Origin of the sequence: Paenibacillus algicola (assembly GCF_005577435.1) — a bacterium.
Lineage (GTDB): Bacteria > Bacillota > Bacilli > Paenibacillales > Paenibacillaceae > Paenibacillus_AQ > Paenibacillus_AQ algicola.
In genome coordinates this window covers 310,515-425,857 of record NZ_CP040396.1, presented here as the reverse complement: position 1 = coordinate 425,857, position 115,343 = coordinate 310,515, and the positions used below count along the sequence as shown (strand labels likewise).

The 115,343-nt window shown below is 50.8% G+C and carries 96 protein-coding genes, 1 other RNA gene and 5 pseudogenes (2 of these 102 cut by a window edge); 28 read left to right on the top strand and 74 right to left on the bottom strand.

Annotated features, from left to right (window positions below; translation table 11 throughout):
- Window positions 1-2,428, top strand: partial view of a glycoside hydrolase family 38 N-terminal domain-containing protein gene (locus tag E6C60_RS01920; protein ID WP_233281099.1) — the 3' portion only. Its footprint begins 143 nt before the window's first position; only the last 2,428 of its 2,571 coding nucleotides appear in the window; its start codon lies beyond the left edge, outside the window; its stop codon occupies window positions 2,426-2,428.
- 57 nt (window positions 2,429-2,485) lie between these two features.
- Here the strand turns inward: E6C60_RS01920 and E6C60_RS21550 are convergent, their stop codons facing one another.
- The 4 genes from E6C60_RS21550 to E6C60_RS01900 form a co-directional block, all read right to left on the bottom strand.
- The gene (locus E6C60_RS21550; RefSeq protein ID WP_138224214.1) at window positions 2,486-2,611 is read right to left on the bottom strand and encodes an IS3 family transposase; all 126 of its coding nucleotides are present in this window, start codon (window positions 2,609-2,611) and stop codon (window positions 2,486-2,488) included.
- Between the two features lie 33 nt (window positions 2,612-2,644).
- On the bottom strand, window positions 2,645-2,842 hold the full coding sequence (locus tag E6C60_RS01910) for a hypothetical protein (protein WP_175415146.1): 198 nt from the start codon (window positions 2,840-2,842) through the stop codon (window positions 2,645-2,647).
- A gap of 153 nt (window positions 2,843-2,995) precedes the next feature.
- Entirely contained in the window at window positions 2,996-3,535 is a 540-nt protein-coding gene (locus E6C60_RS01905; RefSeq protein WP_138224212.1) for a hypothetical protein, read from the bottom strand.
- Between the two features lie 96 nt (window positions 3,536-3,631).
- Window positions 3,632-4,405 (bottom strand): sugar phosphate isomerase/epimerase family protein, encoded by a 774-nt coding sequence (locus E6C60_RS01900; RefSeq protein WP_138224211.1) that lies wholly within the window; start codon window positions 4,403-4,405, stop codon window positions 3,632-3,634.
- A gap of 140 nt (window positions 4,406-4,545) precedes the next feature.
- Between E6C60_RS01900 and E6C60_RS01895 the strand changes: the two genes are divergently transcribed.
- From E6C60_RS01895 to udk, 5 genes are all read left to right on the top strand, one after another.
- Entirely contained in the window at window positions 4,546-5,367 is an 822-nt protein-coding gene (locus E6C60_RS01895) for an AraC family transcriptional regulator (protein WP_138224210.1), read from the top strand.
- A 103-nt stretch (window positions 5,368-5,470) separates the two neighbouring features.
- Window positions 5,471-7,141 (top strand): SWIM zinc finger family protein, encoded by a 1,671-nt coding sequence (locus E6C60_RS01890; protein WP_138224209.1) that lies wholly within the window; start codon window positions 5,471-5,473, stop codon window positions 7,139-7,141.
- Entirely contained in the window at window positions 7,138-10,290 is a 3,153-nt protein-coding gene (locus tag E6C60_RS01885) for a DEAD/DEAH box helicase (protein WP_138224208.1), read from the top strand. The genes E6C60_RS01890 and E6C60_RS01885 overlap by 4 nt, the downstream gene beginning before the upstream one ends.
- Before the next feature lie 117 nt (window positions 10,291-10,407).
- A complete protein-coding gene (locus E6C60_RS01880) occupies window positions 10,408-11,262 on the top strand; it encodes a glycosyltransferase family protein (protein WP_138224207.1) in 855 nt (284 codons plus the stop codon).
- A gap of 147 nt (window positions 11,263-11,409) precedes the next feature.
- Complete coding sequence (gene udk / locus E6C60_RS01875; RefSeq protein ID WP_138224206.1) at window positions 11,410-12,042, top strand: uridine kinase; 633 nt, start codon at window positions 11,410-11,412, stop codon at window positions 12,040-12,042.
- 187 nt (window positions 12,043-12,229) lie between these two features.
- Here udk and E6C60_RS01870 read toward each other — a convergent pair whose 3' ends face one another.
- The 3 genes from E6C60_RS01870 to E6C60_RS01860 all read right to left on the bottom strand — a co-directional run bounded on the left by E6C60_RS01870 (window position 12,230) and on the right by E6C60_RS01860 (window position 22,606).
- Window positions 12,230-19,807, bottom strand: a complete 7,578-nt coding sequence (locus tag E6C60_RS01870) for a pullulanase (RefSeq protein ID WP_138224205.1) — start codon at window positions 19,805-19,807, stop codon at window positions 12,230-12,232.
- A 241-nt stretch (window positions 19,808-20,048) separates the two neighbouring features.
- Complete coding sequence (locus E6C60_RS01865) at window positions 20,049-21,332, bottom strand: ABC transporter substrate-binding protein (protein WP_138224204.1); 1,284 nt, start codon at window positions 21,330-21,332, stop codon at window positions 20,049-20,051.
- Between the two features lie 20 nt (window positions 21,333-21,352).
- The gene (locus E6C60_RS01860) at window positions 21,353-22,606 is read right to left on the bottom strand and encodes a response regulator transcription factor (protein ID WP_175415145.1); all 1,254 of its coding nucleotides are present in this window, start codon (window positions 22,604-22,606) and stop codon (window positions 21,353-21,355) included.
- Window positions 22,607-22,825: 219 nt separating this feature from the next.
- Between E6C60_RS01860 and E6C60_RS01855 the strand changes: the two genes are divergently transcribed.
- Window positions 22,826-24,583: a cache domain-containing sensor histidine kinase gene (locus tag E6C60_RS01855; protein ID WP_175415144.1), complete on the top strand. Its 1,758-nt coding sequence runs from the start codon at window positions 22,826-22,828 to the stop codon at window positions 24,581-24,583.
- 137 nt (window positions 24,584-24,720) lie between these two features.
- Here E6C60_RS01855 and E6C60_RS01850 read toward each other — a convergent pair whose 3' ends face one another.
- Window positions 24,721-25,944, bottom strand: a complete 1,224-nt coding sequence (locus E6C60_RS01850) for a family 8 glycosyl hydrolase (protein WP_138224201.1) — start codon at window positions 25,942-25,944, stop codon at window positions 24,721-24,723.
- A gap of 250 nt (window positions 25,945-26,194) precedes the next feature.
- On the opposite strand from E6C60_RS01850, the gene E6C60_RS01845 reads away from it, so the two are divergent.
- From E6C60_RS01845 to E6C60_RS01830, 4 genes are all read left to right on the top strand, one after another.
- Window positions 26,195-27,502, top strand: coding sequence for an ABC transporter substrate-binding protein (locus E6C60_RS01845; protein ID WP_138224200.1), 1,308 nt, complete (start codon window positions 26,195-26,197; stop codon window positions 27,500-27,502).
- Between the two features lie 88 nt (window positions 27,503-27,590).
- Window positions 27,591-28,508, top strand: a complete 918-nt coding sequence (locus E6C60_RS01840; RefSeq protein WP_138224199.1) for a carbohydrate ABC transporter permease — start codon at window positions 27,591-27,593, stop codon at window positions 28,506-28,508.
- Window positions 28,509-28,517: 9 nt separating this feature from the next.
- On the top strand, window positions 28,518-29,339 hold the full coding sequence (locus E6C60_RS01835) for a carbohydrate ABC transporter permease (protein WP_138224198.1): 822 nt from the start codon (window positions 28,518-28,520) through the stop codon (window positions 29,337-29,339).
- A gap of 47 nt (window positions 29,340-29,386) precedes the next feature.
- A complete protein-coding gene (locus tag E6C60_RS01830; protein ID WP_138224197.1) occupies window positions 29,387-30,982 on the top strand; it encodes a glycoside hydrolase family 43 protein in 1,596 nt (531 codons plus the stop codon).
- A 73-nt stretch (window positions 30,983-31,055) separates the two neighbouring features.
- On the opposite strand, the gene E6C60_RS01825 is transcribed toward E6C60_RS01830, so the two are convergent.
- From E6C60_RS01825 to E6C60_RS01810, 4 genes are all read right to left on the bottom strand, one after another.
- On the bottom strand, window positions 31,056-32,438 hold the full coding sequence (locus E6C60_RS01825; protein ID WP_138224196.1) for an MATE family efflux transporter: 1,383 nt from the start codon (window positions 32,436-32,438) through the stop codon (window positions 31,056-31,058).
- Between the two features lie 134 nt (window positions 32,439-32,572).
- Complete coding sequence (locus tag E6C60_RS01820; protein WP_138224195.1) at window positions 32,573-33,553, bottom strand: glycoside hydrolase family 43 protein; 981 nt, start codon at window positions 33,551-33,553, stop codon at window positions 32,573-32,575.
- Entirely contained in the window at window positions 33,550-34,770 is a 1,221-nt protein-coding gene (locus tag E6C60_RS01815; protein WP_138224194.1) for a helix-turn-helix transcriptional regulator, read from the bottom strand. Before E6C60_RS01815 ends, E6C60_RS01820 begins: the two co-directional genes overlap by 4 nt.
- Window positions 34,771-34,917: 147 nt before the next feature.
- Window positions 34,918-36,099: a helix-turn-helix domain-containing protein gene (locus E6C60_RS01810; protein WP_175415143.1), complete on the bottom strand. Its 1,182-nt coding sequence runs from the start codon at window positions 36,097-36,099 to the stop codon at window positions 34,918-34,920.
- A 226-nt stretch (window positions 36,100-36,325) separates the two neighbouring features.
- Here E6C60_RS01810 and E6C60_RS01805 point away from each other — a divergent pair, with 226 nt between their 5' ends.
- Window positions 36,326-36,766: a DUF2500 domain-containing protein gene (locus E6C60_RS01805; RefSeq protein WP_407669126.1), complete on the top strand. Its 441-nt coding sequence runs from the start codon at window positions 36,326-36,328 to the stop codon at window positions 36,764-36,766.
- Between the two features lie 93 nt (window positions 36,767-36,859).
- Here E6C60_RS01805 and E6C60_RS01800 read toward each other — a convergent pair whose 3' ends face one another.
- The 22 genes from E6C60_RS01800 to E6C60_RS01695 form a co-directional block, all read right to left on the bottom strand.
- Window positions 36,860-38,497, bottom strand: coding sequence for a DUF4179 domain-containing protein (locus tag E6C60_RS01800; protein ID WP_217496368.1), 1,638 nt, complete (start codon window positions 38,495-38,497; stop codon window positions 36,860-36,862).
- 19 nt (window positions 38,498-38,516) lie between these two features.
- The gene (locus tag E6C60_RS01795; RefSeq protein ID WP_138224191.1) at window positions 38,517-39,050 is read right to left on the bottom strand and encodes an RNA polymerase sigma factor; all 534 of its coding nucleotides are present in this window, start codon (window positions 39,048-39,050) and stop codon (window positions 38,517-38,519) included.
- Between the two features lie 213 nt (window positions 39,051-39,263).
- Complete coding sequence (locus E6C60_RS01790; protein ID WP_138224190.1) at window positions 39,264-40,214, bottom strand: ABC transporter permease; 951 nt, start codon at window positions 40,212-40,214, stop codon at window positions 39,264-39,266.
- Between the two features lie 4 nt (window positions 40,215-40,218).
- Complete coding sequence (locus E6C60_RS01785) at window positions 40,219-41,271, bottom strand: ABC transporter permease (protein ID WP_138224189.1); 1,053 nt, start codon at window positions 41,269-41,271, stop codon at window positions 40,219-40,221.
- The gene (locus E6C60_RS01780) at window positions 41,268-42,797 is read right to left on the bottom strand and encodes an ABC transporter ATP-binding protein (RefSeq protein WP_138224188.1); all 1,530 of its coding nucleotides are present in this window, start codon (window positions 42,795-42,797) and stop codon (window positions 41,268-41,270) included. Before E6C60_RS01780 ends, E6C60_RS01785 begins: the two co-directional genes overlap by 4 nt.
- Before the next feature lie 126 nt (window positions 42,798-42,923).
- Complete coding sequence (locus E6C60_RS01775) at window positions 42,924-44,036, bottom strand: BMP family lipoprotein (protein ID WP_138224187.1); 1,113 nt, start codon at window positions 44,034-44,036, stop codon at window positions 42,924-42,926.
- A gap of 185 nt (window positions 44,037-44,221) precedes the next feature.
- Window positions 44,222-46,858, bottom strand: a complete 2,637-nt coding sequence (locus E6C60_RS01770; RefSeq protein ID WP_138224186.1) for a cation-translocating P-type ATPase — start codon at window positions 46,856-46,858, stop codon at window positions 44,222-44,224.
- A 231-nt stretch (window positions 46,859-47,089) separates the two neighbouring features.
- A complete protein-coding gene (locus E6C60_RS01765) occupies window positions 47,090-47,716 on the bottom strand; it encodes a hypothetical protein (RefSeq protein ID WP_138224185.1) in 627 nt (208 codons plus the stop codon).
- Window positions 47,698-48,570 carry an ABC transporter ATP-binding protein gene (locus tag E6C60_RS01760; RefSeq protein WP_138224184.1) on the bottom strand — a complete coding sequence of 291 codons (873 nt, stop codon included), beginning with the start codon at window positions 48,568-48,570 and terminating at the stop codon, window positions 47,698-47,700. Before E6C60_RS01760 ends, E6C60_RS01765 begins: the two co-directional genes overlap by 19 nt.
- Entirely contained in the window at window positions 48,557-50,257 is a 1,701-nt protein-coding gene (locus E6C60_RS01755; RefSeq protein ID WP_217496367.1) for a hypothetical protein, read from the bottom strand. Before E6C60_RS01755 ends, E6C60_RS01760 begins: the two co-directional genes overlap by 14 nt.
- Before the next feature lie 226 nt (window positions 50,258-50,483).
- Complete coding sequence (locus E6C60_RS01750; protein ID WP_138224182.1) at window positions 50,484-50,861, bottom strand: hypothetical protein; 378 nt, start codon at window positions 50,859-50,861, stop codon at window positions 50,484-50,486.
- 715 nt (window positions 50,862-51,576) lie between these two features.
- Entirely contained in the window at window positions 51,577-52,443 is an 867-nt protein-coding gene (locus E6C60_RS01745) for a helix-turn-helix transcriptional regulator (RefSeq protein ID WP_138224181.1), read from the bottom strand.
- 23 nt (window positions 52,444-52,466) lie between these two features.
- Window positions 52,467-53,204 carry a phytanoyl-CoA dioxygenase family protein gene (locus tag E6C60_RS01740; protein ID WP_138224180.1) on the bottom strand — a complete coding sequence of 246 codons (738 nt, stop codon included), beginning with the start codon at window positions 53,202-53,204 and terminating at the stop codon, window positions 52,467-52,469.
- A 113-nt stretch (window positions 53,205-53,317) separates the two neighbouring features.
- Entirely contained in the window at window positions 53,318-55,030 is a 1,713-nt protein-coding gene (locus E6C60_RS01735) for a CotH kinase family protein (RefSeq protein WP_138224179.1), read from the bottom strand.
- Between the two features lie 24 nt (window positions 55,031-55,054).
- Window positions 55,055-55,759, bottom strand: coding sequence for a DUF4956 domain-containing protein (locus E6C60_RS01730; protein WP_138224178.1), 705 nt, complete (start codon window positions 55,757-55,759; stop codon window positions 55,055-55,057).
- Between the two features lie 2 nt (window positions 55,760-55,761).
- Entirely contained in the window at window positions 55,762-56,475 is a 714-nt protein-coding gene (locus E6C60_RS01725; protein ID WP_138227571.1) for a polyphosphate polymerase domain-containing protein, read from the bottom strand.
- Window positions 56,476-56,714: 239 nt separating this feature from the next.
- Window positions 56,715-56,855: a hypothetical protein gene (locus E6C60_RS01720; protein WP_233281098.1), complete on the bottom strand. Its 141-nt coding sequence runs from the start codon at window positions 56,853-56,855 to the stop codon at window positions 56,715-56,717.
- A 147-nt stretch (window positions 56,856-57,002) separates the two neighbouring features.
- Window positions 57,003-58,025, bottom strand: coding sequence for an SPFH domain-containing protein (locus tag E6C60_RS01715; protein WP_138224176.1), 1,023 nt, complete (start codon window positions 58,023-58,025; stop codon window positions 57,003-57,005).
- A 29-nt stretch (window positions 58,026-58,054) separates the two neighbouring features.
- The gene (locus E6C60_RS01710) at window positions 58,055-58,855 is read right to left on the bottom strand and encodes a TPM domain-containing protein (protein WP_138227570.1); all 801 of its coding nucleotides are present in this window, start codon (window positions 58,853-58,855) and stop codon (window positions 58,055-58,057) included.
- Between the two features lie 41 nt (window positions 58,856-58,896).
- Complete coding sequence (locus E6C60_RS01705) at window positions 58,897-59,928, bottom strand: TFIIB-type zinc ribbon-containing protein (protein ID WP_138224175.1); 1,032 nt, start codon at window positions 59,926-59,928, stop codon at window positions 58,897-58,899.
- Window positions 59,929-59,955: 27 nt separating this feature from the next.
- Entirely contained in the window at window positions 59,956-60,579 is a 624-nt protein-coding gene (locus E6C60_RS01700) for a PspA/IM30 family protein (RefSeq protein WP_138224174.1), read from the bottom strand.
- 40 nt (window positions 60,580-60,619) lie between these two features.
- A complete protein-coding gene (locus E6C60_RS01695) occupies window positions 60,620-61,258 on the bottom strand; it encodes a hypothetical protein (RefSeq protein WP_138224173.1) in 639 nt (212 codons plus the stop codon).
- 307 nt (window positions 61,259-61,565) lie between these two features.
- On the opposite strand from E6C60_RS01695, the gene E6C60_RS21245 reads away from it, so the two are divergent.
- From E6C60_RS21245 to E6C60_RS20770, 5 genes are all read left to right on the top strand, one after another.
- On the top strand, window positions 61,566-62,042 hold the full coding sequence (locus E6C60_RS21245; RefSeq protein ID WP_233281096.1) for a hypothetical protein: 477 nt from the start codon (window positions 61,566-61,568) through the stop codon (window positions 62,040-62,042).
- Window positions 62,043-62,098: 56 nt separating this feature from the next.
- Window positions 62,099-65,503, top strand: coding sequence for an endo-1,4-beta-xylanase (locus tag E6C60_RS01690; RefSeq protein WP_233281095.1), 3,405 nt, complete (start codon window positions 62,099-62,101; stop codon window positions 65,501-65,503).
- A 171-nt stretch (window positions 65,504-65,674) separates the two neighbouring features.
- Complete coding sequence (locus E6C60_RS01685) at window positions 65,675-66,367, top strand: DUF421 domain-containing protein (protein ID WP_325053172.1); 693 nt, start codon at window positions 65,675-65,677, stop codon at window positions 66,365-66,367.
- Window positions 66,368-66,416: 49 nt separating this feature from the next.
- Window positions 66,417-67,403, top strand: a complete 987-nt coding sequence (locus E6C60_RS01680) for a dimethylarginine dimethylaminohydrolase family protein (protein ID WP_138224172.1) — start codon at window positions 66,417-66,419, stop codon at window positions 67,401-67,403.
- 65 nt (window positions 67,404-67,468) lie between these two features.
- Window positions 67,469-67,645 (top strand): hypothetical protein, encoded by a 177-nt coding sequence (locus E6C60_RS20770; protein ID WP_175415141.1) that lies wholly within the window; start codon window positions 67,469-67,471, stop codon window positions 67,643-67,645.
- 114 nt (window positions 67,646-67,759) lie between these two features.
- Here the strand turns inward: E6C60_RS20770 and bglS are convergent, their stop codons facing one another.
- A complete protein-coding gene (gene bglS, locus E6C60_RS01675) occupies window positions 67,760-68,470 on the bottom strand; it encodes a beta-glucanase (protein ID WP_138224171.1) in 711 nt (236 codons plus the stop codon).
- 444 nt (window positions 68,471-68,914) lie between these two features.
- On the opposite strand from bglS, the gene E6C60_RS21545 reads away from it, so the two are divergent.
- Window positions 68,915-69,031, top strand: a complete 117-nt coding sequence (locus tag E6C60_RS21545; RefSeq protein ID WP_138227568.1) for an IS3 family transposase — start codon at window positions 68,915-68,917, stop codon at window positions 69,029-69,031.
- Window positions 69,032-69,086: 55 nt separating this feature from the next.
- Here E6C60_RS21545 and E6C60_RS01665 read toward each other — a convergent pair whose 3' ends face one another.
- The 6 genes from E6C60_RS01665 to E6C60_RS01645 form a co-directional block, all read right to left on the bottom strand.
- On the bottom strand, window positions 69,087-69,437 hold the full coding sequence (locus E6C60_RS01665) for a DUF3221 domain-containing protein (protein ID WP_138224170.1): 351 nt from the start codon (window positions 69,435-69,437) through the stop codon (window positions 69,087-69,089).
- Window positions 69,438-69,776: 339 nt separating this feature from the next.
- The gene (locus E6C60_RS01660) at window positions 69,777-70,046 is read right to left on the bottom strand and encodes a type II toxin-antitoxin system RelE family toxin (protein ID WP_138224169.1); all 270 of its coding nucleotides are present in this window, start codon (window positions 70,044-70,046) and stop codon (window positions 69,777-69,779) included.
- Window positions 70,030-70,257, bottom strand: coding sequence for a hypothetical protein (locus E6C60_RS01655; RefSeq protein ID WP_138224168.1), 228 nt, complete (start codon window positions 70,255-70,257; stop codon window positions 70,030-70,032). Before E6C60_RS01655 ends, E6C60_RS01660 begins: the two co-directional genes overlap by 17 nt.
- A gap of 277 nt (window positions 70,258-70,534) precedes the next feature.
- On the bottom strand, window positions 70,535-71,023 hold the full coding sequence (locus E6C60_RS01650; RefSeq protein ID WP_138224167.1) for a GyrI-like domain-containing protein: 489 nt from the start codon (window positions 71,021-71,023) through the stop codon (window positions 70,535-70,537).
- A 47-nt stretch (window positions 71,024-71,070) separates the two neighbouring features.
- Window positions 71,071-71,232 carry a hypothetical protein gene (locus E6C60_RS20765; protein ID WP_175415140.1) on the bottom strand — a complete coding sequence of 54 codons (162 nt, stop codon included), beginning with the start codon at window positions 71,230-71,232 and terminating at the stop codon, window positions 71,071-71,073.
- A 171-nt stretch (window positions 71,233-71,403) separates the two neighbouring features.
- On the bottom strand, window positions 71,404-72,078 hold the full coding sequence (locus tag E6C60_RS01645; RefSeq protein WP_138224166.1) for a class I SAM-dependent methyltransferase: 675 nt from the start codon (window positions 72,076-72,078) through the stop codon (window positions 71,404-71,406).
- A gap of 238 nt (window positions 72,079-72,316) precedes the next feature.
- On the opposite strand from E6C60_RS01645, the pseudogene E6C60_RS01640 reads away from it, so the two are divergent.
- Window positions 72,317-72,776 (top strand): annotated as a pseudogene (locus E6C60_RS01640) (transposase); the annotation flags it as partial.
- 71 nt (window positions 72,777-72,847) lie between these two features.
- Here the strand turns inward: E6C60_RS01640 and E6C60_RS01635 are convergent.
- The 8 genes from E6C60_RS01635 to E6C60_RS01600 all read right to left on the bottom strand — a co-directional run bounded on the left by E6C60_RS01635 (window position 72,848) and on the right by E6C60_RS01600 (window position 85,478).
- Window positions 72,848-74,467, bottom strand: coding sequence for a response regulator (locus E6C60_RS01635; RefSeq protein WP_175415139.1), 1,620 nt, complete (start codon window positions 74,465-74,467; stop codon window positions 72,848-72,850).
- The gene (locus tag E6C60_RS01630; protein ID WP_138224164.1) at window positions 74,445-76,154 is read right to left on the bottom strand and encodes a sensor histidine kinase; all 1,710 of its coding nucleotides are present in this window, start codon (window positions 76,152-76,154) and stop codon (window positions 74,445-74,447) included. Before E6C60_RS01630 ends, E6C60_RS01635 begins: the two co-directional genes overlap by 23 nt.
- An 83-nt stretch (window positions 76,155-76,237) precedes the next feature.
- The gene (locus tag E6C60_RS01625; RefSeq protein ID WP_138224163.1) at window positions 76,238-77,938 is read right to left on the bottom strand and encodes an extracellular solute-binding protein; all 1,701 of its coding nucleotides are present in this window, start codon (window positions 77,936-77,938) and stop codon (window positions 76,238-76,240) included.
- Window positions 77,939-78,059: 121 nt separating this feature from the next.
- The gene (locus E6C60_RS01620; protein ID WP_138224161.1) at window positions 78,060-78,938 is read right to left on the bottom strand and encodes a carbohydrate ABC transporter permease; all 879 of its coding nucleotides are present in this window, start codon (window positions 78,936-78,938) and stop codon (window positions 78,060-78,062) included.
- 18 nt (window positions 78,939-78,956) lie between these two features.
- Window positions 78,957-79,928, bottom strand: coding sequence for an ABC transporter permease (locus E6C60_RS01615; RefSeq protein ID WP_138224159.1), 972 nt, complete (start codon window positions 79,926-79,928; stop codon window positions 78,957-78,959).
- A gap of 224 nt (window positions 79,929-80,152) precedes the next feature.
- Entirely contained in the window at window positions 80,153-83,563 is a 3,411-nt protein-coding gene (locus E6C60_RS01610) for an endo-1,4-beta-xylanase (RefSeq protein ID WP_138224158.1), read from the bottom strand.
- A 212-nt stretch (window positions 83,564-83,775) separates the two neighbouring features.
- Window positions 83,776-84,270: a helix-turn-helix domain-containing protein gene (locus tag E6C60_RS01605; protein WP_138224157.1), complete on the bottom strand. Its 495-nt coding sequence runs from the start codon at window positions 84,268-84,270 to the stop codon at window positions 83,776-83,778.
- 92 nt (window positions 84,271-84,362) lie between these two features.
- Window positions 84,363-85,478, bottom strand: coding sequence for a response regulator (locus E6C60_RS01600; protein WP_138224156.1), 1,116 nt, complete (start codon window positions 85,476-85,478; stop codon window positions 84,363-84,365).
- Between the two features lie 206 nt (window positions 85,479-85,684).
- Between E6C60_RS01600 and E6C60_RS01595 the strand changes: the two genes are divergently transcribed.
- A complete protein-coding gene (locus E6C60_RS01595; RefSeq protein ID WP_138224155.1) occupies window positions 85,685-87,355 on the top strand; it encodes a DUF11 domain-containing protein in 1,671 nt (556 codons plus the stop codon).
- Between the two features lie 58 nt (window positions 87,356-87,413).
- On the opposite strand, the gene E6C60_RS01590 is transcribed toward E6C60_RS01595, so the two are convergent.
- Window positions 87,414-87,905: a fasciclin domain-containing protein gene (locus tag E6C60_RS01590; RefSeq protein ID WP_138224154.1), complete on the bottom strand. Its 492-nt coding sequence runs from the start codon at window positions 87,903-87,905 to the stop codon at window positions 87,414-87,416.
- Window positions 87,906-88,113: 208 nt separating this feature from the next.
- On the bottom strand, window positions 88,114-89,541 hold the full coding sequence (locus tag E6C60_RS01585; protein ID WP_138224153.1) for an FAD-dependent oxidoreductase: 1,428 nt from the start codon (window positions 89,539-89,541) through the stop codon (window positions 88,114-88,116).
- 206 nt (window positions 89,542-89,747) lie between these two features.
- On the opposite strand from E6C60_RS01585, the gene E6C60_RS01580 reads away from it, so the two are divergent.
- On the top strand, window positions 89,748-90,224 hold the full coding sequence (locus E6C60_RS01580; protein ID WP_138224152.1) for a MarR family winged helix-turn-helix transcriptional regulator: 477 nt from the start codon (window positions 89,748-89,750) through the stop codon (window positions 90,222-90,224).
- A 79-nt stretch (window positions 90,225-90,303) separates the two neighbouring features.
- Here the strand turns inward: E6C60_RS01580 and E6C60_RS01575 are convergent, their stop codons facing one another.
- From E6C60_RS01575 to E6C60_RS01540, 8 genes are all read right to left on the bottom strand, one after another.
- Complete coding sequence (locus E6C60_RS01575) at window positions 90,304-90,516, bottom strand: hypothetical protein (protein ID WP_138224151.1); 213 nt, start codon at window positions 90,514-90,516, stop codon at window positions 90,304-90,306.
- Window positions 90,517-90,750: 234 nt separating this feature from the next.
- Window positions 90,751-91,629, bottom strand: coding sequence for an EamA family transporter RarD (rarD, locus tag E6C60_RS01570; protein ID WP_138224150.1), 879 nt, complete (start codon window positions 91,627-91,629; stop codon window positions 90,751-90,753).
- 101 nt (window positions 91,630-91,730) lie between these two features.
- Window positions 91,731-91,973 carry a helix-turn-helix domain-containing protein gene (locus E6C60_RS01565; RefSeq protein ID WP_175415138.1) on the bottom strand — a complete coding sequence of 81 codons (243 nt, stop codon included), beginning with the start codon at window positions 91,971-91,973 and terminating at the stop codon, window positions 91,731-91,733.
- Window positions 91,974-92,002: 29 nt separating this feature from the next.
- Entirely contained in the window at window positions 92,003-92,491 is a 489-nt protein-coding gene (locus tag E6C60_RS01560) for a hypothetical protein (protein WP_138224148.1), read from the bottom strand.
- 232 nt (window positions 92,492-92,723) lie between these two features.
- A complete protein-coding gene (locus E6C60_RS01555) occupies window positions 92,724-93,464 on the bottom strand; it encodes a hypothetical protein (protein ID WP_138224147.1) in 741 nt (246 codons plus the stop codon).
- Between the two features lie 362 nt (window positions 93,465-93,826).
- On the bottom strand, window positions 93,827-96,832 hold the full coding sequence (locus E6C60_RS01550; RefSeq protein WP_138224146.1) for an amidase family protein: 3,006 nt from the start codon (window positions 96,830-96,832) through the stop codon (window positions 93,827-93,829).
- 818 nt (window positions 96,833-97,650) lie between these two features.
- Window positions 97,651-98,076, bottom strand: a complete 426-nt coding sequence (locus tag E6C60_RS01545; RefSeq protein ID WP_138224145.1) for a hypothetical protein — start codon at window positions 98,074-98,076, stop codon at window positions 97,651-97,653.
- Window positions 98,077-98,090: 14 nt separating this feature from the next.
- Window positions 98,091-98,315: a hypothetical protein gene (locus E6C60_RS01540; RefSeq protein WP_138224144.1), complete on the bottom strand. Its 225-nt coding sequence runs from the start codon at window positions 98,313-98,315 to the stop codon at window positions 98,091-98,093.
- 773 nt (window positions 98,316-99,088) lie between these two features.
- On the opposite strand from E6C60_RS01540, the gene E6C60_RS21240 reads away from it, so the two are divergent.
- The gene (locus E6C60_RS21240) at window positions 99,089-99,499 is read left to right on the top strand and encodes an HNH endonuclease (RefSeq protein ID WP_138224142.1); all 411 of its coding nucleotides are present in this window, start codon (window positions 99,089-99,091) and stop codon (window positions 99,497-99,499) included.
- Between the two features lie 168 nt (window positions 99,500-99,667).
- On the opposite strand, the gene E6C60_RS01525 is transcribed toward E6C60_RS21240, so the two are convergent.
- Window positions 99,668-100,039, bottom strand: coding sequence for a hypothetical protein (locus tag E6C60_RS01525; protein ID WP_138224141.1), 372 nt, complete (start codon window positions 100,037-100,039; stop codon window positions 99,668-99,670).
- Between the two features lie 437 nt (window positions 100,040-100,476).
- Between E6C60_RS01525 and E6C60_RS21080 the strand changes: the two genes are divergently transcribed.
- Window positions 100,477-100,734, top strand: a complete 258-nt coding sequence (locus E6C60_RS21080; RefSeq protein ID WP_138224140.1) for a hypothetical protein — start codon at window positions 100,477-100,479, stop codon at window positions 100,732-100,734.
- A 346-nt stretch (window positions 100,735-101,080) separates the two neighbouring features.
- Here the strand turns inward: E6C60_RS21080 and E6C60_RS01515 are convergent, their stop codons facing one another.
- On the bottom strand, window positions 101,081-101,596 hold the full coding sequence (locus tag E6C60_RS01515; RefSeq protein ID WP_138224139.1) for a hypothetical protein: 516 nt from the start codon (window positions 101,594-101,596) through the stop codon (window positions 101,081-101,083).
- Window positions 101,597-101,973: 377 nt separating this feature from the next.
- Between E6C60_RS01515 and E6C60_RS01510 the strand changes: the two are divergent.
- Window positions 101,974-102,573: pseudogene (locus E6C60_RS01510) on the top strand (transposase); the annotation flags it as partial.
- Window positions 102,574-103,047: 474 nt separating this feature from the next.
- Here E6C60_RS01510 and E6C60_RS01500 read toward each other — a convergent pair.
- Complete coding sequence (locus E6C60_RS01500; protein ID WP_138227567.1) at window positions 103,048-103,518, bottom strand: hypothetical protein; 471 nt, start codon at window positions 103,516-103,518, stop codon at window positions 103,048-103,050.
- A 19-nt stretch (window positions 103,519-103,537) separates the two neighbouring features.
- Window positions 103,538-103,882: pseudogene (locus E6C60_RS01495) on the bottom strand (EndoU domain-containing protein); the annotation flags it as partial.
- Window positions 103,883-104,206: 324 nt separating this feature from the next.
- Here E6C60_RS01495 and E6C60_RS01485 point away from each other — a divergent pair.
- Window positions 104,207-104,344: pseudogene (locus E6C60_RS01485) on the top strand (transposase); the annotation flags it as partial.
- Here E6C60_RS01485 and E6C60_RS01480 read toward each other — a convergent pair.
- The 4 genes and pseudogenes from E6C60_RS01480 to E6C60_RS01465 all read right to left on the bottom strand — a co-directional run.
- Window positions 104,314-104,601, bottom strand: a pseudogene (locus E6C60_RS01480) (IS110 family transposase); the annotation flags it as partial. The pseudogenes E6C60_RS01485 and E6C60_RS01480 sit on opposite strands and share 31 nt — an antisense overlap.
- A 156-nt stretch (window positions 104,602-104,757) precedes the next feature.
- Window positions 104,758-105,537: a recombinase family protein gene (locus E6C60_RS01475; RefSeq protein WP_138224138.1), complete on the bottom strand. Its 780-nt coding sequence runs from the start codon at window positions 105,535-105,537 to the stop codon at window positions 104,758-104,760.
- A 394-nt stretch (window positions 105,538-105,931) separates the two neighbouring features.
- Window positions 105,932-106,279: a hypothetical protein gene (locus E6C60_RS01470; RefSeq protein WP_138224137.1), complete on the bottom strand. Its 348-nt coding sequence runs from the start codon at window positions 106,277-106,279 to the stop codon at window positions 105,932-105,934.
- A gap of 2 nt (window positions 106,280-106,281) precedes the next feature.
- Complete coding sequence (locus tag E6C60_RS01465) at window positions 106,282-107,484, bottom strand: WXG100 family type VII secretion target (RefSeq protein ID WP_138224136.1); 1,203 nt, start codon at window positions 107,482-107,484, stop codon at window positions 106,282-106,284.
- 96 nt (window positions 107,485-107,580) lie between these two features.
- On the opposite strand from E6C60_RS01465, the gene E6C60_RS21075 reads away from it, so the two are divergent.
- Window positions 107,581-107,760, top strand: coding sequence for a hypothetical protein (locus E6C60_RS21075; RefSeq protein ID WP_138224135.1), 180 nt, complete (start codon window positions 107,581-107,583; stop codon window positions 107,758-107,760).
- Between the two features lie 283 nt (window positions 107,761-108,043).
- Window positions 108,044-109,228 carry an IS256 family transposase gene (locus E6C60_RS01455; protein ID WP_138224134.1) on the top strand — a complete coding sequence of 395 codons (1,185 nt, stop codon included), beginning with the start codon at window positions 108,044-108,046 and terminating at the stop codon, window positions 109,226-109,228.
- 146 nt (window positions 109,229-109,374) lie between these two features.
- Here E6C60_RS01455 and E6C60_RS01450 read toward each other — a convergent pair whose 3' ends face one another.
- The 4 genes from E6C60_RS01450 to E6C60_RS21540 form a co-directional block, all read right to left on the bottom strand.
- Window positions 109,375-109,881 (bottom strand): hypothetical protein, encoded by a 507-nt coding sequence (locus E6C60_RS01450; RefSeq protein ID WP_138224133.1) that lies wholly within the window; start codon window positions 109,879-109,881, stop codon window positions 109,375-109,377.
- 20 nt (window positions 109,882-109,901) lie between these two features.
- Entirely contained in the window at window positions 109,902-110,405 is a 504-nt protein-coding gene (locus E6C60_RS01445; RefSeq protein ID WP_175415136.1) for a hypothetical protein, read from the bottom strand.
- 365 nt (window positions 110,406-110,770) lie between these two features.
- Window positions 110,771-111,172 carry a DUF4279 domain-containing protein gene (locus E6C60_RS01440; RefSeq protein WP_138224131.1) on the bottom strand — a complete coding sequence of 134 codons (402 nt, stop codon included), beginning with the start codon at window positions 111,170-111,172 and terminating at the stop codon, window positions 110,771-110,773.
- A gap of 23 nt (window positions 111,173-111,195) precedes the next feature.
- Complete coding sequence (locus E6C60_RS21540) at window positions 111,196-111,327, bottom strand: polymorphic toxin type 33 domain-containing protein (RefSeq protein WP_138224130.1); 132 nt, start codon at window positions 111,325-111,327, stop codon at window positions 111,196-111,198.
- 178 nt (window positions 111,328-111,505) lie between these two features.
- Between E6C60_RS21540 and E6C60_RS01430 the strand changes: the two genes are divergently transcribed.
- Window positions 111,506-112,652, top strand: a protein-coding gene (locus E6C60_RS01430; RefSeq protein WP_456093909.1) for an IS3 family transposase whose coding sequence is annotated in 2 segments (ribosomal slippage) — window positions 111,506-111,777 and window positions 111,776-112,652 — 1,149 coding nt in all. Because the reading frame shifts where the segments join, the coding sequence is not laid out codon by codon here.
- A gap of 651 nt (window positions 112,653-113,303) precedes the next feature.
- Here E6C60_RS01430 and E6C60_RS01420 read toward each other — a convergent pair.
- From E6C60_RS01420 to smpB, 3 genes are all read right to left on the bottom strand, one after another.
- A complete protein-coding gene (locus E6C60_RS01420; protein ID WP_233281093.1) occupies window positions 113,304-114,257 on the bottom strand; it encodes a site-specific integrase in 954 nt (317 codons plus the stop codon).
- A 122-nt stretch (window positions 114,258-114,379) separates the two neighbouring features.
- Window positions 114,380-114,744: a transfer-messenger RNA gene (gene ssrA / locus E6C60_RS01415) on the bottom strand.
- Window positions 114,745-115,053: 309 nt separating this feature from the next.
- Window positions 115,054-115,343 carry the 3' portion of an SsrA-binding protein SmpB gene (gene smpB, locus E6C60_RS01410; RefSeq protein ID WP_138224128.1) on the bottom strand. The gene runs 190 nt beyond the window's last position, so the window shows 290 of its 480 coding nt (coding positions 191-480); its start codon lies off the right edge, out of view; the stop codon is at window positions 115,054-115,056.

Sequence of the window (115,343 nt, the reverse complement as noted above, 5' to 3'; positions counted from 1 at the left end):
TCACCACTCTCATACAGACATTGGCTATACCGAGCGTCAGGAGCGGATTGAGCAGTACCATGTGGATTTCATCCGTCAAGCCGTAAAAATATCCGAAGCCGCGCACCGTGGAGAGCGACCGGATTGGAAGCCGTTCCGGTGGACCTGCGAGACTTTTTGGGCGGTGGAAAAATTTCTGGAGTCTGCTTCTGCAGAGGAGCAGGAAGCCTTCCAGCAGGCTGTCCTTCGGGGAGATATTGAGCTGTCCGGTACGTATCTCAATATGACAGAGCTGCCGGATTACGATCTGCTGCTTCGCAACCACAGCAAGGCGCAGCAATATGCAGCCACCTTTGGCCACCACATCGACAGCGCCATGACCGCCGACATTAACGGCTACAGCTGGGGGTATGCCTCGAGCCTGCTTGAGAACAATATTCAGCACCTGTTCTCCTGCATTCACACGCACCATGGCATGTATCCGCTGGGACGCAAGCAGACGCCATTCTGGTGGGAAACGCCAGACGGTGAGAAGCTGCTCGTATGGAACGGCGAGCATTATATGTTCGGCAACGAGCTCGGGTTCTGCCCGGATGCGCTCGGCAAGTACATGGCCCGGGATGAAATCCAGCATAACCTGATGGAGCCGGAAGAGCTTCACAATGAAATTGCCGAGATCCGGATTAACCGCTATTTGTGGAATCTGGAGCAAGAGGAGTATCCGTACGGCTTCGTGCCCATTATGGTATCGGGTCTGGGAACGGATAACGCCTCTCCGAACAGTGATATTGCAACCTGGATTGCGGACTGGAACGCCCGGTACGGCGAGCAGATTACGATTCAGCAGACTACGCTGACTGAATTTTTCTCGGTGCTGAAGCAGCAGGATCTTTCCGGCATTCCGGTGCACCGCGGCGACTGGCCGGACTGGTGGACCGACGGTGTAGCGTCGACCGCGATGCATACTCAGATTTACCGGGATGCCCAGCGCACGCTGCGCAAGGTCAAGTCTCTGGATCCGCAGTATCAGGCGGTTTCGGCAGCGCGTGTAGAGGAGGCGGCCCAGGCACTGACGATGTATGCAGAGCACACCTGGGGCTACCATTCCTCCGTGTGGGAGCCATGGCATCCACAGGTGCAAATGCTGGAGGTCCGCAAGCAGGCATATGCCGCTCAAGCAAGCGTGCTGGCGCACCGGGCACTGGATGAGACGCTGGCGGCTCGGGGCAGTGCCCTGCTGGCTCCGCACCGGGCGCTTCGCTACGAGGTGATTAACACCGAGCCCCGTGAAGCCACGCTGCAGGTGACGCTGCCGCTGGACTCTTGGGAGATGGTCATTCTCGACAAGCAGTACGAGCTGATTGATGAAGCTGACGGCTCGAACCTGGCATGCCAGCCGACCCGCTCGCTGCAGCTGGTGACGGAGCTGACACTGGCACCGGGAGAATCCCGGAAGCTGCTGCTGCGCCAGGTTGATCCCAGCGAGGCCTCCCCGTCCCAGCGCATCATGACTGCCCGGAACATAGCTTCTGTCGCGGCGGATGGTGTGGACGATGTCCGCAAAGCGACTGCGCCGGAGGGCCGCATCGTATTCAGCAGCCAGGCGGTGGAATCGGACAGCCTGCGCATAGAGTGGCAGGAGGGCGTCGGCATTACCGCATGGTATGACAAGCAGCGTGATGCAGACCTGCTGGACCCGGAGCGCAAGCATGCTCCGTTCACACCGGTGTATGAGGTCACGCCGGCAGCCGATCTCAGTGATGCGCAGCAGGTTGTGGGCGCCCGCTCCCGCATGGGGCGCAACCGCAAAGGACCGAATGTCCAGCGGGACGCCGGTCGTCTGTCCCAGGTGAAGCTGCTGGATAACGGACCGCTGTTCGCGCTTGTAGAGTTTGTGTTTGAGGTTAAGGGCATGTCCTACTACACCCTGCACGTCAAAATGTATACGCAGCAGCCTCGCGTTGAGGTCGGAGTGCGCTTCCATAAGGACAGCGTATGGCTGGCGGAGAATGTTTATGTGGCGCTGCCGTTTACGCTGGGTGCGGACGCAGAGCTATATGCAGATAAAGCGGGCAGCCCGGTTCGCCCATGGGTCGATCAGCTTCCTTACAGCCTGCTGGATTATACCAGCGTGCAGGAGGGTCTTTTCTGGCAGGACGCCGGGCAAGGCGACGTGCTGGCGCTGTCCATGCCGGATACGCCGCTCGTGCAGCTCGGCTCCCTGGATCCGCAGCCTCGCCTGCTGCACGGTATGCAGGCCGAGGGCAGCCGTCCATCCACGTATGCGTGGATCCTGACGAACTACTGGGAGACCAATTTCAAAGCGACGCTCGGCGGTTTTTACGAGTTCCGCTATGCCGTGGAAGCACTCCGCGGCATAGCCAAGCCGGAGCAAGCCGTGCAGGCGCTGCACGCCTCCACGGGCGGCTTCACCGTGCACCGCATTTAAGAAATCATCCCCGCTGTGTTTGGTCAAGACCGCATTTAGCAGACATGGAAAAAAGCCCTAGGCTGCAAGCTGACGCCGGTACTCAACCGGCGTCAGCTTATTTAGTTTTCTCTTTGCTCTTCCCTTGTTGTGAATGTGAATGTATTCCTCCATTCGCCTTTGTGCCTCTTCAATGCTACTCATGTGATAAGCAATAATTTCACCGCTGGGGAAGCTTTATTTAGTGAATACATAAGCTTTAAGCTCCTGAAATTCGTCCTTTTTCCCCTTTAGCCATTCCACTTCATCATGACTTGCCATTTGATATACATGATCCTCGTCGAGAATGATTTGAACTGCTGGTATTAACTCCTTATTCCCCTCATCCATTTCATCTAAAATAAAAGAAATAGCCGGAACACCAAGATCCACCAATGCTTTAATTTTTCTTCGTCACTCAGCTTGTTGGAGCTAACAGTTTCATGAACTTTGCCTGGCGTTAAAGATAGCTGCTTTTTCCATTGGAGAGAAAACTCATTTCCTGTCTCCCAAGCTCCTCTTCTCTTAAGATCGACTTTAGAGATTTTTTCAGCAGCCATAGGTGTGCACGAGTGCGGCGGCACGGCGCAGGGGTACCGGGCGGAGGGCCGCGGGCGCTTCAGCGGGGTAACGAACGCGCTTTTTCGCGTTCGTTGGGGCCGCGGGCGCTTCGGCGGCGGAACGAACGCGCTTTTTCGCGTTCGTTGAGGCCGCGGGCGCCTTGGCGGCGGAACGAACGCGCTTTTTCGCGTTCGTTGGGGCCGCGAGCGCTTCCGCGGGGTAACGAACGCGCTTTTTCGCGTTCGTTGAGGCCGCGGGCGCCTTGGCGGCGGAACGAACGCGCTTTTTCGCGTTCGTTGGGGCCGCAGGCGCTTCGGCGGGGTAACGAACGCGCTTTTTCGCGTTCGTTGAGGCCGCGGGCGCATCGGCGGCGGAACGAACGCGCTTTTTCGCGTTCGTTGGGGCCGCGGGCGCTTCGGCGGCGGAGCGAACGCGCTTTTTCGCGTTCGTTGGGGCCGCGCGCGCCTCGGCGGCGGAGCGAACGCGATTTTTCGCGTTCGTCCCGCCCGCCAGCGCACCCGCACCCACGCTCCCCCTCCCCCACACCAAAAATCCCGCCGGCGCACCGCAGAATCAACTCTGCACATGCGCCAGCGGGATCGCCGGCTTGACTTGCATTCACTTTTACAACTGGTTCAGATAGTTGTTCTTCACCCAGTTCATGCTGTTCTCGATGCTCTGCAGCGGCGGGTTCTGGCAGACGTCCTGCTCCACGATCAGCCACTGGGTTCCTGCGTCCGAGGCTGCCTGGATGACCGCCGGCAGATCCACAACGCCCTGGCTCAGCTCCAGGGTCTTGATATTGCCCTCAGCATCCTTGTCAAAATCCTTCAAGTGCAGCAGCGGCAGGCGTCCGGCATACTTGTTGATGTAAGCAATCGGGTCATGACCGGCAAACTGGACCCAGCATACGTCCATCTCTACCTGAACATATTCCGGAGAAGTCGCCGCGTACATCGCATCAAATACGGTTTCGCTGCCGACCTGATCCGTAAATTCAAATGCGTGGTTGTGATACCCAAACACCATTCCCTGCTTCGCAGCTTCCGCTCCCGCTTCCTCCAGGAACGAGAACAGCGCTTTCCAATCTTCCTCGGTTTCCCGGTCTTCCGGGGCCACGTAAGGACACATCATGTACTTCGCGCCAATGGTTTTCAGGTACTGGATCTCCTTCTGCAGATCCTCCCGGAGCAGATGCAGTCCCACATGTGCGCCGATCGCCTTCAAGCCGTGCTCGTCCAGCAGACTCTTCATTTCCTCTGCCGGGATACCGCCGTAGCCTGCAAATTCCACGCCCTCATAGCCGAGCTCTGCAACCTTGCGAAGGGTGCCCTTGAAGTCAGCCTCCGTTTCGTCACGCAGTGTGTACAATTGCAAACCGATACCCATTTTTCTCATTTGCGAAGACACCTCTATTCAAAAGTTTAAATGATTGCTCTATCTGGTACCATCATAATGTATTTTAAGCTAAAATGAACATAAACTATATTCCATCTACATGAACTATCTGCTTATTTTTACATTGAGGTGTTGATTTCATGCCAGAGGCCAGACTGCTGATCTGCGACTATTCTTACCATAGCGCGACATTTCATACGAGTCACAAAAACGGATTGACCACCTATCTGTTCCGTCTGCAGACCGAAGGGTCATGTACGGTATTTTGCAATGGCCAGGAGCACCATGTTCAGGCAGGAGATCTGCTGCTGCTGGAGCCGGGCGATGTATATGAGCTGCAAATCCGGGAGGATCAGGACGGGCGTTTGGCGAGCGCCGATTATTATATGTTCTGTGACGGAGAATGGATCAAGCAATGGTGGAAAAGGATGAACCGCCAGCGGGTCAGCCGCATTCCGATGGACGACCATATGCTCGGTCTGTGGAGACAGCTGCTGCTGGAGAAGCGCCGGGGACTGGAAGGCGAGAATGGCGAGCTGATCGGGTATTTGCTGCGGGGGCTGTGTCTTTGTCTAGACCGGGCGATGACGGAAAATAAAACCGCTGACCGCTCCGCCTTTACCGCCTTGCGGCTGAAACGGTTTATCGAGGAGCATGCGACCGTCACCTTCAAGCTGGAGGAAGCGGCCTTGCATGTCGGGCTGAGCCTGTCCCGGGCCGTCCAGCTGTTCAAGGCCTGCTATGGCAAAACGATGATTCAATATGCGTTGGAAATTCGCCTGAACGCCGCCGTGGAGCGAATGAAATACAGCTCCATGACGCTGGAGGAAATTGCAGAAACCTGCGGCTTTGCCAGCTATTCGTATTTTCACCGGGTGTTCCGTTCCAAATACGGCATGCCGCCAGTGAAGTACAGAGAGAAGAAGCAGCAGATGACGCTCCCGGCCGAGCCGCTGCCATAACGCGGGAGCCTGTGAGGGAAACCCTCGATCTGCGGTTTCAACGCAACTCGGGATATGTTAGATTAGAGCCAGAAACTTTGCAGCTTTATAGGAGATGAATAGGATGAATCTTGCCCAGCCGCTGGATGACCTGGAATGGCAGGAGCTGATTGAAGATACTGCACAATATTTTAATGAAATTATGCTGAAGCGCGGCTTCCAGTACTATAAGCAGCAGCGCGTACGCGACCTGGAGATTACGGATTCCGGAGACATCAGCGCCGGTGTATCCGGCACCGAGCCGTATTATGTACGCCTGTATCCTGCCGATCTTCAGCGCAGCATATGCAGCTGTCCGGTCGAAACACGCTGCAAGCATCTCGCTGCGGCCTTGCTGGAGGCCGCTTCCCGGCAGGGACGGTCGATCACGGCGCTCGTGAACGCCCACTCCGCCCCGCTGCTGTCACGCCGCAGCAAAGTGACTTCTGCAGCACGCGGCACAGGCACCCCCCAGGACGAGCTTGATCACGGTAAGCCTCAGCTCCAGAAGCTGCTTCAAACCGCTCCGCGGTTAGGGGAGCTTTCCATTGCGGAGTGGCATGAATTTTTCCACCAAGCCTCGCTGCTGCCGGGTGTCGCTGTGACGCATTCGATGTACTCCCGCAGCGCGATGGATGCCATTCAGCAGCTCAAGCCAGCAGGCGCAAAGCTGAGCATGGCGTCCTTTACTACGCTGTATGATTTCAACGCGAGCCTGTTTATTCTGGGTCAGCTGATTGGACAGTCCAAGAACAGCAATGGTGCGACCCTGTTCATGGGCTACCATGTGCAAATGGCAGCAGAGCAGCTGCTGAATAGCATGACGAACCAGCTGGACTCCGGCAAATGGAGCTTTCGCATTCAGGAAATGAAGGAACGCGAGACCTTGCTGCTGCAGGGTACGATTGATTTTTTGCGTGACAAGATGCTCTCCGGTGCACCCAAAAGCCCAACCTACTATCAGGTGTACAGTCTGCTTTGGGCCCGAGGAATTGCACCCTACAGCTTCAATGCCGCCTTTTATGAGCGGGAGCTGCAGCAGCTAAAGACGGCCGCTAACGAGAAGCAGCCCCCGGCTTCGAGCTCTATCAGCCTGATGGCATCTGCCCTGATGCACTTTTATTTGAAGCAGGACGAGGCTTGCTGGGACAAGCTGTACGGCGCCGATGAAGTCATGCACATCCATCCCTATGATCTATTTCAACTTCTGGATGCCGTGGAGCAAAATAAAGACGGGCACCGGCTTGTTCGCTGGCTGGTAGAAACGGGGCCGCTGTTTGCCCATTACAATAATCCATACATGAGCCAGTATATGAGCTTCTGGGAGCAGGCTTTAGAATGGGTTCCTCAAGCAGAGGCCCAGATGTGGGACACACTCACCGCGATGCTTCCGTTCTCCAAAGTCATCTACGACGATGCCCTGTGGAGCCGCGGACAGTGGCGCCGCTGGATCGATCTGCAGCTGAGCACCGAGCGCGAGCCGCTGGATTATCGTGTCAGTGTGCTGGCACCCATTGAAAAAGAAGAGCCGGAGCTGCTCCTCCCCTTCTATCATCAGGCCGTGGAGCGCTATGTGCTGCAGAAGAACCGCAGCAGCTACAAATCAGCTGTCAAGCTGCTGAAACGGCTGGCCAAGCTGTACAAGAAGCTGAAGCAGCCGGAGCGCTGGGAGCTGTTTCTGGATGCATTTATCGAACGTCACAGCAGACTTCGTGCCCTGCATGAAGAAATGCGGAGAGGAAAGCTGTTATCATGATCGGATCTGCCCTGACTATCCATGTACAAATTACGCTAAGCGCCTACGGCGATGCGCTGATCTACGGTTCCCTGGACTCCGGTGCTTACGTGCCCGGCCTCTACCTGAAGCAGCGGCTGTTCGCTTGGCACGAGGAATCTTTTTACGGCACCGCCCTGGAGGTGCAGAAGCTTCAGGAGGTGGAGCTCGTCGTCCTGCCTGCCGAGCAGGTGCTGCCCTACTTTGCGAAGCTGCCCCTGCTCTCTCACATATCATGGAAATGGGGCGAGGAGAGCCTGCCCTTTATTGAGGCAGCCCCCGCTCTGATGGAGCTTGTCCGCAGCCGGAAATTCGTGCCTGAATTTGAAGCCTACCGGGAAGGCCGGCTGCAATGGCTGTGGGAATCCCGGCAGCTGGAGCCGGTCAGCCGTTCGGTGGTGGCCCAATTGCAGGAGGACCCCCTGTTCAGTGCAGGAATCCGGTCTGCCTTCACAGCAGCGGTGTTCCAGCAGAGCTACGGCACGGAGGCGGCGGCAGCTGACCTGCGGCGGGAATATCCGCTCCTGTTCGCTGCGGATCGCTCCGCCGCCGCCGGTATGGACGCCGAGGCCTGGCTGCTGTCCATCGGCTGGAAAGCCGATACCGCGCCGTTTCGTCCCCTGCTGCAGCTGCTGGAGCCGGAGGAGGAAGAGACTCACTGGCGCCTGTCGCTGGTGCTGCAGGACAAGGAGGATCACTCCAGCCTCATGCCGATCACGCTCTCCGGCGATGGAGCGGCCTCCGGCAGCTGGCCCGAGAGCTGGACGCCGTTTGTGACGGAGCGTGCAGCGGGATGGCTGGAACGGCTGCGCGGCGCACTGCCGGACGGAATGCTGTCCGGCGGTGACGATCTGTTCGGCGAGCCGCTTACCGGCGAGGAGGCCTGGCGCTTTCTAAGCGCTGAAAGCCAGCGTTTGCTGCAAACCGGCTGGCAGGTGCTGCTGCCGGCATGGTGGGAGGCGGCCAGCCGCAAGCGGCCGCGGCTGCGCGCGAAATTGCGCTCGGGCGAAGGCCAGGAACGCGGTCAAGGCAGCTCCCTGTTCGGCCTGGATTCGCTCGTCAATTTCGATTGGCGGATTGCAATCGGCAATGCCGATCTGAGCGAAGCCGAGTTTGCACAGCTGGTTGCACAGAACCAGCGGCTCGTGAAATTCCGGGGCCAGTGGATTGCGCTCGACCCGGCGCTTATTGCCCAAATCCGCCAGGCGATGGCAGGTGTGGACCCTTCGGAGGGACTGTCCTTTCAGGATATTTTGCACCTGCATCTTCTGGAGAGCGGACAGGCGGATGAGGATGAGAGCTCTTCCGAGGACAGCGAGGACAAATCGCCGGAGCGCATCCGGCTGGAGGTAGAGCTCAACGAGCATCTGCTGCACCTTATCTCCCAGCTTGGAGGTCAGAGCGAATGGCCGCAAATGCCTGTGCCGGCGGGCCTTAGGGCAGATCTGCGGCATTACCAGCATGAGGGATATTCCTGGCTCGCCTTCCTGCGCCGGTTCGGTCTCGGGGCTTGTCTGGCAGACGATATGGGCCTTGGCAAAACCATTCAATACATTACCTACCTCCTGCACATGAAGGAAGCTGCGATAGAAGAAGCCCGCATGCAGGATGGAAATAGGATGGAAGCTGTTTCAGAAAAAGACCACGACGCAGGCGCCGGCGACCAAAGCCGGCCTGCCCGCACGCCTTCCCTGCTGATCTGCCCCACCTCGGTGCTTGGAAACTGGCAGAAGGAGCTGAGCCGCTTTGGACCATCCATTCGCGTCATGCTCCATTATGGCAGCAAGCGGTACAGCAGCGAGGAATTCCTGGCCGAAGCGATGGAGGCGGACCTTGTCCTGACCTCCTATGCGACCGCAGCGCTGGATCAGGAGCTGCTGCAGGGCATGAAGTGGGATTCCATCTGCCTGGACGAAGCGCAAAATATTAAAAACGCGCAGACGAAACAGTCCACAGCAGTACGCAGCTTTCCGGCAAGGCATCGCATTGCCCTGACCGGAACGCCGATCGAGAACAAGCTGGCGGAGCTGTGGTCCATCTATGATTTTATTAATCCCGGCTATTTGGGCGGATTGAGGGCGTTCACGCAGCGCTTTATTCAGGCTATTGAGAAGGGGCAGAGCGAAGAGAAAACCGCTGATCTGCAAAAGCTCGTCAAGCCATTCATGCTGCGCCGCAAGAAAAAAGACCCCCATATCCAGCTAGACCTGCCGGATAAAAACGAGATGAAAACCTACATTCATCTGACCCAGGAGCAGGGCGTCTTATACGATCAGACGGTCAATCAGCTGCTGGAGCAGATGAACAAGCTGGAAGGCATTGAGCGCAAAGGCGCCATTCTATCCACCTTGACCCGGCTGAAGCAGTTGTGCGATCATCCGCTCCTGATCAGCCGCGAGGCGCTGCCGCTGAAGGAGAAGGAATCCGCCGAAGGGTTGTCCTCTCGTCAGCTGCAGCCGGCAGGTTTGGCAGAGCAAAGCGCTCTGGAGAGTGACCCTGCAGGGGAAGCCGCAACAAGCAGGCAAGGCTCCAAGGCCTCATCCTCCACGCCGCAGCTGGATACGGAGAGCATCATCAGCCGCTCAGCCAAGCTGGAGCGCCTGATCGCGCTCGTCAAAGAGCTGCGGGAAGAGGGCGAGCGCTGTCTCATCTTCACGCAATACATCGGCATGGGCGAGATGCTGCAGCAGGTGCTGCGCCAAGAGCTCGGCGAGCCGGTGCTGTATCTGAATGGCAGCACGACCAAGACCGCCCGGGACAAAATGATCGAGCAGTTCCAGTCGCAGGTCCTGCCGGCAGAGCAGCAGCCGGGCGTGTTTATTCTATCGCTGAAGGCCGGCGGCGTCGGCCTGAATCTGACTGCTGCGAACCATGTATTTCACTACGACCGCTGGTGGAACCCGGCAGTAGAGAATCAGGCGACCGACCGCGCCTACCGAATGGGCCAAACCAAGGATGTACAGGTGCATAAATTTATTGCCCTGGGCACGCTGGAGGAACGGATTGATGAGATGCTGGAGAGCAAGCAGCAGCTGAGCGACAACATTATTACTTCAAGTGAGGGCTGGATTACGGAGCTGTCTACGGAAGAGCTGAAGGATTTGTTTACCTTAAAGCGAGACTGGGCGTAAGCCGGACCAAGCCCGGCAGGAATGCAATCCCTGCCGGGCTTTAGGCATAGAACACCGCGATACGCGGCCTGTGAAATTTATGAAAATTGTGAATTTGAGCCAGGAGGAGATTCATTAATGTCTTTTATGAAGCCCTCGCTGATTCAGGCCTATGGCAGCTACGAGATTCCCGATATGATTCAACGCCTGTTCCAGCTGAGTCATTCACTTGCAGCACAAGGTATCGACATGAGCATGATTGGCTTTCGCATGGAGGATAGCTATTTTGCTTATTCTATTACACCGCCGGACCTTATTCCTTTTGCCAGCACTGGGGGGAATGGCATCCACTTCGGTTTTTTAACCGAATTCGGGAGAATCTCCCGGCTGGAGGAAGCCAGCATTGTCTGTGTCACTCCTACAGACAATCCTCCTATCCGCTTGATGGCACGAAACCTTCAGGAGTTTCTGGATCTGATTGTATCCGTTCATCACGTAGAAACCCTGGAACGCTGGTGGGCGTACAAAGGTCTGAACCAGCCCCCATGGGAGGAAGAAGCCTGGGCTGACGATACTCCGCTGTGGCTTCAAGAACACCATCAGGTCATCCAGGAAGCACTGAAGCAGCATTTTGGAGCAGCCCCCCGGCCAGTCCTCCCCTATTTCCAGGAGATCCTGCTGGAAAGGCAGCAAAATTGCGCGATTGACACTTCCGACGGATTGGGAATCGCAGGCAGCCCTGCTGCCTCTGCTGGACGCTATCCCTTTAGGGACGGGTGTCCGGAGGATGAGGCGGAGCTGCAGCGGATGAGCGCTTTTTTTATGACGTCCTGTCTGGAAGAGAAGCTTGCGATGCTCCGGGATTTAAACTTCAGGTATGTGCATGATGCTATGGGCCCTCCTTCTCCCGTTTTTGAATTAATGCAGCAATTTCTGCTTTCACTTGGCCTGCAGGCGGAGGCTGACCGAATGTTTGTCATTGATCGCTTCTAATGATAGAGCCGTACATCGCTTCAGGCCCGCAGCTCATTCACCATCCCTGAAGGTTCCAGTGCTTCGCAAGGTGAAATACGGCCGCTGCTGTGGTACAATACTGAAATTGCAACGCACGAACACCTTAGGGAGGTTTAGGGAAACACCATGCTCATTATTGGAATCGCCGGCGGCACCGGCTCTGGCAAAACAACGGTGGCCCGCTCGGTTATTGATCGTCTGGGACCCGGTAAAGTGACATTTATATCTCAGGATAATTATTATAAGGACAACCCCCACCTCAGTCTGGAGGAGCGGGAGAGCATCAATTATGATCACCCGTTTGCTTTTGACACCGAGCTGCTGGTAGAGCATCTCCAGCTGCTGAAATCAGGTCAGCGTGCAGAAGCCCCGGTGTATGACTTTACTACCCATGCCCGCTCCAAGCAGGAGACGGTAGAGCTTACACCCGGTCATATCACGATCCTTGAAGGCCTGCATGTGCTGTCAGATGAGAATCTGCGCCCGCTGCTGGACATCAAGGTATTCGTGGATACGGATCCGGATGTACGGATTCTGCGCCGGGTGGTGCGCGATATCGAGGATCGCGGCCGCACCATCCAGTCGATTTATGATCAGTATCTGAGCACGGTCAAGCCCATGCACGAGGCCTTTATCGAGCCCTCGAAGAAGTACGCTGACATTATTATCCCCGAAGGCGGAGAGAATGAGGTCGGCATTCAGCTGCTGTCGATTCTGACCGAGAAATATTTAAGCGGTGAACGCACCTGGGGCAGCTAGAGCAGCCATTTTCGCTCACCCCACACAAGAAAGGCTGGCGCCAAAGTGCGCCAGCCTTTCTTGTTGTATTCTTTTTCATGGCAATCAGCCTGTCAGCGGCCTGTTCAGCCGCCTCTTCAGTTGCATTGCAGGCAGACCCGCAATCAACACGGACCCTGCTTGAGATGGAGAAGGAACCGCGATGCGATTACTCCAGCGCCTTCAGCAGATTCAGCACAGCTTGCGCGCTCTGGGCCCGGGTCGTCCAGCCCTTCGGCTCAAATGCACCGCCAGGATGGCCCTGCATAAGACCGAGGAATGCCGCCTGGTTGACCTGTTTCTCAGCCCAGTGTGAAATATGCTCCTGATCCTTCATGCCAGACTTCTCTGCTGCCGGAGCTTCATGCTGGAGCGTATAAGCTCTTACCAGCATAACCGCCATTTCCTCCCGGGTAATGCTGTCATTCGGTGCGAAGACGTTACCGCCCTTGCCGCTGACGAGTCCATGCTGATAAGCGGTCTGAAGGTCTGCGGCATACCACGCATCACGGGACACGTCCTTAAAGGTGCTGCCTGCTGTATTCACAGGCTCCAATCCCAGCGCCCGCACAAGCATGGCGGCGAATTGTGCCCGGGTCAGCTTCTGTGCCGGACTGAAGGCTTTGGCACTCGTTCCTTGTACAATATGCTTCGCGGCCAGCTCCTTCACCGCATTCTGCGCCCAATGTCCGTTCAGATCGGTGAAGATCTTCTCGTACTCCAGCACAGCATACTTGCTGAAATGTCCTGCCTCTGCCTCAATCTGTCCATCCTTCAAGCGGCCTCCGGCATATGTGATGCTTCCGTCATCCTGCAGATGGTATACTCCTGCCCAGCTGGCGTTGATTCCCGGAAGCAGATCGAAGGTCAGTGTGACCGGCGACTCAAACTCCTCCAGCTTCCATTCCGCCCCTCCTGCAGCCTTGACACTCAGATGCAGGTCATACATCACGCTGCCCGGCTTCAGGTTAACCCCCGGAGTTTGACGCTCGACTTCAAGCACCAGAGCCTTCGCATCCACAAGCGGCGCTTCTTGCACAAGCAGCGAAATTGTGGATGCCTTCTGCTGCTCAGCAGACACCAGCTTCTGCAATGCCTGCAGCAAAGCCGAAGGCAAGGTGATCTTGATGCCATCCTTACTCACTTCCACCGACTGTCCGTTCAGAAGATCCCCAGCTCCGATGGGAAGCAGCAGCTCTTGATCCCCAGCGCCCAGCTTAACCGATACCGGGGCCTGTGGATTGTTCAATAAAGCCTCACTGATCTGAACAGTGCCCTTAGCTGGCGTACTCACTGGCGCTCCGCTTCCTGGAGCTGGCCCGCTTCCGCCATTGCCATTGCCGTTACCATTGCCATTGCCGTTACCGCTTTCTGCTGCGCTTGCCAAAATCACAGTGCCGCCATCTGCCATAGCCGGAAGAAGAACACTCACCGTCTGATCCGACTTCACTTTATACTGCTTTCCGCTGTACAGATCAGCAGCCATGCTTCCCGCCGGGAATGGCACTTTAAAGCTGACCATCCGCTCCTGTGTTCCGACATGAAGCGCAGTAACAAGATGCTTATTCTCATACTCCTTGTCAAATGCCAGATACTTCTCGTCATCTGAAGCGACAATCGAGGTCCGAACACCCTTCGAGAAAATCCCGGAATGCTCGGCACGAATCTTCAGCAGCTTCCGGTAATGCTCTAGCAGCTTCTTCTCGCTCTCCACCTGATCCCACGGCATATCCCTACGATTCTCGCTAAAATTGCCTTTGTCGAGATCTCCTGAGGCACTGCCGGAACGTCCGAGCTCCTCTCCGTAATAAATGACAGGCTGCCCTTTCGATGTAATCTGCAGTGCTGCAGCAGTCATCAGCTTCGCTTTGTCTCCGTTCACATAGTGTGACAGGAAGCCGTTCTCATCATGGCTGCTCAGGAATTGTCCCATCATCTGCGTGTTATCCAGCCTGGCTTCCCGCTCAGCCAGATAAGACTCTACGTCTTCAACACGGCCATTCACAAAATCACGCGCTCGTCCTTTAAAGCCGAAATCCAGCAGGCCGTCCATCTGTCCGCTTTGCAGCGTTCCGCCATCATTATCCAGCGTACCGCCATAATATTCGCCGATCAGTTTGAATTCCGGATCGATGGCTGTAAGAGCGTTCTTGAACGCCTTCCAGGTGGCTTCCTCCACATGCTTCACGGTATCTACACGGAAATAGTCAATTGTATCCCCGCGGTCCGTCCGGGCACGCTCCAGCCAGCCTGCCTGCCAGTCAATGATTTGCCGGCGCACGTCCGGATCCTCCGTGATCAGATCGGGCAGTCCTGACAATTCTCCCCGCAGCGGATCATCCGTTGTGGACAGCTTAGTATCCCGGAGCATCCCTTCAAACCGGGCTTTGTCGTCCTGGGCCACCGGGGCAGTGTCACCTGGCTTCAAGCCATAGCCTGTATGATTCAGCACAACATCCACCATGATTTTGATGCCTCGGTCATGTGCTTTGTCAATCAGCTCCTTGAACGTATCCAGATCACCCAGATGCTCATCCAGCTTCGTAAAATCCTTGGCCCAATATCCATGATATCCATACTGAATGCCGTTAGAGTTTGCTTTGACATTGTAATCAATGTTATCGACAATAGGTGTGATCCACAGCGTGTTGACTCCGAGCTCCTGAATGTAATCAAGCTTATCAATCAGCCCCCGGAAATCTCCGCCGTGATATGCCTCCAGATGGCCCTTGTTTACGTTCTCATTATTAGAGGCATCACCATCCATAAAGCGATCCGTCAGTACAAAATAAATGCGCGCCTCATCCCAGTCAAACTCCGCTTTAGCGGCCGCTTCGGCTGACTTTACCGTGACTTCAGCCGTCCCCTTATGGAAGTTGCCATACTGGTCTATCAGCGTAATGCCAATGGACTTGCGTCCAGACGGGATCCCTTCCTTCACGGCGATGCTCTGCTCCAGCAGCTCCAAATCCAGCTTCACTTGAGATGATCCCCCCAGTGAACTTAGATCCAGGTACCCGGCTTGGAAGGAGACAGGACCCTCTTCTTCTGAAACAGATACCGCCACCTTCAGCACGGCATGTTCCTTATAAGAAATGCTTTCACGTTGTACAGAGCCGGTCACGTTCACCACAGGCTTGACATAGATCACCACAGATTTGCCGTCTTGCGTATTCTTCGGATCGGTGACCTCCACCGTCTCTCCGTCTGTGGTGACAAGAAAGCTGTATTCATGAGTACCGGGCACGGCATTGTGCCACGTATAGCTGAACCATTCCTTCTCAGCATCGTACGTCATGACCTCTTCCCGACTGCCGATCTTGAGAGACACACTGTCCATGGTATCCATCGCGTTCTCGCGGAATTTAGCCTCATCCCGATAGACAAACGTAATATTTCCGCCCTCCAGCAACGGTCCTGTAGGGCTTGGCACTATAGTAAGCTCCTTCTTCATGCTGGTAATATACACCTTCGTAAAGGCTTCGCCCGGCGTAAGCGGAATGTTACGATCATCCGGGTAGTCCTGCTTGGTGCCGTCCCAGCCTGTTCCCTTGCGAAGTACAAATCCGATACTGCTCGTGTTCGGGGCTACTTCCACAAGCACTGTGGCCATGCCACTCTCAAAGACTTCGAAATCAATCTGGTCGTTCTTGACTCCAGTGTCCCATATCCAGAGATTCCAGTCCTCATAGTCGGCATCCGGCCGAATGTAGTTGATCTGAACATAGCGCTTGCCGGCGGTTACTTTAGTCACCTTCACCGTGACTTCCTGCTGACTGCCCTGATAGCTGATCGTGATGACTGCAGTACCTGCTCGGTGGCCGGTAATCAGGCCTGAAGAACTGACACTTGCGACATCAGCATTGCTTGATACATAGGCAGCCTGCTTCGTAATGGTTCTGCGGCTCTCATCGTTATAGATCGCGTGAACGATCGCCTGGCGGGTCTGGCCTACTCCCACAGTGTAGCTGGATTGATCTGCAGCCACCGATGTCAATGCAATGGGATCACTGGCGGTTTTGATCACTACGGCAGTGAGAGGCTCCAGTGTAATGGAGCTTGAAGTCAGCTCAAAGCCCGAGGCTTGCTCTACTTCAGCGGTGCCGGCTTCGTCGTTGTCCACGATGACCGTGCCTGAGGTCAGGTCCTTGGACAGCGTCATTGTCCGTGAGACTTCATCACCATTGACGAACACATAGTATTGTCCCGAAGCATCCGTGGCCTTGGTCGTATACCCAATGGCTACGTCCTGGGCCCCAATCTCCGGAATGGACAGCAGCGACACGCGGCTGTTAATGAGCTCCTGATCCCCGAGCCGGAAGGCGTCGCTGGATTTGCGCAGCTGGATCAGGCCGGCGGTATATTCCTTCGTCACGTGATTGACCGGGAATACGTCCTTATTCGTCGCCTTCTCCCAATCAAACTTATTAATTGCATCCGATGAATCGTAGGAATCGTGTACGAAATAACCGAATGTCTTGCCGCTCTGATCCTTCAGTTCGTGATATTTCTGCTGCGGCACGCCCTCTCCCAGCCACTGCTTCGTGCGGCCATATTCCTGTCCCGCATGCAGAAAGGCGGTGCCTTGAGAGGTCAGAATCAGCAGGTTGCCCAGCCGAATCCGCTTGTGAATTTCCAGATCATTCTCTGCATTTGCCGGATCCTTCTTGATCGCCTGGGCAATAATGTCGTACAGCGGCAAATTGTCGTGCGCCTCAATATACTGCACAACGTCTCCCGGGTCATCCTCTTTCATATTGCCCGGCTGCGCCTTGATATTGTTAAAGATCATGTCTACACTTTGCTTGCCCCCTGTAATAAATCGAGGCTCTCCTTCACTGCCATAGCCGGATTTCAGCGCATTCCGGAACTCGTCAGAGAATACGCCGACGTCATCCGTGCGGTCCATCCAGTTCTGATCGGCTCCTTGTCCTGCAAGAGCAGAATCTGCCTGAGCACCCTTAAATGTAATCCAGCCCTCCCCAATGAACAGGGCATCCGGATTGATTTCGGCTGCGGCGTCATAAGCGCGTTGTACCGCGTCCTGTGTAGCATCGCCCATCATATCCCAGCGCATGCCGTCAATTTTATATTCCTCAAACCAGTATTTGACGGAATCTACCATCAGCTTCTCTGCCATCTTGCGGTTGGTAGCCAGGTTGTTACCAAAGTCGCCAAGGAATTTACCATTCACATCCTGAAAAGCATAATATCCGGGCACAATGTCATTCAGGAAATCCGATTTGGCCATATGGGTATACACCACATCCAGCACTACCCCCATCTCGGCCTCATGGATGGCATCAATCATATTTTTCAGCTCCCGGATTCTCAGCTCCGGATCCTGTGGATTCACCGAATATGCACCGTCCGGCGAGAAATAGCTGTGCGGGTCATAGCCCCAGTTATACTCGTTGTTTCCAGCAGAGTAGTTCAGCTCACGATTCTTCATCTTGGACTCATCGCCGTAATACCAGGCCATCACCGGCAGCAGCTGCACATGGGTGACGCCAAGTGATTTGATGTAGTCCAGCTTATGCTTGAACGCTTCGAAAGAGCCCCATTGTGCGTTGTGCAAATCATCTTCAATGGAAGGATCTGACGTGAAGTCGCGGACATGAATCTCCCAGATGATCGCATCCTCCCGCTGTTCATAGCCCGGAATTTGGGCAAAGTCATAGCCTTCCGGATTCGTTTCGCTCAGATCCACAATCGCAGCCTTGCCCACGATGTCTCCATCCGGACCCGCTTTGCCCGTCGTGTCGACCCGGAACTCGGCCATGGACTTGGCATATGGATCCAGCACTCGCTTGGACACTCCCTCATGCGTGACCTCATACTGATAAAAGGCTCCTCTGAAATCTTCGATATCGAAATCGCCGCGCCCCAGGCGGACAGACCAGACACCCTGTTCCTGACGCTGCAGCTCCTTAGTACCGATCACTGTGGTGCTGTCATCCTTGCCGTATACATCGACCGTCACCTTGCTCGCCGTCGGCGCCCACAGCTTCAGTACAGCTTCTCCGTCAGCATACACAGCACCGAGATCGTTGCCATCATACGCATATTCCTGATCGAGGTATCTCCAGCTCTTGCTCGCGGTGACGGTCTTCCCGAGAAAAGTGACCTGCAGCGGCACCTGATCCATGGTGAATGAAGCGGTCAGCTCTACGGTCTGGGGACCGGTGACAGCAGCTTCAGTAATGCCAATGCTCTGATCGCCGCTTTTCAGCTGGACGCCTTCCTTCAGGGATTCCGGCGTCAAACCTGCCGTCATCGTATAGTTCAGGTGCAGCTTGCCTTGAGACAGTACCTCCGCTGAGATCAGGCCGGTCGGCACTTCTCCGTACGGGGACGTATAGACGGTATTATCGCCTTCTCGAATAAACAGATGACGGTAACGGTCAGCCAGGCTGAAGGACTTGTCCCCCCCGTCTTTCCCGTTGTCGCCCACAGCGGGATCCAGAACGATTAAATTAATTTTTGCTCCCTGCGGCTGCAACGGAACATCCAGGTAGGCACCATACCCATCCAGCTGCTCTTGCGAGAAACGGGTAGCGCCGTTCGGGTAATTTGTTGAAGGAGACGCGACATCGCCCCACAGCCACAAGGCATATGCAGAGTAGTTCTGGTCCTCACGCTGATAGTGAATCCGGACGGTGTCTGCCGGCAGGTCCACCGGCTCGTACGTATACACCTCGTCTGTGCCCTGCTTCAGCCACACCTCGTTCATCTCCGGGGTGATCAGGCTGAACACTTTGTCTCCTCCATCTTTCTGTTCAGTCATACGATTCATCACGACAAGTCCAATCTTGGATGCTCCATGCTGAATGGGCAGATCCACGAAGGCACCGTAATGATCCTGTTGTCCTTCAGGAAACGGTGTAGCGCCTTTCGGCCAATTCTGTGAGGGCTCGGCGACGTCGTTAAAGATCCACAAGGCCCAGCCTTCGTAATTAGCATCTGTGCGCTGATAATGTACACGTAAATGTCCATCCGCAACCGGAAGCCCCGGATCTTGCGGAACGGGTGCAAGCTTTATGTCCTCAGCAATCTCATGAGTGTCTGCATCGTACGTGAAGGTGACCTCTGCATCCCGCTCCACGTTCAGCGACATCGGGGTGCCATCTTCGGGATACAGCCTGCCTGCGCCAGGATCACCCAGCGCCACCTGATACTGATGATCCCCTGCATATACATCGGCCGTGACGGAGTAGATTCCATTCAGACCATCATCATTCATGAGGAGCGCCGGACTGTTCTCTATTCCATTTTGGAAGCTGCCAATGACTCTCGGAAGGTGATCTTGCTCTAGAGGTATGTAGTAAGAGGAGTCGGCAACAGCGTGTGTCTTATGATTATAGTAAAAGGTAACCTCTGTCTCCTGTGACAGCGAAAGCTTGATATTCCCATTATCACTCTGTTTGCCGGGAGACGTGTAATGGTCATTGCCGTAGCTTTGATCCCATGTGCCCCCGACAGCCACTTTATATTCATACTCGCCAGCCGGAAGCTTCCCGGTAAACCGGTATTCATCCGGTCCCGCTGGGGTCATAGCGGTTTCAGCAGCATCCGGCTTCCAGTCTGAGGCTGCACCCAGCTCGGATTGCAGATCGCCCACGACAACCACCTGTAATGCCTGCGAGTCCGTGGCCGCCTGAACCGGCGGGATGCCGATCAGAGAGCAGAGCATGGTTACAATCAGAATAATAGAGCATAATTTCTTGCTTTGAACAGCCGATAACATAGATCAAGTCCTCCTTTATAGATGGGTGAACTCACGCCTGCATCTTCATTTAAGCAAACGTTTGCATAAATGGCATGATCCTCCTTCCTTGATTTGATCAGCAGCGACAGGAAGTGACATTATTCATAGAAGCGCTTACATCAATAAGTGTGTAAACGTTTGCATTTATTTTACGGCGGAAGCCGCTTCTCGTCAATCGGAATTTTTCCTAAGAAACGCTTCGGCCGCATCAGGGGGGGTTCTATGGCAGTTCCTGCCCCAATTCAATCTGAATCTGCTGCATGGCAATCTCCCAAGCTTCCTCCGGTTCGATCCTTTCCTGCTCCACCTTCCGGAGCACATCAAACATGACTCTCGCAATCAGAAACTGATCAGAGCCCTCGTAGGTCGGCTTGATCTGACTCGCAATCTGGCTATAAATCTGTCCGGTCGGCGCATCATTAAAATAAGGATCGGTATGCTCCATAATGACCGGATCTGAGAATAGTTCAGGCATGGACGGAAAATTGCCATTGGCCTTGAACAGCTGAACCTGCTGCTCCGCCTGGGTCAGCCAGTCAATCAGATGATACGCCTCCTGAGGGTGCTCTCCTCCCTTGGGCAGGGTTAGAAAGGAACCGCCATAATTACTCGCAATCTGCGGGATAAAGGTCATATCCCATTTTCCAGCGGCGTCCGGTGCATTCTTCTTCAGAATGTCGATCATCCAGGAGGGGGCAAAGGCTACTGCGAACTCTCCCTGCTGCAGCCCTCTGCTCCACTCCGGAGAGAACATCGGCAGACCCGCTGTCAGCCCTTTTTCCTTGGCCTTCATGACGGCAGACCAGGCCCTGTATACTTCCGGATTCCGGTGTACGATAAGCTCTCCGGTGTTCTTGTCGTAATACTGCTCCTCTGCCTGCCCCAAAATGACCCGGTACAGCATATCCAGATTGTCGATCATATACTTTCCGGTCTCCCGCTGAATTTGATCCGCTGTATCCAGAAAATCATCCCAGCTGGACATCTGCGCGGCTACCTCGGCTGGCCCCGCCGGCAGCCCGGCCTGCTCAAAGTAATCTCTGCGATACGCCATCGCGATCGGACCAATGTCTGTCGGCAGCCCGAGCAGAAAGGACTCATCGAATGCTGACGCCTGCTGCCATTTCCAGGGCAGAAATTCCTTCGCTCGTGCTCCTGCGCCGTAATCCAGCAGATTCTCAAAGGAGCCGGACAATTCCTTGAACCGCTCCATGAAGCTGATCTCTACAAGAGCGATATCAGGCACTCCATTGCCAGAAGCGAGCGTGGTCTGCAGCTTGTTCGAGAGCTCCGGATATGAGGAGGTATGAAGATGCACCCGGATCTGTGGATGCTCCTGCTCGTACGCTTCGATCAGCGGCTCCAGCCCGGAGCCGGGAAACAGCCAGAAGGTCAGCTCATGGACAGGCTCCTTCTTGTGCTCTACGGGCATGGAGACCTCCGTGCAGCCCGGAAGCAGTATTAGCAGCAATCCCAGGCTGATTCGCTGAAGCATCCTGTTCATAGCACCTCTCCTCTCTAAAATCAGACGTCTGCCTGCCGGCTGTTCTGATATTCCTGGGGCGTCACGCCAGTGTATTTCTTGAAGGTTTGACTGAAGTACGCAGGGTCCTTGAAGCCAACCTGATCACAAACCTCGTATACTCTGATTCTGAAATCCTCCAGCAGCTGCTTCGCCTGTTTCACCCGAACCAGATTCAAATAATAATTAAAGCTGTGGCCGGTATCTTCCTTAAAGATCCTCCCCAGGTAGGTAGGGTTCATATACACTTCATCGGCCAGGAGCCGAAGCGACAGGTTGTCCGGATAACGCTCGTCGATGACCTGCAGCATATGCTCCACCACCCGCCGCTTTCCTTTTTCGGACATATCCGGCACCCACTCATCCAGCTCCTGTTCGCTGTCCTCGTTTCCATAGCTGCACAGATGCTTTGAAGGCTCCTGTAGAGCGGCCTGCATGGCTTGGCAGCTCTGCCGGTAACGACGTGGAACCTCGCTTTGATGCTGTGCCCCCTGTGAAAGCCCGAGCTTCACGGTCAGCTTCAAATTGCTCTGAATCGCCGAATGCAGCTCCAGTGCCAATGCCTCCATCTCCGGCAGAGTTCTGACATGCTCGTTGAACATGTAGATGACCAAATGGTCTTCTTCCAGAATACCGACCGCCCTCACTTGCGGCTCCAGCCACTCCTCGGCGATATTTTTGACGGCGTTCAGCGCCTGCTGCTCATTCCAGATGAGGTGCGGGACCTTCTCCGCCGGCGCAATACACAGCAAATAAATGCATTGATAGACTGGCAGTATGGATTGATTAAAATACGGAATCGGGATCCCGTAGAGCAAATCGTTCAGATGCTTCTCCAGGACGTGGGAGTGCCGAAGCTGCTCCACCTGCTTCTGAAACCGTTGCAGCCGGTGCGCCTCTGCAAGCTTTTCGATGACCTGAATAATCTCTGCCGAATCGCACGGCTTCAATAAATAATCGGACACCTGATACTTCATCGCCTGACGTGCGTACGAGAAATCCGCATAGCCGGTCAGCAGCACGATTGAAATCTCGGGGTTGTATTCATAAATTCGGCGGCAAAGCTCCAGTCCGTCCATTCGGGGCATTCGTACGTCGGTAATAACCAGGTCAACAGGGTGACTCTGCAGGATCTCAAGGGCCTCTTCTCCATGCCGTGCTGCTCCTGCAATGACATACTCTGAGCTGGCCTCCCGAATCGTTTCCGTCAAGGCTTCCCTCACAAATGACTCGTCATCCACAACCAGTATGTTCAATATGATGATCACCTCTGTGTTAGAAACACTACTTTCTTTAAATTATGATCCAAAACCCGGAGCGGAGAAATATTAAAAATTATATTTTTCTACAAGAAATCATACCATAGCATGCGCCGCGCACGAGAAAACGTTCAAGTTCCTGCTGTTTTAAGGTAGGATACAAGGTAATACAGCGGCTCAACCGTGACACTCAAGCCAAGCTTCCGGGGGATGGACATGAAACGTAAACGCAAGCAAACGATCTTTGCCCAGCTGCTGACTGGATTTTCGGTCATTCTGGTGCTTCTGCTCACCACTATTGGATACTTTACCTACCGCACCAGCTCTGAGGTGGTCCTCGATAAAACATCCCGGTTTCTCACAGAATCCGTGAAACAAATGAACCAGAAGCTGGACATCCTGCTGCAGGAATTCGATACCCTCACGCTCGACATCGGATTTGATCCGGTGCTGCAGCGGGCCTTACAGGCTCCCGGGGACAGTGAGGAGATCAGCACGTTTGATATTGAGAAGCATCTGAATCAGAAAATGAGATTTATAGGCAGTGACGTGCTGGTGCTGGTGATGGGCAGCAATGAGCGTTACTTCTCAACCTCTAGCTCCTATTATTTCTTATGGAAGAAAACGCAGGACATATTGGAGAAGGAGTGGTATCAGCTGGCTTTGAGCAATGAGGGCTCCATCCACTGGTTCTCCGATACGGTCTGGCAGCTGGGAGAGAAGCCTGCCCTCGTGGGCATCCGGCAAATCCGGAATTGGGGCAACCTTGAAGGCCTGGGTGTGCTGATGATTGCGGTTCCGCTGGAGACGATCAATAATCAGTTCAAGAATCAGCAGGACAGTCCCTTTGACAAAATCCAGATCCACGACACCTACGGCACGATTGTGTACTCTACTCATCCGGACGAAATCGGCACTCCTATGCCGCAAGGCTTCCTGCCGGGGAAATCCGGGGATGGCTCCGGCATCCAGTATTCTGCCGACACAAGCAGGTACTGGACGTCTCTTCCTTCCTCCTACAGCGGCTGGAATCTGGTAGCTTATGTCAAGCCGGAGGAAATCGTGGGAGACCTGAACAGTGTACAGCGCAATATTATGCTGATCGGCCTGTTCGGCAGCCTGTTCGCGCTGGCCCTGGCCGTGTTCTTCTCCTGGTCGGTCGCCCGGCCGATCCGCATGCTATCCATCAAGCTGAACAAGACGGAACGCGGCTCATTGACGCCAATATCCACCCGAATGAGAAACCGCGAGGTGGAAGGCTTGTTCCAAAGCTTCAACCAGATGCTGGCCAACCTGGATGAGACGATCCTCGATCTGTCGCGGAGGCAGATCAGCGAGCGGCAGGCTCAGCTGGTTGCGTTGAAGGCGCAGTTTCGCCCGCACTTTTTATACAACACCTTGAACACCATCTACTGGACACTGCACCGCAAGAAGCTGACCGAGGAATCCCGAATGGTCATTACGCTGAGCCATTTGCTCCGATACAGCATTGATGGCCGGAGTGAGCTCGTTACGCTGGAGGAAGACATCGGGCAGCTGAACCGGTATGTGTATTTACAGCAGCTGCGTTATGGCGACAAGCTTTCTGTCCGGCTGGATATTCCAGCTGCACTGCACAGCGCCCTGATCATGCGCCTGTTGTTTCAGCCGTTGGTTGAGAATGCGATCGTGCACGGGCTGGAGACGTCAGAGGAAGAGCATTGGATCATCCAGATTACCGGCTTCCAAGAGGGTGGACTGCTGCACCTGACGGTGGAGGACAACGGCATTGGCATGAACAGCGACCAGTCGCTGCAGGCACTCACCCTGCCGGAGGATGATGCGGACCCACCCGATCTGCATACAGGCATCGGCCTGTCGAACCTTCAAAACCGCATTCGTCTGTATTATGGCGCCGAATACGGAATTTCGTTAAGCGACAGCTCGCTGGGCGGGCTGAGGGTGGACATCACCCTGCCGCTGGAGATCCGCTGAAGGAAGGCAGCCCTCGAGCGCAAGCTCCGAAGCATCGGCGGCTTGCGCTGGACTCACTGACAGCCGCCGCGAACAACAAACAGGGCAGCTCCGACAGATGAACAATCTGCTGGAGCTGCCCTGTTTGAGGGAAGGCGTTATGGCTCGATGATTTGATATTGCCCGCTTGCCGCCAGCAGGCTGAACATGTACAGCATGGAATCATAGTACCGGTATTGGCCGGTCGGGACGTCCATATCCCACAATCGCTGCGCAAACTGCAGCCGATCTTCATGGGTGGAAATCATGGAAGCTGCCCCATTCACTGCAATCAAGCCCGAGGAACGGTTATCCGCCATCGGCTTTCCCTCCACAGTATACCTGGCCACATACTGGTCAATGCCCTCTTTTATAAAAAATTGATGCAGCTGTTCTATATAGCCCCTTCTCCACTCAGACTGCTCGCCGCCATGCCAGATCTCGTCCAGCGTGACGTTGAGAGCAACCCGGTGGGCATCGTAGGAGAACAGATAATGATCGCCGTTCCGGTAAGGCACTCCATCAAAGGTAGTGTAATTGGCCATGAGCCCGGTATCCGGGTGTGCTGCCTGAGCCCAGAACGCCCGGCTAACCTTGGCCATTTCCGCCCAGCGCTCACGGTCCGTCTCTGCCCATCTGGCCCACAGCTCGTAAAAGGCAGGCAGATGGTAGGAAGGGTCTGTATATCCCTTGCCTGAGGTCCAGGGCACAAATACAATCTGATTCCGTTCCTCATCAAACATATTATAGCCCTCACCGTCATCGGCTTGATGCAGCATCGCCTGCAGTATCTTGTTTCCCTGCTCCCGGTAATGATAGATGCCTTCGCCGTCTCCCCAGCGGTTGGAAGCAAACAGAAGCGCCATGGCAAAATACTCCTCGCCATCCGGTGCCGGATTGCTGTCAAGCACATCCCCCTTCGGGGTATTATGCCAGGAGAAATAATGCTTGAACGGACCCTCTTTATGCTGCATATACGTGACGGCCCAGTTCCACAAGCGGTCAAACTCCTCCTTCTTATCCAGCTGAACCGCAATCATCATCCCGTAGGACATTCCCTCGGTGCGTACATCCTGATACCCCGTATCCAAAATATAGGCCATATCCTCCCCTACAGGGTAATAGATACGCTCCTGAGCATCATCCCCGTAAAACATCTGATCCCAGGCCTGCTGCAGCTTGGCCGAGATGTCCTCCTCGCTTTTGCCAAGCTCCTGAAACACGCTGCGGTACGTCTTGGGCGACGCTTCCTCTTTACCGGTCCTCTCCTGAGCCCACAGCAGGGCCACACCGATCAGCACGGCTGCAAGTATAACGAAGAGCTTTAAGCTTTTTGTATTCATTGTATTCCTCCTTGCTGCATGATTACGGTTCATTGTAACTGGGCGTGCAGGGAGCAGCCTATGGGCCAAACATGTGATAACTTGTGAAAAAATGACCTTTTCTAAAGCCCGCTTGCGCCGGCATCGTAAAGTAGTCGATTTTATACAAGAGATGTAATGTTCCTCCTATACCGATGCTTACGGGGATGCCCTAGAATTTGTATCAAGGATTCACATTCCTTAAAACTAAGAATACAGGGGGCTCTTTACCATGAAAAAACGTTTGGGCACTTTGCTGGCATGTCTGCTTCTGGTGTTCACAACCGCCTGCTCCTCGGGCAAGAGTGAGGAAGGCACGTCCACCGGCGGTGAGACCGCAGGCAAATCGGAAGCCTCGAATGGCAAGGTTGAATTATCTCTATGGATGTTCACCGGCACGGGCCTGGAGGGCTTAATCGAGAAATATCAGCAGGAGCATGAGAACATCAAGATTAATGTACAGACCCAGGAATACAATGATCACCATAACGGCCTGATGACAGCGCTTGCGGCAGGCAGCGGCGGACCGGACATTGCCATGATCGAGATTGGCTTCATCGACAAGTTCAAGTCGGATGAGAAGCTGTTCCACAATTTGGCCGACCATGGCGCCAATGACATCATGGGCGACTATCTGGAATGGAAGCGCGTTCAGGCTTCCAGCCAGGACGGCTCCTTCATCTACGGGATCCCTACTGATGTAGGTCCCATGGCCATGTATTACCGTACAGACCTTTTCGAGCAAGCCGGATTGCCGACAGAGCCGGCAGCGGTTGCCGAGCTGATGCCGACTTGGGAGAAATTTATTGAAGTAGGCAAAACCATCAAGGACAAGACCGGCAAGCCTATGGTATATGGCGCCGATATCGTCTATCAGAGCATTCGGGGACAGGCGAAAGAACAATATTTTAACAGCAATGGAGATTTGATTGTCGAGACGAACCCGGCCATCAAACGGGCATGGGATCTCTCCACCGAGATTGCCAACAGCGGACTGGCTGCCAAAATCTCGGCCTGGTCTCCGGAGTGGGGCGCAGGCATGAACAACGGTGACTTCACCGTCATGCTCGGTCCATCCTGGATGGTAGGCTACATGAAGGGCAATGCGCCGGACTCCTCCGGTAAATGGAATCTGGCACCGATGCCGGAAGGCTCCGGCAACTGGGGCGGCTCCTTCATGACCGTTCCTAGCCAGAGCAAGCATCCGAAGGAAGCGATGGAGTTCCTGAAATGGCTGCTTTCTCCGGAGCAGCAGCTGGAGCTGTTTAAAGAGAACGGCTCGAACTTCCCGTCCACACCGGCAGTGTATGATGATCCGGCGATCCAGACGTACACGGACGAGTTCTTCCAGAACGCACCTCTGGGCAAAACCTTCTCAGATGCTGCGAAGAAAGTCGTTCCTGTCTATCTTGGACCAGACCACATTACCGTGGATACCCCGATCCTGCAGGCACTCGCTAACGTAGAGCGCAACGGAGAAGCTGCCGATGCAGCATGGCAAACAGCGATGGACCAAATCAAGCGCGACCTGCGCCGCTAAGCTTACCTGTCATTCCAATTTCATCATTCCTGATGCGCCGATGGACATCTGCTCCGTTCGGCGCATCCTCTTCTAAAGGAGGACCATAATGAACACACCTGGTGAATCCAAGCTATGGCATAAACAATCCTTCAAGGACCATGTGTCTGCTTATCTTTATTTACTGCCGTTTTTCTTAATATTTGGAATCTTTACGCTTTTCCCTGTCTTCTGGTCGGCTTATATCTCGTTCTTCTCGTGGGATGTGCTCGGCACCAAGAAGTACATCGGCTTCCAAAACTATATCTGGCTGTTTACAGATGATCCGAAGTTCTGGAAATCTGTCCTGAACACGTTCAGCATCTGGCTCATGTCCACCATCCCGAACCTGTTTCTCGCCCTGGTGCTGGCTAATATTCTGAATCAGCGCTTTATCAAAGGCAAGAAGCTGTTCCGCCTTGGCGTCATTATTCCGAACATTACCTCACTCGTTGCCGTGGCGGTCATCTTCGGCAGCTTCTTCGGATACAATTACGGCCTGATCAACTATTTTCTCTCCGAGCTTGGCCTGGATAAATATGACTGGGGCGCTTCCTACTGGGGAGCTCAGTTTGCGGTCGCGGTCATGGTGATCTGGAGATGGACCGGATATAATGCTGTCATCTATCTGGCGGCGCTGCAGAGTATTCCGGCAGATCTGTATGAAGCGGCGAGAATTGACGGCGCCTCTAGGACACAGCAATTTTTTAAAATTACGATTCCGATGATCCGGCCCATGATTATTTTTACAGTCATTATGTCTACGATTGGCGGCATGCAGCTGTTCGTCGAGCCGCTCATCTTCTCCGGACCTACAGGCGGACCTGAGGGCCAGACCTTGACGATGGTGCTGTATCTGTACACCGAAGCATTCACCAATAACAATTACGGCTATGCATCGGCTATCGCCTGGATGCTGTTCCTGATCATTTTGCTGTTCTCGATGTTCAACAACTTCCTGACCAAAAAAATCAACTCTGCCCAATAGGAGGAAACCATGAAATCTTTACAACGCCTGCTTACCTACAGCCTGCTTATTCTGACGTTTCTGGTGTCCGTGTTTCCTTTTTACTGGATGCTGGTTATCGCTTCACACCCCACCTCGGAGGCAAACAAGTTTCCGCCGAACTTCATTCCCGGCGACCTGTTTATCACGAATGTGCAGACGATGCTGGATCAGATTGATTTTGCAGGAGCCCTGCTCAATTCGGTATTCGTATCTACGACCGTTACCATTGCCCAGCTATTCTTCTGTGCGCTGGCGGCCTTCGCGTTCTCCAGACTCCAGTTTAAGGGCAAGCACTTTCTGTTTGTATTTATCATCGGTACCCTGATGATCCCGGGCCAGCTTGGACTGGTTCCATCCTACATGATTATGACCCGCCTGGACTGGATCAACAGCTTCAATGCGCTTATTGTGCCGGGCCTGGTCAGCGCCTTCGGTATTTTCTGGATCAAGCAGTATATGGATACGACCCTGCATCCGGAGCTCGTAGAATCTGCCAGAATGGACGGCTGCTCCAACTTTCAGACCTTTTGGCGCATCGCTCTTCCCACGATTTCGCCGGCCATGGCTACGCTGGCTATTCTGACCTTTATGTATCAATGGAACGACTTTCTCTGGCCCTCGATCGTCCTGAAGGATTCGGCGGTGCACACCATCCAGATTGCGCTGCGGAATCTGAATAAGGTGTACTTCCGCGACGTCTCGGTCATTATGGCCGGCACCTTCCTGGCAACGATTCCGCTGCTGGTGGTGTTCGTCGCCTCCAGCCGCTACTTCATATCAGGCATTACAGCAGGAGCCGTGAAGGGCTAGCCCGCAGATAGAGAGCCTGCATTTCAACATGATAGGGGTGACACTGCATGCACATGATTACCAATCCGATTCTGCGGGGATTTAACCCGGACCCTTCTATTCTGAGGGTAGAAGAGGATTATTATATTGCGACATCGACGTTTGAATGGTTTCCGGGCGTGCAGATTCACCATTCCAGGGATTTGGTGAACTGGCGCCTGCTGACTCATCCGCTGCAGCGCCGGGAGCAGCTGAATATGTCCGGCAATCCGAACTCCGGCGGTGTCTGGGCACCGCATCTCAGCTTTGACGGCTCATTATATTATCTGGTATATACCAACGTCCGAAGCTTGACCGGTGTCTATAAAGACACTCCCAACTATGTAGTCACCGCAAAGCATATTACCGGCCCCTGGTCGGACCCGGTGTACCTGAACAGCAGCGGCTTCGATCCGTCTCTGTTCCATGACCAGGACGGCAAGAAGTGGCTGGTCAATATGGTATGGGATCACCGCAAGGGCCGAAATCCCTTTAAAGGCATTGTGCTGCAGGAGTATTCCGTGCAAGAACAGCGGCTGGTTGGCCCGATTCAGACGATCTTTGAGGGAACCTCGCTTGGCTGCACCGAGGGTCCGCATATTTATCGCATAGAGAACTATTATTACCTCCTCGTTGCTGAAGGCGGCACCGGCTATGAGCATGCGGTGACGCTTGCGCGCTCCAGAAGCTTGACAGGTCCATATGAGGTCGATCCGCTCAATCCCGTGCTGACCTCTAGCCATCACGAGTCACTGCCGCTGCAGAAGGCCGGCCATGGCAGCCTGGTTCAGACTAGCACCGGAGAATGGTACATGGCTCACCTGTGCGCCCGGCCGCTGCCCGGAAGAAAGCAATGCCATCTGGGGCGGGAGACGGCGATTCAGCGCTGTCACTGGACAGATGACGGCTGGCTGCGCGTTGCCGATCCGCAGCACCTGCCGCAGGAGAAGGTCGCCGGGCCTGCGCTCCCGCTGGCTCCTGTGGAGAAGGAGCCGGCCCTGGATCATTTTGACCATCCGGCACTCAGCCCTTCGTTCAGCACGCTGCGGGAGCCGGCCGATCCCTCCTGGCTCAGCCTGGAGGAGCGACCGGGATGGCTTCGCTTGAGGGGACGCGAGTCCTTGAACTCCTGGCACGCTCAGAGCCTTACAGCCAAACGGCTGGCCTCGTTTACGTGTGAAGTCGAAACCCGGCTTCAATTCGAGCCGAAGTCCTTTCAGCAGATGGCAGGGCTCATCGCTTATTACAACACGAAGAATTACTATTACGTTCACGTCACCCGGGAAGAAGCGGCCGGCAAGTGCCTTCATTTGATCTCGGTCGTGCAGGGACAATATGATGAGCTCACAGAGCCGATGCCGCTTCACGGCACCGAGCCGGTCTATCTGAAGGTATGCTTTCACTACGACGTCCTGCAGTTCTATGCCTCCGTGGACGGTTCACATTGGAGCTCCATCGGCCCTGCCCTTGATGTCGGCTGCCTCTCGGATGAAGCTGCTACCACCTTTCAGAACGGTGTCTTTACAGACTGGGGCTTTACCGGAACCTTTGTCGGCGTCTGCGCCCAGGATTTATCCGGTCAACGCCTCCATGCGGACTTCGATTATTTCTCCCTGAAAGAATGAGAACAGCAAAGAACCTCTACGGAAGAGCGGAGCATAGGGCTCCAGCTATTCTATAGAGGTTCATTTTGTCTTGTTAGATCAGCTTGTGCGCATACCACTTCTTCCCTCGCAGACGCCAGAGGAAGACGGCTCCCCGCACGCCCCACTCCAGATTCATCGCAAGCCAAACGCCCAGAATGCCCATACCCAGCGTAATACCGAGCACATAGCCCAGAATGACCCGGAACAGCCACATCGTCAGCATGGAGGTGATGGAGGTGAATCTGGAATCTCCTGCCGCCCTGAGCGCGGAAGGCAGAACGAAGCTGACTGACCATAACGGCACTTGCATAATCGTATTAATCAGCAGGACCAGGAACAGATCATCCACAATGTCCGGCGGCGGATCAAACAGGCTGACCAGCGGGTGAAACAGCGGCATGACAATCAATCCGGTCAGCAGCAGCGATAGAGAACCGAGCCACAGAAAGGAACGGATGAACTTCCGCGCATCCTGAATATCCCCCCGCCCAATACACTGGCCAACGACCGTGACGATCGTCAGCGATAACGCTGCCGCGGGAATCTGGGTAATACCGGCCAAGGCGCCGCTGATCGCATGGGTCGCGATGGCGTAGGTGCCCAGGCTGACAATGAAGATCTGTGTGAGCAGCTTCCCGCCGTTGAAGAACATCTGCTCGGCCGCGAAGGGAACCCCGATAAACATAATCTTGCGCAGCATGGATACCGGGAAATGAAACAGATCACGGACCCGCAGATGAAGAGTCCCGTCCAGCTTGAACAGATAGTACAGGGCACAGGCCGCACCGACATAGCGGGCAATATTAATGGCCAGGGTCAATCCGTTGACCCCCATATCCATCAGCAGCACAAACACAACATTCAGCGCCACATACAACAGATTCATGATCAGCGAGAGCACGAGCGAAGCCCGGCTTCGGCCAATCCCGCGCAATACCCCGCATACCGCCTGAACGATCCCGATACCGACATAGGATATACTGCTGCCGATGAGATAGGTTCGGGCGTTACCCAGCACCTCCGGGGAGGCCGAGCCGAATAGCAACGACAGCACGGGATTGTGAAATGCCACCAGCAGCATGCCGATCCCGAAGGCAATCATGCTGACCGAGGCCACCGTTGCTGCTCCAGCCCTCGATACCATGTAGTTATCGCCGCTTCCCTTGTACTGCGCCACCACCACCGTTCCGCCGGTAGCGACCGCGACAAACAGGCTGATCATAAACATATTGAGCGAATCCACCATATTGACCGCACTGACCGCGGATACGCCGGAGGAGCTGATCATGGCGGTATTAATCAGGTTCAAGCCGATAATGAAAGCCTGATCCACCAGAATCGGCAAGAACAGGGCAAAAATCTGCCGATAATCCATCGACTCACCGCTGAAATATTTGTCCAGCAAGCCTGAAAGCCGCCATCTGGAAGGCTGCATCTCTATCACATTCTTTACTGTTTTATAGGCCGTCTCTTTTGACTAGGAGGATAGCACTCCGCCCCGTGCCTGTCAATGAAAGCGCATAAAAAATGTGAGGGCCAGACATTTCGGCCTGGCCTTGGATCTCGTGATCAATAGGGCTTTATCGTTACAATGGTTCCGTCCTCGTTATAGGTCAGCTCCGTATACTTCACACAGCGCAGGTGATTCACGCCGCCGGAGAGAGAGCTGTCATGGTAGAACAGATACCACTTGTCCTGAAATTTCACAATGGAATGATGGGTCGTCCAGCCGATGACCGGCTCCAGAATCACGCCCTGATACGTGTACGGACCATACAGATCACCGCTGACCGCATACACCAGCTTGTGGGTCGTTCCGGTGGAGTAGGACAAGTAGTACAGATCTTCATGCTTGTGGATCCAGGGTCCTTCAAAATATCGGCGCTCCTCATCCCCGGCCCGCAGCGGCTGACCTGTTTCGTCCAGAATGACGATCTCCTTGGGCTCGTGCTGAAAGGACCGCATATCGGATGACAGCAGCGCTGCCCGAGGACCGATTGCCGCTTCATCGGGGGCAGGACCCTCCCCTTCCGGGTTAAAGCTGCCTTCCTGCCATTTCTCCAGCTGCCCGCCCCACAAGCCGCCAAAAAACATATAGGCCAGTCCGCTATCATCTACATAGACCGCCGGATCAATGCTGAAGCTGCCTTCCATGTAGCTTGCCTCCGGCTGAAACGGACCCTCCGGCGCCGTGCTGACGGCGACGCCAATTCGGAAGATGCCGTCGTGATCTCTTGCCGGGAAGAACAGATAATATTTGCCGTCCTTTGAGGCAGCATCCGGGGCCCACAGCTGGGCAGACGCCCAGGGAATGTCGTTGAGGTGCAGCGCCTGGCCGTGATCTGTCACCGGTGCGCCCGGCGCATCCATAGACAGCACATGGTAATCCTCCATCGCATATTGATCGCCATTATCGTTCGTTTCTCCTGCATGCTCCAGATCATGCGAAGGGTACACATAAATACGTCCATTGAATACGTGTGCCGAGGGATCCGCCGTATAGATATGGGTTACCAGCGGCTCGTTGGGCTTTTTGCTTTCGGTTGTCATGGTTTCAGATGCTCCTTTAAACTGGGAATAGATTTTCTGTACTTCATCGGGGAGATGTGAAGCCTTTTCTCAAACTCCTTCAAAAAATGGCTGTAGTTACTATAGCCGACACGCTCGGCAATTTCGGTGATGCTATACTGTACCTCCTGCAGCAGCCGGGCTGCTTCCTGTATTCGCAGATCGTGGACGAAGATATGAAAGCTGACTCCATTCTTCTTCCTCAGCAGCTGTCCAAGATACGCGGGATGCAGATAAAATCGCTTCGCCAGGCTTTTTATGCTGAGCTTCTCCTGGTAATGCTCCTTCAGATACGCATTAATTTCCTGGACAACGCCGAGGACCTCCTCCTCCCTGCACGACAGCAGCTGCCGAAAGCATACCTGTCCATACTGGGACACCCGCTCCATAAGCGCCTCTAATCCGATAACAGACAGATCCACCTCCAGGAAATCCGGCGGCTCGGCAGCGGCGGCAGGATGCCGAGACATCGACCGCCGGACATACTCCCGGACGTGATGCATGCAGTATGCGGTCATGGTCTTCACCTGCTCCGGATGCACCCGACGCGCTTTGAAGCCTGCCGCCGCTGCAGCGGCCGCGTCTACATATTCGGCCCAATCCAGCGTGGCAAGCGACCCCAAGATCCGGTTCAACCACGGTGCAGCTTCGCCATAACCGTTCGTGAAGCCTCTCCCTTGCACCGAGTGAATGCTCAGGACCCCCATATATGTGATGTCATAAAATTTATGCGCTATGGCCTCCTGCGCATCCCGCATGCTGGCCGCTATATGCAGAATCGAGGCTTGGCTGGACCCGCAAGCCATGTGAGTCCGAAAGCGTGCCAGCCTTGCTGACAGATCCTGCAGCCGCTTGTCCAGCTCCCGCTGCGCCCCATATCCTCTGACTGCAAACACGATGGCCCATTGCCGCTCGGTCAGCGGCAGCAGATACAGCTGCTCCCGTTCCCAAAGAAAATGCTGAAGCCGCTGCTGTAGATCGCGTGAGCAGGGATCGGCACTGTGGATCAAGCACACCTGCCATCTAGCCCCTGACAGGTCCAGCGACTGCAGGATGGCCATGGCCTCCTCAGACAGCCCATGTCCTCGGAGCACAGCCTGTAAGGCTGTACTCCGAGCCTCCTGCTGTGCCGCCAGATGAATGAGCTGCTGCTTGTTGTGCGCTGACAGCCCCTCACATAGCAGATGGCTTCCCTTCATGAAAGAGCTTGTCTTCCTTGGCCTCCAGCCCTCGCTGGCTATACGCCTTTCTTTCCGGTCTTTGAATGTGAATGATCCCAAGCATACTCCCTCCTTCCGGTATCCCGTCTGGCAAAAAGAGGCGTCACGGCAAGCTTCGGCTCTGATTTATTGCTGTCTGTACACCGTGGGCAGCAGCCCTGTTGTCCGCTTGAACATACGGATGAAATAATCCGCGTTGGAATAACCGACCTCCATGGCAATCTGATGTATGCTGCTCCCGGTATGTCTTAACAGCCGCTTGGCTTCTTCAATGCGCCGGCTGTGAATATAGGCCTTGAAGGAAACCCCGACTCTGCGCTTGATGATATATCCCAGATAATTAGGGTTCACATGAACGGCACGGGCCAGCTCCTGAAGCTGCAGGCCGCTTCTGTACTCCTGATCGATCCGGGAGATGGCCTGCTCTACAGGACTGCTCTCCTTTCCCTCGTGCAATGAATCCAGAAGGACAGCCGCCTCATCATACAGAGTAAGGCCATAGGCTTTCAGTGTGCGGTAAGTGCTCAGCTCCTCCAGGCTCCCAGTCCGGTACCTGAGACGTTCTAGCAGGGGAGCACCGTCACCGCCAAGCTGTGTAATCCGGCTGCACACCTCCAGCTCCAGCATGGAAATCCGAAGCCGAATCATGACAACATCCGGGACTCCCTTCTTCGTGAGGCGGAGTACCTGCTCCAGCTCCCTTACAAACAGCTCCCGCTCGTGCTTCTCGATTCTGGCTGCCTCCAGGTGTACATCGTCCTCCAAGGTGAGTTCCGCCACTGCAGCGCTGCGCCTTCCTCCGCTTATAAAGCCGCTTCCAGCTTCATACTGCTTCTGTAGCAGCAGCTTTAATGCACTGGCATATAACGCATGAATAGAACCTCTTCCCCTCATCACAGGACTTATGGCGATCAGCACTGAAGGCCATACAGAGGCAAGGCGGCTGTACAGCTGCTCTCCTGCAGCATCAACGGCCTGGGGAGCTTTTAATATGACCAGCAGCCGGCCTGCAGAGTCTGTAAACAGCTGATCCCAGGACAGGCACAGGCTCTCTTGAACCTGCTTCTGAAGCAGCGGGCTTTGTTCGCGGGTCTGAATCAGCATGAAGCTTAACGCATCCTCGCTTTCGATGCGCCATTGATCATACAGCTCCCGCTCCAGGGTGGGAGCCGTTTCTCCCTGCAACACAGTTTTCAGAAGATGATTGTAATACCATGCAAGACGCCGCCGCTCCAGCTCCTCCTGCGCAACATTTCGAGGCTTAGTCATGGTCTGCGGCAGCCCGTCCATCAACAGCCTGTGAATCACCCTTCCACCTCCAGGAGCCGGGATCTCACCCGGCATATCACTTCAGACCCGTTGCTCTCTTTATCATAAGGCTACCCTTAAGAGCATGTCATCCGAGGTAAATGTGCTATATATATCAAAAATTTGAGGTTAGACTGCAGGTGCGGATCATTTTTTTACTGAAACATCTCGCAGTATGGTAACGTATAACAATAATCACCATAAACGTATGAAGGAGGAAAATGATATGTTCTCAGATCCGATGGATGGGGGCTTTGGAGGTGGATTTGGAGGTGGGCCGGGGCCTGTCTTTGAATTTATATTTAACGTGTTTCCGATTATATTCGGTATCGTATTTGTGTTTATTCTATACACCATCATTCGCAGCGCCGTGCAGCATGCCAAGAATGCCCGCGCTCCCCGGGAGTCTTCGTATGCCCGGATTATTTCCAAGCGGACAGAGGTGACCGGCTCCAGCCGCAATCATCATGATCACCATAACAGCAGCTCCTCCCGAACGTACTATTACATTACGCTGGAATTTGACAACGGGGAGCGAAAGGAATATTTGGACGTGAAAAAGCTGTACGGTCTTGTTACCGAAGGGGATACAGGCTATGCCGCGGTTCAGGGAGACTGGATCGTTGATTTTGAGCGGGAGCTGCCGGGAAGGCAAGCCGGCTTGTAGAAAGTTCTGATTTTACCGGGAACTCCAATGACACAATAACAGCCGCCCTTTGTCACCTCATCGGCTTAGGGGCGGCTGTTATAGATGGGCAGGTTATTGCCCTGATCTCAATGGAGTACTTAGCTCTTCTTTCGGAGCTTCTGTGGTATACATCCATACATAAACAGGCAGCTCTTGTGCTGTAAAGTTCTCGTAGACATCCATGCGGCGGTTATCCCCATCTCCCCTCAGCCATGTCTTGGCTGGTTTGGCGTAAATACGTTTACCTCCCTCTTCCAAATAATAGGTCTGGGTTACGCCGCCAAACCGGGAATCCTGGCTTGAGGACTCCACATACAGATGACCGTCTTTTCGGTAATAGGTGAATTGAACAGGATACGCTCCCAGGCTGACCTCTACGCTTTGGCGCTGCTCGGAAATCCGGTTTAACAGAATCGGGGTTCCGTCTCCCTCGTGCTCATCGATCCGATGCTTGGCCACCAGCGTCATTGGAAGTCCCGCCAACTCATCCGCCTTCAAGCCGTTCATTTCAAACCTTAGCTCGGTGGATTTTGAATAGTCTACAAGGCTGCTTCCACCCTGAAGGACGGTCTCTCCTGCATGAAGCTCAAACCTTTGATATGGCAGGTGCAGAACCTTCTCTTGATGCTTCAGGATCACCCGAACCTGGGTAGGTGTGATGATCAGCTCATGCACAGAGGTTCCACCCGGCACCTGCGGCAGCGGCACGTTCAGCTTCTCTTGGAAGGTGCTCTTCTCCATTTGTTTCTTGGAAAGCTGCAAGTCGATTCCCCATACTCCTGTTGACGTTCGGGCAGCTCGGCTGTACACCATCTCAAAACGCGTATCCTCCTTCTGAAGCTGCTCGGCACTGAATACCTGCTCATTGATGACCTCACCGGGCTTACCCGGAGTCCCGAAAATTCCCGGATTGCGCGCTGCCGTTCGATGCTGGTCAGATTTCTGCTCTATCTCGATCCGGACCCAGCCTGCTTGTTCTGGCTTGAAGTTCTCGGCGAATCGAAATACAGACCGCAGCAGCACTTCTCCTTCAGACTGGGGAAAGGATTGAATCAACAGTGACTCCACCCCATCCCGGCCGATCTTCAACTCTTGTGCTTCCGATTGCTTCGGATTGTACGATACCGGAAAGCGCGCCTCCTCCATGAAATGCACATCTTCGATGCCAAAGGTCAATTCACTCAGGGAACCGCTCGGTACCCATTCACTTTCAAAATATCCCTGTACCACTCCAAGCTGTTCATTATATCTCTGGTTAAAATCACCTTTAATGAGCTTTCCCTTATCATCTCTCAAGCTCAACTGGCCATAATCTATGGATTGTCCCTCGGTCACCGGACCGGGATCCAGTGAATATAGCAGAACCGTCCGATTCTCATCCGTAAAGGCGGTGTGTACCGTCAGCGTAATCCCGTTTCGGGTCACGGACTGCTCAATGGTTTGCCCGAGTCCATCCTCCAGAGCGGTCATGATCCCTGAGCGGTACGACAGAAGGTCAGACCAGTCATACTGAATGGCCGCATAGACCGGTACAGCCACCAGCGCTGCAGAGATCCCGAGGATCATAGCCGCTCTCTTGTGGAACCGCTGAGACACTACAGGCGTCCAGGACTTCCCGCCAGCCTCGGCCTCGGCATGCAGCTCATTCTGCTGAATACGGTCCCACATCGCTTCAAAGTCTGGATAGGGTACGCCTCTGTCACTTTTCATCTGATTCTTGAGATCTCGTTCAAGGTGCTCCATACTGTCGTTCACCTCTCGTATCATATAATTCTTTGCTTTCCAGCTTGCCCCGCATCAGCTTGAGGGCTTTATGCAGCCGGGATTTTACCGTCCCTTGAGGCAAATTCAGCGACTGTGCAATTTCAGCGGTAGACAGCTCTCCAAGATATCGAAGAACCACCACGGCCATGAGCTTCTCAGGCAATTGTCCCAGCAGCTTCTCCCACTCTTCCGACGATTCCCGCTTCAGCACCTGCGCATCTACAGCAGGAACCGAAGCCTCTTGATGCTTCCGCATCCACTGCAGCTGAGGCTGCTTTACGGTTCGCCTCTGCTGCTTGCGCAGCAGATTCAAGCAATGATTGACAGAGATCCGCAAAATCCAGGCTCGCAGCTGCTCAATCTCGTGCCAATCCTGGCGAAATACGGTGACGAATACGTCATGACATACATCCTCCGCATCCTGAACGTTACGCAGCATATAATAGCAGGTACGGTATACATCTTTGTTATAAGCATCAAACAGCTCTCGATCTGTCAATTTCAGAGCCCTCCTTTCCGGTACGTGATCTAATATAAACAACGGACCGGCTAAAACGGTTCATTTTTTCGGACAAAAAAGCAGACCAAAAAGACAGCCTCCGCTTTGGACGGTTCAACACGGTCCAAGCGGAGGCTGTCTATATTTCATACATAGTTTCTATCACGTAACGCATAAGCTCCTCATCCGCAAAGCATGCCCTCGTAGACGTTCCTACCGCTTGCCGGAATCGAACGGCTCACCAACCGCTTTCGGTGCGTTAGAGGACTTGGAGAAGATAACCAGGGCAATCAGGGTGACCACGTACGGGAACACCTTTAGCACTACGGGCGGAATAACCGCCAGCGACGGAATGACCTGGGACACGTTCGCCACGGTGCTTGCAAACCCGAAGAAGAAGGTTGCGGCAAGCACACCCAGCGGCCTCCACTGACCGAAGATCAAGGACGCCAGCGCCAGGAAGCCCAGACCCGAGACGTTACCATTAAATTCTCCGGAGTAGGTCATCAGGATGGCGGCACCGCCAAGACCCGAGAAAGCACCGGAGATCAGCACGCCGGCATAACGCATGGACTGCACCCGCACCCCGGCAGCTTCAGCCGCGTGCGGATGCTCTCCGCAGGCGCGCAGGCGCATTCCGAACGGCGTCTTGTACAGAACGACCGTGCTGACGGCGAGAATAATAAGCACGAACCAGGTCACGGGGTTACTCCGCGTGAAGAATAAATCCCCCAGAAAGGGAATGTCCGAGAGCAGCGGCACATTGAAGGGCTCAAAGATGCTGATGCGGATATTCCCGCTGCCCGTCATGTTCCGCGCGAGAAAGATCGTCAACGCGCCGGCGATCAGATTGATGGCCGTACCGCTAATGATCTGATTCGCGCTGAGGTTGATGCTGGCAAACGCATGCAGCACCGAGAACAGCATGCCGGCTGCCATAGCTGCCAGCAAGCCTACCCACAGCACCCAGGGCGCATCTCCATATTGCTCCTGAAGCTTGAAGGTCACAAAGGCGCCCATGAAGGAGCCGATGATCATCAAGCCGTCCAGACCAATGTTGACCACGCCGCTCCGTTCACTGAACAGGGCACCCAGGGCGGTAATCAGCAGCGGAATCGTGAACACGATCGCGTAGGGAAAAATTTGCTCAAGTGTCGTCCACATTGGTTCAGCCCCCCTGCTTCTTGTTCGCCGCACGGCGTGATTTGTATTTACGATACAAGCGATCCACGAGAATGCTCGTCGCTGCAAAATAAATAATAATCGCGATGATCGAATCCGCAATTTCCGGCGGTATATCGGTCATGGCGTTCATAAAGCCCCGGCCAGAGTAAAGCAGGCCGAAGAAAATAGCAGCCAGCAGCACGCCGAGCGGTGCGTTGGCACCCAGCAGTGCAACGGCAATGCCGTCAAAGCCCTGGCTCGGCAGGATGCCGATCTGAATGCTTGAGGCATTGCCCGTATACTGGGTTACTCCCGCAAGGCCTGCGATGCCGCCGGAGATAAACATCGACAGCACGATGCTCCGCTGCACCCCGATGCCGGCATACTCTGCCGCATGACGGTTAAAGCCGACTGCCTTCAGCTCGTAGCCGAGCGTTGTTTTTTGAATCAGGAAGGCCACCAGAACAACACTGATCAAGGCGACGAACAGGCCCAGATTGATGTAGGAGCCTTGAAACAAATCGCTAAGCCCCTGCTGCTGGAGCAGGGCATTGGCCGGAAGCTGCCGGGATTCTGTCTCGCTGCTTCCCTTGAAGTAGGAAGGCACCGCATAGAACACAATCCAGTAGGCAATCCAGTTCATCATAATGGTGCTGACCACCTCATGCACGTTGTACCGGGCCTTTAGAATGCCCGGCACCAGCGCCCACAGCGCCCCGCCGATAAAGCCGGCCAGCACAATGACGACCAGAAGAAGGGCGCGGGGCAAGTCCAGCCAGTGGCCGACCGCCGTTGCACAGAAGCCGCCAAACAGCATCTGCCCCGCGGCCCCGATATTGAAGAGGCCGGTGCGGAACGCGAACGCGACGGACAGGCCTGTCAGAATGAGCGGGGTGGCGGTAGCGAGGGTGTTCCCGATCCGCTCTGGATTTTTCAGGCCGCCCTCGATCAGATATTTAAAGCCTTCCACCGGGTTGTGACCGGTTACAGCCATGAGCAGAACTCCGGCCAGCAGTCCGAGCAGGACGGCGACAAACGATTTTATACTGTTGTTCATGCGCTGCCCTCCTCTTTGCCATAACCGGCCATCATCAGGCCCAGCTCCTGTTCATTCGTTTCGGAAGCGTTCACGATGCCGACCAGCTCCCCGCTGTTAATGACCGCAATGCGGTCAGAGAGATTCAGAATTTCATCAAGCTCCAGCGAGACGAGCAGCACGGCTTTCCCTTTATCGCGCTGCTCTACCAGGCGGCGGTGAATGTATTCAATCGATCCTACGTCCAGACCCCGTGTGGGCTGCACAGCGATGAGGAGATCGGGATCACGCTCCACCTCACGTCCGATAATAGCCTTCTGCTGGTTCCCCCCGGACAGCGAGCGGGCCACAGAGCGGACACCGCTGCCAGAGCGCACGTCAAAGCTCTCAATAATATGCTCCGCATGCTCCCGCATCGCGCTCGGCTTCAGCAATCCATTCCGGGAAAATGGCGGCCGGTTGTAAACTTCCAGCATCATATTCTCTTCCAGGCTGTAATCCAGCACAAGCCCGCGCTTGTGGCGGTCCTCCGGAATATGCCCGATGCCTCTGTCATTCCGCTCCCGGATCGACAGCTCGTGAATCGGCTTGCCGCTCAGCAGCACCTCGCCGCTCTCGGCCTTCTGCAGGCCGGTAATGGCCTCGATGAGCTCGGTCTGGCCATTGCCGTCCACGCCTGCAATGCCGACAATCTCGCCGGCGTGAACGCTCAGGCTAAAGCGCTTCAGCGCTTCTACCTTCTTGCTGTTCTTCACCGTCAGAGACGACACCTCCAGCACGGCAGCTCCCGGAGCGCTCGCGGTCTTATCCACCTTGAAGGATACGCTGCGGCCGACCATCATCTCCGCCATGGCCTCCCGGCTCGTCTCCGCCACATCCACGGTGCCGATCGTCTTGCCGCGCCGGATGACGGTGCAGCGGTCTGCCACTGCCTTGATCTCCTTCAGCTTATGGGTGATAAGAATGATGGACTTGCCTTCCTTGGTCAGGTTCTTCATGATTTCCTGGAGATCGGTAATCTCCTGAGGAGTCAGCACCGCCGTCGGCTCGTCAAAGATAAGCACATCTGCATTGCGGTAAAGCATCTTCAGAATCTCCACCCGCTGCTGCATCCCGACCGAAATATCCTCAATCTTCGCATAAGGGTCCACGTTCAGGCCGTACTGCTTCGACAGCTCCCCGACCCGCTTCGCGGCCTTGTCTGTATCCATGAACAGTCCGAACTTGCGGGTTTCATAGCCCAAAATAATATTCTCCGTTACGGTAAACGGCTCGACCAGCTTAAAGTGCTGATGCACCATGCCAATGCCCAGCTTGTTCGCAACGTTCGGGCTCGTGATCCGCACTTCCTTACCCTCGACCAGAATCCGGCCGCGATCCGGCTGATACATCCCGAACAGAATGCTCATCAGGGTCGATTTGCCTGCGCCGTTTTCCCCGAGCAGAGCGTGAATCTCCCCTTTTCGTAATCTGAGTGTAATATCGTCGTTGGCAACGATGCCCGTGAATTCCTTTCGGATGCCCTCCATCTCGACAACGTAGTCCATAGGTTCGGCTCTCTCCTTCTTCATCCCCGAAGGCCGGGGAGTCTTCAGCATCCATAAGCTCTGTTTCTTACTCTCAACAAAAAAGACGGATAGCTTCTCCGTCTTTTTTGTTGCGGGTTGACTGGATTACTGGATCAGGTCGCCCTGCTCTGCAGATACCGTAATCTCACCGGATTTGATTTTGCCGAGAACTTCCTCTACCTGCTTCATCACGTCCTCGCTCAGGTTCGGGTTCTCTTCCGGCAGGCCTACACCGTCAGACTTTGCATCCAGCGTAAGAGTCTGTCCGCCCGGGAAGGTGCCGTCCATCTCTGCCTTGATCATATCGTAGGCAGCCTGGTCCACCTTCTTCACCGCCGAGGTCAGCACGACGGACTTGCCGTCTCCGTATGCTCCATCCTCATACTGGTCTACGTCAACGCCGACCATCCATACCGCTTCTCCGCCCTTCGCGCGGGTTACTGCCTCTTGAATGGCACCGACACCCACACCGCCGGCTGCCGCGAAGACAACATCCACGCCGCGGTCATACATTTGTGCCGCAAGCTGTCCGCCTGCTGCTACGTTATCGAAGGTGCCTTGGTATACGACATTCTCCTTCTTGATCGTTACGTTTGTGCCGAGGTTCTCATTGGCGTAGCTCAGGCCCTGCTGGAAGCCCCAGTTGAACTTCTGTACCGGTGGAATCTGAATGCCGCCGATGAAGCCGGCTTCGCCTTCCTTCAGCTGCAGCGCAGAGGCAACACCTGCGAGGAAGCCGGATTCCTGCTCCGCGAAGAAGATAGAAACTGTGTTCTCAGCTACGACGGGCGCCGCGCCCTGCTCTCCGGAATTCGGAGCGCCGTCGATCAGAACAAACTTCGCATCCTTATACTTCTCCTGCGCCTTGAAAATCGCCGTTTCGAACTTGAAGCCTGGTGTCACAATGAGTCTATAGTCTGCATCATACAGATTGCCGATCTCCTTCGTATACTCCGCCTCTGTCGTGCCCGCCGGCTTGAGATATTTCATCTCGATGCCGAACTCCTCGCTTGCTCTCTTGATTCCCTCATAAGTGCCCTGGTTAAAGGACTTATCATCAATGGTGCCTGCGTCCGTAACCATTCCTACCGTAAAGCTAGCTTTCGGTGCTTCTCCTCCAGCTCCGCTGGTTGCACCTTCCTCCGGTTTACTTCCGCAGCCTGCAAGCATGGTAACCGACAGTGCGAGACTGATTAAAGACATGACCCCTTTTTTCATATGGGAAGACCCTCCTAGATAATTTGCTGACAACGCGATGTTTGTCCTATTTACAATATATTAATAAATGTACCGCTTTTCAACTTAAATGTTCGTCTTTCAAGCCAAATGCACCTTTAACGCGGTAAAACGTTGGAGGAGTAAATAGCAGATTCCGAACAGCAAGCAACCGACCAGATGCTTCCTCAGGCTGCTCGCTCCGGCTTGCGGATTTGCCTGGTCAACAGCTTGATGATTTCGTTGATGATCAGCGGAATGAGCGCCAGACCAATGACCAGTCCCCAATCGGAGAGGCTCAGGTTCTGCACCTTGAAGGCTGCCGCGAGCACGGGTACGCTGATGGAGATGAACTGCAGCACCAGGCCGGCCAGCACCGCCCCCACCAGATATTTATTGGAGAAGACTCCGATTTGAAAAATCGACTTGGTCGCGCTCCGCTTCGTAAATGCGTAAAACAGCTGTGACGCAGCCAGAACGACAAAAGCCATCGTCCGCGCATAGGTCATGGCATCATCCGGGATATCGGAATCTCCCAGGCTGTAGCCAAACTCCCGCAGGCCGAGATAAAAAGCCAGCAGTGTCAGGCTTCCGATCAGCAGCCCGCCCAGCACAGCATTCACAGCGGCGCCGCCGGCGAAGAAGCTCTCCTTCGGATCACGCGGCTTCTTCTTCATAATATCCTTCTCACCGGGATCTATACCCAGCGCGATGGCGGGCAAAGTGTCCGTAACCAGGTTGATCCACAAAATCTGTGTCGCCAGCAGCGGCAGCGGCCAGAAGAACAGGATGGAGGCGAGAATGGCCACGACCTCCCCGAAGTTACATGACAGCAGGAAGGTGACGGTCTTGCGGATATTTCCATAAATGTTCCGCCCTTCCCGGATGGCGTGCACAATCGTCGTAAAGTTGTCATCGGTTAAAATCATATCACTGGCGCCCTTGGATACATCCGTGCCGGTGATGCCCATGGCAACCCCGATGTCTGCATTTTTGAGAGAAGGTGCGTCATTGACGCCGTCGCCGGTCATGGAAACGATATTGCCCTGCGCCCGCAGCGCCTTCACAATCTTGACCTTGTGCTCGGGAGACACGCGGGCAAAGACGCGCACATCCTTGATGCGGCTCGCGAACTGTTCTTCGGACAGCTCGTCGATCTCGGCTCCGGTCATGCTCTGGCTGAGATCCTTCGCAATGTCCAGCTCTCTCGCAATAGCAACCGCCGTATTCTTGTGGTCCCCGGTGATCATGACCGGTGTAATGCCGGCCATTTTGGCCTCGCGGATGGAATCCTTCACCTCGGTCCGCGGCGGATCGATCATGCCGACAAAGCCGAGGAAGGTTAAGTCCTGTTCCATGTCCTGCGGCTCCACTCTGGAGGGGCTGTCCTTAAAGGCCGCGGCCAGAACCCGGAGTGCCTGATCAGACATTTCTTCAGCCGCCTGCAAATACTGCTGCTTCAGCGCCTCTGTCATCGGTACCGTTTCTCCGCCAATCCTGGCAGAGGTGGAGATACGCAGCAGCTGGTCGATCGCGCCCTTTGTGTGAACCCGGAACCCGCCCGGGACCGTGTTTAGCGTAGACATGAGCTTGCGGTCGGAATCAAACGGCCTCTCGGATACACGCTTGAATTCCGTTTCGAGGTTTCTTTTGGATAACCCCTGCTCTTCTCCTTCATACACCAGTGCAATCTCGGTAGGATCGCCGGTAGCCTCGCCATCATGAATGCTGGCATCACTGCACAGGACAAAGGCCCGCAGCATGTCCTGCTGAGTTTCCGGGTGAGCCTCCGGTATACTATAGCGCTTTACGACGGTCATTTTGTTCTGGGTCAGCGTTCCCGTCTTGTCGGAGCAGATAATGTTAACCGAGCCGAGCGTTTCGACGGCAGGGAGCTTTTTGACGATAGCGTTGATCTTGGACATTCGTGTGACGCCAAGCGACAGCACGATTGCTACAATCGCCGGAAGTCCTTCCGGAATAGCCGCCACTGCAAGGCTGATCGCTGTCAGGAACAGCTCGAACAGCTCCCGGCCCTGGATAAGGCCGATCACGAAGATAAGCACGCACACCCCGATGGCAATATAGCCCAGAAACCTGCCAAGCTCCTCCAGCTTCTGCTGCAGTGGGGTCAGCTTCTGCTCGTCGGTGTCCAGCGCCTGAGCGATTTTGCCCATCTCGGTGTCCATTGCCGTGCCGACCACGACTCCTTCGCCGCGTCCGTAAGTGACCAGGGTGGACATGAACGCCATGTTGGAGCGGTCTCCCACCGGTGTCTTGGGATGCTCGTGCACGGCTTCTGCGTGCTTGTCCGAAGGCACCGACTCTCCGGTCAACGCGGATTCCTCAATCTGCAGATTCGCGCTGTCCAGCAGCCGGACGTCGGCGGGGATGAATCTGCCTGCATCCAGGATGACCACATCTCCCGGCACGAGGTTGACGGAGTCGATTTCCTTCACAGCCCCGTCCCGGCGAACCAGGGATCTCGGGGCAGTCATTTGCTGCAGCGCCTCAATGGCTTTTTCCGCCTTCTGCTCCTGAAATACTCCGATTGCTGCATTCAGCAGCACCACCGCCAGAATGATTACAGCATCCATATACTCGCCAACGATCAGCGTGACGACCGCGGCGCCGAGGAGGACGTAGATAAGCATATCCTTCAACTGGGCAAAAAACAGGGCCGCCACACTCTTCTTCGGCTTTCCCTTCAGCCGGTTCGGGCCATGCTGCTCTCGCCTGGCTGCGGCTTCCTCCGCGCTCAGTCCCTTGGCAGGATCTACGTTTAGCTTCTCCAGCACTGCTTCTCTTGTTTCCGAGAACCACATCCTACCAACACCTCTTTATTCATATGTGTGTCAAGCATCCGTTACGGGTATTGTAAACAGGCAGAGGGATAATTAACCGGGATTTGTGGAATTCGCGGCGGGGTGAAGGCAGGCGGCGGGTTTGGAGTCATTGTATTCCTTCCGGACGATATTACCTTATGTCGACATAGCAAAAACAGCCCATCGGCCATAATTCCGCCAACAGGCTTTCAACCAGCTGTTGCTCTTCCTTCAATCTTTCAGCAAATGGAACCGCTCTCGAAAGCGGATTAGCTGTACAGTCCCGAACAGGGCCACCAGACAAAAAACTCCTTGCTCAAGCAGGTAAACGTCCGAGGGTAGCCCTGTAACCTGGCGGTACCATTGCATGAGGTAGAGAGGTCCCTGCCCGCTCCCGCCGGTAAACAATCCGAAAAAAAGAAAAATCAACCCGCCGCAAAGACCGAATGCACTATTCTTAAAAAGTGTGGTAATCAGGGCGATAAGCAGCATGTACATAAGAACCGAGATGCATCCTCCTGCCACCTGCGCAGGCGTGTAATAACGGTGAAGCACAGATGTGAACAAACCTGCATACAACAAGCTCATTAGAAGTGGACGTACAGCGCCTGCACGCCATGGCGATACGGGCAGCGTGATCCACAGCTCCTTCTGATAAGCTGATCCGATAGACGACATCAGTCCAACCACCGGGAAGGCCAGGCTTGGGTACAGCAAAAATACGGCCAAATCTTTGGCAAGCTGCTGCGATGAAGAGCCAGCTAAAATGACAACCAGCCACAGCATAATCGGAATTAACAGCAACGGTCGCTGTGTTTTCCACACAAATCGCCACTGTATTACTTCCTGTTTAACCAAACCATATAGCCCTCCTCCAATGTAGGCTGCAACGGCTGCGCATCTTCCGAAGGCTTGGAGGCCGCAACCACCCGTATATGATAGAGCCCTTCCTGCTGCTCTTTCAGGTCGGTAATAAAAACGGATGGATCGCTGCGGAGCTGCTCGTACTTCCCCTGTTCAGTCTGAAGTCCCCACACGCTGCCTGCCGCATATGCCACTACCTCACGCACATGGTCATGTGATTGAAGCCAGCCCTTGTTCATCAGCAGTACACGGTCACAGGTTACGGACACATCTTCCGTTATATGGGTGGATAGAAGAACCGCTCTGCTGTGACCCAGCCGTTTAATCAGATTCCGGAAACGGATCCTCTCCTCAGGATCAAGACCTGCGGTCGGTTCATCCACAAGCAGAAGCGCAGGCTCATGAATTATTGCTTGCGCAATGCCCAGCCGCTGTTTCATGCCTCCAGAAAGTGAACGAACCTTCTCCCTCCCCACCTCTTCCAGATTAACCTCTCTCAACACTTCATTCATTCGTTTATTGATGCTGCTACTGTTCATTCCCCGCATACTTGCGATATAGTCCAGATACTCCGTAACTGTCAGAGAGGGAAATAATCCGATGTGCTGCGGCAAGTAGCCAATGTCCGCGCGAAGCTTCTCCATATTGGCTGAGGTCCATTCTACCCCGTTCAGCAACAGCCTTCCCCCACTAGCCTTATGATAGGTAGCGAGGATGCGCAGCAGCGTTGTTTTTCCGGCTCCGTTTGGACCCAGCAGGCCGGTTATCCCTTTCTCCAGTGTGAAGGTCGCTTCCTGCAAGGCTGTCTTGGATCCATAGCGCTTTGTCAGCTGTTCAGCCACCAGCATTTGTTTTCCCCTCCAAATCCTTCATTATACGTTCAGGTGTCAGAAGACCGCCGGTTTGTTGATACCACATCCGGAGCATCTGTTCCTTCTCCTGCTCTGGCAGCTCCATATATACCGTGCGGATACGTTTCACAACATCTTCTCCGAAGATAGATTTATAGTAAATATCCGTCGAGGGATTCTTCATGTTACCGAAATACAGGGCTGCAAACAGCCGGGTATCCTTCATCCCGCTACCTCCTGTTTCCGATCCCCTTAAGAACATGACGTTCAATAAGGATTCAGACTGAAGCAGCCTCTCATCCTGGTACACGAAGAATTCATCGGGATTGGCGGTGAACTGCTGCATGGTTGTGATCATATAACCGCGGACAGGCAACTCCGCTCCTGCACCAAGCCTCTCCTTCGCTTCCTCGACCAAGCGTGCCAGCTCGTTATGGCCACGTTCCACAGACCGCCTATCCTTAAAAGCTGGGCTTATAATCTCTCCTGCCTTCTTATAGGCGCCGTAAATAATCGTCGGTCCGTATGCTTTTCCTTCCCACATCCCATCTCCCAAGGCAGACAGATTTGTCCAAACTAGTTTATGATCTAACCCCTTCAAATCCAACCGATATGTTTCCTTAAGGCCATGGTGATACGGATCCGCAGCCTCAAGCGGATGCATAGGGTACCAGGGTAATGCCGAGGGCAGCTCAAAGAAACTAGGTCCCACAGAAGCGTAAGTGTGAGTAACCAAGCTAAGCATCAATCTTCCTTCAGCCGCAGGCAGCTTTAATTTAAGTTGACCCTCTTGCTGAGAAACCGGGATAAGCAGGTCTCCGAACCTCGCTTCCACCACTTGAAAATCATCCAAAAGCGCCAGTGTGATTACGTCAACCTCAGCCTTTATATCCACTTCATAGACATAAGACAGATCATGATTGCTTCGCCCATGCTCAAGTCTGATTTCGACGTTATCGATCGCATATTTCAGCTCTTCCTCATTTAGCGGCGCAGCCGCTTGGTAAACCAACACCGGGTCACCACCTGATAAATAGGGAACATGTGAAGAGACGACAGGCAGCGTAAGAGCCGCAGCCATGACAATATATGCGATTTTTCTTGTCAGACCTTTCCACACTACCGCCGCGTATATGCCAACTGTCAAAAGCAGGGCGGCAAGCCGCTGTATATAAAAACCTATATTTATCTGTTGACTTTCCATGTCATAGATACCAAAAATTTGTTCAATATTCGGATCGCCTATCACCAGCCAGCCTGATACCTCCAACGGCAGAAATTCTCCAAATGCCATTGTGTTATAAGGCATGATCAGAAACCAAACCAGTACAATAAGCACATAACTGTATAGGCTGCTGAGCAGAGAGTAAATCACATATCCCAGAACAACAGTCAGGAAGAATGGAAACCACCAGCACAACCACGTATATACTAAGGCCTGCGTGATTTTCTCAGCACTTCCTCCGCCGTGCGTTCCAACAATATACAAACTTACTGCCGTAAAGAATATTAGATAAAAAGCGCTTGTTAGAAGCAGCCAGTAAACAAACTTTCCCATGCGATACCTTGTGTAACCGGGTAGAGTGCGCACGAGCTCATACTGGTTCCAGCGCTGTTCCGACCGCGCTTCCTCAGCCCCATATAAAAAAAACAAAAGACTTGCCGCCATAATAAAATACACCATTCCCGGAAAAACATCAAAACTCGTAAGATTAGATCTCGGGAGGATCATCGATAACGCTATACATAAACCGAATATACTTAGCCATAGAGGCGACCTCAAAAGCTGAAGCCACTGTTTGCGGATTGTTGAAACCATAGATCACCATACTTCCTGAGCTTAATCAATAAATTTAAAGCGTAATTTAAAGAAGGGCTCGAAGGGTAGTATAATTAAGTAAGCTGTATAATTAGTTCGTGATGCTGGATGTGACTCCGAGAGATTTGTCACCTGAAGCTGTTACATTGTAAGCTTCACTTGAACTCAGCCAATAGCTAGTACTTTGCGAAGGTTGTCCGTTATAGTACACAGTGTGTGTATAGAGCAGGTCATCAGGCCAGTATCTGATAAATTTGTACAATTTACCATATCCAGTTCCCGTACCCGCTGTAACACTAGTAGCGAAAGTACCATACTGGCCCAAACCTGATATAGAAACACTTTCATGGGTTGAAGTGTCATTTACAGGTTTGGTCGCAGTAGCCGTAGCGGCATAAACATTGGCGGACGCAAAGAGAAGTCCAGCAACTGAAGCAATCCCTACTACCTTTTTAAAAGTCGATTTCAAATTTAGCCCTCCTCAATTCCCCTCACGAGCCCAATTACAATATAACCCATATATGGATTTATGAACAATAGTAAGAATGTACCAAATATGTGACATGACTCTCTAGTTACATAGTACTTAACATAAGTTGGAATACTGGGGAGCGGATGTGGATACGCGATTTGTTCAAGTCAATGCATGTGGAATCATCCGGCTTGGCTCCTAATAGAGATGCATGAGGTCGTAAAATGAATACAACGAGCTGTCCCTCTGCGCAGAGCGCGAGGAATTCGAATTCATTGAGACAGATGTGTTCGTACTTAAGAGTGCGGAAATATACTGTCCGGCTGTTATCTGTTTCCCGGCCCTTGCCATCCATAGAGATCTTTACATCTGCTTTTTCAAGCAGTTCAAGATAGTCAGCATTGGAAAAATGGGAATCCTGGTCACTGTTCATTATCTCGGGTTAGCACTGGCTGAGAGCACATTTGAGGCAATTAAAAACAAAGCCTTTTTGAGGGTGTTGGACAGCTCGTAATCGAGGATTTTTCGAGTGTACCCATTCGGTGATGTTTTGAACAGGTACATGTGAGAAAGCAAGTGCATTCAATCATGCTTTAGAGTTCCTGGCATCGGAACCCGATTTGGAAAGCTTAATTATGGATGCCTCCATCGTTCGTGTACATTAACGTGGGACTGGCGCAAAAGAGGAATCTGGCTATACAGACCGGAAGCGCTAAACAGGCGCACCGCCCCGGTTCTTGCGAAACTGTCTGGGCGAGCAGCCATAGCGGCGCTTAAACAGGCGCTCGAAGTGAGTCATCGTGCCAAACCCTGCCGCGAAGCCGATCTCCGTCACCGGCAGATCACTGCTTAGCAGCAGCCGGGAGGAGAATTGCAGCCGCTTGTCATTAACGTAGGCTTGAAAAGGAATGCCGACCTGCTTGCGAAAGCACTCACTGAAATAGTTAGGTGCAAGGCCTGCATAGGCTGCGGCGGTGCTCAGCGGGATGGGCTCGCGAAAATGATACTGAATCATGTCCACCGCCTTGACGATGGATGGATGCAGCTTGTTCTTGGGATCATTCCGTGGTGGCCCTGCCGCATTCAGGCCTTCTCCAGGCAAAGCTCTTGCCATTACGATGAGGATTCGCTCGAAGCACCCCTGTATAAGCATGGGGCTGCCCCAGCGCATTGGCTCCGTCTCCTTGCGGATCTGTTCAAAGGCCTGCTCCACCTCCCGGGCTTCCTCCCCGGCGAAGGTGTACTGAAGCCATCCTCGATGACGCAGAACCTCCTCCAGCAAGCCCGGACGGACAAAGCCGCCTTCAAATATGAAATCATACAGCTCGATCGTACTGTGCTCATCGGGAATAATCTCGTGAAAGTCGGCCGTCGTCAGCAGAAAGGTCATCCCTCGTTCCAGACGAAACCGCTCCCCGTTCACAACATGCCAGCCGGAGCCGGAGATCACAAACGCCATCTCGAAGAAATCATGCCAATGCGTCTCAATGGGATCGCGGATCTCATGCCTGAACAGACGAAAAGAGGAGGACAAATCGAGAAATGAGCTGCCCAATAAACGCTCGGGTGCTTCTTTCATCTGATGTCCTCCTCTACATAAAATTAGGCGTTTACGAACGAGTTGCCAGCGAGGTCCTTACCCCGGGCAAGCCAAATTTGGTGGCCATGGTTCTTCTCGGTAATCACCTGTGCATCGGTAGCAAAGTAGCGCATGGTATAACCGCAGCGGCGGTGCTCGCTTGTGTTGGCAGCGGCTCCGTGAATAATTCGGGAGTCGTGCAGCGAGCACTGACCTGGCTCCAGCTCGAAGTATACAGCTTGATCGGGATCAATATTTTTAATTTCGGTATCAAAAATATTCTTCTCTCCGTCCACTGCCTCATAATCAGAAAATCCGTTATTATGCGTGCCCGGAATGACTCGCATGCAGCCGTTCTCCTTCGTGCTGTGGTCAATGGCGAGCCACACGGTCACGATCTTGTCAAAACGGGACAGTCTGCCCTTCCAATAAGCGGAGTCTTCATGCCATGGCGTCTGTCTGCCCACCAGCGGCTCCTTGCAGATGAAATGACTGGACCACAGTCCGATGTTCGGGCCAATGATAGGCTCCACCAGATCCAGCACTTCATCACTCAGCAGGAATTTCAGCAGCCTCTCATCCCGAAAATGGGGCGTATCCAGCTCACTGTTCAGCTTTTTGCCGACCAGCTCCCACTGCTCCTCAAAAATGCTGCTCAGCTCCTGCATCTTGTCTGCCGAAAATAGCTGTTTCTTATGAAGCATATAGCCATTCTTCTCGTAAAATTCAATTTCGTCACGGGTCAGCGATGAATCAGTCATGGTTATGACCTCCATTATAGTTGATGTTGCCGGCTATTTCATCATACGTCCTGCCCGCTCTTAAATCTTCGCGTTCCTTCCGATAAACTCAACCGATTTTACGATGATGCTTCCTAGAGCCGATTCCTTCTGAAAAAAAGGATCATCAGGCAGCCCCCGATAAGGAGCAGCAATGCAGCTCCAGCCGTCAAAGCCTCTGCAGTGCTCCCGGCAGTCCCGCCGTTCTCCATGGCCGGACCGCCGAAGCCGGTCCGGCCGCCTCCAGCCTGCATACCGGGCGGTGCCATGCCCTGCATGCCCTGTTGGCCCTGAACGCCCGGCTCTCCTTGCTGATCCATTGCCCCTTGCTCTCCTGCCCCCGGCCTTCCTGCACCATCCGGCGGCATTCCTTCTCCAGCAGCAGGACCGGGGAAGCCGCCGGCATCTTCGGCATTGCCCTCTGCAGCAGCATTGTTTCTCATTCCCATACCGCCATCCATGCCGTCCGGATTTCTGCCCCCGCCGCTGCCGGAGCCATCCCCAGAAGAAGGGCGGGTTCCTTCCAGCTGCTCTGAGATGATGTTGACCTGGCTGGCATTCACTGCTTTCAGCGCTTCTACGCCGTCTTGAAACTGCTCGAAGGTGTAGAAGGCATTCGGGTCCTGCTTCACGTCCTCTGCAATCAGCGCATACAGCTCATCCACCCGGGCATCAAATACATCGGCTGCCAATACCTTATCAATAGCCTGCTGCAGTAAGGTATAATATTGCTCCTTATACTCCGGCTGCTCCAGCAGGTGATGCACGAGCGGACGCTCCGCTACGGCGCCTTGGGTCGGCTCATCTATGAGCAGCGACGAATATCCCTCTTGACCAAAGGCAAGATTATAATCCCATGGCAAGATGGTGAAGATTCCCTTTTTATCATAAAAATAGTAATTATGCTTGTTCTGTCCGATATAACTGTCTGTATTGTTCGCCGCCACATTCAAAGCAATATATTGCAGTCCTGCCTCCACATCCAGCACAGACTCATAATCGGTACCGTGATTGAGCTCGTCCAGCATTTGAATCAGTGCGTCATCGCTGTTGCCGCCGGATTTTTTGACCAGAGCCGCGTAATCGTCTGCATCGTCGCTAATCCACTGCAGATCACCGCCCGCCCCGCTCATCTCGGATTTATACAGATCTCCCGTACTGCTCCCGAAATAACGCTCCAGATAGGCGCTCCCGATCTGCTCCACCGCAAGATACGTCCCATAACGCTCACCATTCACATACACATTAACATACGAGTGACCCGGTACCGGCAAACCCAGCTCTTCCGCGAGCTCATACGTCATAAATTCCCGCATGGAGGAGGCATCACTGAAGTTGTTGTTGAGATTGATCTTGGTCACGCCGAACAGATGCTGTGAAGACATATATTCATCCAGCGACAGCTTGAAGCTGTATCGGTTAGAATCCGGCATATTTACCACCGAGCGAAGGCTTAAATTGCCTTTCGTACGGATACCGATATTGTCCACCTTGATCCCGTTATATTCCACGGAAGCGGTCTTCATCACTTCCTCTGAAGCCTGCTCCAGCATATCCTCGAAATCCTGTGGATCGATTGTGATTCTGACGTCCACCACCTCGTTTTCAACAAACACCCTGGACCTCAGCTGTTCCTCATTCGTTCCGGAGCTAACAGCCGTTGCTGTTTCTGCAGTGTCACCATCCTCCACTTCCACGGTGGCCTGAGCTGCAGGCGTCAAGGCACCATTCCAGACCAGTCCGGCTAGCAGCAGCACCGCAAACAAGGCACACAGCAGCGGCACAGCCGCTTTTGATTTCCAAAACATGAGGACCACCACCGTTTCGTTTTTCTAAGATACATAATCACCGTTATAGCTGATCAGGACGGCATGCTTCACCCCGGGGATCGAGATCAGTTCGTTGACGAACGCTCCTTCCTTGTCCTTCAGCCGAACCTCGAGGGTCATCTCCACCTGGCCTGGCGAGACGGTTTTCTGTTTCACGTTATACCGCTTTACCAGAGACTGCACCTTACCGTGTACCTCCCGCTCACTCTGGTCATCCACGCAATTGACGACCACCAGATATGGCGTATCCTGCATCGGGTTTTTGATAAACACCAGCAGCACCATGCCCACAATAACAGAGCCCAGCATCGCAAGCGTGTAGAATCCGGCTCCTGCCACGATACCTGCCGCAGCAGACCAGAACAAGAAGATCAAATCCGTTGGATCCTTGATTGGCGTTCTGAACCGGACAATACTGAGTGCGCCGACCATACCGAGAGACAGCACGAGATTCGAATTAATGGCCATGATGACAAGGGCCGTAACCAGGGTCATGCCGATCAAGGAAACGTTGAAGCTTTTGGAATACAGCACTCCGCTGAAGATCCGTTTGTACAGCAAGTAAATGAACACCCCGATCGCAAACGCGATCGCAAACGTGATCAGCATCTTCGATATCGTAATGTCCGATTCAAACTGGCTCACCAGAGAGCTCTTGAGCATATCCGAAAAGGTAACCTGCTCATTCGTTGTCGTTGTTGTTTCCATTCTTAATAATCCTCCCACGTATTCGACTTCAAATATTTGCGGCAAATGACATACTTGGAGGCAGACTGCCGCTGCAGGCCTTCTGTTTGCAGCACAGCCCGGATATACTCCGGCAGGTACTCATCATACTTGACCTCCAGTATCATCAGATCCTCATCCAGCGCGCGAATCGCCGCCAGATCCTGACTGAACATATCAGTCCGGTGCAGGCCGGTCCGCAGCTCCTTGTCAAAGGTAATCCGTACGTTGCCGTGATGGCACACAAACGGCTCACGCACATAGTCGACAATGACCTTGGGAGCCAGAAGCTGCTGCTTCATCTGATAGTAAATCTCTAGCAGCAGCGGCTTGCTTGGCACGTTCAGGACCTCCATATCTCCAGCCAGGAGCCGGTCAAACATTTCTCGCGTCAGCGGCTCCTTCAGCTTGGCAATATAGTCCCGCTGCTTGATTTTTTTCTCGAAATGAATCACGTCATCCTGAAAGTTGTAGATCCGGATGCGGTATTTGGCCCGGCTGGAGATCCCCCCTAGCTTCTCGTGCAGCGCGGTATTGCTGGCATCATCAAAATACAGGCTGCGAATGTGATACTCCCCGGTACTTGAAGCATGCACATCCCGAGTCAGCAGGGGCTTAAGCCGGCTGCTTAGCACCGCATGCTGATGACGGTTCATATAATATTTGAGCTCACTGCGGTATTTTAAAGCCCCGTCCATGTCCATTCTCCCCTCTGCTTCTTTCTTCATCGTTCGGTGCAATCATCCGTTGCATAGGGAAAGTATAGAGATGAAATCTGATAGGACAATGAAAATCAGCTGAATGAAAGCTGAAAGTTTTACACTGCGTTTACAATTCAAGCATCACAAAAAAAGCAGCACCGCTGCATGCGGTACTGCTGTCTCCATAATTTCATCCGGCTTCTGCTTAATGCGCCTGTCCTCACGGCAGGCAGGCCTTACTTCCGCCGATGTCGGGTCATTCTGCTATATACGATAAATGCCGCGATAATCATCGCCCCAAAGCCGATATTGCTTGCCGTCTCCGCCTCCACACCGAACAGCATACACAAATTGGTGACCAGGCTGTTCGTTAACATTGCCGTCAGTATGAGCATCAACGGCCGCCATATGTTGTACCTTCTCATCTCCCAAGACCCACTCCCGACTAACCTTGCCTCAAGGTTTAAGTTTCCTGCCATTATATCACAAAAAGGCGGCGCTTACATGAACAACGTAAGCCCTTGTCAGCTCAGCTTATGGCCGCAGTTCGGGCAGAAGTTGCCGCCTTCATTCTTGGCGCCGCAGTTGGGACAGAAGTTCGGCTTTGCCGCTGGCTCTCCGGAGGAGGACGTCTTCCCACCTTGAGCTGACTCCTCAGCAGAGGAAGGAGCCTTCTCTGGGGATGAGGACGGCTGCTGCCGATCCGGGTTCATATGCTTGAGCATGTCCTGGGCCATATTCATGCCCATCATCATGCCCGCCATATCGGAGGCCGCCCCGCCACCCTGCATTTTGCCGGAGGCCATGCCATCGGTCAGGCTGACCTGCTGGTACTTCTGCAGGTTGCCGATCATTTCATGCGAGGCCGTCTTCGTGATCATATCCTGAATTTCCTGCGGGTAATTGAAGCTCATCACCTGGAAGCCGGTAATCGTAATGCCATAGCCCAGCATCTCCATATCCAGATCCTCGCGGATCCCCCGGGCAATCTCGTAAGCGTTCCCCTGCAGATTGAACATATCCTTGCCCTCGCGGCTGATCCACTTCATGAGCAGCTGATCCAGCACCGAGGTGATGCGGAGCTTGACGTCCTCCACCAGATAGCTCTTTTTGACGCCGGCAATCTTATCAATCAGCGTGACATAATCCTTCACCTTGAACTGAAACGTACCGTTCGCCCGGATCGGCATACCGCCTGGCAGCTGTGGTGTCTGAATAAGCACAGGGTTCTGCGTTCCCCAGCGCACCGTGAATTCCTTCGTATTTACAAACAGCACCTCGACCCGCATTCCGCTGTTAAAGCCAAACTTGAAGCCCTTCAGCGTGGACAGGAACGGAATAATATCGGATTCAACATTGAACGTGCCCTCATCCTCAAAAATCCCCTCAATTTTGCCGTTATTAATAAACACCGCGTCCTGTCCGGGACGAATCACGAGCCGGCTGCCCTTCTTGATCTCCCGGCTGTCCCATTTCCAAAAAATCATATCCTCCCGAAATTCTTCCCACTCCACAACATCCGCAAACTGATTTCTGAAAAACCCCATACTTCATGCACTCCTTTCTCGATCCGCTTCTAAAATGAGCCCCGGCTGCCGCTGCGGGAGTGTCCGCCTCCCGTAGTACCGCCGCCCGGCCCGCTGTTGCTCTTCGGAATCTTGGTCTTCGTAACTGTGGTGCGAATATATTGATCCTCCCGGTCCAGTACACCGGAGGAGGCTGAATTCTCGTAGCTGCGTCGATTGACGGTCATTACCCCGCCAGAGCGGTAGGCCATGATGCCAACGACCCCGGCTCCGATCGCTGCAGATACCAGGAGCTGAAACCACGTCTGATGCAGCACGTTCCCGTTCGCACCCGGACTGCCATTGCGGTCTGTCCCTCCATAAGCAGCTGAGCCTGTGTCCGGCACGATGCCAAGATAGCGGTAGGCTTCCGTAATATAGGTCTCAAACGCCTCGGCATAGCTTCCTTCAGTCAAAGCCGGTGTAATCTGGCGGCGGATTTGGTCCAGCCTGCCGGAGTTTAAATAGCTTTCCGCTTGCTGGAAGCCGCCCAAGTCTACCTCGCGGTAATTCATGTCGAGCGTCAGGATGACCGTATTGCCAAAAGGCTGATCATATCCCGGTGCGTACTCGTCATAGAAATCATTCGTAATATTTGCGACATCCCGGCCTTCCCGGTTTAAGGTGGTCAGAATGATAATATCCGTCTCCCGCTCCGCGCCAAGCTTCCCGGCCAGCTCATTCAGCCGTTCATATTCCTTGGGGCTGAGCAATCCCGCGTCATCCCAGATCAGCTGTTTATCTGACGGCGGGACTGACGGCTCTCCGTTTCCCACGGCAGGGAAGCTATAAAGCAGGAGCACTGCCAGCATCAGCAGGCCTCCTGTACGCAGTCTTGCAAATATCCCTGACTTCACCACAGACTCCCTCCCATCGTCCACGATGCCAGCCTTAAGGCGACAAAGGCCGCGCCGCTCACGCCCGCAAACCATCCGGCCACCTTGGCTTTGCTGATCGGCGGCTTGCCGACAATCTTCCCGGTCTGCCCGTTCATGGCAAAGGTGTGCTCTGCGCTGTTGTAATCATAATACACCATCCATACCGGAAAGAGCGCGTACTTAGCCTGCTCTACAGAGGTGTCAATGGAGGTGTCTCCATAAGTGACATGCGTATATCCGGTAATGGTGGAGGCGATATAGTCATCAATATAGCTGCGAATTCTCCGCTCCGCACGAGGCAGCAGCTCCTTGTCGTCATAGCTGTATTTCTCGGCTATATAACCCGCCAGATACGGCGTCTTGAAATCCTTCAGCTGCTCATAGGGAAACGGCTCCAGCTTGTCCATCAGCTCGTCGTTCATTTTCTCGGCGGCATCCACTGGCAGCTTCGTCAGATCCAGCACGAGCTTGCGATATACCTTGTAGTGGTCTGTCTCCGTGTACCGATAATCTCCGCGCGTGTAGGTTCTGACCTTGATGGCCTGCGCATGAACCTCCACCCGGTTATGTAAGTCATACAGCCAGAACGGAACATAGATCCCTGTCATGCCCTTGATCCGGCTGGCTTTCATGAAGCCTCTTGGCGTCAGCAGCCCCTTTCGGCACCATTTGCGGAACGCTTCCTCCGCCTGAGCCTTGCTGATGGCAAAAGGAATGACCCAGGCCGGTGCCAGCGCCCCGCTTAACCGATCCCCCAATACAACAGCCGAGCCGCAGAAGCTGCAGCGGGTAGCCGACGTCTCCGGCTCGGTCATCAGCACCGCGCCGCAGCTTGTACAGGAGTACTGCTTCACCTCCCCCTCTGTGAATACCTCCTGCGCCAAGGGATCGGGAATAGCTTCAATATTGTCCTTTCTGCCGCAGCTCGGACAGGACAGCATCCCGCTCTCACTATCATAATTCATGCCGCTGCCGCAATTCGGACATTTGTACGCAATGACTGGCATTCGCCTCACCTCCCCTCTGTCTGTCCCTTACGGGGCCTGCCGAATCAGCTCGTCAAACAGCTCATCAAAGCTCTTCTCCTGACGCTCTGATCTTAACTCAGCCAGCGCCTCTGCTTCATAAAGTGCAAGATCCGCTTTCTCTTCCAGCATGCCCAAGGGAGCGTCAATCGGCCCGGCAGGGTCGCTGCCGCCCTGATTCTGCTGCTGCAGCCGCGCTTCCGCCATCGTATGCTTCACCCTGGCATGCCGGGCTTCCAGATCCCGCACGTCGGCAACCAGCTTGCCCCTCAGCTCCTGCAGCCGGGCCGCTTCCTCTGTGGCAGCCAGAAAGTCTGCCTGGAGCGGCTCTACCTTCTTCTCCTGCTGCTCCTTCATATCCTGGAAGGAACGGGCCTTGCCTTCATCGCCCGACTCCTGGGCTTTCGCGGCATACCGCTCCAGCCGGTGAAGCTCCTCGCGCCATTCATCCAGCGCCCGGCGGGCCCGCCCCTGCGCCGCCTCTGCAGCGGCTGCCTCTGCCTTCAGCTGTCCCAGATTGCGGCCCAGCTCCTCCAAATATCGGCGGACGGCCCGTTCCGGATCCTCCGCCTGCTCCATGACTGACGGAAAGCTGCTTGACATTAGTTGAGTAAAACGTGACAGAATTCCCATAGAACTCCTCCTTATTCACACTTGTATTTATGCTGCCCCATCAGGCAGCTTCGCGGCTCCGGTGCCGGGTCAGCCACAAATAGAGCAGCAGGCCGACAATCGGGAACAGGCCCATCCAGGATATCCCTGAAGGGTACGGTTTCCGCTGATCATCACGGTAAATCCCATAGACCGACAGCAGAGTCAGCACGAGAAAATCCAGACTCATCACGTGGACGAATTGGGAGGACTGAAAAGCTGCCTGATAGGCCTCCATACTCCCTTGTGTCAGCCCCCAGCCGATAACCGCCAGGGTGCCTGCGATCAGCAGCCACAAAAACCAACCGGACCCCGCGAGTCCTTGCACCCAGCGGGGGGCGCGGTTTTTTCTAAAGGAGCTTTGTCGCTCTTCCCCTTGCAGCACATAGTACGGAATCAGCGCAAAGGCTCCCAGTCCAAAGGCCGCCAAAGAGAACGGCCAGGCGGGAAGAGTGCCCCGGTCACTGCGCAGCAGCAAACAGGCAAAAGCAATCGGGAACAGCCCCAGCATCGAGAACAGGGCCATCAGCGACGGCTCCTTCGACTGCAGCGTGATCAGCTCCTTGAACAAGGGATCGTCTCCTGCCCCCTGCCCCGGTGCGAGCCATGCCGCATAGACGATAAATGCCAGCCACAGGGCCAGCCAGCTCCAGCGTAACATAGGATTCCTCCTGACATTTGATTTAGTCATGCCTGGCATGTCGTCCATTACCCGGCACGCACGTTCCTTTAAACGAGCTCCTGCCCCCTGCCCTTCCGCTCTGCGTTCGGTCAGGTCCTATAAATGCTTCTACCTTTATCTTAACAAACGTGTGATTCGCTGTATAACATCTTTAATTTTCGCAGTGTAGTGCGAGAGGCTCTGCGCTATCATGATTCTGTGAAGGGAGGCTCCGGGAACTCACTGCATTTATGAGAGCGTTTTATTTCTTAACAAAGGTTCATTCTTATGTAAAGGGGTGCATATTGTGCGAACATTCAAGCAGATGATGGCCGCTGTGCTTGCGGCCGTTTTGTTCATTCCGGCTTTACCGCCTGAAGCGGCGGCTGAGCCAGAATCAGCGGCTGCGTCGACTTCTGTTGTATACGAGGAGCATTTTGAAGACGGTAACAGCGTGGCGGCTGCAAGCGGTAATGCCCGCCTGGATTACGTTAGCGACAAGCCTTTCGAGCTTCAAGACGATGCTGCAGCGCTATATGTCCATAGCCGCAGCAACGACTGGGACGCCGCTGATTTTACATTTGAGGATATCGGATTGGAGAATGGAGTCACCTATACCGTAACGGCGTCCGTCTACGTAGATGCTGATGTGCCGCTTCCTGCGGGAGCCAAAGCTGCGCTGCAGACGGTAAACAGCTACAGCAATCATGTCGAAGTTGATTATAAGTCCGGGGGCACTGTATTCTGGAGAAGGAGTTCACGGCAGACCAGAACCGCGATGTAGCCCTTCGGATCAAGTCTAATGAAGCTGGGGCGGCGGTTCCTTTTTATATCGGTCATGTGCTTATTACCAAGACACCCGGCACGGACCCGGAGCAGCCCCCTTCTGCACCTGTCCGGGAGTGGTCCACCATAACATTTGAACATGGTCAGGTCAGCGGCTTTGAGGGCCGGAAGGGCACGGAGCAACTTACCCTTGTTTCCGGGGAGAATCATAGCTCAGGCGGTAGCTTTGCACTAAAGACAGAAGGCCGCTCCGACACCTGGCATGGACCGAGCCTGCGCATCGACCCCTATATAGTGCAAGGCGCGGAATATACGATCAGCGCTTGGGTCAAGCTGATCTCTCCGGAGAGTGCCGATCTGCAGCTGTCCACGCAGATCGGTACCGAGAACAGTGCCAGCTATGTAACGCTGGATAAGGAGAGCGTCACAGCCGAGAGCGGATGGATAGAGCTGAAGGGCACCTACCGCTATAACAATGTCAGCAGCGGAGTGCTGACGATTTATGTAGAGAGCTCCAGCAGCACGGCCTCTTTTTATCTCGATGATGTGCATCTGGAGCGTACAGACTCAGGACCAATCGCTATCCAGCCTGATCTGGAGGCGCTCAGGGACGTCTATGCATCTCAATTTCTCATAGGCGCTGCCATTACAGCGGAGGATCTGGAAGGCATCCGCCTGGAGCTGCTAAGCAAGCACCATAACGCAGCAACAGCCGAGAATGCCATGAAGCCGGAAGCGTTGCAGCCGCAAAAGGGGACGTATACCTTCGAGGCTGCAGATCAAATGGTCAATGCCGCCCTGGATGCGGGACTCCGCATGCATGGACATGTTCTCGTATGGCATCAGCAGTCTCCTGCCTGGATGACCACGCGTCCCGGCGAGGGTTCTCCGCTCGATCGCGAGGAAGCATTAGACAATATGAGGACGCATATTCGCGCGGTGATGGAGCATTTTGGAGACCGGATGATTTCGTGGGATGTTGTGAACGAAGCCATAAACGATAACCCCTCCTCCCCGGAACAATGGAAAGGCTCACTGCGCCAATCGCCCTGGTACCACGCTATCGGCCCTGATTATGTCGAGCAGGCTTTTCTGGCAGCAAGAGAGGTGCTGGATGAGAATCCCGATTGGGAGATCAAGCTGTACTACAATGATTACAATGAAGACAACCGGAACAAGGCCACAGCCATCTACCACATGGTGAAGGAGATCAATGAGAGGTACAGTCAGGAGCATCCCGGCAAGCTTCTCATTGATGGTATTGGCATGCAGGGCCACTACGGCTTGAATACGAACCCGGACAATGTGAAAGCTTCCCTGGAACGCTTCATTTCATTAGGCGTGGAGATCAGCATTACGGAGCTGGACATTCAGGCCGGCAGTGACTATCAGATGACGAAGCAGCAGGCTGATGCGCAGAGCTACATCTATGCGAGACTCTTTCAGCTGTATGAACAGTATGCCGAGCACATCAGCCGCGTCACCTTCTGGGGGCTAGAGGACAGCAAAGGCTGGAGAGCGGCGTTTAACCCGCTCGTGTTTGACCGGAATTTACAAGCGAAGCCTGCCTACTACGGTATTGTAGACCCTGACACGTTTATCGCCGGGTATCAGCCGGTGCTCCCGGAAGGGAACTTCACTTCGGCAAGCTATGCTGCTTCCCCAGTTGTTATTGACGGGATCGAGGATGCCGCATGGAATTCTGCCACCGCCATTCCGGTCAATCAATACCAGATAGCTTGGCAGGGTGCGACCGGAACCGCTAAGGCATTGTGGGATGATCAATATCTCTATGTGCTGGTCAAGGTAAACGATGGTCAGCTCGACAAGAGCAGCCCCAACCCTTGGGAGCAGGATTCTATTGAGGTTTTTGTGGATGAGAATAACGAGAAGACGACCTACTATCAGCAGGATGACGGACAATATCGCGTCAATTATGATAATGAAACGTCCTTTAATCCAGAACCTGCTCCTGCAGGCTTCAAATCCTCTACACGGACCAGCGGCAGCATGTATACCGTTGAGCTCCAGATTCCTCTGCGTGAGGTAAAGCCTGGGAACGGAGCCCGCCTCGGATTTGATGTTCAGATCAACGACGCAAGGAGTGGGGCCCGCCAAAGTGTTGCTGCCTGGAACGATACCACAGGCAATGCTTATATGGATACCTCTGTATTCGGCACCCTGCACCTGACGGGCAAGCCGGCTGCTGGCAGCAGCGACATGCCGGGAAGCACCATTACCGTTCCTGCGAACAACCCGGATGGCTCCGTGACTGTTCATGACGGTGTCATAACTCTGAAGCCGCAGGCAGCCTTGAAGCAGGGACGCATGCAAGCCGTCGTTTCTGCAGCACTGCTGCAGAAGGCGCTGCAGTCATCGCAAGCCGCCGGGGAGCGAGGACGTCAGATGATGATTGATGTGCCCGGTCTAAAGGGGACGGCCGGTCTGGATCTACAGCTGCCGATGTCCGGGCTGCAGGCGCTGGAGGGCTGGGAGCTGGTCATTCCCTCTGGCGCAGCCAAGCTGACGATCCCGGGCCAGGCGCTGCACCAAGCCACCAAAGGTAAAGATATACAGGCAAAAGGCTTCATCACCCTGTCCTTGGATCACCACGTTAGCCTGCGGCCGGGAATGAGTATGACGCCTCTTCCGGGGAATCGTCCGGCTCTTCGGGTCAGCCTGCTTCATGGAGATACACTTCTTCCTTGGGACCAGGCCGGGATGCCGATTCAAACCGAGATATTCTATACACCTTCAGCAGCCGAAGCTAATCATCAGGAACAGATTGTCGTCTGGCATATGGATGATCAAGGCGTACCCACACCAGTCGTCAGCAGCCGTTACGATGATTCTACACAAGCGGTCCGCTTCTCGATGAAGAAGTTGGGGACCTACGCCGTAACGTATGCGGCGAAGCCGTTTGCCGATGTCACGCGCGTTCCTTGGGCGGAGCAAGCCGTTCATGCCATGGCTGCACGCGGTGTGATTCAGGGGACCACCCCGCAGACGTTCTCGCCGGGCGATACGATGACCCGGGCCGGATTCGCTGCGCTGCTGGTCCGGATGCTGGATATTCCGGCTGCTGATCTCTCCGGCCGCTCCTTCAGCGATGCTGCCGCGGCGAACGCTCTTCAGGCTGAGGTTGCTGCCGCATTAGAGCTTGGGATCATTAGCGGATATGCTGATGGCACCTTCAGGCCAGAGCAGCCGCTGAAGCGCCAGGATATGATGGTCATGGCGGTACGGGCTCTGAAGGCCGGCGGAAAAACGCTCGGCGAGCCCCAAGACTTGACCCGGTTTAAAGACGCGGCAGCCCTCTCGGGGTATGCTAAGGAAAGCGCTGCAATCATGACCGGGGAGGGTCTGGTTCATGGCAGGAACCAAGCTCTCGCACCACAGGAGCTCATGACCCGCGCAGAAGCAGCGGTCATTCTGTATCGAATCTGGAGCCTGGAATAAGGCAAGAAAGCCGGTGCGCTGCACCGGCTTTTGTTATGCCATTTGAATGGGCTGTCCTCAGGCTAAAACTCTCCATTTCCAGCCATACTATGGCACAAAAGGAAACCTTCGTAGTCCTGTGAACCGCTGTGGCGCCTGCGGGAGACGACAGACAGAAAGGATGAAGTGCCTGTGCTGGAATGGATGAAGGATTGTGCTGTCGTGCTGGGAAGAATTGTGACCATCTTCCCCCTGATGCTGATCATTACACTATTTATGGGTAGACGCTCCATCGGAGAGCTGCCTATCTTTGATTACCTGATCGTGCTGGCTCTTGGCGCTGTCGTAGGCGCGGACATTGCCGATCCTCAGATTCAGCATCTGCCGACGGCGTTCGCGATTGTGGTCATCGGTATTTTTCAAAAAATATTTTCGTATGCGGTCATCACCTTCCGCAAGTTTGGAAAGTGGGTCACGTTCGAGCCGGTCATTGTGATCCACCATGGAAAGCTCATCTACCCTAACATCAAGAAGGCGCGGTACACGATCGATAATATTTTGCAGATGCTGCGTGAAAATCTGGTCTTTAACCCCAGCACGGTAGAGCTGGCTCTGATTGAGCCTAACGGACAGCTGAGCATCCTGGAAAAATCGCATACACAAGGTGCCTCCCCCCTCGTGTTTCCCCTCATTCGGGAGGGGCGGATCGAGCCCCGTGTGCTGGCATCGTTTCAACTGGAGGCATCATGGGTGCACGAGGAGCTGCGCCGGATGGACATTTCCCTGGAGGATGTTTTTCTGGCCACGATGGATGGGAAGCTTCGCTTGCACATTACGCTTTACCAAGAGCAGGAGCATCTCAATCTGCCGCCGCTGCATTATTAATAAACAGGACCGCCTTGTGGTGCCATTCTTCTAATCAAAGGAGCTGCCTATGCAACAGAACTTTTTCTCGCTGTCACGCAAGCTGGTACAAGAACCGTTTCAACACCCGCCTCTGCTGCAATCGGTATGGGGCAAGCCTTGGGGCATGAGAAGTCCGGTCGGTGCCATTCGGCAAGTACTCATGCATCGTCCCGGGCACGAAGTTCTGCTGCTGGATGAGAACAGCGGGGCGATCGAATCCGGGCCGCTGCTGTTGCAGCATATTCAAGGCTGTCTGCCCAAGAATAGTCCTGTACAGTCTGTTGACTTGAGCGTGCTGCAGGAGCAGCATGACCATCTGGCCGCTGTCCTGAAGCAGCACGGTGTCGAAGTGCTGGGTCTGGAAGGCACGGTAGAGCATTTTCCCGAAGCGATATTCACCCGGGATGGAGGCATGGTGGTGCCAGGCGGCATCATACTGTCCAGACCTGCGCTCCATGTCCGTCACGGGGAGACTCCCCTCCTCGCTTCCACACTTAGCCGGGCCGGAATGCCAATTCTCGGCATGATACAGGGAAAAGGGCTCGCAGAGGGGGGCAGCTTCACGATGCTAGATGAAAGGACCGCGGTCATCGGCCGTTCGGAACGCGTCAATGCTGACGGCATTCACCAGGTGAGGCAGCTGCTCTCACTGCAGGACATCGAACTGATGACCGTAGAGTTGCCGGCTTCCATCATTCATCTGGATGAAGCCTTTGTAATTGTGGATCATCAGAAAGCTCTAGTGAACATTGCTGTGCTGCCATTCTGGTTTCTGGATGAGCTGCAGCAGCGGGGCTTTGAGCTGCTGCAGGTACACCCCCAGGACCCCATGCTGAGTATCAATGTATTCGCCCTCTCGCCCGGTCAGGTGCTGTGCTCCAAGAGCGGAGTCCGTACCCTGGAGCTGCTATCCCGGAATGGCGTGGAAGCGATCCCTGTCGACGTCTCGGAAATTCACAAATTGGGCGGCGGCATTCATTGCTGTATTCTCCCGCTCATGCGGGATTACGTATAGCGGCGGTGTAGTCGGCAAATACTACCTTGCACCCTATTTTGACGCAGCGAAGGAGGCGGCTTACTGTGAATACAGAGCATCCGGACAAAAATCTGGTCAACACGGTAAAAGAGCTGGAGCACACTCCCGTGAACAGCCTGGAGGCGCAGCAGCAGCAACAGGCCCGCAACGACCGCAGGAAGCAATCCCTGCACGACCAGAACGGTAAATACAAGGAGAGCGAAGGCGGCAATTATCGCTAGCTAGCTTGCAGCGCCTGCGTTAGCACTGCGCTGGCGAGGCTGATGCCGAAGCTTTCAGCTGATCTAAGCAAGCACGAAAAAGCGGCCGGGAACGGCCGCTTTTTGGCGAGCAACCTAGTTGCCCGTATATTTAACCCAATCGTAGTAAGCGTATAATGGATTAGCTCCATTGTAGGGTCCCAGCCAGCCGTCTACCCCGGTACCGTTCCAAAGGTTCATCATGATCTTCCCTGGAGTCTTCGGAATATTGGAGGTCGCGGTGTGCTTCTTCACGCCATCCACGTACCATGTAATGGAGCCTGGCTGCCAGTCAAAAGCATAGGTGTGGTAGCTCTTGGAGGCATCAAAGCCAAGATCCACTACTTTTTCGTGACCGCCCACGCCATTGGTATAATAATTAAATTGTACCTTCGTCGTGTCCTTGCCTAAGAATTCAATATCGATTTCGTCCCATTGTGTACCATCTGACGGGCCCGTATACGTAAAGAAGGAGGAAACAACTCCGGTGTTCTTAGCAGGCTTCATGCTGACCTCGTACAGCCCGTAACCGAATTTGGCCTTCGATCGGTACTCTCCGCAATCGTATTTATTTGTAGAAGGGCTTGTAAGTGCAAGACGAAGCTTTCCGTCACTCGTAAACGTTGCATTCTTTGCCCGCCAGGTACAGTTGAACATAGCCCCGTTAGACCATCCATCGGCTTTCTCCCACTTTTGTGAATTATGCGAGGTCAAAGGCTCCCATAATGAGGTCGCACCAAAAGCCGTACCCGCCAATGAAGCCAGCAGAACCAGTGAAGAACAAAGGGCAATCCATCTTTTTTTCATTTGCAATTTGCTCACCTTCCCAATCTGTATTTTTTTCCTGACATGCACGCAGCTGAATGGCTTCACTGTGCCCCCTTCCTGTGGTTAGGTTAGATGCAAGCTAATTGTATCTCTGTTTGAAGACGCTTTCTATAACAAGAAGTTTACTTTCATAACGATTTGTTAAGGGGACTCTGATCTTGAGATCTCAACTTTTGCAGCTCAAATTTGTCGGATATAACTGGGCAAATCGGTAATCCATTACTGTAGTTGTGATTGAATGAGTCTTGTCATGTTCTTGTTTGCTTTCTTAGCCATATCTTCATGAATTTGAATGAGCTGCTCACGCAGAGGCAATTGTTACGACAACGCCACCACCCAGAGCTTCTTCTCACATCTAAAAGTAGAGGCTCTATATATTTATAATATCCGAAGCATTGAAGCATAGAAGAAGCATAAAGGAGAATTGAGGAATGCATTCACTTTTATAACAAGGGAAGAGCACAGAGAAAACTAAATAAGCTGACGCCGGTTGAGTACCGGCACCAGCTTGCAGCCCAGGGCTTTTTCAATGTCTACTAAATGGGGGCTTGACCAAACCAATCCACAACAGCGTTTTTTAACATTGTAAATGACACTAGTTCTTTACTTTTACGGTAGCATTGACTTGGGCGGGATAAGAGTTTTTAATTACTCCTTCAATACCTAACTCCACATTATCACCTATTGCTATAGTGTCATACACTTCTGGATTTTTGAGCGTTATCCAAATTGCATCAGGTTGGTTTTGTTTGAGAAGTTCTGATACTGACATGTTGCCAGTTTCAAGTTCAGGTTTATGCCTGACCACCAATATTTTCTGGTCTTCTTTTGCAATCACATAGCCACTTGAACGATCCCATGTCTCAGGATTGATTGATTCATTTCCAGAGCAACTAACAATAAACAAGAAAAAACAAGTTACTACAAGCAAACTCCACCCTTTCATTCATATTCCTCCTAACACTGTTGGACCTTCCTCAATAATTGACGGTTTTCCCTTATATAGAATGTTGCTATCAAATTCATACTAAATTTCGTTGTCAGGCTCCAGGATACATCGGATTAGAGGATACTTTTTACGTTTCCATGCCAGGGTTGTCTGGCTGATTATACTTCCATGCATTGAGTTTACTTCTTAGAATCCACTTCTTCTACTTCGACTGGAACAAGGAGCGACAGATACGCAGCGTGAATGTGTTGTTATAAGATGTTATTGCCTTCCTGAATAACCTTCAAAAATTCCATTAAATCCAAATGCCCTAACAGATTTTGTTAGGGCATGATGTCATTTGTATACGTCTCCTCTTGGTCCTACTCGTACTACATATATTATTAATTCTTTATCCTTGATTTCATAGATGATTCTAAAATTCCCTACTCGCAATCTGAAAATTTGTTCTTCAGATCCCTTCATTCTCTTTACATTCGGAGCATCAAATGGATCATTACACAACAGATCCAGGGCTTTAAAAATTCTCCTTATCATTGGTTTATCTAGTTTTACAAGTGTCTTTTCAGCATCATTCGAAAATTCAACTCTATATTTCGAACTCACGCTTCAAGTCCTCCAATGATTTTGTTTGTCCATTCTGATATTCAATTCGACCTTTTTCTAATGCCTTTAAATCATCGCTTGTTAAATACTCGTCTTCTTCATCCGCTTGTTTTTCGAGTAACCAAGATAAAAAGCTCTTGGCTACTAATTTATTCGTATCGTTCAGATGATCCAAAATATTGTCGATATCATTGTGTTTCGAAGCACTCATGGGTAATAGCCTCCTTTAGATTGCTCTACCTTATTATACGCCAATTTATAAGAACGCTCCAGAAAATGTTGATTTTATACACTTCCTGAGTTCACATTCAATATAGCACTTGCGCTAATTTCTTATAACGTTCTGGCATTTACGAACTCCCGTAGGGCGTTGTCGCAGCAACCACTTCCTCGCACCCACGTCTGCGACCGAGGGCGCCAGCCCGATGCGTGAATACGTGTTATATGAAGGACTTGCCTTCCTACAATTTGCTTAATAATGCTCTTCTTTACTTATCCAGTATTCTTTCTATCGGAAAATATAAGTACAGGTTCCCATTTGTCTCATTTGGTTTATAATATTCATGCACTGCCCCTACGATCGAATAACCATTGCTCGGCAGATACTCATTAACCATATATTTAAATTCCCTTTGATATGTATTTTGATTACATTGAATAACAGCATATTTATACGATGGGATGATCCATTTAGTCCATCCTGCCGGAGCAACGCAATGATCTAATACCTCGCAACCTGCTAAATATTTCCCTTGGTCGGTCCAACGCTCAAAACTTTCCGATATATCGCTCATTGCCCCCCAAAGACCAACTAGATTTCCTTCTTCATTTGTCTTCGCTAAATTCTGAATTTCCCCGAATTCATTATTGGCCTCTTGCCAAAGAGCAGGTATCCATTTGGGACCTTCCGCCGCTAATCCTTGTCCTAATTTACCGATTACCGTAAATGATCCCTTGTCTTCAATCTGAACTGACATAACAGAGCTCCTTTATGGTTTTATAATTTTATAGGTTTGCAAATCTTTCATATAACGTTTCTCATATAATCAACAAATTGAACTTTTATATCCAAAATCATTAATGTGTAAGAGACTATAGATGCAATCACTCCCCCAACTATTGCCCCAACAACGGCAGCCAACATACCTGTTGGTTGCCTTTTATTTACTACTTCATTGATAAACATAAGAACCCCCAGAATTAATATTTCCGATAACGTTTCTCATATTCACGACGCCCGGCGATAGCCGGGTGTGTCCCAGCCAACCACCTCTTCAAATTTATTTCTGGGACCGAGGGCGAATTCCAGATGCGTTAATATAATGTTAGATGATGTGGATGGCTTCTTGGATTACTTTCACGGCTTTTGTGCTTTCCAAATGTATTTATAATCTTTTATTTGAATTATTCCGTTAAACGTATTTTCAACAATCATTTTTTCCAGTTCATCCTTATATCGTTCTTCACTGTAATCTGGGTTTCCAGGAATATCAGAAACAAATTTTATATACTCATTTCGATTAGGAAATATAATTCTTGATTCCTTATATTCTCTAATTTCAATCCTTATAAAACCATTTTGTTGAAGTCGTTCTTTAACAAGTTCTAGTGCGCCTGAATGAATCCCAAACACTGTCCCTCCAGATCGAAGAATTCGACTATGATTTAGGATTGATGTTGGCCCTTTTCTATCGTATATAAGATCAAATTGTTCATCTTTGAATGGTAACTCTTCTTTTGTTGAGATAAATACAAATTCAATGTTATCCCTTCCCACTTGATTTGATTTAGCAATTTTTATTAATTCAATCGAATTATCAAGTCCCACAATTGATTTCGAAAATTGTGACATTCTGATTGTAAAATCACCATGACCACAACCTGCATCTAACACCTGATAAAAGTTAGGAAGAAGTTTAATTAACTCTTGTTCATAAATTTCTTCGGCATTAATGCCTTCTATTAGAAATTTAGCATTTGTTTTATAACCGCCATTTCGTAAAGCGATAGAATTATACCAATCTACTCCCATGAGTGACCTCCAAAGGCTTTTTTACAGCCATTTCACCTAACGTCATATCTGCGAACTTCGTAAATAACTCATATGTAAAGTATTCGCGAAACCAATGAACTACCCCTGCCGGTAGCTGAATAAATTAGATCAATACTTAAATACTTAACTTTTGCAGAGCGAAAATCGACTCAAATGCATGATGTAACTGAAGATATGACATATTCAATATCATCGTTGCGAAATAGAAAAACACCACTTGTTTCACCACAAAAACTGGTTTCGTTTGCTGGAAAGCGGTAAGGGAGCAACGTTCCCTGGAAAAGACACCGTGTATCGTTTCTTAAATCATAGCGCCAATCGGGTATCTGTCTTTATAGTCGATGATTCTATGTTTGAACGTAATCGCAGCAAGGCGGTTGCATTGCTTTCCAGATGTAAGGACCATGCGAGCGGCTGTTACTACAAAGGTTTTCGAATGCTTACACTGGGCTGGTCAGATGGGCACACGTTTATCCCCGTCGACTTCTCCTTGCTGGCTTCGCTCAAGTCGCAAGTGAATGGAATTATAGACGGTATCGATCAGCGGACGTCCGGCTACAAAAGACGGATGGAGGCACGCCTGCCCGCACCTGAGGTGGCCCGCAATAATCGATCAAGCGCTTTCGACAGGCATGCAAGCTTCTTACATGTTCACAAATACAGCATTGGTTGCCGATTTCCCCAGTTATATCAAGGCTTATCTGCCAAATTTAAGCTGCGAACGTTGAGTTAAGATGAAATGAGCTTTTTATTTCACGCCCGTTTTTTCACGATAATCCTGAGGTGTCATCCCGAATTCGTCCTTGAACACCTTGATAAAATATTGGGAGTTGGAATAGCCGAGCTGCTCGGAGATTTCATACACCTTGGCGTCCGAGTCTCTGAGCTGTGCCAAAGCCCGCTCCATCTTCAGTTTATGAATATAATCACTGATGCTGCTCCCCGTAACCTGCTTGAACAGCCTGGATACGTAAGAGGGATGCAGAGACACATGATCCGCGACAGTCTGAAGACTGGCATTTGCATAGCTCACATCTAAAAAGCTGGAAATTTCCTGAATGATCTTCTGCTGATTCGTTTGCGTATCCGTCTCCAGCTGGTCCTTTAACAGCTCGGCAAGCTCTTCTCCCCACCGCATAAGCTGCTCCATTGAGCGAAACGAGGACTTATGCATTCGTTCATATCCCACCAGATCGGATAGAAGCTTCTGATTCTTGTGGGCAATATAATGAAAGGAAGATAACAGCAAGCTCCGAATTTCTTCAAAATATTCTTCACTGCACCCCTCCCAGCTGTCATATTCCTGCTGAATACGCGCAAGCCGTTCCTTATAGCCTTCCCACTGCCCGGTCTCCAGCAGATGAATAAGGGTCGGAGGCTCATACAGTATTCTTAACGGCTGTACCTGCGCCTGCTGGGGACGTCCACCCACGGAGAGCAGATAGCCCTGGCGGCTTCCCACCTGCTGCTTCAGGGCATACACAGCATCCTCGTACATCTTGCGCACATCCTGAGTGAATAATCCGGGGTTGGATACAACGACCGAAATGCCGCCCTTTAAATACTCATTCACGTTATAGTGCAATTGATCTGCCTTGTTGTTCAGCTGCTTCAGTACCTGTTCCGGGCTCAGGCCCTTGCCTTCCTCCTTATATTTCAGAAGAAACACCAGATATTCGTATGGGTCCCGGCACTGCCAGACTACAAAGCTATCACCAAAAATCTCTTCCGCAATGTTAATGACAGCGTATTCAAATAGCAGCTGACTGTCTGAACCGTAGTTGGTAAAGCGCTCCTCCAAACGAACCAGGACCAAGTGAACAACCTCCTGCTCGTGGATGGAGATCTGATAGTGATTCATTTTGTCCGCCAGCTCATCCGGCCTGAATTTCTTGCCCTGTACCAGCTCACTCAGCAGCTTATCCTTCAGCAAGGGCAGGTGTTCTCGGAAAGCCAGCTTTGCAAGATCTAATGAGGCGGCCATGCTCAGCTCCTCATGAATTTTGGTCACGGTTGCATGCAGTGTCGCTCGCAGCTGACTTTGATCCAGAGGCTTGACCAGATACTCCAGCACCCCATGCTTCAGAGCCTCGACAGCATATTCAAAATCAGAGAAGCCTGTCAGCAGAATACACTTGGTATGGGGATGATGCTCTTTAACCAAGCCCACCAATTCCAGTCCATTCATCCCCGGCATCGCGATGTCGGTAATGAGAATATCTACAGGATGCTCCTGCAGGATCTGTGCAGCCTGGACGCCGGAGTACGCTTGATGGACCTTGCCAATGCCGAACTCCTCCCAGGGAAAGGCGATCGTTAAATCGTCTACGACATAATGCTCGTCATCAACCAATAAAATCTGCAGCATGCTCATCATCTCCTTTCTGTATCTGGATCCGGTAGCAGGTTCCCTTGAAGGGAGTGGATTCTATGATCAACCCGGAATTTTTCCCATAATATAGACGCAGTCGCTGGTGTACATTGCGGATGCCCGCACCCAGAGCGCCGTCCTGGGGGATTACGTCATCCATATGCCGCTGTATAGCCAGTGTTCTCTCCTCCGTCATCCCTACTCCATTGTCCTCGATGACAATCTCAAAGCCGTGCTTCATCGGTTCTGTCCGGATTGACACAATCCCGGACTGCATCCCCGGCTCAATGCCATGCTTCACACAATTCTCGACAAGCGGCTGCAGAATCATTCTTGGCACTCGCTCATCGTATAAGCTTTCTGAAATATGAATATCAAAAGCAATTTCACGTTTACGGAGTTGAACAATGGATAGAAAATGCTTTACAAAGGTAAACTCTTCCATCAAGGTAGCATCCACCAGCTCGATCTTGTGGATGTACCGGCAGTAAGACCCCAGATGCAGGGTCATGGCGGTCACCGACTCATGGTCCTTCACGCTCGCCTTGCTTTGTATATAATTCAGACAATTGAACAAAAAATGCGGATTGATCTGAGCCTGATACTGGCGCAGCTTCGCTTCTTTCACTTCAATCTCGATGAGGAGCACCTGTTCAATCAGCCTTTGCGTATTCTCAGCCATTCGATTAAACGAATTGCCGAGCACTGAGAACTCGTTGGCATCGAGGCTATCCACGCGGCTGGACAGATCTCCACGATCAAAACGGTTGATCGCGGTCCGAAGCGCCTGAACGGGCTGCTGAACCTGCTTCCGCAGCAGCAGAGTGTAGCAGATGACTCCCCCCAGCACCATCAGCACTGCGTAAAGAAAATACTGGTTATTGCGGGAAATTTGCTGGGTATATTGGCTCTTGGGATGGTAGTCTATAAAATAAAGATCGAGCTCATCGGATTTCATGTAATTCACCACGTACGCGGTCCCCTGATCCCGGAGGGAAAATGAGCCGCTCAGACCCTGAATCTGCTGGGCCATCGCCGGATATGCATCCTGAAGAAGCCCTGAATCCTTGGTGATAAATGTATTTTGGGCGGAATCGTACAGCAAGGGAGTTCCCGAATTATACTGCTCCACCATTTTCGTGATGTTCTCCAGCGATATTCTGACCTCGATCAGAAGTACACTGAAAGGGCTGCGCATAATATAGGAATAATAGCCGGCTTCCGGATTCTCCATATGGATCGTCCATTCATGATATCGGTCATCCGGCAGCTTAAAGCTGCTAAAGGAAAAGGAATTCACCGAGGAGATCATCTCTTTTTCATTGGGATAGTAGAGAATCACCGTGTTGTTCCAGGTTGTGGAGGCCGAATTCAGTGCGAGCTTATCCATAATGGCAATCTTGTTTTCGTACCGGGCATATCTGTCGCCGGATTTGATCGCCTCGGGGAAGCTTCTCACCGTTGAGTCCTGGGATAGTGTCATGGTGTTCATCAGCACCTGTTCGAATTGCGTCGTAAGCTGAGAGGTAATAAACCGCATATCATTCATTTTGTTTTTGTTCACTTCGGTCTGAATGACCTTGAGATTTAAGCTGTTAATATACCAGAAAGCGATCACAAAAATCGCCACCATAAACAGAAGAAAGTAAAACAGTTTCTGAAAGATGGACAATTTCGTGATCACAGCTGACGCCCCCTAAGGTTTGAGGATGAACATAGAGCATGAAGGGCAGCCTGGATGGCTGCCCTCTCTGGCCTGCACCTCTATTATTGTTGAACTTGAACCGACTGGTACCAAGCGTTTACTTCTTCAGTGATCTTGTCACCACCGCTTGATTTCCATTTTTCCACAAAGGTATCAAATTCGTCAACCGGAGATTTGCCGTAAATAATTTTGTTCAAAATCTCCTTCTCCAGCTTGCCCAGCATGTCTCCACGAGACAGCTGAGTCGCGGTTGGGGCACCCGTGAACATTTCCGGCATCACAGCATCCTGTTGCTCTACAACAATCTTGGCAGCTTGAATCTGCTCCGGAAGGCGTTCGGACAGAACCTTCTCATACTGATTGGTAGGCTCAGCACCATCTGCAAGCTTCGCCAGGGTGTTCATTAACAGGTCTGGTACAATCGCACCATCAAAGGTCAGTGTATAACGGATGGCATCTACCCAGCCGCCAGGAATCTGGTCGCTCTGCTGTTCCCGGTATACTTCGCCGTTTGGACCCAAATCATAGTCATACCCTTTTGCAAAACCGTTCGCGAAGGTCTCGCTTTCCGGATTTGCCCAGTGATCGAACAGATAGTTCTGGTAAACGAAGAACGCGTCTTTATGCTTCATATCCTTGTTAATCAGTACCGCGCCGCTGCTGATGGCCGTGCCATGACGTCCAATTTTGCCATCCGGTCCTGCCGGTAGAGGGTAGGCTTTAAACTCTGCATCCGGAACGTTAGCTTTCAAATCCGGAAGCGGCCAGCCTGTCATCCAGTAAGGACCGACAATAATTCCTGACTTTCCTGCCGTAAAGGCTTCTGTTGCTTTCACTTCATCGTACAGACCGGATTCGGCAGAAATATAGCCTTTATCCATCCATTCCTGCATCTTCTGTAGGGCTGGCTTCATTTCCGGCTGAACAGATCCGTAAGCAAGCTGGTTATCTGCCGTCTTGTTCCATTGGTTAGGCATGGCGCCGAACATTCCGAAGATCCAGCCGGAGTCGGACATCCATGTATTCAGGTTGTTCTTGAAGCCCACCGAAAGCGCCGTGGTATCCTTCTTCCCGTTTCCATCCGGATCCTGATTCGTGAACGCATCCATGACGGTTTCGAGCTCGGCGAGATTGGTTGGCGCCTGTAGATTCAGCTTCTTCAGCCAATCCTCCCGGATGTACATGACAGGATCATTATTGTAGGCATTTTCCAGAATCGGAACACCCATTCTTTTACCATCGCGCATTAACGGATTCCATACCTCAGGATGCTGTGCCATAGCATTCTTATAAGATTCAGAAGCGTATTTATCGAATAATTCCCCTGCGTCGGTAAACTGCTCGCTATCAATTAAATCTGCAATCAGAGCAGGATTGCCCCGGTAGACAACAATGTCAGGCATCTCTTCGCCGGCGGTCAGCATGAGCCGCAGCTTGGTTTCATAAGCATTGTTCTGCTCGGTGACCGTCCACAGGTATTTAATATCAATGCCAAGCGTTTCCTTCGCCCACTTCGTGTGGACGTTGTTCTCGATGTTCTCCCCGTTCTTGAATTTCACGTTGCTTTGAATCGGGAATACGGTCGAGATGGTTACCGGCTCTGTGTATTTGCCATTCTCGAACGGAGCGGAGTAGAAGCTCTCTTCACCCGTGCTTGCCTCTTCCGGCTGTTCTTCTTTCGTACCGGTGCAGCCAGCCAGCGTACTGGATAACATTACCGTGCTAAGTAAAGCCATGATCGTGGTTTTCATTTTCTTTGCCATGGTAGGAACCCCCTTATTCATCTTGAGCATTTCATATGTGTACACACGTACAGGATGTTGTGCAAATGAGACTCTGTAATCCGGTCCCTCACCTCCAATCCGGCGATTGTTATAAGCATGACTATTCTTTGACCGCCCCGAGCACGATCCCTTTTACGAAAAACCGCTGCAGAAACGGATACACCAGCAGGATCGGTGCCATGCCGATAAAGATCTGGGCCGCCTTCACCGTTCTCTGCGAAATGTTCTCCAGATCCTCCGGACGGACAGACACTTTACTGAAATCCTGTTGTACAATGACGGTCTGCAAATAAGAGGCTAGCGGATATTTCTCGTAATCCGTCATAAACAACAGGCCGTCAAACCATGAATTCCAGTGCCCGACCAGGGTAAACAGAGAAAGCGTGGCCAGGGCAGGCGTTGAAATGGGCAGGTACACACTGATCAGTGTCCGGAGGTGCCCTGCGCCGTCAATTAACGAGGCCTCTTCCATCTCTTTAGGGATTCCCCGAAAGAAATTCAGCAGCAGGATCATGTTCCAGACCGAGACCGCACCCGGCAGGATCAGCACCCACATCGTGTTGAGGAGCTCCAGATTTCGGATCAGGATGTAAAAAGGCACTAAGCCTCCGCTGAACAGCATGGTGAATACAAAATACCAGATGTAGATGTTTCTTCGTTTAAAGCTGCTGTTCTCCTTGGATAAAGGGTACGCTGCAAAAATGACGATGAGCATCCCTATCACAGTACCGAGAACGGTACGCTGAACCGTGACCCAGATCGATCTTAGAAAGTTTTCATTCGCCATGGTCTTTACATAGGCATCCCAGGTGAAGTCTACCGGCCACAGCTTGACCAGGTTCGCACTCGCTGCCGCCTTGCCGCTGAAGGAAACCGCCAGAATATGAACCAAGGGAATGATACATATAAGTGAAATGACAATCATGAAGACGATGTTAAACACATTGAACGTTTGATAAGCCTTGGATTTATGATACACGTCTTGATGGCCCCCTCTCTAAAAAATGCGGTAATTCGCTAGTTTATAGGCCATACGGTAAGCGGCTACAATCAGAACAAAGCTGACAATGGATTTGAACAGACCGACCGCCGTGGAGAAGCTGAATTTCCCTCCGATAATGCCGTAGCGATAAACAAAGGTGTCGATAATATCTCCTTTGTCGAAGACGAGGGCATTGTACAGATTGAAAATCTGATCAAAGCCTCCATTCAGAATGTTACCTAGAGCCAGAGTTCCTACCACAATGGTAATCGGCAGCATGGAAGGAATCGTGATCGACCAGGTCTGCTGCCATCTCCCCGCTCCGTCCACCTCTGCCGCCTCATACAGCGCAGGGTTGACGCCAGCCAATGCTGCAAGGAACACGATGGTGTTGAAGCCGAATTCCTTCCAGACATCACTGACTACGACGACAAAGCGGAACCAGTCTCCGTCTCCCAGGAAGAAGATTGGCTTTATGCCGAACACAGCTGTCAGTGTCTGGTTGACAAGGCCGCCATTCTGCGCGAGCAAATCAATCAGGATTCCGCCGACCAGCACCCAGGACAGGAAGTGCGGCATGTACACGATCGTCTGCACTACTTTCTTGAACATCGCTCTGCGAATTTCATTCAAGAGGAGCGCAAAGATGAAGGGAACGACCAGGTTGGCTACCATCTTCAGTCCGGCGATAATGACTGTGTTCCAAATGACCTGAACGTTCTCCGGGATACTGAACAGAAATTCAAAGTGCTCCAGTCCGACCCACTCTGATCCCGTCATGCCCAGTGCCGGCTTGAAATTTTGAAATGCCATCACTAAACCGGCCATCGGAATATATGAGAAGATAAACGTCAGAATGAGTGCGGGCAAAAGCATCATATCGAGCACAATGTTCTTTCTCCATTTCGAGCCTTTCCGGGTTGAAGCAGCCACTGCCGTGCTCTTCCCGGTTGCGTCTTGCTTGTGTACTACCTCCGTTTGTTTCATAAGCATGCTTCCCTTCTGGGCCCACCGTAGTGAACCGTTCTTCTACATTTATCTTATCGTCCATGGAGTTTCAGATACACGATAAATTGACAGCATTCATAACAAATTGTTGATATCCTCGCGGTCGGTAACAACACGGCAGCGACAAAAGAACGCCCCTGCGCGGCTGAACCTGTCACAATCCCAGGTCCAATCACACAGGGGCGCTGTACTTGTCACCAATGCTAGTCTAGCTGCTCCAGCAGCGCTTTAATCTCCGGATCCAGAGAAAGCATACGGTAGATCACGGTCATGGCTTCGGCGCGTGAAGCCTCCGCCTTGGGTGCAAATCTGTCATTTCCCTTTCCTGTTATAATGCCGGATTTTGCCGCTTGAGTGATGGCCTCGGAGGCATAGGTGTTCTGCAGGTCTTGAAAGACACCATGCTCTGAGACGCTCGAAAGGCTCGGCAGATCAATCATTCGGGATAAAATAACAATCATTTCCTCCCGGGTGATGGATTGATTCGGTCTGAAGCTGCCGTCCTTATAGCCATGAATAATTCCGGCTGCCGCGAAATCGGCAATGGAAGCCTGGGCCCAATGCTTGCTCGTATCCTTGAATGACACCTGCTGTGTCCCCGTGACGTCCAGAAGCTTGGACAATACCGCCACGAACTCCGCACGGGTTACCGCTTTGTCCGGCTTGACGGTACCGTCAGGATAGCCCTGAATAACGTCTAGCTGGACCCATTTCTTGATCGTCTTGGCGGCCCAGTGATCCGTGATGTCCTGGAACGTTACCCGCGTTGGCGAGCCTGTAACACGTGTAACAAGAGCGTCAATCTTGGCAGCCGCATTCTTCACCACACCGCTCTTGAAGACAGACGGCACGGACGGTGCCGGCGTTGGCGCCGGTGTTGGTGCTGGCGCTGGTGCCGGTGCTGGTGCCGGTGCTGGTGTTGGCGCTGGTGCTGGCGTTGGTGCTGGCGCTGGCGCTGGCGTTGGCACTGGTGCCGGAGTTGGCACTGGCGCCGCAAACGTCAGAATGCCAAATTGCGACGTATTTTGCCACGAGTCATTTGTTGGATCGTTCCATTTGCTTGAAGCCCGCACTCCCTCGCCCTGATCATCATTGATCTGAAGATCAAATCCGATCGACTGCCCTGCTTGTGGAGATACGGCACCCAGCTTGATTTTCACTTCCATATCATAGCCGTCGTCTGTTGTAACTACCGCACTTTCCAATCGGTCTGCAGAAGCACCGCCAGTAAAGGAAAGCTCATTCCGAATATTGATGCGGTATTGACTGTCATCGCCTTGATAGTACGACGTTCTCTGATGGTTCTCATCCAGAAAAATCTCTACAGAATCCTGGAACCACGGCTCCGGCGCATCTGCACGCAGCAGCGGGTCTTTGACCTTCAAGAAGATCAGCAGGCTGTCCTCTTTCCACATCGTCCAAGCCTCTGCGGTTGCACTCTTTGGCGCGGTCGTCTTTTGAACGAGTATAGGCTCTGCCTGATCCCAGGCACCTTCTTTTACGCCATCAATGACAGCCGATCCATGAACAGCTTCTACAGATTTGGGCATGGCGGCCAATCGAATCAGGCCATAGTTCCGGGTGTCATCATCCTGCTGCAGCGTTCGATCATTCCAGTAAATCGGGGCAGCTGTAGAGCCGCTTCCGTCTGTAACGACAACGTCAAAGCCGATCAGACTGCCGGCCTGAGGCTCTATCGTGGACCACGGAATGGCTGCTTCTACGCTATAGCCGGCAGCACCTGGTCTAACCACTGTCGTGATTCCTTCTGGTCCCGGGTGAGAACGCGGAATCACTACCTTCCGGACACCCGGCCCCAATGATCCGGACTCGTCGTTCGCCTCATTGAAATACAGCTCCACCTTATCCCCGGAATTCACGGTGCTGTCCTGGACATCCACCTTAATATGAAGGTGATCTTCATCCCACAGAATCTGATGCGAAGCACGCAACGCATCCTGTTCAGACAGCTGCGACCTCACAGCCTTTTTCCATAGTGGATCTTCTTGAGCTGTCTGCTCTGGCGATCCGGAAAGTCCAGCAGATACCTGCCGAATGACCGGCAAACTTGAAGGGTCGGCAAGACCCCAATAGGCATCCTTGGCTTTTAGATTTTTGTCGAACAGCAAGGCATGACGGTTATAGCTTTTCTCATCCTGAAGTCCCCAGATAGTAACAGAGGAAATATGTTCACTGTATTTCTTGTAAACCTCCATCAGCTCCAAATACCGATACCCCTGCCGGGCTTCCACATCTGCCGGCAACGGCGTATCGACGCTCACTCCGGAATCGACATCCAGCTCGGTAATTTGAATATCCAGGCCCAGCTCGGAATATTGCTTGATCGTTTTCTCAACCTCTTCGATAGAAGGAGAATACAGCAAATGGTGAGATTGCAGACCGACCCCGTCAATCAGATCCTTTTCCTTTAGTGTTTTTAACAGCTCATAGATGTGCGCTCTCTTGGACGGAACCTCTGTGTAATAGTCGTTGTAGTACAGCTTGGCATCCGGATCCGCTTTGCGCGCGAACTCAAACGCTTTTTCAATATAATCAGGTCCGATTTGTGTATACCAAGGTGTTATCCGCAGACCATTCTCATCCCCGCCGTTGTCGGCTATCACTTCATTCGCGACGTCCCACGCATCAATCTTGCCCTTGTAGCGCTGCATGACGGTCGTAATATACTCATCGAGTCGCTGCAGCAGCAGCTCCCGGCTTGCCGGCTCGCCATCCGGACCTGTAAACATCCACTCCGCTGCATCAATATGCCACAGCAATGCATGTCCCCGAATGTCCATGTTATTCTCTTCTGCAAATTGTACATAGCGATCCGCTACTTCAAAGTTATATTTCCCCTCTCCCAAAGAGATGAATTTAGGCTTCATCTCATAGGTAGCCGTGATGCTGTTAAAATGCTTTTTCAACAGCTCTGCATAGGAGCCCTCCAGCTGCCAGGTGTACACCGCCGCTCCCATCTTGAAATCATTAGCATACACCTCATGAAGAGACGGGAGATCCTGAATCTCTAAAGGGGCAGCAGGCTCGATGACAGCTTCGTCCACATAAAAAGCCAATGTATCCACGGGCTCTGGCGTGCGGTATGGCGTTTCGACATAAAGAGACAGCTCCGAAGGAGCATTGCTGTATCGGTAGCTTCCCTCCAGCAGGTGCCACTTCTCCCACTCCTCCTTCGTGATGGTTACCTGATCTGGAACCACATAGTTATCACTTTCCGACTTGTTAAATACCGTTAGCTGCAGGGTCTGGTTTGCCTGCGGCTCCTCCTTCAGGCGGACATATACCGAAATCTGATAATCCTGATTGGGAAGCAGGCGATCCTTCAGATCCAGCATAGGACCATGATAGGTTTTTTGCCGGCCCTCCACGAGCATACTGTGCTGACCGCTGTAGTACACGTCATTCGTGACGCTTAAGCTCTCATTCTCACCTCTTTTCACCCAGCCCTGGAGCGTGCCATCCTCAAAATCCGTACTGATCCTTTCTACAGCGCTGTCCGCATCCGCCTGACTCATCAAGCCCTGGGGTGACAGCATCGTCATGATCATCAAGATGGTAAGCATCATCGCAATGCTTGCTTTGCCTTTGTTCATGGGAATCCTCCTTATGAATGTATATCGATAGCTTAATCTTGATTATATCCAGCGCTGCTTCGGCTCTATATAACAAATACGTGATTCATATAACAAATCAGTGCTGCAAAAAAACAGATTGAGCGGGCATCAGAAAAAGTCGTCATCTGTGAACGATAACGACTCTCTGAGCTTGCTTTTGTGTATAGACCTTTAGCACTTACTCGCCAAGCTTATGACTCAACGCCTTCCGTCTTCTTGGCAGCTGCTTCATCCAGGACCTGGTCCAGGAGGAGGGCCAGGCGGCCATCATGGTCTCTTTGCAGCGCCTCAGCCACTCGCCCCAGCCGAATTTCGTGCTCCCGCTCCCGCTCCAGCTGAAGCTTCTTGTCACGGTAGGGTGCGATATCTTCTTCTTCTTCTGCTCCTTCACCTTCAAGCTGGGCAATCTTCTGATCCAGCAGCAGCATGTGCAGCTGAACTTTCGCCAGCGGCGTCAACGGGCTGGCAAAATGGCCGGTGTCCACCAGCACTTCTTCCCCGACGCCAAAATAAGCGGCGAGCGCCTGCAGCCGTTCCTGGGGAATGGGCCTGCGCTTTTTGATCCAATCTGAGAATTGCTGAGGGGTAATGTTCAGCTGACGGCCAATACCGGAATACGACTGCTCATTAAGCATGACCATATATTCCAGCACCGTCTTGACCGTGGTGGATTGAGATCTTTTCATTACGATAGCACCTACGACATAATTTATGTCATTATCATAACAACAGACATAATTTATGTCAAGGAGGACGAAAACAACCTTTCCAATTTATGTTACCGCAAGTCGCTGTACAGCCTCCGCAAACCTTGGGGCGGCTCCTCCCCCAGCTCCTCTCGGAAGCTGCGTTTTATTTTTTCATAATGGGCTATAAAAGAAGTCCGTTGCTGTAATCCGTCATAGGCTCTGAGCAGCAGCTCATGCCCTTCTTCATCCAGAGGGGCCTCCTCCAGCAGAGGCAGAAGAAGCTCTGCCGCCTCATGATATCGGTGCTGCCCGGTCTGCCAGGCTGCCAGCTTCCTGGACAAGGCTCTGTAGCAGCGGGACATGCGCTCCCGCTCACCTTCGCACCAGGGATAATCCCTGCCTGCAAAAAGCGGCCCTTTATACAGCTTCACCGCCTCTGTTAAAGCCTTGACGTTCTCCCTGTTTACTTGGGGTGCTTGTCCTGCCTCCTCCAGTGCAATGTAATCGCAAGGGTCGTCACACTCCAGCCGGTAAAATCCGCGCTGTGAGGAAATACGGACAGCCAGCCCGTGGTCCTTGAGGCTCTTCTTCATCCGGTAGACGGCCATATGCAGATTATGATTGACCTTCTCTGTCGACACGATGTCCGGCCATAGCAAATCGCCCAGCGTCCACTTGGACACGTCCGTGTTCCGGTGTACAAGCAAGTAGGCGAACAGCTCTTCCGCCTTCGCTGTCGGAAACCGGACCGGCTCGGGCTGTCCCGCCTTGTGCAGCTCCAGGCCGCCAAGACATGCAATTGAGGCCCCTTCCTGATCTTCCACCACCGCCGGTCTTGATCCAAGCTTCCGCCTGATTACCCGGTCCACACTGCCCTGCAGCAGCACAGGATCGACCGGCTTCAGCAGGTAATCCACCGCCTGTACGCGAAACGCCTCCAGCGCATACTGGTGGTAAGCGCTCACAAAGATAACCTCTATCTCCTCCTGCATATCCAATAGCGCAGCTGCCAGCTCCAGACCGTTCATCCCTGGCATTTCGATATCCAGAAGCACCAGATGAGGCCGGCATTCCTGCAGCTGCTGCAGCAGCTCTGCAGGATTGGTGAACGCACCGGTAAGCTCTACCCCCTTCATAGACCGGATGAGTCCGCTCAGTACGTTCAGAGCCGGCCTTTCATCATCCAGCAGGGCAACTCTCAGCATAAGGCATCTCCTCCTTCATCGATCCGTATCTCTGCCAGCACCTGGCCGCATATTCTTTTCTTATTATTATAGCATCTGGATGGAGAGCGGGATGCCTATCGCTGCCAGCATCCGCAGCATTTCCACGCCTGTATGCTGGCAAACATCCACTCCTCCATGAGATAAGCATCATAAGCTGGAGTATACAAGAAGGGGTGTGGTAAACATTGGCCGTCATTAATCGTTTTGACACGACCATCAATGGTGCTATTACCTTTACGGGGAATACGATCGGGCTCAGTAAGCAGCTAAATACGAACAATCAAGGAGATCAGGATGCAATCGGGGCTATGGCCACGCCGAATCCACTGAGCCAGGTCAATGATTTCCCTCCAGGTACAACGCTTAACTTTCAAGAAAATGCAGCCAGCGCCGTGCTGCAGCTGCCCGCACAGAGTACCGTGCTGTATGCGGAATTAATCTGGTCCGGCAGCTATAATGTTGCAGGACAAGATCTTTCCGCTTTTATTAACGATAATGTCTCGTTCACAACACCGGCCGGCAGCTTTTCGATTCCTTTCGATCCTGCTACAGCCGCTACTATATTTAACGTATTGTATGTGCGCTCGGCGGACGTCACCGCCCTTGTCCAAGCAGCAGGCGCGGGGACTTATACGGTAGGGGACATTGTGGCTACGACCTCTGCCATCAACAATACGACCAACTCCGGCGGCTGGACCCTGATGGTTGCCTATCAGAATCCGACGCTGCCGATTCGTAACATGTCTATTTTTGTAGCCAGTGAGTTCGTCAGTACCGGCTCCGGAAGTACACCCTTTAATATTTCGGGCTTCTTTACACCGACTACCGGTCCCGTTAATGGCAGGCTGCAGGTCAGCTCCCTGGAGGGAGATTCCAACCGCATTGGGGATCAGCTCTTGTTCGGGCCTACGGTAGGAACGCTGACACCGGTATCGGGTCCCAATAACCCGATTGATAATTTTTTTGCTTCCCAAATTAACGGCGATGATGGAACCCTCGACACCTCCGGCACCTTCGGCAATCTCAATCAGCCGCTGGGGATCAATGCCGATGGCCGCAGACAAGGCTATGACATTACGAACATTGACGTCTCCCCCCAGCTGGTTAACGCGCAGACGGATGCCGTCATTCAGGGCACGACCTCCGGGGATGCCTATGTCATTAACGGGGTCGGGCTGCAAATCGACGTCAACGCCCCCCGGTTTGAAGCACTTAAAAGCGCAGACGTCTCTGTAGTCAGTCCAGGCGATGTCATTACGTACACGGTGGAGATTACTAACACAGGCACCGCCGATGCCACCGTCGTGGTCATGTTCGACGCTTCACCAGAGTGTACCACGCTCGTTCCGAACAGTGTCACGGTTGACGGAGTGCCGCAGCCCGGCGCAACCCCGGCCAACTTGCCGCTGGGGAACATCATTCCGGGCCAGACCGTGATCGTGCAGTACCAGCTGGTGGTTTCTTGTGTCCCTCCATCTGGGCAGTATGTCAATGAGGCGCTGTTCGAGTTCCAGTTTCAAAGTGAGCCGGGCGGTCCCATCCTCACCGGGTTTGGTGCCTCCAATATACTCGTCATTCAGTCTCTGCAGCAATATTATGCCATTAACCTGGCTGCCATTGCCCTGGCTGAGCTCAGTCAGGCCCATATTATGAACTCCGAGGCCGAGAAGCTGCAGACCGTGCTCGGAACCGCCAGCCTTCCTGTGATCACGCCCTCCCTCGTTAATTTGAATCAGCTGATCCAGGTGAACTCTTCGGTTGAAGCCACTCTTGAAACCCTGAGTGCCCAGGAAATCGTTCTGCTGCAGCGATTTGAGCATATCTTAAGAGGCCTTTCGGTCACACCGGGCACTTAATCGCAAAAAAAACCATCCCGCAGGATGGTTTCATGTTAAGCCGGCTGTTACAGCCGGTTTATTTGTGCTTTGGCTGCGGCAGCAGCACCTGATCAATGACATGAATGACGCCATTGGAAGCCAGAATATCCGGTTTCACCACATTTGCATCATTCACCTTCACCGGATTCGTGGAGATCGTTACATCGCTGCCCTGCAGCGTTTTGACCTTCATTCCGTCTTTAAGATCGGTAGACAGAACCTTGCCCGGCACCACATGGTACAGCAAAATATCCTTCAAATCCTTGCGTGCCAGCAGCTCCTCTGCAGTGATGTCCAGCTGCTTCAGCAGAGCGGCAAACGCCTCATCGGTTGGCGCGAACACCGTGAACGGTCCGCTGCCCTTCAGCGTTTCCACCAGCCCGGCTTGCTCCAGCGCTTTGACAAGGATCGAGAACTGTCCGGCTGCGACCGCAGTATCCACGACGTCTTTTCGTTCTTCAGCATTCGCCATGCCCAGCGGCATCATCAGCAGACTCAGGGTCATCAGCAGCAGCAATGTTTTTTTCATTCCATATTTCCTCCTTCGGGGTATAGGTACCTATGTACCTTTCGTTACGTATAAATCATGACCCAAGGAGAGGAACATTATGTATTTCTTCCGTGCTTACTGTTATGAAAAAAAATCCAGGCTCCTGTCATCGAACAAAAAGCCTGGATGTACTTGCAGCCAAAGCCGCGTCAGCCCTCCAGTCACGGCATGGCTGACATGGACGGCATTAGCCGCAGCAGCCTGATTCAGGTTTCGGCGCGGTACAGGCGTCCTCCGGGTCCGACGATGCGCGGGGAACGCTGCACACTCCTGTTTCCGGCAGCACCAGCTCAACCTTTTGCGCAGCTTCCAGATCGCCGGCCAGATAAGCTGCAATGGATCTTACCTGCTCATAGCCGGTCGCCATCAGGAAGGTTGGCGCCCGGCCATAGCTCTTCATGCCTGCCGTATAGAAGTAGGGATCGCCATGGCGCAGCTCACGCTCCCCGTGAGGCCGTACCGTGCCACAGCTATGCTCATTGGGATCAATCAGGGGCGCCAGCGCCTCGACGCTTTCGGTCGCCGGATCAATGTTGAGCCGAATTTCACTCAGGAAGGAATAGTCTGGCCGGCTGCCCGTATTCACGATGATTTCATCCAGCCTGTCGATGACCATCGTGCCGTCTGCTCCCGTACCGAGCAGCTGCAGCTTCCCTCCCTGGCCACTCACCTGCTCTACTCGAAAAGGTGTCACTGCCGTGATCTGACCTGCATCCATCAGCTGATGAATCCGGCTTCCCAAGGCGCCCCGCGCCTCCAGCTGGTCATCGCCCTCCCCGCCGTAGGCTTCCTCCACGGTGCGTTTGCGCAGAATCCAGATCAGCTCGGTCGCAGGAACCTCGGCCTTCAGGGTGGCCAGATCGAGCAGGGTGTTGATCGCAGAGTGTCCGCTGCCGATCACGGCCACCCGCTTGCCGGCGTATCTCGATTTCTGTTCACCGGAAATGTCCGGAATGCCATAGGTCACTTGGTCTGCCCACGAGCGCTCCTCCCGAGTCCATACGCCATCAGCCTGGAGCGGATTCGGCTGACCCCAAGTTCCGGATGCATCAATAACCGCTCTTGCCTCTACGCGGGAAGTGACACCGTCCTGCTCGACATACAGCACGAAGGGAAATGCTTCGCGGCCGGCAGACTTCATCTTGTCAGTGGCTCTTCTGGACAGGGAGACCACCTTCGTATTCAGCCGGATATGCGGCTTCAGCGGCGGCACCTGGGCCAAGGGCTCCAGATACTGCTCTACCAGCTCCCGTCCCAGCGGCAGCTCATCAGACTTCGGCGCCTCCCAGCCGTGCTGGCGCAGCAGACGGGCCGCGGCCTGATCCACGTTGTACTGCCAGGTCGAGAAGAGCTGGACATGTCCCCATTGACGGATATGATGTCCTACCGCATCCCCCGCTTCAAACAGCACAAAAGACTGCCCTCTCTCCGCCAGCTGCGCAGCAGCCGCAAGTCCGATCGGGCCTGCCCCGATGATCGCTACAGGCAGGTGAGCGTGCTGCTGCACTGGCGCATCCGCTTGAACTACGGAGGCAGCTGGCATTGTTTCCGCACCCCCTGCTCCCTTCGGGGTACAGCACGAGGCTCCTGTTTCCTTGAACTCAATCGGTTTCATGTGTAACTCCTCCTTGTTTAGTTCATGTCTACTCTTCCACTGCTACCCATGCTACGCTAATTATTTGCATTATGCAAGTATTATCGTGTAAAATTCGTTACGGGTACAGCCGCAGACTTTCTTTCTGAGCACCTGCCTATCCCGTATAACACAGAGATTGTGGTATCCTAGAATCAAAGATCCCTGTAGATGGAGATGATAAATCTATGGAGCATGCCCGCGAGCTGTTTCAGATTATGACCCGCCGCTTTGGCTTTTTGAACAAGCATTGCTGCAGTGTGGGAGATACCGATATTACTCTGGTTCAGAGCCATATTTTATATGAGGTGGACCGGCAGCATAACCCTTCCATGCAGCAGGTTGCCGACACGCTGGGTACGGATATTACGACCTTCAGCAGACAAGCCCAGTCCCTGATCAAAATGAATCTCATCATCAAGCAGCAGGATCCTCGGGACCGCAGAGTGTATACTCTTGCGCTTACCCCTGAAGGGCAATCCATTGCTGCCGCTATTGACCATCAGATGAACGATTACCTGAGCGAGGTCTTTTCCTATATGAGCCCCTCTGATCAGGAACAGGTGCTGCACGCTGTAAGTCTGTTTAATGAAGCCATGGCCAAATCAGACCGCTGCTGCAGTCCCTTGTCCAGCGGAGGCTGCGGCGGCTCCAGATATAATTAAGTTAAAGCCACCTGGTGCTTCAATACGCCTGTTAATGAGTGGGAAAAGGCACCGTAATCATCACTCACCTCGGATTTTCTCAAAATATAGGAGCCGTCACTCCATCGATAATCGTTATTTCAGCAGCTCCCAGGAGATGGTCGCTCAAGAAGTGCGTCCATACTTCAATGCTCTGCCCGTCCTGCAGGTCCGAGATCGCCGCGATCTCTCTTACTCCATCCTCGGTTTTTTTGAACACCCGCGTCTCTTTCGTAAGAGCAAATCCCTTCGGGGCATCCAACACTTCATTCACAGCCTCCCCCTGAAAAGTCAAAGTGCCTTCGTATCGAATGAAGTCCAGTTGTTTGGAGGAAATCTACACCTCGCTGACGGTTCCCACGGACAGCCATTGTTTTTCATCAGGAACAGGGGTCATCAGTTTGAATTATATATTACTTGGGATGGAAGGATAAGAATAAAAAAAAGGACGGATCAAAATCCGTCCTTCCAGGCGGCTATCACAGCCTCTTCCCAATCCGTATGGCCGTCAGCTCACTTTAGCGAGTCTTGCACTGCGTACTGAGGCTGCCGCGTACACAATCAGGGCGGTCCAGATGAGCACAAAGCCAACAAGCACCAGCGGCGAGACGGCTTCCTTAAACACAAACACACTCAGCAGCAGCATGATCGTGGGTCCAATATATTGGACGAAACCGAGCGTAGACAGCGACATCCGGGCAGCCGCCCGGGCAAAGAACAACAGCGGCAGCGCCGTGACCACTCCGGAAAGCAGCAATCCGACAAACATGGCTGGAGACAGCGTCCATGCTGTTGCTTGTCCCGCAGCCGCTAGATACATCCAATAGATCAGGGCGATGGGCAGAATCACAGCCGTCTCCGACAATAAGCCGACCGAGGCCTCTTGCTTGATCTTCTTCTTCGCAAGGCCGTACAGACCAAACGAGAACGCCAGTGACATGGAAACCCATGGGAAGCGTCCGTAATCGACTGCGATGATGAGTACGGCAATACCGGCAATCGCAATGGCGAGCCATTGTCCGCGGTTCGGTTTTTCCTGGAGGAACACCACAGCCAGCACGACGTTCAGCAGCGGGTTCAAATAATAACCGAGACTGGTTTCCACAACATGACCATGGTTCACAGCCCATATAAAAATGAGCCAGTTTATCGCGATCAGCACCCCGCTTGCCGCAAGAGGCAGCAGAAGCGCACGGCTCGACATGATCACCTTGATGTCACCAAAACGGCGCTGGGCCGCGACCAGTATGCCGACGAAGACGAACGACCAGACCACCCGGTGAGACAGAATTTCCCCTGCTGGCACGTCGCCCAGCCACTTCCAATAAAGCGGGAGCACCCCCCACATGATATACGCTATGATTGCGTTAACTAACCCGTTATTCATTAAAGCGTTCCTCTTCTCTCTTCGATGTCTGAACGAATTATATGCCTAAATGACCATATAAGTAAAGACTTCAAGCTTTTCGTAGAAGGGAACCGCCGATGTCAGTCTTGCTCAATGTCTGTGGCTTTTTGCGGGCTTGGAGTGACTTCATACAAATCAGTCACATTGCAGCCGATGGAATCGGCAATAGCGATTGCCGCTTTAAGCGGCATGACTCGTTTGTTGTCGATATAATCATGCACCCGCTCCGGCTTCATGTGCAGGTCTTTGGCCAGCCAAGATACTGACTTTCCGGATTCCCGCAATCGTTCATGTAACAAACAGCGTCCCAGTTCAAACTTCAAGCTATACCCGCCTCCTTCAATGATAGAATTCATATGCTTTCCGCATTTAGCTTCATGACGATGATAAACGCTGCTCCAATCAGGGCGGACAGGATGAGAAACGGCTTTTTATTAAGCTTTTTTTGAGCCACCCAGGTTCCGTAGGAGCAGATAAGCGCCGTGCTTGTAAAAAACATGAGAAAGTAAACGCCCTCCGGCGAAAATACAAATTTAAAATTGCTCACGCTGAATGAGCCCATCATAAATGCAACCATGGTAATCGGAATGATCCCCACGCCTATAAACACTGCTGTTTGAAGCCAAAAATAATATCTGCGGATGGCCCTCAAGAGCACTACGCAAAGAAAAAAGATTGAAGTACCGACTGTAAAAAAAGTAACCAGCGTCCAGGTCATCAGCAGCTCCAGGTTTATAAAAAACCTGCCGCTCGTTACCCAGAGAGAAATGATATACGTTAGCATACCCGCTATATAACCGGTAATAGCGACCCAAATGTAAAAAAAATCCGCACGCTTCACCCTGCCACTCCCTTACTATTTCTCGATAGATAACATTTCAGGACCTGACCCCAGTTTTGCACACGACCTGTCCACTTGCAGGTGACATCGACCGTCACCCAATAGAAACCTGCCGCTAGTTACCCAAAGAGAAATGATATACGTCTTCCTGCAAAAACGTCATCACTGCATTCTCACGCACTCGTTTATTACTGCTTCATATAGTAAACATGGACGCACCTGATTGCCTGGCTTACTTCCATGCATGTGGCTTGGCTTTTTTCATAATCTCTTGGATATGCTCTCGCAAAATTGTCCAAAGACCTATGGTATGATTCTGGTTCGTGAATGAAATAATGATGGAACTGACTACACGTTGAGGTTGTATTTCTCCATTGCCCGGTGGCTTGCTGTTACCTCCCAGCCTTCTTTCCTCCCTAATGATGGCTTCACGTTCAGCGGCTGAACCAAATGCATATCCAGATGATTGAAGTGGATCAAAATTATAAACAAACTCATTTCCAAGAATGTATTCCTCTCCATGTAATGTACCAACAGCAAAGGTTTCATACCTAACCCCGTTGTAGAAAAACTCATTCTCGTGATGCACATGATAATTGAGCCCGACATAAAAATATCTGACGCCTTGATACAACCCTTTATCGATCTCGCTAAAATAGGGCTGAACCTCATGTATATCCTTCTCGGATATCTCTTTAATCTCTGAAATTTCAATGGATTTCACCGAGAGAATTCCTGTACGGCTGTTACGTTGTGCTTCACTTGGAAAATTCGTTAATCGTCGATCTGGAGAATAGCTGTTTACGTAGCTTTCCCAATCCTCGCTATTGATCGAGTGTACATATTTTTTTATCGACTTTGGTACAGTACTTATCAATGGATCTGCGCTTGAGGCATGAATATCAATTCTAATTCCTGTGAGGCCAACAAAAGTGACAACAACAGCGGCAAAAGTCATTACATATCGTTTCATACATTGAACCAAGTGTTTAACGCCCCCTCCTGAAAATTCCTTATTCTACTTAATAACAGATTTATGTAGCAAGAAGTAACGTTTTTTATTGAATGGTTTTGAAGTCATCGCAATGCCCGACTGAGTGAAGGTCGTTGGGGAAGGGCTCCATGAATGCACGATGTATCAAGAAATGAACAAAAACCCGCAAGCACGACACTCTGAAGGGAGTGGACGGCTTGCGGATTTTTGTCTGACAGAAAAATAAAGCGAATCTACAGGCTTTAAGCGTGGCGGCCTCATAGGACAAAGGATAAAGCCGGAGAATGCCGGTACATCGGCATTCTCCGGCTTTTTGCCGCAGGTGAAGACAGGGAGAAGATTTATTGCTCCAGATCTAGCACGATAGATATAATTTTGGCCGTTTCGCTGCGGAGAATGTTGCCCGTTGGCGCAAAGCGATTATTGGGCATGCCGCTCATGATGCCTAGCTTCTGTACGGTTTGAACCGCGTCAGCCGCATAGGCTGCAATATCGCTATGATCGGCAAAGCCGACGGCTTCTTGAGAACCTGATACTGTAATTCCTTTATAAGACAAATATCGATTAATCATAACGGCTGCGTTTTGACGGCTAATCATTTTACCAGGCGCAAACGTCCCATCCGCAAATCCGGCTACGATGCCAGCTTGCTCGGCCCATTTGACATAAGGCGCATAATAGGCGCTGCTGTTTACATCGGTAAATGACGTACTTCCGTCTTCATCGCTAACTTGATTCATTCGGCCAAGCAGGGTGACGAACATCCCTCTTGTCATAGCCTGGCTTGGCGAGAACTCGGTTACAGAGGTTCCCTTCACAACCCCGTCAGCAACAAGATCGCTAATATATTGCACAGCCCAGTGATTTGAAATATCTGTAAATGCCGCCAGCTCTGGCAATGGTGTCAGCGAAGGCGTCAGGCTGGACTGTACATGTCCGTTGGATTGAGCTGTGTATGCGTAGGCATATCCCATCAAATCTCCATCCGAATAGGCTTTGCCCTGCAATTGAAAGCCTATTGGCTGATCATGATCGTTGACCCCGGCAGGGAAAATAACAGTAGGTACGCCGGAAGCAGAGGACTGCGGATCAAGACGGCCAAAGCTTGGCTGAATGGAATCGTTGAGATGAATATCGCTCAGCTCTGTAGGGAAGAGGAGAACGTCAACGCCTTCTTCATCCATCCAGTTGTGCAGCAGCTCGCGGTAGTTGGCCCGGTAGTTCTCGAATGCCTGAAGTGCTTCCTCCGTCATTGCGCCTGCGCCTGTATAGGTTGAGGTTGGATTCATGATTTGGGTAGGGTCTGTATACGGATTGTCTGGATGAGCCTCAATCCATTGACTCCAGCCTTCATAACGGGTGTCGCCGGTAAAGTCGCGAGTTGGCGCTTTTGGTGGGGCGCTAATTTCTTTAATGGTTGCGCCTGCTTCAACAAAGTGAACAAATTGTGCGCGCATGGCGTCGCTTGTGCCACTTGTGCCAAACGGGTCATCAAAGGCTCCTGCCGGAACGCCTATTACCTTGCCTTCAAGCGCATCCTCACGCAGGAAGGATTGCCAATCCGTTGGACGATGTCCGTCGGATACATCATCATAAGGATCGTTCGGGTTGCCAATCGCGGTTGCTTCCAGCAGCAAGGCGAGATCGGGAAGGGAACGGGCAATCATCCCCGTGTAATCCTGAATAATGGTAAGCGGCATTGTGCCTGCCGTGCTTTGCATGCCATCGGTTCCACGCAGACTGAACAGGCTGGCAGCTCCCGAGGGTCCCCACAGCGAGTCGCCTGTTTGCGTGCCTAATGCTGCTGCCGCAAAGCTGGATGCCACAGCGACTGCCGATCCTCCGCTGGAGCCAATGGAGCTTCTTGAAGGATCAAATGCGTTCCAAACCGGTCCAAATGCGCTAAAGCTGAAGTGGCCGTCGCGGGCGAATTCGGCAAGATTTGCTTTGCCAAAAATAATAGCTCCTGCTTCACGAAGCTTTGCAACCTGCCATGCATCCTCAGGCGACTGATAATCTCGGAACAAATCTGAGCCGCCGGTTGTTGGCATGTTCTTCGTATCGATAATATCTTTAACCAAAATAGGAATGCCCAGCAATGGACGAGTATCTCCATTGGCGCGAGCGAGGTCGGCTTCTATTGCCTGCTGCATCGCATCCGGCGCAATCATAATGACCGAGTTAAGACCAAGCGGTCCCTCGTCATACGCAGCAATACGGTCGATGTAAGCCTTCGTAACTTGCTGTGCGTTCGTTTTGCCAGATTCCATATCAGCCAGCAATTCCGTAATGGTTTTACCAGTGACATCGTATAGTGAGGTTGTACTTACAATGGGTGTAGTGACGGGATTAGTTGCGGCGCCCGGCAGCGTTATATCTGTGTTGTCGCAATCTGCGTCGATGACACTGGCAGTGACCAGAGCGTCGAGATCATAGTTGCTGAGGCTGCATACTGCGCCTGTCGGTAAATCGCTGAAGTCAGGATGCTCGGACAGCTCTTCTGCAACAGTCTGCACCAGCTTGACCTGTGAACCGGCAGCAAGCTCGGCGGATACCTCGGATTGGCCTGTTACAACGAAATGGGCCAGTGAGCGAGTTTGCTGAGGCGGAAGCTCCAAAGAATAAATTAGTCCATAATGATTGGCTTCATCGCCTGTCCGTTCTAATGGGTTGGTGAAGGGATCGCGGAGGAAATTGCCTGTGCGATTCAAGCTCCCCACAAATCCGCCTGTGCCAATCGTTGTGGCTGAAGGTCCATTAAAGCTGGCCGATCCTTCACCGTCGGAGGGAGTATAGAAGGACACCCAGTGGTCGGTGTTGTCGATCGTTGCATCTCCACTTGATGTGGTAGAGATTGCGCTTTGGTTGGTTGACGTATTGTAGCCAAGTTGACCGCCAAAGGCGACCTCCACATAAATAGTTTTATTGGTTGTGTTTGTGAAGGTGTCGAAGAAACGCCCGGAGTTATTACTTTTATCCAGCTTGATTTCACGCTTTACGGCAACGCCGTCAATGGTAACGGCATTGGTGCTTGAGTATGTGTCTACGCCATCAAAGGTAAGTCCAAATCCGCGAAGCAGCACGCCATCCAGCAAATTGTCGGAGCCAATGACGTGCATGCGAATTCCGCCAAAGCCCATCAGCGCCCGGGAATCTGTGCTGCGTACACTGCCAGTGTCCAGGCCAGTTGGCGCCTTCGTGTAATTTACAACCCAGCTATCGTCAACAACAGACGCAGATGCCGCTTGTGCAGTCAAAGGCATTGAAATTGCGGAAATAGAAAGTGAAAGTGAGAGTGAGAGAGCTGCTGTCATATAAAGCTTGTTCTTAAAAAGAGTTTTTTTCAACTTCGCACCATCCTCTTGAGAGTATTTAAGTTCCTGATCACGGATTAATAGATATAGCGAGGTATTACGCGAAATTTATGTAATGTAATATTACACATAAGTTGAATTTTGCGTACTATCCCCCTTTAATTATTTGTTTAGTGTCAGATAACATGACTTAAAGGGGATTATAAAGTTAAATCACTCTAATTTCAATGACTATTTTAATTTAATCTAAGAAAATATATCACACGTATATGACATCATAATGTCGAACTTGATTGCGCCACTGAAGAACTTGACATTTTCAAGTGGTCGATAAAGTCAAACAAAAAAGAAGATGTCTGCACCCCTTTATTGGGTTATACATCTTCTATCTATAGGTTATTGTGTTGTACCTCCGTTGGGAATAAATATGGAAAAACATCTGCAAATCCTGTATTACTGCACGTCCTACCTTTTGCTGCGTGTAAATAACAGCCCATATGAAATACAGTAATGAATCAAACCAATCAAGGATGCCAAGGAAATAGAGATTAATCTCATCGTTTAAAATGAAACGCAATACAATATTGCGTTGATCACAATCAGAAAATAAAGGGAATTCATTATCAACTTACCTTGGCCAGAACATAGTGATACCCAAAATCGAGAGCACCACAGTAAAGGAAATCCATATTTTCACTATACTATTCAATCTAAACACCCCTTTAACTGGCATGTTCATCCCTCCAAATAACAGAACCCTTGTTTGCTTTTTTATCATTATATGCGAACATATATTCTTTTATTTAACAAAAAAAAGATCCTATCGAGTTAATCGACAGAGTCCTCTTTGTTTATTTTTGACTCAGTAAATATTCACAAAGTTTCACATACATGTTCTGCATTTGAAGAGATCTTAAAAGATATGACGGATTAACATCGGCCGGAGCAATCAATTCCATGAGAAATACGAATTCTTCATATGTTGGTGGAGATTCACTCAATAAGAAATCATCAGAAACAGAAAAGAATTTATTACGCTCCTTAATCTCCTCTATTTTTTCATTATGAAAAAGTTCCATCTTCTCATCATTGATCGTGGACAGTTCACCTAATCGGCGGTTGAATATGTACAATATGTCATTCAAAGATCGGGTTTGTCTTTCAGAAAAATCATGATCAAGTAGGAACATGAAATATGGATGTTCATCCGAGGCAACCATCGTTCTAATGAGCTTGATTTGATACTTCAAAAGCTCAAGTTGTTCATCTACACTCATTCCATTCCCACACCTTATAAATTAATTAAAATGCGATAAACGTAAAAATCAACTACCAGTTCAGTTTCCTCTAAGAAGTTCGCAATAGATAAACGGTTTTCCTTTACATAATCAGCATACTCTTTTTTACCCAAATATTCCAATAGCTCTTCCAGGAGTTCGCCACCATATTTAAGAGCATACGCAAAAACTGATTTCTTTACACCCATTGTCTCATCAGTTCCGTCATCAACCGTCATCAACCTGGCTTGGAATAATTACTTGAGACTCAGTTGGAACTACAGCTCTATCCACCGGGTTTTGAGTGGTTGCAAATGCGGAAATCGGAGTTAGTGCGAAGGAGAGAGCAAGTAAAGATGTTGACATTACTAGAACCATTTTCGGACTTGTTTCGGCTCAGATCGTACCCGTCGTTGTGGATTTATTAGTTGAATGAACTTTACCTAACCCTCAGAATCATACTCAAAATGTTCACGCATGAACAACAACTCGATCTAGCTAAGATTGATCGGTATACTCATCAGTTATTCAGTGGTCCGTACAGATCACCATCGTGTTCAAGCAAGAGGTAGATAGTGAATAAAGAACCATGAAAGCAGTGCACTATCATTAAGAGTGAACCGAATTACTGAAACAATGAATATAGAAGATAGCTAATTAACAAACCTATAATAAAAGCGACAGGGGATGTAACCCATTTTGGCCAACGCCCTCCTGGATTCGAATCCAGAATACCTGCGATACAAACCAAAATAAATACAATAATTTTAAATGGGGTATTGAAATACGGGTTAGCTATACCCGCAGCAAAAGCTATGATACGTAACACTATGTTCCAAAAGTAAGAGGGCTTAATAAACAATTCTCCAACCACCTTGTCTAGATAAATTTCACCATTCAACGAAAAATACGTTTTTAATTGAGGAGTAAATTATTTCACTTCAAATAACTTCCATGAAAGGTGATAGGAACTGATGTCTCATTAAAATAGTCATTATCGGTATTAAGGAGAATGCCAGAAATTTTCGAGAAAGAACCTTCCGATAACCAAGCGGAATCACTCCTCAAATTGTTGCCTTTTGAAAGCATACTAATGAAAGCACTAAACAATAAAGTAGATCGAGTTATAACTTCTAAATCCAAGTCCTATAGCAGAAATGACGCGGTAAGTGTTGTTACCAAATTAGTTGCGAATGGTATCTGCCAATTGTGCGACCAACCCGCTCCTTTTAGTGATTCTCATGGACATCCGTTCCTTGAATCTCATCACATAGTTTGGCGATCTAATAATGGACCTGACATTTTAGAAAACACGGCTGCACTTTGCCCAAATTGTCATCGAAAAATGCATGTTCTTGCTCTTAAAGGAAATGTGGACAAATTAAAGTTAAGAGCGACTAGAAATTATAGAGATTTAATTTAAAATTATCCATCTCTTCAGCACTTAAAAAGTCTTTAATTGCAGCTACTAGCTCACTCTGCCTCCAATTCAAATAATCAAATAGCTTAACACTGTTTCTTTTATATTAAATTCCCTGTACATCATTGAAGATTATCAGATCAATATGTCCTTGTTACGTATCACCAAAGCCTACTTTTTAAATATAAATTCCTGGGAATTTTTTATGACGATTTTTGTAATTTCAAATTTTTTATCTGATGGTAAGAGAACAGAGCTTTCAATTTTTATAGAGTCTTTTGGTTTTACTTCTTTATTTACTTGATTCGTTAAATCCTCATTTATGTTATTGATTAGAGGCTTAACTGATTCAATATATATCGCTGCATCAGCATTATTAGTTATGTTTATTTCATACTCCAAATAATAATGATCTCCTTTTTTGATATTGTTATAATTTAACAGAGAAATGTCTAATGAGGAATTAATTTCTGTTTGTCTTGAACATCCTATATTCATTATTAAAAAAAACACGATTAGTAAAGTAAATAACTTATTCTTCATTCACAACAACTCCCTTTAAATTGTTATGTCAAACATGATTAGACCCGGAATAGTAAGACTTTTCCGTAATGTTGAATCTGAGGAGTTTAAAGAAGTCTATAGCAGTAGCAACTCGTTAATCAACCGAATTGAAGCTTTTATAGAAGAATAGGCCTGTTGATTAACCACTTAATCAGAGTCGTCAAACCGGTAAAATGTTCGTACCCCTACAAACGAATCGGAAGGTGACGACTCCATGAAAAATACCAACACGATTCTCCCCATCCTACAAATTGTTCTTACGCCCGATGAAGTCGAATCCATCGTCCAAACGGAGGGCTACCTAGATAAGGCGCGAAAATTCACGGTCCATCATTTTATTTGAGTATTGGTGTGCTGCAGCCAGTGAAAAATGGTCAGGGTACCGTTTCGGTGCGGATCATGCCGCTTGTAGCGGCTTGTCTCAAGTTCACTACTATTCCTGTTTTTCCGGTAATGCAGCAGATGTGCCGTTTGCTGTATGTAAAGAACTGTTTCAACTGCTTGTCCGCAAATGTAATCTTGAAACCCGTGGAAAGCTGACTTTTCCGAAAGAATTGCTGCTGATCGATTCTACTGCGATGACCGTCGGAATAACTCGCTTGCCTTGGGCTCCCTACCACGGAGAACGGGCTGCGGTTAAACTGCATGTCGCCCTACGGGCTCAAAATGGATAGCACTTGGCGTCACGAAAACGATTGGCGCAAGGCATGATGGCCCTGTATGCGAATCTTTGAAAAACCCCGACTTTATTAGGTTAATGAAGGGTTACCTCGTCATGCTATTCTTTCTTTTGTTCGATTAGCTCATTTGCTGCTTCTGGATAGACTACCGGCTGAATGGACGATACCGCATACATCGTCTGATTGCTTTCGAGTAAAAATTAATTTAATTAACATATTCTGGTTGATAAACAGACTTGGTTATACATAGTCTTTATGGTTCACTCTATTCACAAATCATTTGATGATTAGGCAAAAAAGCCCCCGGTAATCGGGAGCTTTTTGAGCAACAAAAATTGAATCAATCTCTAACATCCGAAATGGCCGAACCAGTTTTCCCATAGAATTCACCATTAACATTATAACCGCCACCGCTCCATTGAAGTGTATAGTCTCCACCAATCATCCCTTGTTCGTAACCTTCCTCAAAATCTTTCCATGTTAAGAAACTATTTCCTTCCATCACTCTAGAGAAATATATTCTCTTAGTATAATTATGTGTTAAGCTAACGGTCACTGGTTTACTGCTATAGTTTTTCATAAAAATTTTAATATGACCAAATCCAGCATTTACAGTAAAGTATTTTTGTACAGTTGCGCCTCCCGATACTTTATCGCCAATAGGGTTACTTGTATCAATAACCAATGGGCTTATCAATTGATCCTCTACAAAAGGATTATTAATTGGAAGACTTTCTTTTACCCTAGATTCAGGACTTACATTCTCCTGAGTTGTACTTAATGAAGCAAAAGCAGTTACTCCTGTTGTTGCCAGTGCTAAAAATAATGTCGCAACAAAAGCATTTCTTTTCTTCATAAAATAATCCCTCCCCAATTCCTACTATTATGTATTAATTGGTTGATACTGTATTAATTATATAACTACTGTTTAAATATTTCCATGAATTATGGCTCAACCTCAAATTCAGTGCTTGACTATAAGCCCAACATCCGATGTCGGTTGCATTCAATGAGAATCCCTGCTTTATTTGATAATTGTTTGATAGTGTGCTTCAAATAAATATCATTATCGGCGATTTCATTTAACTCAACTTTCGCAGAGCGAAAATCGACTCAAATGCATGATGTAACTGGAGAAATCGCGTATATAGTTACGAAATAGAAAAACACCACTTCATTTGGTAAAGTGAGAGTGTCGAACAATCACTACCATACAGAAGAGGTGTCCTCTAAATGATAGAGCAAAACGTCCAACAGAATCAACTTCCTAAATGAAAATGAAATTAAATCGGCATTTAAAGAACTAAAAGTGGTGCAGCACTTGAAAACAGCGGGCTTTAAGAAGAATTTATTTCAGCTCGTTTTTGTTCTCTTGTTTCATCACAAAAACTGGTTTCGTTTGCTGGAAAGCGGTATGGGAGCAACGTTCCCTGGAAAGACACCGTGTATCGTTTCTTAAATCATAGCGCCGATCGGGTATCCGTCATTATAGTCGATGATTCTATGTTTGAACGTAATCGCAGCAAGGCGGTTGCATTGCTTTCCAGATGTAAGGACCATGCGAGCGGCTGTTACTACAAAGGTTTTCGAATGCTTACACTGGGCTGGTCAGATGGGCACACGTTTATCCCCGTCGACTTCTCCTTGCTCGCTTCGCTCAAGTCGCAAGTGAATGGAATTATAGACGGTATCGATCAGCGGACGTCCGGCTACAAAAGACGGATGGAGGCACTCCTGCCCGCACCTGAGGTAGTCCCCGCGATGATCGATCGAGCGCTTTCGACAGGCATGCAAGCTTCTTACGTGTTGATGGACAGTTGGTTTACACACGCCATATGCTGTATCAGTTGCAACAGTTTGCGGTCCTTGATTCGAACCTCCAGGCATTTCATCATCCAGCTATGATCAACATGGTCAAAGAAAACAGATATATCCGTATTCGCGTCCACAACCCAGTTCGTTTTCTTCTTCGTGATCGGCGTATTTAGCATTCGCAGTGCGTCGTGACAGCCAAGCCCTGGTCGAAATCCAAATGAAAAGTTCAGAAAGTCCTGTTCGTAAATGGCCGACGGATTTTACTCACGGCCAACTGAACAATCTTATTTTCGTTGGCTGGAATGCCCAGCGGTCTCTTCTTCTTGCTTCCAGGCTTAAGGATATAAACTCGCCTGACGGGGTGAGGATTGTAAGCCATTCGACGCAAGGTGGTTGTCGCTTCTACGGCATACCCAGTGGTTTCAGGGAAAGACCTTGCCCGGCCGCACTACACAAACTTATTGACAGACTCTTTAAATGGCTTTACACAAGCTATTTTACAAATTCATTTTCTATACTCTTAACTTCTATCATTTTTTGTTCAATCCACTTTCTAACCATATTTGCCTCTTCAAAAGCAATTACTCCCCTCTCGCTTTTATATTTATAAGTTTCGTGAGCCCATATCAATATAATCTTCACAAATTCAACTGTCTCTAATTTACAGATCGGTTCAATTTCATCTTCTTCCTCATCATAAAATGGATCTTCAATTATTGTATAGTCTTTATAAGATATAACGCTGGATGCATTTCCTCCATGTCTATATTCGGGTATATTCCCCCTCAATAAATCAAGATAATTCTCAATATCCTTTTTTAAATCTTTGAATCTCCAAGGTATATCAGATCCTAAGGGATCACTTATCATACTGGCGAATTCTAGTGATTTTTCCTCATCAAAATCCAATACTACAATATTAAATTCATCCATATATTTCAATTTATAAGTATACTTTGTCATCATTGAAATACCCTCCAATTCAGTATATTGGGTATGCTGAGATTATCTTGTCATTTCTTAAAATAAACTCTATTTCCATTCCCGTTCTTGTTTTCCCAGTATATTTATTGTTTTTTATATTTACTTTATTAATTGAAGCTTCATTTATTGCATCTATTACCTGTTGTGGTGTCCATTCCTTTGGAAAAAATGCAGATTTAGGTCCTTTTAGTACTCCATTAATTTCAACATTGGCTTGATAAACACCAAACTCGTTAGGTGGGTCAACATTCCCGACAATTTTACCATTACTATTTGGCATCCCTTCATAATGAAAACCATTGGCATTCCCATTTTTGAGTATTTCCCCATTAAAAATATGGTTTAATCCATTTTCTTTAGTTCCTTGTTTAAAGTTGTCTGTGTTTTGTAGATTCCCGAGCCATCTCTCTTTATCTACAACAGGTTTACCAGCTTCTCCCGTCCCCTATGTTGTAAAGCTGATTCCTTTTATGAAAAAGCGGCACCGACATTCCTTCCAGTTACCACCATTATACGATTTATCCGACATGCTTTTCTATCGCCTCTACATCCGGTAAAACAAACTTTGTCTTGTTCCTCATCATGCCATAGATGATGTTTACAAGTCTTCGCATCACGCATACCAATGCTTGCCCTTTCGTCTTTCCTTCGGCAATCTTCCGCTGGTAAGATCGGAGACATTAACCGTTTCCCAAATCCAAATAAATTAGCGAGATTCGCAGGAGTCGCCCCGGTATTATTCAGTTCGGCGGGGAAAGGCAAGACGATGAAGAGCAAGCAGGGCAATGCCGTATTGACTTCCTTGACTTTCTGATTCTGTTCAAGCAGATAAACGGCAAGAGAACGCCCGTATCCACCAACATCTTCAAGACCAAAGATCGGGTTTACGCCTCTTTTGGCATAACCTTTTACCTGCTGAAGAAAGTCCGGGAACGCATTCGGAATATTGTTGAATTGAATTTCTCCGAGCTTTTCATTCCAGCAGTTGATAATGACAGCAGTATGGGTATGCTTGTGCAAATCCACGCCGACATAAATATGCTTTTCCTTGTAATGACGCATCGAATCCCTCCATGTCAATGAGATGGAAAGAATGTCGGCAACCTCAGCTCGAGCGTTAGTCCGAAGACCCGCATTGGGACGCCAGCCAGTCCATTCTTTCGTTTCAGTTGACATATAGAATTGTCCGCTTATTTTTTAAGCAGACCGAAAAACTTTTTAGATGATGGCTTGATGCTGACCAGTGGCTTCAATACTGCCGTATGAATATATCCCTCGATATGTAAGTTCATGATCAAAAATCCGCTTGATCTGCACTTTGGTGAAGTATTTGCCTTGGTCAGTCGTATAACCTTCCTTGTTCAGTTGCTTCGCATATTGAGCTAATGTCCAATGCGAGTTCTGCTGCTTCAGTTCAAACAACCTTCTGACAATCTCGGCTTTTCGATCATCGACAATGAGCAGCTTCTTGCCCTTGATCACTCTGTAGCCAAAGGGGATTCCTCCGCCTGCGTAACCGCCCTGCTCTGCCTTTTTCCTTCTTCCTCTGCCAAGCTTCAACGCGATCTCAAGACGTTGGTACTGATCAAGCAATTCGAGCATTCCATTGACCAAGAAGTCGTTCGGGTCATACGCATAGATGCTATAATTCGGCTGCTCTATCGCCTTCACATCGGCTTGGTTCCGCTTCAATTCCCGCTGAATCAATACCTTTGCCATGTCCGAACGCCACAAACGCGAAGTATTCAATACGATAACTCCTTGAATATTCAACTGGCTGATGTCGGCAAGCATGTTTTGCAACCCTTCACGTTCAACGGTCAAGCCTTCTTCATCGACTTTTGCCCCACTAATTCCCCGATCTTCGTAAATTCGGAGCAGATTGCAGTGGTTTTCCCGGCAATATCGGGTTATTTCATCAACCTGATATTGCAGACTGTAACCGTCTTTGACTTGCCCCTGAGTTGAAACCCGGACATAACCAACGACATTTTGCATCGTTTCCTCCCCCTCGGTTACAGCATTTCAAGTTGCTGTAACCCTTGCTATTCAGCATGTCACCTGCTTCTGTGAGATTGTATGAGATCGGCCTTTTGCTGACAAGGGGGGTCCAAATTATGAGCATGGGGGTGAATTTCGTTTCCGAATTACTTGCATGAGGTACTGTATTTGAAATAAGCCCTATGCGCATGAGGTTTGTGTATTTGTGACTAAAAATCTTGCATGAGCTACCGGTATTCAAATACGATCTATTTCTCATCTGCTGATTCAGTATGCCTTTTTAGCGCACGAGTTTCGATTTTAGCGCGTTCTATTGTTTAAGGATGAGGGTAATATAGGGCAAAAGAAAAACCTTGACTGAGTGACGAGCACTCGATCAAGGTTATATTAATTACTCTACGGTTACATTATCACTTCTAAATGTCATTATTTTTATATCTCCTTCACCTTCAAAGACGATTTTTATGTCTTTCGACGTTGAAGAAGAATCCACATCCGTACAACTGATCTCCAAGATTGAATCGGAATCTACCGTATCATTTGTTGAATCTAAATGATAATTTTGTACATTTTCAAAAGTAACCTTAATTACTTTCATTTCATCTTCCTCGGGACTGTAATTTTTTTGTCTCCAATTACAGAGATCGATATCGAGAACCAGTTTCTCGCCGTTAATACTAATATTTTCTAATAGGCTGTCATGCAGATCGAATTCTTCAATAAAAGTAGTTATTTTCATACTTACTCACCGTCCTTTATTACAATATGAGAAGCTTTCGAACCTTTACCCACAGGATTCCCGTCAATATCAAAATAATAATCAACTTTTTTATCGGTATAATTCGGATTGTGGACATGGTAATGGTCTACCGCTTCAAATCCTGTAGCACCTTTCTTTCCTGGATCATAACTGATTTTTACACCTGTTTCAGGATTATAATATTCCCGAGACATGGTATTCTGGGCTTTCCTTGGATCTGTTACATCCTTCCAGCCTTCTTTGAGCAATTGATCTGGTGTCTTTGTTCTTATGTCGTTAATCATGTTGCCCATGGCTTTACCCGTACCCTCATTCCCCGTCTTGTCCTCCGGGTTCTCATCATCCGGCTTACCATCTTTACCGCCATTGTCCGAACTGTCTCCAGTGCCGTCTCGATTACTGTCACTACCACCACTACCACTACTGCTGCTTCCGTTGCTCCCGCCGCTGCTTCCGCCCTCAGGCATATTCAGCTTTGGCTTAATCCCCACCCGGTGCATCATAAAGGCGCTAAGCCCCATCGCGGTTTGCTGCCCCAGGAAAGCGGACCAGCCTTTCTCATCAATTTCAGATTGGATGCCGGCCATCTGCTTGTCGAAGTCTCCGCGTGTGTTACCAACGTCAAAAGTCATTTTTGCGCCCCACACCGCAGTGTTAATGATGTACTCAGCTGTTCCAATTGTCGCATTATAAAACATACTGCCAGCCGTATTAATAGGATCTTCATAGAGGTTTACGGCGGTCTCTTTAATAGAGTTGGATATCCTCTTAGCTCCCGAGCCTGCTCCCTTTAAAAACCCATCTATTTCATCTCCAATGGATTTAGGGGCAGGCATGATTTGGTCCGGTCCGCACATGATAAAGTTATTCGTTATCCCTGCTGGCAGGAACTCCGGGTTCACGCAGTTCGGATCCAGACTGCCGTCAAGGATCTGAAACTTGATAGCTGCACGTGTTAATTCTAACTGAACCTCATGCATATGCTCCAGCGTCTGCTTCATCTCTCGGGAGGCCTTCTGGAAATCACCGAAAAAACGCTCCCGGGTCATTCCTTCCCACTCCATCGACATCTTGTGGATGCTTTGGCGCAGCGCATTATTCATTCCCTCTAGTTGATTAGCACCGTGTTTGAAATGCTCCGCTGCCTGCATCAGTACTTCAGGGGGAACCAGTATTCTCGACATCGTATAACCTCTCCGTATATTAGATAACTATCTTTTTACCATATCTACTATTAACCGGAAAAGATGCCGAAGTCCTCATGAGTCCCAAAAAATTTCATGCCGGAAGTCTCAATTTTCAGTGTCGAGGGTGACGAGCTTCTAACCAAATTTCGTGAGCGGCAAGCTGCCCTTCGGGGAGCTGTAAAAAGTTTAATCTCTGAGTCTAAAGAAGCTGCTCGCGAATTTAAGCAGGACAATCAAACCGAAGAAATATTTAGTGATATACTGGAGAATTAGAAGTGGTACTTACAGTCATTTCAATATTACAAAAAAACACCTTGAAAGGCACGGAGCCAATCAAGGTTATAGTACAAAACATCAGTCTCCATTATGAGTTGATTATTTCGTTACGCATTTTACAAAGTAACTCGTCTTCATCCATAGTTGTAGGATATAAATCGCCATCTTCAAAAAGATTCGAGAGCGTAAAATATTATGTGTAAATAGATAAATAGAAAAAGGAAGACCTTTTCTTGTAGAATTGAGTTACCACACAACAATTCGAAGAGAGGTCTTCCCTATGAATCATTTTACATCAGATTTAGTTCAGGCTCTAGTCACAAAGCAGGATGTGAGCGAAATTTTTCGCAATCATCTGGAGATGGCTATGAATCGGTTGTTAGAAACTGAGCTCACCGCATTTTTAGATGATGAGAAATATGATCGTGCAGGTGTAAACTCAGGGAACTCTCGGAACGGAAGCTACACACGCACGTTGCACACCGAATATGGAGATCTGAAACTCAACATTCCCCGAGATCGAAATGGAGAGTTTAAACAGCAAACCGTTGCTCCGTACAAGCGCTCCAATGACACGCTGGAGGCCTTCGTCATTCACATGTTCCAGAAAGGTGTGACGATGACGGAGATTGCTGACCTCATTGAGAAAATGTATGGGCATCACTATACGCCGCAAACCGTATCAAATATGACCAAAACCATGGTTGAACATGTCGATGCCTTAACGACACGCCAGCTGGCTAAACGTTATGTTTGCGTGTATATCGATGCCACTTATGTGGCTGTGAAACGGGAAACGGTCTCGAAAGAAGCCATCTATCTAGCCGTGGGCATTCGTGAGGACGGCTCTAAAGAGGTGTTAGCGTACACCATCGCTCCGACAGAGTCTGCTTACATATGGAATGAATTGCTTCAAGACGTGAAAGCACGCGGCACCGAAGAGGTTCTTCTCTTTATTTCCGATGGTTTAAAGGGCATTGTGTCTGCCATTGAACAAGTTTATCCTCGGGCGAAGTACCAGTCTTGCTGCGTCCATGTTTCACGCAGCATAGCCCACAAAGTACGTGTAACGGACCGGCTTGAGATCTGCAATGATTTTAAAACCGTGTACCGTGCAGAGAACGAAGAACAAGGAAAGACCGCTCTAGATGAGCTTTGTACCAAGTGGAAATCCAGCTATCCCAAGGTTGTGAAATCTCTGCAGGAAAACCCCTATATCTTCACGTTCTACAGCTTTCCAGAGTCCATCTGGAGAAGTATTTACTCTACGAATCTCATCGAGTCGTTTAACAAACAGAATAAGAAATACACCAAGCGCAAAGAGCAATTCCCACACGAGGAAGCGTTGGAGAAGTTTTTGGTTGCACAGTTTGAGGGCTACAACCAACGTTTCGCAACCCGATGCCATACCGGCTTTGACCAGGCTCGGGCTGAACTACAGGCTATGTTCACAACCACAGATTAAACGCGGCATCTACAAGACAAGGTTTTTCTATTTACACAAAATTCTTGACGCTACCGGAATAATACTTGAAATTTTTTGTTGGCGAGTTTTACCTAACTAAAAAAGAAACCACATGGAGCATTCCACGTGGTTAAAATACGACAATATTAATCTATATTTAACGTTCTCTTAATTTTTGCATGGTCCTCCTTAGAAAGATTGCATACAGTGATACTTTGTAATCTATCTTCTTTATCAAAGCTAAACACCACATCGTTATTCCCTACATTCCTAAAGGCTACTTCGTCAGAAAAATTAATTAGCACTGCATTATTCAAAACTATAACAGAAAAACTTTGTACATAATCAATATACTTTACATTGAAGGAGCTAATGTCAAAAACTGGGCAACCCCGCATCACCTCCCCCATATCCAATATATTATTTCTCTTAGAATTATCAGATGAAAGTACCAAGGTCATACTACAGACAACTCCACTAATCGAGTCTATGCCAATTTCGATAAGCGATTTTCTTATATCTCCTGTCCGCCAATAAATAAGTGGAAGATTGTATCTCCCCTGACTATGTTTCCATTCCACGTTAAGCGGAACATAGTCATCAAACTCTATAGTTACTCTGCACTCATCAGTAATATTAATTAACTCTAGCATTCAAAACACCTTCTTTTACTTTATCTATACACTGCATGCATAATAACTGGAAGAATGTCCCCTTCTTTTTTTGAAAACTTCAGTTCCCAACCTCTTACATTAACAAGCTTATTATACTCAATTCCTTTTTTAGTCGCATAATCAACAGCTGACTTAAAACTCGTAAGTAATGCCTGTTGATTGATACTATAAGAATGACTTGTATACCTTTTAACATATTCCTCCATATGTTTAGTTGCATTCGGATGTACCCACATTTTTCCTGCATTGCGACTGGTTAGCTCAAAAGATCTTGGAATCAATGTGCCTTCTCTTACAGCCTGAGTTTGCCTAATAAAACTCCATACTGTATCACCTTTACTCACTGCATTTTTTGTGGCAGAACTAACAGCTTTTTTCCACGCTCCTATCCCGCCACTTATAACTGTTTCAATAATAAACCAACTTAATTCATCTTCACGTACACCACGATCCACGATACTGGTAAAAAAGGCATGCTGATCATAATAGTTAAGTTCTGACAATAATAGTGGTCGGGCTTTCCTGACTTAAAGTTGCAATGGCATAGACAGCTTATCTATCGGGGCGGCGTATGCTACAGTTGCGAAATATTTTCAAAAACCCGTGAGAAAACGAAGATAACAAAAAACAGGTCAAGCATGGTGGTATCTGACCATAATCGACCTATTGGATGTACCTCGAATGCGTTATTTAGGTGATAAAATTCAAGCGATTCTGTGCGTACAGGCATACTACAAAAATATCATACGGGTACGAAGATGGTTAAGTCCATTCGAGTCGTGCCCCCCCGATTCATTCGGCACTTGGTGGGGGCTATTTAGAAAAAAGAAACCACATGGAGTTGTTACACTCGCATGTGGTAGTCTTACTAAGAGTAAATATAGTAATCAAAATTTATAGATGCTCCTATTTCACTGGCAAAATGAATCGTATCACTTTCAAGGTAAACTGCAGGTTTATCGTTATTTTCAATGTTGATAACTATCATAAACATAAATTTTAACGAATACTGCTCTTTTAAGTGCAGTAAAACTTTCTGCTTTGACTTGATTATTTCGATGACTTTCATTAATTGAATATTTATATCAAATGATGCTTCGTACGGCGTGCTAATTGACCAACAACTTTCCAATCGTTGTTTCATTGACTTTGAAAAGTCTCCTCTATTATATGCTTCTGTTGGTTCAAGTTGTAATGCTTGAGTAATCTCCTCAGTTGGAAAATTATCACCTACCATAATAAACTCTGCCCTTACTGTTGTTTCTGTCATGCTCTCCACTCCTAAATATTATTTTAAAAAGTACCAGTAGGAGTCGGCTCACCTTTTCCGCCTTTTCTCATAGCATATATTTGACCCGTCGACTTGTCCACGTACAAATCATATTTGCTAATTTCCGCATTTTTTCCGTATGTTTCTTTTTTCACTTCGTGTGCATCAGCTCATTTCGCTTTAAATATTTATCATCTATTTTTTTTTTGAATACTTATTCCGATAGTAGGGCCTTTTCTATTTTTATGCCCAACTTAGTAAACCCTTTTGCCGCACTATAATGCTCCCATACCTTGAGACACAGGAGGGAAAAAAATAAGTTATAATGAAGCCATGGAAAAACGGAACCGATATACCGCAGAGTTTAAGACAAAAGTCGTGCTGGAAGTGCTTCGAGAGGAGCAGACAGTGAATGAAATTGCCGCTAAATATGAGCTTAGCCCCGTGATGATTAGCCGATGGAAATCAGAGTTTTTAGAGCGCGCCAACACGGTGTTCGAGAAGAAGGCCAGTGAAGTCGACAAAATGAAAAAGGAGTATGAAAGTAAGCAAGAACATCTGGAACAGCTGGTTGGCCAACTCACAGTGGAGGTCGACTGGCTCAAAAAAAAATCTGGCCTTAAATGAGCCTCTAGAAGCTCGTAAAGGTATGGTCGAGCGAGGCAACGCTGAAATCAATATCAAACGTCAGGCAGCCCTTCTAAGTATCAACAGAACCAGCGTATACCGTCCTGAAAAGGAGCATTGTGAGAGCGAAGTCAATGTGCAAATCATGCATCGGATCGATGAGATCTACACGAAACACCCTTACTTCGGCTACCGTCGAATAACCTGTTTCCTTCGAGATCTAGGCTATGAAGTGAATCGCAAGCGTGTACGCCGTCTTATGCAGCTTATGGGTCTAGAGGCCATCTATCCAAAGCCGAACCTGAGCAAGCGCCTGCATGCCAAGTATATCCGTCCTTACCTGCTTCAAGGCTTAACGATCGACCGCCCGAATCAGGTCTGGGGAATCGATATTACCTACATCCGGATGGGCAATGGATTTATGTACCTATTCAACATTATCGATTGGTACAGCCGAAAAATCATCGATTACGAACTATCCAACACGCTCGAAAAGGGATTTGTTTTGAGGTGCCTCAAACGTGCATTCAGCCATTGCAAACCTAAGATTATGAACAGCGACCAGGGCTCCCATTTTACCAACGCTGACTATCTTGAGCTGCTTGAAAAAGCAGAAGTAAAGATCTCTATGGATGGCAAGGGCCGGGCAACAGACAACAGCCGGACAGAACGATATTTCCGCTCCCTTAAGTATGAATGCATCTTTCTCAATGAATTCGAAAACCCTCGCGCGCTGCGCAAAGGGATAGCTCGTTATGTCCATTTTTACAACCATGAACGGCCTCATGCATCTCTAGAAGGAGCCAAGCCGGCTCAATTCTATACGCATTCTGTTGAACAAATCGCGTCTTAAATCACAAGATCTCACAAGACAAGGAGGATTAACTTATTTCTCGGAAATTCGTGTCTTGACAATGGGGGGCATTACACACCGCCACCTGTAAAACTCGTTCCAAATTCAATACCTGCTATTTCTGCTGCATGGTTAAACGGCCTAATTGTTCCTGTACCGCCTGTTCTTCTGACTTTATCATTTGGCCGTATATATCATAGTATGCTCTTTGTACATTGCCTTCCGCATCCTGTGTCGATTGTACGCGGTTCGCGTCATCATACTGAGTCAGCGACTGGGTTGAATCAGCATAAACAGTAAGCAGTTGGCGGCTCCATCTATTAAAAAAGTTGTCTGATTTACTGTTGACAGTCCAGAAATTAGCTCAAAATAAATATAGGATGGGAATCATCCCCTCCTAATATTTAAACTCACTTTATAATTATTTTTTCTCACCAAAGATTCTAGATAATTGGAGTTTGTCTGGTTTTTACTACCGTCTGCTGGTCGAATACCAACTTTCAGTTAAAAGTTGGTTTAACACTGCCTTTTGTTGCTTAATGTTAAGCTCTCTTGCACTGGCTAAGTTATAACTTTTGTTAAAGTTTCTGTTTGGTTCAACGTAATCGATTTATTCCATCTGTTTAGATCATAGGGATTCCTACAGCTTCCCTACCTTCTTCTTCCTAACGCCTCGCTCATAGCTGTCACAGTCTTCTTATGCGTCTTATCAAATCGATGAGTATAAATCTTATTAGTCGTTCCAAGATCTGAATGCCCCAAAGCTTCTGAAATAGCCTTTAAGTCAACACCCGCTTCATAAAGAATACTTGCAAACGTATGTCTCAAATCATGAAGCCTGATCTTCGGAAGATTGTTCTTCTCCAAAAAATCCTTAAATGCTTTTGTTATGTAGTTCACCCGATATGGCTTGCCGTTATCATGAGTAAAAACATACCCGCTATCCATATAGTTTTCGCCCAGAATACGTTTATGATTATCTTGTTTACTTTTCACTTTCAATAAGACCTCTAGCAGCTCCTCCGTTATAAAAAGCACTCTCCTGCTCTTTTCCGTCTTAGGAGTCTTCACAACCTCCTGACTGCCAGCACTTGTACGAACCTCTTCAATATGGATGAGCCTCTTAGCAAGATCAACGTATTGCCACCGCAACCCTACAATCTCTTCTCGTCTCAAGCCCAGGTAACCAGCTGAATAAATAGGGAACTCTAGCCTCGTATCCTTAACCATCTCAAGCAATGTGTTTAATTGCTCCTTGGTGTAGTAGGATTGTCCTGTAAACTTCTCCTTTTTAGGCAGCGTCACAGCATCATCGGATACGTTTCGATGAACAAACTGCTGCTTCAGGGCATAATCTAAAGACTTCCGAATACATGCATGGTGCTTATGTGCCGTGTTAGGAGAAAGCCCCTTGTCATCCATAAGATGTTTATAGTATTGTTGGATAAATACAGGCTGGAGCTTCTGGAGTTCAAAGGTACCGAGATATGGAATGACATGCTTGTAGATGATGTTTTTATAAGAATACATCGTCGTTTCCTCACAGTTGTACTTTACATAGTTATCCATCCTGTCTAATTCGCTTTCCTGAACTATCCCTGCCAAAATCAAAGGTTACCCTAAATTTTGTTCCGACTTTTGTTATATTACCGGCCATATTGCCACCTCATCTCAAGCTGTTCGTAGGCTTATAAATGACGAAAACCCGCTCTATGAGCGGGTTTTATGTATGGAGGCGAGGGGAGTCGAACCCCTGTCCGAAGATAACGACAACACAAGCTTCTACGGGTGTAGTCACGGCTTTGATGTCACCCGAGTATCGCCCCGTAACCGGCTATACGTTGGGTCAGCCTGATTGTCTTCTTCAGCACACCCCAGGCGGAGATGTGACAGCGTATCCCACTAAAGTTGAGCCCTCATCCCGGTACATGGGCGATACAGAGCGAGAGCACGCTCACAGGTTATTAAGCTGCGAAAGCGTAGTTGTTTTGTTGTTTGCCGTTTAATAGGCTTTAGCGTTGATGAAGTGGACGCGTCCCCACTACCCGCTACTCATGCCCGAACTACCCCCGTCGAATCCAAGAACGCCCCCTTAATAAGGTGAACCTCGCGGTTAAGCAAAGCCTCACACAAAAAAGGGATAGATGGATTAGATCTGAAGATGATCAAGCCAAGCAGATTCATCTATTCCAAAATCCTTTCCCTCCAAGAAAGGATTTCGAAGCAACAAGCTTGTTGTCAAAGATCTTAATAAAGATCAAGGATCGCTTACATCAGTTAGTATATCACATTATCTATCAAAATGATATACAGATCACAGGGAAAGCAGCTAAATGCTGCCAGCCCGTGTGATTATGCTTATGAAACCGTAGAATTATCGCTTCTTCCTCATGCGGCAGACTTACCGCGCCACCTTCTGCTTCTCCCGCAGAGCCCGCTGAATGTCCCGCTGGGCATCCCGCTTCGCAGCGGTGTCGCGCTTATCATACTGCTTCTTACCCTTACCGAGGCCAATCAGCAGCTTCGCATAGCCGTTGCGGATATAAATCTTCAGCGGCACAATAGAATAGCCTTCCTGCTTGGACAAGCCGAGCAGCTTGTTGATCTGGACTTTATGCAGCAGCAGCTTGCGTGTTCGCGTCGGGTCCAGCGGATTGCTGCGGTTTCCCTGCTCGAACGGGCTGATATGCA

Bases quoted from the DNA above. Each gene is read 5' to 3' on its own strand.
- E6C60_RS21550 (WP_138224214.1), bottom strand. From the start codon at position 2,611: ATGAGTAGCATTGAAGAGGCACAAAGGCGAATGGAGGAATACATTCAC.
- E6C60_RS01900 (WP_138224211.1), bottom strand. From the start codon at position 4,405: ATGAGAAAAATGGGTATCGGTTTGCAATTGTACACACTGCGTGACGAA.
- E6C60_RS01895 (WP_138224210.1), top strand. From the start codon at position 4,546: ATGCCAGAGGCCAGACTGCTGATCTGCGACTATTCTTACCATAGCGCG.
- E6C60_RS01890 (WP_138224209.1), top strand. From the start codon at position 5,471: ATGAATCTTGCCCAGCCGCTGGATGACCTGGAATGGCAGGAGCTGATT.
- E6C60_RS01885 (WP_138224208.1), top strand. From the start codon at position 7,138: ATGATCGGATCTGCCCTGACTATCCATGTACAAATTACGCTAAGCGCC.
- E6C60_RS01880 (WP_138224207.1), top strand. From the start codon at position 10,408: ATGTCTTTTATGAAGCCCTCGCTGATTCAGGCCTATGGCAGCTACGAG.
- udk (WP_138224206.1), top strand. From the start codon at position 11,410: ATGCTCATTATTGGAATCGCCGGCGGCACCGGCTCTGGCAAAACAACG.
- E6C60_RS01870 (WP_138224205.1), bottom strand. From the start codon at position 19,807: ATGTTATCGGCTGTTCAAAGCAAGAAATTATGCTCTATTATTCTGATT.
- E6C60_RS01865 (WP_138224204.1), bottom strand. From the start codon at position 21,332: ATGAACAGGATGCTTCAGCGAATCAGCCTGGGATTGCTGCTAATACTG.
- E6C60_RS01855 (WP_175415144.1), top strand. From the start codon at position 22,826: ATGAAACGTAAACGCAAGCAAACGATCTTTGCCCAGCTGCTGACTGGA.
- E6C60_RS01850 (WP_138224201.1), bottom strand. From the start codon at position 25,944: ATGAATACAAAAAGCTTAAAGCTCTTCGTTATACTTGCAGCCGTGCTG.
- E6C60_RS01845 (WP_138224200.1), top strand. From the start codon at position 26,195: ATGAAAAAACGTTTGGGCACTTTGCTGGCATGTCTGCTTCTGGTGTTC.
- E6C60_RS01840 (WP_138224199.1), top strand. From the start codon at position 27,591: ATGAACACACCTGGTGAATCCAAGCTATGGCATAAACAATCCTTCAAG.
- E6C60_RS01835 (WP_138224198.1), top strand. From the start codon at position 28,518: ATGAAATCTTTACAACGCCTGCTTACCTACAGCCTGCTTATTCTGACG.
- E6C60_RS01830 (WP_138224197.1), top strand. From the start codon at position 29,387: ATGCACATGATTACCAATCCGATTCTGCGGGGATTTAACCCGGACCCT.
- E6C60_RS01825 (WP_138224196.1), bottom strand. From the start codon at position 32,438: ATGCAGCCTTCCAGATGGCGGCTTTCAGGCTTGCTGGACAAATATTTC.
- E6C60_RS01820 (WP_138224195.1), bottom strand. From the start codon at position 33,553: ATGACAACCGAAAGCAAAAAGCCCAACGAGCCGCTGGTAACCCATATC.
- E6C60_RS01815 (WP_138224194.1), bottom strand. From the start codon at position 34,770: ATGAAGGGAAGCCATCTGCTATGTGAGGGGCTGTCAGCGCACAACAAG.
- E6C60_RS01805 (WP_407669126.1), top strand. From the start codon at position 36,326: ATGTTCTCAGATCCGATGGATGGGGGCTTTGGAGGTGGATTTGGAGGT.
- E6C60_RS01800 (WP_217496368.1), bottom strand. From the start codon at position 38,497: ATGAAAAGTGACAGAGGCGTACCCTATCCAGACTTTGAAGCGATGTGG.
- E6C60_RS01790 (WP_138224190.1), bottom strand. From the start codon at position 40,214: ATGTGGACGACACTTGAGCAAATTTTTCCCTACGCGATCGTGTTCACG.
- E6C60_RS01785 (WP_138224189.1), bottom strand. From the start codon at position 41,271: ATGAACAACAGTATAAAATCGTTTGTCGCCGTCCTGCTCGGACTGCTG.
- E6C60_RS01780 (WP_138224188.1), bottom strand. From the start codon at position 42,797: ATGGACTACGTTGTCGAGATGGAGGGCATCCGAAAGGAATTCACGGGC.
- E6C60_RS01775 (WP_138224187.1), bottom strand. From the start codon at position 44,036: ATGAAAAAAGGGGTCATGTCTTTAATCAGTCTCGCACTGTCGGTTACC.
- E6C60_RS01770 (WP_138224186.1), bottom strand. From the start codon at position 46,858: ATGTGGTTCTCGGAAACAAGAGAAGCAGTGCTGGAGAAGCTAAACGTA.
- E6C60_RS01760 (WP_138224184.1), bottom strand. From the start codon at position 48,570: ATGCTGGTGGCTGAACAGCTGACAAAGCGCTATGGATCCAAGACAGCC.
- E6C60_RS01755 (WP_217496367.1), bottom strand. From the start codon at position 50,257: ATGGTGTATTTTATTATGGCGGCAAGTCTTTTGTTTTTTTTATATGGG.
- E6C60_RS01745 (WP_138224181.1), bottom strand. From the start codon at position 52,443: ATGAAAGAAGCACCCGAGCGTTTATTGGGCAGCTCATTTCTCGATTTG.
- E6C60_RS01740 (WP_138224180.1), bottom strand. From the start codon at position 53,204: ATGACTGATTCATCGCTGACCCGTGACGAAATTGAATTTTACGAGAAG.
- E6C60_RS01735 (WP_138224179.1), bottom strand. From the start codon at position 55,030: ATGTTTTGGAAATCAAAAGCGGCTGTGCCGCTGCTGTGTGCCTTGTTT.
- E6C60_RS01730 (WP_138224178.1), bottom strand. From the start codon at position 55,759: ATGGAAACAACAACGACAACGAATGAGCAGGTTACCTTTTCGGATATG.
- E6C60_RS01725 (WP_138227571.1), bottom strand. From the start codon at position 56,475: ATGGACGGGGCTTTAAAATACCGCAGTGAGCTCAAATATTATATGAAC.
- E6C60_RS01720 (WP_233281098.1), bottom strand. From the start codon at position 56,855: ATGTTAACGAACAGCCTGGTCACCAATTTGTGTATGCTGTTCGGTGTG.
- E6C60_RS01715 (WP_138224176.1), bottom strand. From the start codon at position 58,025: ATGGGGTTTTTCAGAAATCAGTTTGCGGATGTTGTGGAGTGGGAAGAA.
- E6C60_RS01710 (WP_138227570.1), bottom strand. From the start codon at position 58,855: ATGCTGGCAGTGCTCCTGCTTTATAGCTTCCCTGCCGTGGGAAACGGA.
- E6C60_RS01705 (WP_138224175.1), bottom strand. From the start codon at position 59,928: ATGCCAGTCATTGCGTACAAATGTCCGAATTGCGGCAGCGGCATGAAT.
- E6C60_RS01700 (WP_138224174.1), bottom strand. From the start codon at position 60,579: ATGGGAATTCTGTCACGTTTTACTCAACTAATGTCAAGCAGCTTTCCG.
- E6C60_RS01695 (WP_138224173.1), bottom strand. From the start codon at position 61,258: ATGTTACGCTGGAGCTGGCTGGCCCTGTGGCTGGCATTTATCGTCTAT.
- E6C60_RS01680 (WP_138224172.1), top strand. From the start codon at position 66,417: ATGCAACAGAACTTTTTCTCGCTGTCACGCAAGCTGGTACAAGAACCG.
- bglS (WP_138224171.1), bottom strand. From the start codon at position 68,470: ATGAAAAAAAGATGGATTGCCCTTTGTTCTTCACTGGTTCTGCTGGCT.
- E6C60_RS01665 (WP_138224170.1), bottom strand. From the start codon at position 69,437: ATGAAAGGGTGGAGTTTGCTTGTAGTAACTTGTTTTTTCTTGTTTATT.
- E6C60_RS01655 (WP_138224168.1), bottom strand. From the start codon at position 70,257: ATGAGTGCTTCGAAACACAATGATATCGACAATATTTTGGATCATCTG.
- E6C60_RS01650 (WP_138224167.1), bottom strand. From the start codon at position 71,023: ATGTCAGTTCAGATTGAAGACAAGGGATCATTTACGGTAATCGGTAAA.
- E6C60_RS20765 (WP_175415140.1), bottom strand. From the start codon at position 71,232: ATGTTTATCAATGAAGTAGTAAATAAAAGGCAACCAACAGGTATGTTG.
- E6C60_RS01645 (WP_138224166.1), bottom strand. From the start codon at position 72,078: ATGGGAGTAGATTGGTATAATTCTATCGCTTTACGAAATGGCGGTTAT.
- E6C60_RS01635 (WP_175415139.1), bottom strand. From the start codon at position 74,467: ATGCTGCAGATTTTATTGGTTGATGACGAGCATTATGTCGTAGACGAT.
- E6C60_RS01625 (WP_138224163.1), bottom strand. From the start codon at position 77,938: ATGGCAAAGAAAATGAAAACCACGATCATGGCTTTACTTAGCACGGTA.
- E6C60_RS01615 (WP_138224159.1), bottom strand. From the start codon at position 79,928: ATGAAACAAACGGAGGTAGTACACAAGCAAGACGCAACCGGGAAGAGC.
- E6C60_RS01610 (WP_138224158.1), bottom strand. From the start codon at position 83,563: ATGAACAAAGGCAAAGCAAGCATTGCGATGATGCTTACCATCTTGATG.
- E6C60_RS01605 (WP_138224157.1), bottom strand. From the start codon at position 84,270: ATGAAAAGATCTCAATCCACCACGGTCAAGACGGTGCTGGAATATATG.
- E6C60_RS01600 (WP_138224156.1), bottom strand. From the start codon at position 85,478: ATGCTGAGAGTTGCCCTGCTGGATGATGAAAGGCCGGCTCTGAACGTA.
- E6C60_RS01590 (WP_138224154.1), bottom strand. From the start codon at position 87,905: ATGAAAAAAACATTGCTGCTGCTGATGACCCTGAGTCTGCTGATGATG.
- E6C60_RS01585 (WP_138224153.1), bottom strand. From the start codon at position 89,541: ATGAAACCGATTGAGTTCAAGGAAACAGGAGCCTCGTGCTGTACCCCG.
- E6C60_RS01580 (WP_138224152.1), top strand. From the start codon at position 89,748: ATGGAGCATGCCCGCGAGCTGTTTCAGATTATGACCCGCCGCTTTGGC.
- rarD (WP_138224150.1), bottom strand. From the start codon at position 91,629: ATGAATAACGGGTTAGTTAACGCAATCATAGCGTATATCATGTGGGGG.
- E6C60_RS01555 (WP_138224147.1), bottom strand. From the start codon at position 93,464: ATGAAACGATATGTAATGACTTTTGCCGCTGTTGTTGTCACTTTTGTT.
- E6C60_RS01545 (WP_138224145.1), bottom strand. From the start codon at position 98,076: ATGAGTGTAGATGAACAACTTGAGCTTTTGAAGTATCAAATCAAGCTC.
- E6C60_RS01540 (WP_138224144.1), bottom strand. From the start codon at position 98,315: ATGACGGTTGATGACGGAACTGATGAGACAATGGGTGTAAAGAAATCA.
- E6C60_RS21240 (WP_138224142.1), top strand. From the start codon at position 99,089: ATGCCAGAAATTTTCGAGAAAGAACCTTCCGATAACCAAGCGGAATCA.
- E6C60_RS01525 (WP_138224141.1), bottom strand. From the start codon at position 100,039: ATGAAGAATAAGTTATTTACTTTACTAATCGTGTTTTTTTTAATAATG.
- E6C60_RS01515 (WP_138224139.1), bottom strand. From the start codon at position 101,596: ATGAAGAAAAGAAATGCTTTTGTTGCGACATTATTTTTAGCACTGGCA.
- E6C60_RS01500 (WP_138227567.1), bottom strand. From the start codon at position 103,518: ATGACAAAGTATACTTATAAATTGAAATATATGGATGAATTTAATATT.
- E6C60_RS01475 (WP_138224138.1), bottom strand. From the start codon at position 105,537: ATGCAAAATGTCGTTGGTTATGTCCGGGTTTCAACTCAGGGGCAAGTC.
- E6C60_RS01470 (WP_138224137.1), bottom strand. From the start codon at position 106,279: ATGAAAATAACTACTTTTATTGAAGAATTCGATCTGCATGACAGCCTA.
- E6C60_RS01465 (WP_138224136.1), bottom strand. From the start codon at position 107,484: ATGTCGAGAATACTGGTTCCCCCTGAAGTACTGATGCAGGCAGCGGAG.
- E6C60_RS21075 (WP_138224135.1), top strand. From the start codon at position 107,581: ATGCCGGAAGTCTCAATTTTCAGTGTCGAGGGTGACGAGCTTCTAACC.
- E6C60_RS01455 (WP_138224134.1), top strand. From the start codon at position 108,044: ATGAATCATTTTACATCAGATTTAGTTCAGGCTCTAGTCACAAAGCAG.
- E6C60_RS01450 (WP_138224133.1), bottom strand. From the start codon at position 109,881: ATGCTAGAGTTAATTAATATTACTGATGAGTGCAGAGTAACTATAGAG.
- E6C60_RS01440 (WP_138224131.1), bottom strand. From the start codon at position 111,172: ATGACAGAAACAACAGTAAGGGCAGAGTTTATTATGGTAGGTGATAAT.